60 protein-coding genes are annotated in these 94,408 nt (G+C 59.3%); 34 read left to right on the top strand and 26 right to left on the bottom strand.

Annotation, left to right across the window (positions count from 1 at the left end):
* Positions 1-338 precede the first annotated feature (338 nt).
* Both JNN07_03500 and JNN07_03495 read right to left on the bottom strand, forming a co-directional pair.
* A complete protein-coding gene (locus tag JNN07_03500) occupies positions 339-1,709 on the bottom strand; it encodes a glutamine synthetase (GenBank protein ID MBL9166781.1) in 1,371 nt (456 codons plus the stop codon).
* A gap of 15 nt (positions 1,710-1,724) precedes the next feature.
* Positions 1,725-3,158 carry an aldehyde dehydrogenase gene (locus JNN07_03495; GenBank protein ID MBL9166780.1) on the bottom strand — a complete coding sequence of 478 codons (1,434 nt, stop codon included), beginning with the start codon at positions 3,156-3,158 and terminating at the stop codon, positions 1,725-1,727.
* Positions 3,159-3,277: 119 nt separating this feature from the next.
* Here JNN07_03495 and JNN07_03490 point away from each other — a divergent pair, with 119 nt between their 5' ends.
* Entirely contained in the window at positions 3,278-3,826 is a 549-nt protein-coding gene (locus JNN07_03490) for a YaeQ family protein (GenBank protein ID MBL9166779.1), read from the top strand.
* On the opposite strand, the gene JNN07_03485 is transcribed toward JNN07_03490, so the two are convergent.
* Together JNN07_03485 and JNN07_03480 are read right to left on the bottom strand one after the other, a co-directional pair.
* Entirely contained in the window at positions 3,823-4,023 is a 201-nt protein-coding gene (locus JNN07_03485) for a zinc ribbon domain-containing protein (GenBank protein ID MBL9166778.1), read from the bottom strand. The two genes, JNN07_03490 and JNN07_03485, sit on opposite strands and share 4 nt — an antisense overlap.
* A 21-nt stretch (positions 4,024-4,044) precedes the next feature.
* On the bottom strand, positions 4,045-4,887 hold the full coding sequence (locus JNN07_03480; GenBank protein MBL9166777.1) for an aspartyl/asparaginyl beta-hydroxylase domain-containing protein: 843 nt from the start codon (positions 4,885-4,887) through the stop codon (positions 4,045-4,047).
* A gap of 512 nt (positions 4,888-5,399) precedes the next feature.
* Here JNN07_03480 and JNN07_03475 point away from each other — a divergent pair.
* The 3 genes from JNN07_03475 to JNN07_03465 all read left to right on the top strand — a co-directional run bounded on the left by JNN07_03475 (position 5,400) and on the right by JNN07_03465 (position 13,022).
* Complete coding sequence (locus tag JNN07_03475) at positions 5,400-9,023, top strand: lamin tail domain-containing protein (protein MBL9166776.1); 3,624 nt, start codon at positions 5,400-5,402, stop codon at positions 9,021-9,023.
* A gap of 183 nt (positions 9,024-9,206) precedes the next feature.
* Complete coding sequence (locus JNN07_03470; GenBank protein MBL9166775.1) at positions 9,207-10,112, top strand: PhnD/SsuA/transferrin family substrate-binding protein; 906 nt, start codon at positions 9,207-9,209, stop codon at positions 10,110-10,112.
* Positions 10,113-10,118: 6 nt separating this feature from the next.
* Positions 10,119-13,022 carry a response regulator gene (locus tag JNN07_03465; GenBank protein ID MBL9166774.1) on the top strand — a complete coding sequence of 968 codons (2,904 nt, stop codon included), beginning with the start codon at positions 10,119-10,121 and terminating at the stop codon, positions 13,020-13,022.
* 92 nt (positions 13,023-13,114) lie between these two features.
* Here the strand turns inward: JNN07_03465 and JNN07_03460 are convergent, their stop codons facing one another.
* Together JNN07_03460 and JNN07_03455 are read right to left on the bottom strand one after the other, a co-directional pair.
* The gene (locus tag JNN07_03460; protein MBL9166773.1) at positions 13,115-13,846 is read right to left on the bottom strand and encodes a glycosyltransferase family 2 protein; all 732 of its coding nucleotides are present in this window, start codon (positions 13,844-13,846) and stop codon (positions 13,115-13,117) included.
* The gene (locus JNN07_03455) at positions 13,843-14,778 is read right to left on the bottom strand and encodes an aldo/keto reductase (GenBank protein ID MBL9166772.1); all 936 of its coding nucleotides are present in this window, start codon (positions 14,776-14,778) and stop codon (positions 13,843-13,845) included. Before JNN07_03455 ends, JNN07_03460 begins: the two co-directional genes overlap by 4 nt.
* A gap of 258 nt (positions 14,779-15,036) precedes the next feature.
* Here JNN07_03455 and JNN07_03450 point away from each other — a divergent pair, with 258 nt between their 5' ends.
* Positions 15,037-17,868, top strand: a complete 2,832-nt coding sequence (locus JNN07_03450; GenBank protein MBL9166771.1) for a DNA topoisomerase III — start codon at positions 15,037-15,039, stop codon at positions 17,866-17,868.
* A gap of 111 nt (positions 17,869-17,979) precedes the next feature.
* Entirely contained in the window at positions 17,980-18,897 is a 918-nt protein-coding gene (locus JNN07_03445) for a tyrosine recombinase (protein MBL9166770.1), read from the top strand.
* A gap of 36 nt (positions 18,898-18,933) precedes the next feature.
* Here the strand turns inward: JNN07_03445 and JNN07_03440 are convergent, their stop codons facing one another.
* From JNN07_03440 to yajC, 3 genes are read right to left on the bottom strand one after another with little or no spacing between them, the layout of a single operon-like run.
* Entirely contained in the window at positions 18,934-19,872 is a 939-nt protein-coding gene (locus JNN07_03440; protein MBL9166769.1) for a TerC family protein, read from the bottom strand.
* A gap of 15 nt (positions 19,873-19,887) precedes the next feature.
* Entirely contained in the window at positions 19,888-22,389 is a 2,502-nt protein-coding gene (gene secD, locus JNN07_03435; GenBank protein MBL9166768.1) for a protein translocase subunit SecD, read from the bottom strand.
* Between the two features lie 14 nt (positions 22,390-22,403).
* Complete coding sequence (gene yajC / locus JNN07_03430; protein ID MBL9166767.1) at positions 22,404-22,763, bottom strand: preprotein translocase subunit YajC; 360 nt, start codon at positions 22,761-22,763, stop codon at positions 22,404-22,406.
* A gap of 426 nt (positions 22,764-23,189) precedes the next feature.
* On the opposite strand from yajC, the gene dnaK reads away from it, so the two are divergent.
* From dnaK to pyk, 8 genes are all read left to right on the top strand, one after another.
* Positions 23,190-25,130, top strand: coding sequence for a molecular chaperone DnaK (gene dnaK, locus JNN07_03425; protein MBL9166766.1), 1,941 nt, complete (start codon positions 23,190-23,192; stop codon positions 25,128-25,130).
* Between the two features lie 139 nt (positions 25,131-25,269).
* Positions 25,270-25,563, top strand: a complete 294-nt coding sequence (locus JNN07_03420; GenBank protein ID MBL9166765.1) for a co-chaperone GroES — start codon at positions 25,270-25,272, stop codon at positions 25,561-25,563.
* A gap of 43 nt (positions 25,564-25,606) precedes the next feature.
* Positions 25,607-27,247: a chaperonin GroEL gene (groL, locus tag JNN07_03415; protein ID MBL9166764.1), complete on the top strand. Its 1,641-nt coding sequence runs from the start codon at positions 25,607-25,609 to the stop codon at positions 27,245-27,247.
* A 225-nt stretch (positions 27,248-27,472) separates the two neighbouring features.
* The gene (locus JNN07_03410) at positions 27,473-28,801 is read left to right on the top strand and encodes a 2-oxo acid dehydrogenase subunit E2 (GenBank protein ID MBL9166763.1); all 1,329 of its coding nucleotides are present in this window, start codon (positions 27,473-27,475) and stop codon (positions 28,799-28,801) included.
* Between the two features lie 41 nt (positions 28,802-28,842).
* Positions 28,843-30,267, top strand: a complete 1,425-nt coding sequence (lpdA, locus tag JNN07_03405; protein ID MBL9166762.1) for a dihydrolipoyl dehydrogenase — start codon at positions 28,843-28,845, stop codon at positions 30,265-30,267.
* Between the two features lie 55 nt (positions 30,268-30,322).
* Positions 30,323-31,294: a peptidyl-prolyl cis-trans isomerase gene (locus tag JNN07_03400; protein MBL9166761.1), complete on the top strand. Its 972-nt coding sequence runs from the start codon at positions 30,323-30,325 to the stop codon at positions 31,292-31,294.
* A gap of 64 nt (positions 31,295-31,358) precedes the next feature.
* A complete protein-coding gene (pdxA, locus tag JNN07_03395; protein MBL9166760.1) occupies positions 31,359-32,390 on the top strand; it encodes a 4-hydroxythreonine-4-phosphate dehydrogenase PdxA in 1,032 nt (343 codons plus the stop codon).
* Between the two features lie 7 nt (positions 32,391-32,397).
* Entirely contained in the window at positions 32,398-33,801 is a 1,404-nt protein-coding gene (gene pyk / locus JNN07_03390; protein MBL9166759.1) for a pyruvate kinase, read from the top strand.
* 341 nt (positions 33,802-34,142) lie between these two features.
* On the opposite strand, the gene JNN07_03385 is transcribed toward pyk, so the two are convergent.
* The gene (locus tag JNN07_03385) at positions 34,143-37,667 is read right to left on the bottom strand and encodes a hypothetical protein (GenBank protein MBL9166758.1); all 3,525 of its coding nucleotides are present in this window, start codon (positions 37,665-37,667) and stop codon (positions 34,143-34,145) included.
* Positions 37,668-38,059: 392 nt separating this feature from the next.
* Here JNN07_03385 and JNN07_03380 point away from each other — a divergent pair, with 392 nt between their 5' ends.
* Positions 38,060-39,595: a PQQ-like beta-propeller repeat protein gene (locus tag JNN07_03380; GenBank protein MBL9166757.1), complete on the top strand. Its 1,536-nt coding sequence runs from the start codon at positions 38,060-38,062 to the stop codon at positions 39,593-39,595.
* A gap of 53 nt (positions 39,596-39,648) precedes the next feature.
* Entirely contained in the window at positions 39,649-40,467 is an 819-nt protein-coding gene (locus tag JNN07_03375) for a prepilin-type N-terminal cleavage/methylation domain-containing protein (protein ID MBL9166756.1), read from the top strand.
* Positions 40,468-40,491: 24 nt separating this feature from the next.
* Here the strand turns inward: JNN07_03375 and JNN07_03370 are convergent, their stop codons facing one another.
* From JNN07_03370 to JNN07_03360, 3 genes are all read right to left on the bottom strand, one after another.
* Complete coding sequence (locus tag JNN07_03370; GenBank protein ID MBL9166755.1) at positions 40,492-41,157, bottom strand: response regulator transcription factor; 666 nt, start codon at positions 41,155-41,157, stop codon at positions 40,492-40,494.
* 89 nt (positions 41,158-41,246) lie between these two features.
* Positions 41,247-42,665 carry a PAS domain S-box protein gene (locus JNN07_03365; GenBank protein ID MBL9166754.1) on the bottom strand — a complete coding sequence of 473 codons (1,419 nt, stop codon included), beginning with the start codon at positions 42,663-42,665 and terminating at the stop codon, positions 41,247-41,249.
* A 44-nt stretch (positions 42,666-42,709) separates the two neighbouring features.
* Entirely contained in the window at positions 42,710-43,585 is an 876-nt protein-coding gene (locus JNN07_03360) for a helix-turn-helix domain-containing protein (protein MBL9166753.1), read from the bottom strand.
* 243 nt (positions 43,586-43,828) lie between these two features.
* Between JNN07_03360 and JNN07_03355 the strand changes: the two genes are divergently transcribed.
* Positions 43,829-44,575 carry a hypothetical protein gene (locus JNN07_03355; GenBank protein ID MBL9166752.1) on the top strand — a complete coding sequence of 249 codons (747 nt, stop codon included), beginning with the start codon at positions 43,829-43,831 and terminating at the stop codon, positions 44,573-44,575.
* Here the strand turns inward: JNN07_03355 and JNN07_03350 are convergent.
* Positions 44,550-45,410 (bottom strand): sugar phosphate isomerase/epimerase, encoded by an 861-nt coding sequence (locus JNN07_03350; protein MBL9166751.1) that lies wholly within the window; start codon positions 45,408-45,410, stop codon positions 44,550-44,552. The two genes, JNN07_03355 and JNN07_03350, sit on opposite strands and share 26 nt — an antisense overlap.
* A gap of 244 nt (positions 45,411-45,654) precedes the next feature.
* Here JNN07_03350 and JNN07_03345 point away from each other — a divergent pair, with 244 nt between their 5' ends.
* Positions 45,655-48,018 (top strand): hypothetical protein, encoded by a 2,364-nt coding sequence (locus JNN07_03345; GenBank protein ID MBL9166750.1) that lies wholly within the window; start codon positions 45,655-45,657, stop codon positions 48,016-48,018.
* Positions 48,019-48,032: 14 nt separating this feature from the next.
* A complete protein-coding gene (locus JNN07_03340; GenBank protein MBL9166749.1) occupies positions 48,033-48,998 on the top strand; it encodes an amidohydrolase family protein in 966 nt (321 codons plus the stop codon).
* A 278-nt stretch (positions 48,999-49,276) separates the two neighbouring features.
* On the opposite strand, the gene JNN07_03335 is transcribed toward JNN07_03340, so the two are convergent.
* Together JNN07_03335 and JNN07_03330 are read right to left on the bottom strand one after the other, a co-directional pair.
* Entirely contained in the window at positions 49,277-50,362 is a 1,086-nt protein-coding gene (locus tag JNN07_03335; protein ID MBL9166748.1) for a terpene cyclase/mutase family protein, read from the bottom strand.
* Complete coding sequence (locus tag JNN07_03330; GenBank protein MBL9166747.1) at positions 50,359-53,250, bottom strand: hypothetical protein; 2,892 nt, start codon at positions 53,248-53,250, stop codon at positions 50,359-50,361. The genes JNN07_03335 and JNN07_03330 overlap by 4 nt, the downstream gene beginning before the upstream one ends.
* Before the next feature lie 271 nt (positions 53,251-53,521).
* On the opposite strand from JNN07_03330, the gene JNN07_03325 reads away from it, so the two are divergent.
* Positions 53,522-53,917: a c-type cytochrome gene (locus tag JNN07_03325; GenBank protein ID MBL9166746.1), complete on the top strand. Its 396-nt coding sequence runs from the start codon at positions 53,522-53,524 to the stop codon at positions 53,915-53,917.
* A gap of 32 nt (positions 53,918-53,949) precedes the next feature.
* Here JNN07_03325 and argB read toward each other — a convergent pair whose 3' ends face one another.
* Both argB and argJ read right to left on the bottom strand, forming a co-directional pair.
* A complete protein-coding gene (gene argB / locus JNN07_03320; protein MBL9166745.1) occupies positions 53,950-54,825 on the bottom strand; it encodes an acetylglutamate kinase in 876 nt (291 codons plus the stop codon).
* Between the two features lie 42 nt (positions 54,826-54,867).
* Positions 54,868-56,229, bottom strand: coding sequence for a bifunctional glutamate N-acetyltransferase/amino-acid acetyltransferase ArgJ (argJ, locus tag JNN07_03315; protein ID MBL9166744.1), 1,362 nt, complete (start codon positions 56,227-56,229; stop codon positions 54,868-54,870).
* 540 nt (positions 56,230-56,769) lie between these two features.
* Between argJ and JNN07_03310 the strand changes: the two genes are divergently transcribed.
* The gene (locus JNN07_03310) at positions 56,770-57,918 is read left to right on the top strand and encodes a hypothetical protein (GenBank protein ID MBL9166743.1); all 1,149 of its coding nucleotides are present in this window, start codon (positions 56,770-56,772) and stop codon (positions 57,916-57,918) included.
* Positions 57,919-58,210: 292 nt separating this feature from the next.
* Here JNN07_03310 and JNN07_03305 read toward each other — a convergent pair whose 3' ends face one another.
* The 3 genes from JNN07_03305 to JNN07_03295 all read right to left on the bottom strand — a co-directional run bounded on the left by JNN07_03305 (position 58,211) and on the right by JNN07_03295 (position 65,157).
* The gene (locus tag JNN07_03305; GenBank protein MBL9166742.1) at positions 58,211-61,465 is read right to left on the bottom strand and encodes an immunoglobulin domain-containing protein; all 3,255 of its coding nucleotides are present in this window, start codon (positions 61,463-61,465) and stop codon (positions 58,211-58,213) included.
* A 102-nt stretch (positions 61,466-61,567) separates the two neighbouring features.
* Entirely contained in the window at positions 61,568-63,364 is a 1,797-nt protein-coding gene (locus tag JNN07_03300; protein ID MBL9166741.1) for an ABC transporter ATP-binding protein, read from the bottom strand.
* A complete protein-coding gene (locus JNN07_03295) occupies positions 63,361-65,157 on the bottom strand; it encodes an ABC transporter ATP-binding protein (GenBank protein ID MBL9166740.1) in 1,797 nt (598 codons plus the stop codon). The genes JNN07_03300 and JNN07_03295 overlap by 4 nt, the downstream gene beginning before the upstream one ends.
* A 161-nt stretch (positions 65,158-65,318) precedes the next feature.
* Here JNN07_03295 and JNN07_03290 point away from each other — a divergent pair, with 161 nt between their 5' ends.
* The 5 genes from JNN07_03290 to JNN07_03270 all read left to right on the top strand — a co-directional run bounded on the left by JNN07_03290 (position 65,319) and on the right by JNN07_03270 (position 76,375).
* Positions 65,319-66,728 (top strand): mandelate racemase/muconate lactonizing enzyme family protein, encoded by a 1,410-nt coding sequence (locus JNN07_03290; protein ID MBL9166739.1) that lies wholly within the window; start codon positions 65,319-65,321, stop codon positions 66,726-66,728.
* A gap of 6 nt (positions 66,729-66,734) precedes the next feature.
* Positions 66,735-67,877 carry a glycerate kinase gene (locus JNN07_03285; protein ID MBL9166738.1) on the top strand — a complete coding sequence of 381 codons (1,143 nt, stop codon included), beginning with the start codon at positions 66,735-66,737 and terminating at the stop codon, positions 67,875-67,877.
* 229 nt (positions 67,878-68,106) lie between these two features.
* Complete coding sequence (locus JNN07_03280; GenBank protein ID MBL9166737.1) at positions 68,107-69,693, top strand: DUF11 domain-containing protein; 1,587 nt, start codon at positions 68,107-68,109, stop codon at positions 69,691-69,693.
* A gap of 238 nt (positions 69,694-69,931) precedes the next feature.
* Positions 69,932-70,357, top strand: coding sequence for a hypothetical protein (locus JNN07_03275; protein ID MBL9166736.1), 426 nt, complete (start codon positions 69,932-69,934; stop codon positions 70,355-70,357).
* Positions 70,358-70,498: 141 nt separating this feature from the next.
* Positions 70,499-76,375, top strand: a complete 5,877-nt coding sequence (locus JNN07_03270) for a glycosyltransferase (protein ID MBL9166735.1) — start codon at positions 70,499-70,501, stop codon at positions 76,373-76,375.
* Here the strand turns inward: JNN07_03270 and JNN07_03265 are convergent.
* Positions 76,372-77,283 (bottom strand): LysR family transcriptional regulator, encoded by a 912-nt coding sequence (locus JNN07_03265; GenBank protein MBL9166734.1) that lies wholly within the window; start codon positions 77,281-77,283, stop codon positions 76,372-76,374. The genes JNN07_03270 and JNN07_03265 overlap by 4 nt on opposite strands.
* Positions 77,284-77,396: 113 nt before the next feature.
* Between JNN07_03265 and JNN07_03260 the strand changes: the two genes are divergently transcribed.
* Together JNN07_03260 and JNN07_03255 are read left to right on the top strand one after the other, a co-directional pair.
* A complete protein-coding gene (locus tag JNN07_03260; protein ID MBL9166733.1) occupies positions 77,397-78,644 on the top strand; it encodes a cation:proton antiporter in 1,248 nt (415 codons plus the stop codon).
* A 260-nt stretch (positions 78,645-78,904) separates the two neighbouring features.
* Positions 78,905-80,929 (top strand): metallophosphoesterase, encoded by a 2,025-nt coding sequence (locus JNN07_03255; protein ID MBL9166732.1) that lies wholly within the window; start codon positions 78,905-78,907, stop codon positions 80,927-80,929.
* Here JNN07_03255 and JNN07_03250 read toward each other — a convergent pair.
* Complete coding sequence (locus JNN07_03250; protein ID MBL9166731.1) at positions 80,926-82,266, bottom strand: Gfo/Idh/MocA family oxidoreductase; 1,341 nt, start codon at positions 82,264-82,266, stop codon at positions 80,926-80,928. The genes JNN07_03255 and JNN07_03250 overlap by 4 nt on opposite strands.
* 98 nt (positions 82,267-82,364) lie before the next feature.
* Between JNN07_03250 and JNN07_03245 the strand changes: the two genes are divergently transcribed.
* Genes JNN07_03245 through JNN07_03235 form a run of 3 tightly spaced genes read left to right on the top strand, consistent with a single transcriptional unit; the run spans position 82,365 to position 85,891 of the window.
* Positions 82,365-83,354: a substrate-binding domain-containing protein gene (locus tag JNN07_03245; protein MBL9166730.1), complete on the top strand. Its 990-nt coding sequence runs from the start codon at positions 82,365-82,367 to the stop codon at positions 83,352-83,354.
* Between the two features lie 58 nt (positions 83,355-83,412).
* Entirely contained in the window at positions 83,413-84,900 is a 1,488-nt protein-coding gene (locus JNN07_03240) for a sugar ABC transporter ATP-binding protein (GenBank protein ID MBL9166729.1), read from the top strand.
* A 4-nt stretch (positions 84,901-84,904) separates the two neighbouring features.
* The gene (locus JNN07_03235; GenBank protein ID MBL9166728.1) at positions 84,905-85,891 is read left to right on the top strand and encodes an ABC transporter permease; all 987 of its coding nucleotides are present in this window, start codon (positions 84,905-84,907) and stop codon (positions 85,889-85,891) included.
* 111 nt (positions 85,892-86,002) lie between these two features.
* On the opposite strand, the gene JNN07_03230 is transcribed toward JNN07_03235, so the two are convergent.
* Positions 86,003-87,379: a hypothetical protein gene (locus JNN07_03230; protein MBL9166727.1), complete on the bottom strand. Its 1,377-nt coding sequence runs from the start codon at positions 87,377-87,379 to the stop codon at positions 86,003-86,005.
* A gap of 303 nt (positions 87,380-87,682) precedes the next feature.
* The gene (locus tag JNN07_03225) at positions 87,683-88,258 is read right to left on the bottom strand and encodes a hypothetical protein (GenBank protein MBL9166726.1); all 576 of its coding nucleotides are present in this window, start codon (positions 88,256-88,258) and stop codon (positions 87,683-87,685) included.
* A gap of 173 nt (positions 88,259-88,431) precedes the next feature.
* Here JNN07_03225 and JNN07_03220 point away from each other — a divergent pair, with 173 nt between their 5' ends.
* From JNN07_03220 to JNN07_03210, 3 genes are all read left to right on the top strand, one after another.
* Positions 88,432-89,196: a response regulator transcription factor gene (locus JNN07_03220; protein ID MBL9166725.1), complete on the top strand. Its 765-nt coding sequence runs from the start codon at positions 88,432-88,434 to the stop codon at positions 89,194-89,196.
* 11 nt (positions 89,197-89,207) lie between these two features.
* On the top strand, positions 89,208-90,662 hold the full coding sequence (locus JNN07_03215) for a HAMP domain-containing histidine kinase (protein MBL9166724.1): 1,455 nt from the start codon (positions 89,208-89,210) through the stop codon (positions 90,660-90,662).
* Positions 90,663-90,760: 98 nt separating this feature from the next.
* Positions 90,761-93,469, top strand: coding sequence for a PQQ-dependent sugar dehydrogenase (locus JNN07_03210; protein ID MBL9166723.1), 2,709 nt, complete (start codon positions 90,761-90,763; stop codon positions 93,467-93,469).
* A gap of 713 nt (positions 93,470-94,182) precedes the next feature.
* On the opposite strand, the gene JNN07_03205 is transcribed toward JNN07_03210, so the two are convergent.
* Positions 94,183-94,408, bottom strand: a 226-nt coding sequence (locus JNN07_03205; protein MBL9166722.1) for a hypothetical protein, incomplete at its 5' end; no start/stop codon positions are given.

The following is a 94,408-nucleotide window of genomic DNA, read 5'->3' as shown; positions in this document are numbered from 1 at the left end:
GGGGTTGTGGATTCTATGGCGTTTTCCCCAGGGTAGCTCGTTCCTCCCAACCCTGGGCTTTGAGGCGCAATCCCGTTGGGATAGGGAGGAAGCCCTCCGAACTTGTGGGTAATGCTCAGGGCACGACACCGCTTTTCCTTCGCCCGAGTTTAGTCCCTCCAACGGTGGCGTTTACAATAGGCACACCAGCAGCCACTCCGCCACGCGCAGGAAAAGCGGAGACTTGTCTCCGCACTCCATGGCGCTTTGTTCCTTCGCCGGAGACTACACAGCTCTGGACACCGAAGCGAGGCCCGGTTCATGGAGAGCCTGTCGGACCTAGGCTCATTGCCACGCCCTCAAATTCGTTCGAAGTAGCGCTGCTTCTCCCAATCGGTGACGGCGTCGTTGAACGCTTGATTCTCCAATCGGGCGTGGTGAACGTAGAAGTCGACCACTCCGTCGCCGAAGGCGGAGCGCGCCAGCTTGCTCTCGTTGAGTGATTCGGCGGCTTCGCGGAGGCTGCTCGGAAGCCTCTTCAGATCCTTATCGATGTAGGCGTTGCCTGAGTAGGCTGGCCCGCAGTCCAGATTTTCTCGGACCCCTGCCATTCCGGCGGCGAGCATCGCAGCGAACGCCAGATAAGGGTTGGCATCGGCCCCGGGCATGCGGTTTTCGAGTCGGAACGAATTCTTTTGTCCGACGATCCGAAAGCCGCAGGTTCGGTTGTCATTCGACCAGGCCATTCGAGTGGGAGCCCAGCTGCCTGCTTGGTACCGCTTGTAGCTGTTGATGGTCGGCGCGTAGAACAGACAGAGTTCGGGGCTATACTTCATCAAGCCGCCGAGAAATTGACGGAAGAGCTTGGATCCGGGGATGTTTTCCTGAGCCGGTCCCGACTTAGGCAGGGGCGCCCAGAACACATTCTTGCCTTTGCTCCACAGGCTCATGTGGATGTGACACGAGTTGCCAGCTTCAGAGGGCGCAACCTTCGCCATGAAGGTTACCGCTTGACCATGCTGATCGGCGATTTCCTTAACCCCTTGCTTGAAGAGCACATGTTGGTCGGCGATGGGGAGCGGTTCCCCGTAAGTGAAGTTAATTTCATGCTGACCGCGGCTCCATTCGCCTTTGCTGCTTTCGACGGGGATTTCCGCCTCAGTCATCCCGTTGCGGATCGCGCGCATCAGCGGCTCGTCTCGCGTGGGTTGCATGACATGGTAGTCAATGCGGTAGTCGCTCGAGGGCTGCAGATTTCGGTAGCCGGCCTCAAAGGCGGAGTGGTAGGTCTGCTTGAAGAGGTAAAACTCCAGTTCGCTGGCGCAGAAGCAGGTGAAGCCCTGCTGGGCGAGGCGATCCAGTTGGGCGTGCAGCACGGAGCGTGGAGCCTCTGCCACCGGGCTGCCATCCTCCCTCTGGAAGTCGCAGAGAATGATGGCGGTGCCGGGTTGCCAGGGAACCCGGCGCAGCGTGGAGAGATCGGGCTTCATGGCGAAGTCGCCAAAGCCGGACTCCCAATTGGCCAGGGCGAAGCCTTCCAGCGGATCCATCTCCATGTTTACCGTGAGCAGATAATTGCATCCGTGGGTTCCGTGTCCCACGACCTCTTTGAGGAAGAAATCAGCGCGGAATCGTTTTCCTACCAGCCGGCCGAAGGGGTCGGGAGCGGCAACGATGACGGTATCGATGGATTTATTTCGGACGCACTGGGCCAGTTCGCTGAGCTTCATATTCTCGGGGGATGCTTAGTCGGCAATGTAAATATTCTTCAACTCGGTGTAACCATCCATCGCTCCCATGCCGAGATCGCGGCCGATGCCACTGGTCTTGAAGCCGCCAAAGGGCGCTTCAACGTGGACACTGCTATGGGTGTTGACACTGAGAACTCCGCTTTGCACGAGCCGACTTACTCGAATGGCCCGGCGGAGATCGTTCGTCCAGATCGATCCGCTCAATCCATAGGGCGAGGCATTGACTTCCCTGATCATTTCGGCCTCTTGGGTGAAGGGGACGATAGCAACGACTGGGCCGAAGATTTCTTCTTTCCAGCAGCGGTCCTGTCGGCCGGGGTTGAGGAGGACAGCTGGGTTGAGGTAGTAGCCTGGCCCGCTGGGGCGATCGCCGCCGCAGGCGAAGCGCGTTCCCTGGGATCGGGCATCGTTGAGGAACTGCTCGACGGTGGTCCGCTGATCGGCCGAGACCAGGGGGCCGAGTTGGGTATCGGGGAGGGATGGGTCGCCGACTTTCAATTGGCGGGTGGCAGCGACGAAGATCTCCACGAACTCGTCATGGATCGACTGCTCCACAAACAGGCGGCTGCGGGCGCAGCAATCCTGCCCGGTGTTGGCGAACACGCTCAAGGGGGAGGCTTCGGCGGCCTTTCTCCAATCGCTGTCGGCGAACACGATATTGGGCGACTTGCCCCCCAGTTCCAGCGAGATGCGTTTCAGATCACGCGAGCAAAGCTCCATGATTCGGCGTCCCACTTCGGTGGAGCCGGTGAAGGAGACTTTGCGCACCAGCGGGTGGGTGACCAGGGCATCACCGATGGTCGATCCGCTTCCTGGAATCACCTGAAGCACTCCGGGCGGGAGCCCTGCGGAATGGGCGAGTTCACCGAGCAGCAGGGCGGTGAGCGGAGATATGGAAGCCGGCTTGAGAATCACGCAATTGCCGGCGGCGAGCGCCGGGGCTACCTTCCAGCAGGCGATGGGGAACGGAAAATTCCAGGGCACGATCGCGGCCACCACTCCCATGGATTGCTTCAAGGTGAAGTCGAGACCGCCACGAGAGACGGGGATGGTCTGGCCGAAGAACTTGGTGACGGCCCCGGCATAGTATTCGAACACACGCGCTCCCAGGCCGGCTTCATCGCGAGCATCGGAGATCGGTTTCCCGATTTGGAGCATCTCCAGTTGAGCGATGTGCTCGAGGTTCTCTCGCAGCACTCGGGCGACGTTGAAGAGGATCTCGGTACGCTTCCCGGGCGCCAGATCCCGCCATCCCGATTCCCAAGCGGTCTGCGCGCTCTGGATGGCTTTCTCCAGATCCGCTGGATCGGCCGAGGCAACCTCGGCGAACGGCTGCCCGGTGGCCGGATTGATCAGGCGAGCGGGACGGTTCGATTGAGCTGGGTGCCAAGCACCGTCGATAAAGGGTCGGTTTGGTGTCGTTTGCATCGTTACAAGGCGCCTACGCTATCCATCTCGGCGAAAGATTCCAGCTGGAAGAGGGGACTCGAGGGATTTCGAGTTCCCTCCGGCAGAGTCCTGAGCTATGCATAGGATCGGTTTGTGGCATGAGCACTAAGTTTATTTTCGATTTAAAGAGCGAAGACCGCCGACGTGATCTGCCTCGGAAGCTCATCATCGGTCTCAAAGAAAACGAGAGCATCCGTCACGTCGTGCTGAAGTTGCTCGGCTTCGTTTTGTTTTATCGGGACCGACTCGAGATCGAGGGGGATGTGATGAACGATAACATCCCGTTCGAACCGGACCTGGTGCAGCTAGACTACACCCTGCAGCCGGTCCTTTGGGTGGAATGTGGGGAATGTGGGGTGAGTAAGCTGAACAAGCTCGCGGTGAAGGTTCCGGAGGCCGAGATCTGGGTGCTCAAGGCTGGAACCGCGGAAGCACGTCACTTGCTGGCTGTCATAGAGAAGGAGGAATTGCGCCGGGACCGCTACCAGATCCTCGGTTTCGAGTCGGAAATGATCCAGGAGCTCTGCCATTTGGTGAAGCCCCGCAACGAATTAGTGTGGGTCGTGGGTGATTTCGACCCGCCGGCCCTGCAGTTTGACTTCAACGGTCTCTGGTTCGACTCGTCCTTCTTGCTGCTGAAACACTAACGCTTCTTGGTCTTCATCGACAGGATGCTCGCCCCGTGGGTCACGATGCCGCTTCCTCCGGTGATGACGCGTCGGACCGGTTCGCCGGTCTTGGGGTCCTTGGTCAGGGCCGCTTCGCTCATGCGTTGCTCCACTTCGAATCGGCGCGGTTTTTTTCGAGGATTCTCCGGGATGGTTTCGTAAATGTAAGTGGCCATGGGGGGTGAGTTGAGACGGGTTTAAGACGGTTTGGCCGGTGATTTGGCATCCCGGTAAAACTTCTTCTCCCAGGTCTTCTGTTTGGTTCCGGCTTCTCGGAGGAAGGGCGCCAGGGAAGCCATATTCAGGAAGGCCTCATTAATCCCTTGGAACGGTTGCTTCAACGGCCGCGCAAAATCGACAAATAGCACCACCCGGTAGCCATCCGTATCGTTCCACACCTCATGATTGAAGGTGTCGTCGAAGATGAGTGATTTGCCTTCACTCCAGTGGTGAATGTCGTTGCCGATCCGGATGCGCACCCTTTCGCGCGGTTCGGGCACCATGAGTCCGAGGTGGAAGCGGAGGATTCCATTGAAAGCTCCCCGGTGCGCGGGGATATGCTTGTGCGGGGCTAGAATGGAAAAAAAGGCCGTTTTCATCCCCGGAATCTTCCCGAGTAGTCGCATGGTCTCCGGGCACCTTTTCGCGTTTTCCCGACAATCCATCCCGATGCCAGCCAGGAAGTAGGTCTTCCACTGGTCGTCGGTGGTGATCATATGCACTTCCTTCAGGATTTCGTGAAAACTGGGCATCTGGTCCTTAAACTTCATGACCTGATCCAGTTCGGCGCGAATCAATTTCCATTCGCTCTCGACCTCTTTCGCCCATCCGAAGGTGCTGGAGTCATACACCGGGGGGTCTCCGTAAACCGAAACTCCGGCCACGCGACGTTCGAGCCAGTCCTGAACGGCCAATCCGGTCTTCTGCAGAAAGCTTCGTGGTTTTTGAATGCGAATCGTACGGTCACAGAGATTCATCCCGACCAGCGCGGGGTTCTTCGACTTCTCAAAGCTGCCTGAGGTGGATGGTATGGTTTGCATGGTCTCGCCAAATCCCCGTCACATTACCGAAAACTCTTTCGTTTGAGAACCCCCTTTTCACATCTCCTTTTGCCTCGGCGGCAAAGACTTCCAGCCAACCGGCCAAATTCTCCCTCCGGAGCTGGCTGCCCCGTCATTTATTCCCCGGCTCTTTCGTCCTCCTCCGTTTGAACGATCGGGGTGTGGGGGCGCCCTCGGAGTGTCCGACTAGTGTTACATCAATATTACAAGGAGGTTAACCTTTCTTGTCGTGGACCCGGTCCGTCCCGGTGACGGGTTGGCTCGGGGGTTGCTAACTTGCCTGTCGTTGTCATGACAAAATGAGCGAATGCCTGAGGTAGTGGGCATCGGAAACGCGGGTGGGCGGGAGGGGGTAGCCCCTTCTACTCCACGACGGAGTGAGCTCTTGTGCTTGGGTCCCTTCGGATCTCACGAGCGATTCAAAACTCCGCAAACCGGCGAGAAGGTCGGGTGACCGGCCTGCTCCCTCCTCCTCTACAAATGGACAAACTATGCGCGAGATACTGAAGAAGCTGATGGCTTGCGGTGTGGTGATGGTGCTGAGTTCGACTCATTATCCTACCGTCGTGGCTGCGCCGAGCGTGGTGTTGAACGAAGTGCTGGCCTATTCCGCCGCGCCGACCATTTCGGCGCTGACCAACATTCTTGACTGGGTGGAGTTGCGCAATATCAGCGACCAAGATGTCGAGCTTGCGGGTTTGAGCTTGAGCGACGACGAAACGAACCCGCAGCGGTGGGTGTTTCCCCCCGGAGCTCGGATCAAGGCCCAGGGTTTCCTGGTAGTCCTGTGTTCCGATGATTTTCCTCCTTCCGTTCGGCTCGACGGCCCCTTTCTGAACACCGGCTTTGGATTGGCCTCCAGTGGGGAAACTCTCGTGCTGTATGATCGTCCCCAGGATGGAGGGGAGGCGGTCGATACCTTGAAGTTCGGGCTGCAGGCGATGGATTGTTCGGTGGGACGTTTCCCGGACGGGACCGGTGCGTGGACTCTGACGCCTCCCACCGCCGGTGGCGCCAATCGGGGCATGCGGCTAGGCGACCCGCAGCGACTTCGGATTAACGAGTGGATGTCGAATCCGGTGTCCGGCGATGACTATTTCGAGCTGTTCAATCCGGATGCATTCCCCGTCTCGTTGGAGGGTCTGTTCCTGACGGATGACTTCAAGAAGCGGGATAAATCTCCGATTGCCGCGCTGTCGTTCCTGGGGAGTGGAGACGGTGCCTATCGAGTATTCCATGCCGACAAGCTCGTGGAAAAGGGCGCTGATCATGTGAGCTTTGCGCTGAGCGACGAAGGGGAGCAGCTTGGATTGTTCGATGGGTTTGGATTTCCCATCGACGGGTTCCGGTTTGAGTCCCAGGAGCCGGGGATTGCACACGGTCGCTTTCCTGATGGTGCTACCAACATAGTGAACTTCGGCATGAACTCGTCGCCTGATCAGCCGAACATGCTTCCGTTGCCCCAGTTGGTGATCAACGAAGTTTTGAGCCATGCGGATGAACCGCTGGAAGACTCGATCGAGGTGCTCAATCTGTCCTCTGAGTCGATGGATTTGAGCGGCTGGTTCATGAGCGACAATCTCAGTCGACCGCGGAAGTTCAAAGTTCCTTATGGAACCGTGATCGAGCCGGGGAAGTTCGTGACCTTCTACAAGAACCTATTGCAGCCGGTTCCGGGAGTCCTGCCCGGGTTTTCCTTCAACTCTGCTCATGGGGATGAGTTTCATCTGTTCGCCGCGGATGGTGAGGGTCGATTGACCGGTTTGCGCGCGACTGTCACCTTCGGGCCAGCACCCAATGGGATCCCTTTTGGCCGATTCCTTACCAGCCAAGGACCTGAATTCATCACTCTGACGCACGTGACGTTTGGCACCGGAATCGTGGCCACCAATGCTCCCGAGCTGTTGCCCGAGTTTCGCCGGGGTCAAGGGGCGCCCAACGCCAGCCCGGTCATGGGGCCGCTCGTTCTCACCGAGATCATGTATCACCCCAGCGATCTTTCGCCAGAGGACCGGCCTTTGCGCGAGTTCATCGAGATTCAGAGCATCAGCAATCGGGAAGAGCTGTTATATGATCCTCTCGCAACGACGAATTGCTGGCAGCTGCGCGGTGCGGTCTCCTTTACCTTTCCCTTCGGAGTGGTTGTTCGGCCTGGCGAGCGGCTGTTGGTCGTGGGGTTCGATCCGCTGGCCGAACCTGAGCTGGCTGCCGACTTCCGCAATTACTATGAAGTTGCGGCTGAGGTGCCCCTGTTCGGCCCTTTCGATGGCCAGTTGAGCAACGGAGGGGGAGAGGCACTGGAGCTGCATCGGCCCGATATTCCTCAGTTCTGGTTCGATCCTGACTTTGGGTACATCCCCTATATCTTGGTCGACCGTATCGGCTATGGAGACCGCGCTCCTTGGCCGGCTGCCGCCGACGGGACCGGATACTCCCTTCAGCGCACGGATCTCTCGGTGTATGGCAACGATCCAGTGCTCTGGCAGGCCGCCGCTCCTACAGCAGGCACGGGCAATTTGCCAGCCGGTGGGCCTGTTCCCGTTGTCCTGGGAAGTTTGGATCCCATCGAGGCGGAGCCCGGCATGAATGTGGAGCTGGCAGCTCCTATCGCTGAGGCGACGGCCTTTCAATGGTATTGGAATGGGGTCAAGATCGCGGGTGCAACCTCCTCCTTGTTAGCGCTGCCCGACTTCTCCGTGGCAATGACCGGGAGCTATTCGGTTTTGGCGTCGACGGACTTCGGATCTGTTTCGTTGAACGTGGAGGTTGGCGTTCGAATGGCGCCCTTGATCACGACTCAGCCCCGCCGGCAGACCCTGAGTCTGGACGACCAAGCGGTCTTTTTTGCCACAGCACGCGGCACCCCGCCGTTTTCCTACCAGTGGCTGCGGGATGCCTCGCCGATGGAGGGGGAGACCAATGCGGTGCTTCGGTTGCCTGGACGCGCGGAAAATCAGGGCGTCTATTCCGTGGTTATTTCCAATCGAGTCGGCGCGGTGACCAGCGAGGGGGCCGCATTGGAACTCTCGTTGCGCCCTGGAATTGTGACGGCTCCGGTGACGGCTGCGGCCTTTTTCGGACAGTCAGCCCAATTTGAGGTTAAGGCCTCGGGCGCTCCTCCGTTGGGCTATCAATGGTATCGGAACACTCTGCCGATCCAGGGGGCTGAGCAGTCCGTGTTAAGGCTTACCGACATCAAGCCCCAGGATGGGGCGCTCTATTCAGTGGTGATCACCAATGCGCACGGTGCGGTGCGAAGCGCGGCGGTTCCCTTGCTGGTTTCAGAGCTTCCGATGATCAGTATTACTGCGGATCGCAAGGACGTCTCGGAATCGGATACCGAGATGGTGTTCACCCTGACCCGCACAGGCAGCCTGTCCATTCCGTCCTCGGTAGGTTTTGGTCTCGCTGGTTCGGCGCTTTGGGGGGTGGACCACGCCCCTTTGGCAGCCGGGTTAAGGATTACCGCGGGGACTACGGTCACGAACATTTCCGTTCGTCTCCTGAACAACAGCCGACGAGATGGGGATCGGACGTTTACCATCGTGTTGACCAACCGCTACTACGACCACGCTTTCACGTCCGCCTCGAATGCGACGGTCGTCATCCATGATGATGAGGTAGGAACAGGGTTCGTGGTGGAGCAGCCGCTTCCGCTGAGGCTGGTTGTGGATCCCGGAGGCGACGCTGCGTTTACTGCGCAGGTCCCTCAGTCTGATGCGTCGGGAGCCCAGCTGAAGTATCAATGGCAGTTCAATGGAATAGATCTTCCCGGGCAGAAGGGTTCTCGTCTGGCGCTGACAGCGGTGACTTCTGCGGGCGCGGGAGACTATCGGGTTCGGGTGACGGATGGGGAGATTTCCTGCATCAGCCCGGCTTCTGCGCTCTTGGTGAGGCCTAAGCTGCTGGCCCTCAAAATTCGACCGGGTGAGCCGGCGGAGGTCGACGTGTCCTTTCAGGGCTCCCCCCGCGGGGTTTATCAAATCGAAACCAGCACCAACTTTGTGCACTGGATCCCCATCGCGGTGGTGACCAACCAACTTCTGGTCTCGACGGTCGTGCATCGCGGGGCGCCCCTTCCGCACTGCTTTTATCGGGTTGAGCAGCTCCCCTGACAACCCCTGTCCAGGCTCGGTCGTCTCGCTTCCCGGGCGGCGAGGGGACGGTAGATCGCGCTTAAGGGATTCCGCGGGACGACGATTCTGCATAGGGAAACCGCATGCCCGCAGCGGCCAACGCCGGGTGTGATGTCTGGGTTTCACCATGCGTAGTCTACCATCCATCAAATGCGAAATGACATGAGTGCAACAACCACGATTCTTGATCGGGGAGCGAAGCGGCCTGGGAGAATGGGTATCCGGTCCTGGAGCTTACCATTCCTGGCGATCGCCATCCTTTTGGTGCCTGCGGCCAGGGCTGATGTCAGTTTGACTTTCGGTCTGTACACCTCGAAAAAGCCAACGGAAATGGTCCGGCTGTACCGGCCCCTCCTGAATCTGCTCGAGCAGAATCTTTCCAGCGAGCTGAAGGAGCCCGTCGAGATCCACCTCCAGGTGGCCAAAACCTACGAGGAAGGGATCAAAGCCTTGGTTGAGGGAACTTTCGACTTTTCGCAGGTCGGTCCGGTGTCTTATGTGCAGGCCAAGGAGAAGAGTGCGAATTTGGAGATCCTCGCCATCGAGGGCACCAAGGGACTCAAGGTGGTGAATGGAGTGATCTGTGTCCTCAGCAACGGCCCAGTTTTGAAAGTGGAAGACCTGAAGGGGAAGCGGTTTGCGTTTGGTGATCAGTTCTCCACGACGGGCAGATACAATTCGCAACTCTATCTGGTTGAGCACGGAATTCGTGCCACCGATCTGGGGGGATTTGAGTATCTGGACCGGCACGATCGAGTGGGAGCCGCGGTGGCTGCCGGGGATTTCGACGCCGGTGCGCTGAATGAGCGTACCTTCCGTAAATTGGTCGATGGTGGGGCCTCCTTGCGAGCGCTCGCCTATTTCCCCATCGATGGCCGGCCGTGGGTGGCGAGGGATGGTTTGCCGACGCGGTTGCGCACGGCGTTGCAGGCTGCGCTGTTGGAGGTCAAGGATCCCAAGGTGCTGGCACCCATCGGCGAGGAGGGGCTGGTTTTTCTGTCGGGAACCGACGCCGACTTTGATTCAACCCGGAAGGCGGTTCGAGAGAATCACCGCTTTGGTCCTTAAACCCAGGTGTCCAAACCTTCGCCATCACCGGCCCCGCACGGCAGGAACTGGCCGCTCTGGCAGCAGATCGGCTTGGCCTTGGCTTTGGCCACTCTGCTGGTGAGCGTGTTGACGGGCGAGATGGTGCGACACTTCGAAAAGCGCTACCTGGACAACGATCTCGTTCTTCAGACCCAGCGAGTTTTCTCGACCCTCTCGGCGGCCTCGATGGATGCCGTGATCGCGCGTGATCGCGAGGTGCTCAAGGGGGTGATTGAGACGATTGTCACCCATGATGCTGACATCGTCTCGTTCGCCATTGCGGATTCTCGGGGTCGAGAGCTGGTGAGTTGGAGTCGCAGCATTACCAACGCCGAGATTCGGTCCTTCTCGGACCAACTCGTTCATGAGGGCGAGAAATTCGGCAACATGACGGTGCAATGGGACATCGCCCGCCGCCAGCAGCCGATCGACTCGCATGTGCTGCGCATGCGACTGCTGGTGTTTCTCAGTCTGTTGATTCTCTCCGTCGTGATCTTGGCGTCGCTGGACATCTTCATCTTGCGTCCGATCCGTCGCCTGAGTCGACGGCTGATCGATCGCCAGGAGGAAGGACTGCAGGAGCAATCTTCGAGGTTTGCGGCCCGGGAGATTGTCAGCCTTCACAAGGTTCTGAGCGAGCGGCTGCAGACCGAGGAGGCGCTGGAGTTCACCCGCTTTTATATCGACAATGCAGGGGATCCGACCTTCTGGATCACTCGGGATGGGAGTTTCTTCTATGCGAACGAGGGGGCGCTGAAGTTGTTGGGCTGCACCCGAGATCGCTTGCCGGCGCTGCGGGTGACGCGAGTTTTCCCAGCCTTCGACCAGGACTCCTGGAAAGACTTCTGGGCCGGGCTGCCTGGCGCGGACACATTCACCTTGGATTGTCGCTGCCGGCGCTCCGACGGTACCGAGTTTCCTGCCAACACGACCATCAACTACTTGGAATACCAGGGGCAGGCCTACTGTTGCGCGTTTGTTCGGGATGTGACCGAGCGTCGGCTGGCGGAGGAGGCCTTGAGACGGGCACATGATGAGCTGGATGTTCGTGTGCAGGAGCGTACCCGCGAATTGCAGTTGGAGATTACGGAGCGCAAGGCCGCCCAAAGAGTCTCGCAAATGGCGCGCGAGGCAGCGGAGGCCGCCAATGCCGCCAAGAGCGACTTCCTGGCGACCATGAGCCATGAGATTCGCACTCCGATGAACGCGGTGCTGGGCTTTGCGAATATCCTCCTGAGCACTCGGTTGGATGAGGAGCAGCTGGACTTCGTTCAGACGATTCGGAGTTCCGGCGAAAGCCTGCTTGCCCTGATCAACGACATCTTGGATTTCTCCAAGATCGAGGCCGGCCATCTCCAGCTGGAGCGTATCCCGATCGATTTTGGACAGATCGTCGAGGAGGTCTGCTCCCTTCTTTCGGCCAAGTCTGAGGAGAAGCGAATTGAGCTCGCGCTCTATTGCGATCCGGCGCTGCCTCGGGAGTGCCTGGGCGATCCGATGCGCGTGCGTCAGATTTTGCTTAACCTGATCGGCAACGCGCTCAAGTTCACGGAGCAGGGGCATGTGTTCGTCGAGGTGAGTTTCTTGAGGGTGCCAACAGCGGAGTCTCGGGAGGCCTATTCCGTGAAGTTCAGCATCTCGGACACGGGCATCGGGATTGATCCCGCCAAGCAGCGATTGCTCTTCCGCAAGTTCCAACAGATGGACTCCTCCACCACCCGCAAGTTTGGAGGAACTGGCCTGGGGCTGGCGATCTGCCGCTTACTCGTTGAATGCATGGGGGGGACGATCGAAGTGGAAAGTGAGGTTGGGAAAGGCTCCACCTTCTCCGTGACTCTCCCGGTTGACAGCCCGCGACTCGATCTGCTGAGGGTTTCCGAGCCTTCGGTCGGGCCTGGTCGCAAGCGAATTTTGATTTTGGACCGCGCCTTGATCAATCGCAAGGTGCTCCACCGGCAGTTCGTACGCTGGGGCATCGAGTGTGAGTGCGTGGATCGTTTCAGCGATGCGTTGTCCACTCTGCGCACGGCTCAGGCATTTGGGGATCCGTTTGATGTTGTCTTCGTGGAAATGACCCTTGGGGAGCGGGATGGCATGCAGTTTGCCCAGGAGGTGCGACGGGAGGGTAGCATCAGTGGCACGGGGTTGATTCTTTTGGTCACCGGCAACCAGCGCGGCGATACCTCGGTCTTCTCCAGCCGGGGGTTTGCCGGTTCCCTGTTAAAGCCGTTAGTCCGCCAACAGGCGTTGGTGGAGGCGTTGCGCAAGGGGCTGGAGCAGCGAAGTCGTTTGCTCGCCGAGGTGGCGGATAGGTCGCCGAGTCAGCCGCAGATCCCGGCTGCGCCTGCGCGGACGGAGCCTCTCCTGCCGGCTTCCGACCTGGTCCGGCCGGTCACCCCGACATCGGAAGCTCAGTCCTCGGCGGCTCCTCCCGCTGACGTCAGTGGCACGAGGTCTTCCAAGTTGGAGCGACTGGATGCTAAAATCCTACTCGTTGAGGACAACGACGTGAACCTCAAGCTCGCTCGGCGTTTGTTGGAGAAAATGGGCTGTCGTATCGTCGCCGCCGTCAACGGCAAGGAGGCGGTTGACCATGCTCAGATCGAGGTGTTTGATTTAGTTCTCATGGATTGCCAAATGCCTGAGATGGATGGATTCGAGGCGACTCGCGAGCTTCGCCGGCTCGAGTCCCAGGGTTTTCTTCCGGCGTCGGACCAGGGCCGGCTGCCGATCGTGGCGCTCACTGCGAATGCCGTTCAAGGGGATCGCGACCGATGTTTGGAAGCGGGCATGGATGACTACGTGACCAAACCGGTAAGCGCGGAGGAGTTACACGCAGCCGTTCGGAAATGGATTCGTCCCAGCCGTTCGCGATTTACCTCTTACTAGCAGGCCGTCGGACTTAGAATGTCGTTCTGCGGGGTGCCCACCCGAGCTCCACAGCCGGACTTACGTCCGGTCGGGACAAGTCCGACAGGCTGCTAGAGGCGGTCCAATCGCGGCTGTGGAGCCAGTCTTCTTCGTTGATACCAGCGGATAGCGAAGAGGTCCACGATTCCGCGGCCCAGCCGGTTCCAGACTCCGTATTTGGAAACGCCTGCTACTCGGGGGCGATGATTGACTGGAACCTCGAGGGTCTTGAATCCCCCTCCATGCACCAGGACAGGCAGAAAGCGGTGCAGCCCGTTGAACCCGAAGATGCCTTCCAGCACCTCCCTCTTGAAGACTCTCATCGCGCAGCCCGTGTCGGCAAAATCGACGCCCAACACCGTTCGCCTCGCAGCCCGTGCAATTCGGGAGGAGACCCGTCGCAGCCATCCATCCTCCCGTTTGGCCCGGCGTCCCGATACGAAGTCTACCTTGGACAACTCTTCCAACATCGTCAGGAAGTCGGCCGGATCGTTCTGGCGATCGCCATCCATGGTGGCTAGCAAAGGGCTCCTGGATTCGCGGATGCCCGTCCAAAGTGCCGCGCTCTGTCCTGCGTTGCGGGCATGACGGAGGCCTCGGATTCGGGAGTCCATCTTTTGCGCTTCGGCGATTTGGTTCCAGGTGGAGTCCGTGCTGGCATCATCTACGAACACCAATACGAACGGCGTGGGTTGCTTGGCGAGCACCATTAAGATCTCGGTGGCCAGGGGGACAACGTTATCGGCCTCATTGAAAACGGGGACGATCACCGAGAGGTCGGCTTGTAAGGCTTCAGGCTTCACGAGTTCTTTTCCGACCCACCTTCCCAGGGGCGGTTCAAGATGGGTTTCAGCAACGATTGCACCTCGGCCAGCAAATCTTCCTCGACGGGATCGTTCACCCACTTGGCCGCGTTCTTCAGATTTTTGGGGCTCGAGGTGCCCACCAGCGTGGTTGAGATGTCGCGGTTGGAGACCGAAAACTGGAGTGCGAGCTTGGCGAGATCTCGCTTTCGCCGGGTGCAGTGCGCTACCGCCAGCGCACAGATATCCCGGTAGTTGGCCGGAGCGGGGTGCCAAGCCGGCGGGCCTTTTTGTGTCAGCAGGCCCATCGCGAACGGGGAGGCGTTGATCACCCCCACGTTCCGGTTTTTGAGATGAGTGAGGATGCGCACCAAAGTTGTGTCGGTCAGGCAGTAGTGGCAGTAGGATAGGACGGTGTCCACGGTCTTGAGGTCGGCCAGTTTTCGAAGCAGGGGCAAGGGGAATCCCGTCACCCCGATATGGCGGACCTTGCCGGTGGTCTTGAGTTTCTCGAGTGCGGGGATCGTCTCCTCGACCAGCTGGGACCAGGGCGCGAATTCAACGTCATGGCACTGGATCAGATCAATGTGTGAAAGTTTCAGGCGCCGCAGACTCTCATCCACGCTCTGAACGACCCGAGTGGCCGAGAAGTCGAAATCTTCCACGGACGACCCATAACGACCCACCTTGGTGGCCAGGAGGAAGCGTTCCCGCGGCACTTCCTTCAGTGCCTTGCCGAGGATGGCCTCCGCGCGGGTGGAACCGTAGAATGGAGCCACATCAATGAAGTTGATGCCAAGATCGACCGCCGTGTGGACGGTTTTGATCCCTTCCTTCTCGTCCACTTTCCCGAAGGCTCCTCCGAGAGGGGAGGCCCCCAGCCCCAGCGCCGAAACCTTCCACCCTGTTTTTCCAAGTTGGCGATATTTCATGAAATGCCGCTCATTAATTGCCTTGGAAATGGCTGCGGGCACAATAGAAAAGAATGAGACTCTTGAATGGACGGGGTGATTGGATTTGGCCTGTTGATGATCAGGTGGTTGTGTCTTCAATGGGAAGGGGAACCGGTTCGTGGTGGGTGGGCCAATTTAGCTCGTCTCCGAGTGAGGATTTCGGCTCTGCTCGCGATTCATTCCTAAAACAACCAGTTGCCAGATTGACTTTAACCGCCTAAAAGTCCGGCGTTTGTCATGGGCAAAGCTCTTATCATTGCAGAAAAACCCTCCGTGGCTGCCGACATCGCGAAGGCCATCGGGGGCTTCAAGAAGGAGTCTGACTACTTTGAGAGTGACCAATACGTCCTCTCATCAGCAGTCGGCCACCTGTTGGAGCTTTGTCCTCCGGAAGGCTCCGAGGTCAAGAAAGGCAAATGGAGCTTCGCCAACTTGCCATTCATCCCGCCGCGCTTCTCGCTCCGTCCCATTGAGCGGAGCGAATCTCGGTTAAAAGTTCTGGCTAAGCTTATCAAGCGCAAGGACATCGATGCCTTGATCAACGCTTGCGACGCCGGCCGGGAGGGTGAGTTAATCTTCCGTTACATCATCCAGTACACGGGGGCCAAGCAACCGATTCAGCGATTGTGGCTTCAATCCATGACTCCCGCGGCGATTCGCGACGGGTTTGGCCGGCTACGATCTGACGGGGAGATGGTGCCGCTCGCCGACGCTGCGGTATGCCGATCCGAGGCGGACTGGTTGGTGGGAATTAACGGTACGCGGGCAATGACCGCGTTTAACTCCAAGAGCGGGGGCTTTTACCTCACCACCGTCGGGCGGGTTCAGACCCCGACTCTTACGATCGTGGTGGAGCGTGAGGAGAAGATTAAGAAGTTTATCTCCAAGGACTACTGGGAGCTTCACGCGACCTTTGGTGCGGCGGCGGGGGAGTATGTCGGCCGGTGGTTTGACGAGGCTTTTGTTCGGGAAAAGACCAAGGAAAACGAGACCAGCGAGCTGCGTTCGGAGCGACTGTGGGATAAGAACAAAGCGGAGGCGATTCGCCTTAAGTGTTTAGGGCAGCCGGGCATTGTTACCGAGGAGAGCAAGCCGACGACGCAGATTTCCCCGGCTCTGTTCGATCTGACCACCCTCCAGCGTGAAGCCAACAGCAAGTTTGGTTTCTCTGCGAAGAACACCCTGGGCATTGCTCAGGCACTCTACGAAAAGCACAAGGTGTTGACCTACCCGAGAACTGATTCTCGAGCGCTGCCTGAAGATTACCTGCCCACGGTTCGGGAAACCCTGGGGGTCTTGCAGGATACGCCCTATGGCCCCTTTGCGGCCAAGATCTTGCAGCAGGACTGGGTTAAGCCCAACAAGCGCATCTTCAACAACGCCAAGATCTCGGACCATTTCGCCATCATTCCCACGCTGCAGACGCCGAAGAACTTGAGCGAGCCAGAGCAAAAGATCTACGAGCTGGTTACCAAGCGCTTTTTGGCGGTTTTCTATCCCGCTGCTGAATTTCTCATCACGACCCGCATCACACGGGTGCAAGGGGAGCCCTTCAAGAGCGAGGGCAAGGTATTGGTCAATCCAGGCTGGCTGGCAATTTACGGTCGCGAAGCAACGGAAGACGATACTCCGACCCTGATGCCGGTGGTGGCGGGCGAGCGGGTCGACACGCGGCAGCTGGACGTGGTGGCCCATCAAACCAAGCCCCCGGCTCGGTTCAGCGAAGCGACCTTGCTTTCGGCGATGGAGAACGCCGGCAAGTTGGTTGAGGATGAGGAGTTGCGGGAAGCGATGGCGGAAAAAGGTTTGGGGACTCCGGCCACGCGCGCCTCGGTGATCGAAGGGTTGATCAGCGAGCAGTATCTGCATCGGCAGGGCAAGGAGCTGGTCCCCTCTCCCAAGGCCTTTTCCTTGATCACTCTTCTCCGGGGATTGAAGGTGGATGAGCTTTGCTCGCCTGAATTGACGGGGGATTGGGAGCATCAGCTTCGCGAGATCCAGCGAGGGCAGCTCAAGCGCGCCGATTTCATGGAGAAGATTGCCGAGATGACTCGGTATATTGTCTTCAAAGCCAAGAAGTATGAGAGCGACACGGTCCCAGGGGATTTTGCGACGCTGAAGACACCGTGTCCGAAGTGCGGCTCGGTGATCAAAGAAAACTATAAGAAGTTCCAGTGCACGAACACTTCCTGCGATTTCTCGCTGTGGAAGACCGTCTCCGGTCGTCAGTTCGAGGTCTCGGAGGTCGAGGAGCTTATCTCCAAGAAAGTAGTAGGCCCCTTGCAAGGCTTTCGGAGCAAGCTGGGGCGCCCGTTTGCGGGGATGATTCGACTCAGCGCCGAGCTCAAGCCGGAGTTTGATTTTGGCCAGGATCGGGCTGACGCGGAGGGTGGGGTTGCCGAGGTTGACTTTACCGGCAAGGAGTCGTTGGGGTCCTGTCCGAAGTGCGGCGGGCGGGTTTTCGAGCACGTCATGAACTATGTGTGCGAGAAATCCGTCGGGCCGGCCAAGACCTGTGACTTCCGGGCTGCGATGATTATTCTTCAGCAGCCGATCGATCGAGCTCAGATGACCAAACTCTTGGCCACGGGCAAGACCGACCTGCTCACAAATTTTATTTCCAAGAAGAACAATCGTCCCTTCAAGGCCTTCATGGCCATTGGCAAGGATAAGAAGGTCAGCTTTGAGTTCCCTCCTCGGGAGAGTAAGGCGGGCAAGAAAGGGCCGTCCAAATCGGGTGAGGCGCAAGCACCCGCTCCGAAGCTGGACTTCACCGGCAAGACCTCGCTGGGCAAGTGTCCCGCTTGCGGAGGCCAGGTCTTCGAAGGGCCTGAGACGTACCTCTGTGAAAAGAGTCAGGCGGAGGTTAAACCCTGCAAATTCAAAGTGGGTAAGGTGATTCTGGAACAGCCCGTGGAACCGGCCCAGCTCAGCAAGCTTTTGACCGAACAGAAGACGGATCTGCTTCCCAAGTTTATCTCAACTAAAACGGGTCGACCATTCGCGGCATTTCTGGTGCTTCAGGGGAAGACCAAGGTTGGCTTTGAGTTCCCCGAAAGGGAGGAATAGGCGGTGTTTGGGTGTTGTGGAGAGTTCACCGACCTTGGCAGCTGGGGGGAGGGAGATGCTCCTCCGTCTGAGCTTCCGCAGGATACCGAGTCCCTCACTGACGGCCGTGTTTTGGCTTTTCTCCAGCATCTTGCCGCCGACCGAGGCGCGTCGGAATACACCCAACGAAACTATCGGCAGGCGTTGGCTGACTTTGCGGGATGGAGTCGTCAGGAGCGGTCTGGATATCCGGCTTGGCTTGAGCTGAAGCGAGACGATTTTCGGGCCTATCTGCGGGCGTTGGGACGCCGCGGACTGGGGCAGGCTGCCATTCGGCTGCGGTTCTCCGCACTGCGTGGGTTCTACCGGTTCATGGTGCGTCGAGGGTTGCTTGACTCTTCTCCCGTGAGGCTGGTGCAGCTACCCAAGTCCCCCAAACGGCTGCCACGTTTCCTCACGGTTCAGCAGATGCTCGACCTGCTACATGCCCCAGCCAAGGCTTGGGAGGCGATTCGAGAGAAGGCCGACGGCCGAACTCGCGAGACCGACTTTCTCCGCGACACCGCCATTCTGGAAACGATTTACTCCTGCGGGCTGCGAGTGAGCGAACTTGCGGGTTTACGCATGGAGGACATTGACTGGGGGGAGCAGGTAATTCGAGTTCGTGGCAAAGGGCGCAAGGAAAGACTGCTGCCGATCGGCAAGGCGGCCTTGGCTGCCATCCGGGGCTATCGGGATCGGCTTCCCGCTGCGGCTGCGCAGCAGCCGGCCACTTTTCTGGCTCACCCCGATCGCAGTGCTCCCATCTCAGCGCGGATGATCCAGCTGCGTTTGAAGCGGCACCTGCAGGCCGTTGGACTCGATCCGAGGCTCACGCCGCATAAGCTTCGACACAGCTACGCGACCCACTTGTTGGATCACGGGGCCGATCTCCGCAGCGTGCAGGAGTTGTTGGGGCACGCGCATCTAGCGACCACGCAGGTCTACACTCATGTGACCACTGATCGTTTGAAAAAGGCCTACGAGCGCGCTCACCCGCGAGCCAGATAGCAGGATCGCGATGGATGGGTGTGGGGGGCGTCGGGATCAGTGGTCGCGCTTGGGGCGGGCTGCCACAATCAAGGAGACCAGGATGGAGGAGAGGATGATTCCCGCCACGATGATTAGAGACCACAGCGTGGGGATCTCGAACCAGTGTTTGCCGACCATCTTGATTCCGATAAACACCAGCACGGCCGACAGGCCGACCTTCAGGTGGGTGAAGTATTGAATCGCTTCCGCCAGCGCGAAATACAGCGAGCGGAGGCCCAGGATGGCGAACACATTCGATGTGAAAATGATGAAGGCGTCCTGGGTGATGCCGAAGATGGCCGGCAGGCTGTCCAGGGCGAAGATCAGGTCAGTGGTCTCCACCATGATCAGAACGATGGCCAGCGGGGTTAGCGCCCGGCTGCCTCGGACCTGAGTGAAGAATTTCTGTCCGTCAAATTGATCGGCGACTGGGAACCACCGCCGTGCGAGTCGAATCACCGGGTTCTTTTCCGGGTGAACTCCTTCGTCGCTGCTGAAGATCATTTTGAGCCCGGTGAAGATGAGGAAGGCTCCCAGAATATAGAGAGTCCACTCAAAGCGTTCCACCATGGCAGCCCCGAGCCAAATCATCACGCCTCGCATGGCCAGGGCGCCCAGGATGCCCCAGAAGAGCACGCGATGCTGGTATTGGATGGGAACCTGGAAGTATCGGAAAATGACGGCGATCACGAAGACATTGTCCATGGAGAGGGACAGTTCGACGATGTAGCCGGTGGCGAAGAGCAAGGCCTTCTCCTTGGTCATCAGGGTGGCGATCAGGGCCGCGAAGCCCATCGCCAGGCAGAACCAAGCTCCGGTCCAGCCCAGGGCCTCCTTGAACTGCACGACCCGGGCGGCTCGGTGAAACACGCCCAGGTCGAGCGCCAGCAAAAAGAGGATGCAGGCGAGGAAGGTGGCCCAGTGCCACGACGTAATGACAAACTCAGCAAGCATCCGCCAGCAGGGACATCAGGCCTTGGCAGCCTCAGACTCCTGCGGCACCACCTGAACAGTTGTGGTTGGGGGGCGCTGACCCTTATGCCACCAGAGCACGATGGCGCTGGCGATGTAGATGCTGGAGTAGGTTCCGGTGATGATACCGACCAGGAATGTGAAGGCGAAGTCGTTGATCGCACCGCCCCCGAACAGATAGAGCACGATCGTCGCGATGAACACGGTGCCGGAGGTGATGATGGTTCGGCTGAGGGTTTCGTTCAGCGCTTGATTGATGAGCTGGGTGAAGCTCCCACGAACGCCCAGTTTCAGGTCTTCGCGGATTCGATCGAAGATGACGATGGTGTCGTTGATCGAGAAACCGATAATCGTGAGGACTGCGGCGATGAATGTGCTGTTGAACTCGCGGCCCGCCAAGCAGTAGATGCCAGTCGTCATGAGCACATCGTGCATCACCGCGACCACCGCGGCCACGGCGAACGAGACTTCGTAGCGGAAGGCCACGTAGACCAGGATCAAGAACAGTGAGGCGAAGACGGCGAGTAGGCCGGTCTTGAGGATTTCATCGCCCACGGTAGGCCCGACCTGCTCCATGGCAACCTGGGTAAACTTGGCGTCAGGGAAGCTGGTCTTGAGCGCTGCCGTCACGGCCTCGCCCGTGTTGAGCGGGGAAGTGATTCGCAGTGTGGCGGCCGACTCCTTGGCGCCGAGTTCTCCCTGGTATTGAGCCCGGGGATCCTTGATGCCTTTGGCTTCGAGTGCCTTCTGCACGTCCTCTTGCGGCACGCGCTGGCTGAATTGGAGCACCACGCTGTCGCCGCCCGCGAAATCGATGCCCATGCGCTTCTCTCCGAAGATCAGGCCACCCAGGATGATGGCCCAGGAGATGGTGAATGCAATTTTGGCGAACTTCATGAACTCGATCTTCGACCCGCGGATGATCTGAAGCATGGGCAGGGACTTGATCACGTTCTTGGCGACGAGGAAGTCGAAAATCAATCGTGTGACAACCAACGCGGTGAACATGCTGACGCAGATACCGATCGTCAGGGTCACGCCGAAGCCCTTGATGGGACCGGAGCCCAAGTAGATCAGGAGCACGGAAGCGATCAGGGTAGTGAGGTTAGAATCGAAGATGGTGCTGAAGGCCCGGTCATAACCGGCAGCGATGGCTCCCTTGAGCGACTTGCCCTTGGCCGATTCCTCCCGAATACGCTCGTAGATCAGCACGTTAGCGTCGACCGCCATGCCGATGGTCAACACGATGCCGGCGATGCCGGGCAGGGTCAGAACGGTTCCGACCGAGCACATGACCCCTAACAGGATGATGATGTTAACAATCAGGGCCACGTTGGCTACGACACCGGCTTTCAGATAGTAGACCAACATGAACGCGGCCACAGCGATGGTGCCCCAGATGGCGGAGCGGACACCGCTGTCAATGGTGGCTTGTCCCAAACTGGGGTCGACGGCTTTCTCTTCCAGCAGGGTTACCTTCGCTTCCAAGGGATTCTCGAGGGTGTTCGCGAGTTCGATCGCTTCCTTCAGCTCGAAGTCACCGGTGATCTGGCCGCGTCCGCCTTCGATCGGCCCCATGATGCGAGGGGCTGAAGACAGCTCGCCGTCCAGCACGATGGCCAGCTGGTAGTAGCGTCCACCTTGCGGGCTGTATTTCCGGGTAATCCTTCCAAACTTCTCTGCGCCCTCGGAGTTGAACTCGAAATGAATTTGAGGCTGGGACGTGACGGGATCGCGGTAGACGCCGGCACTCTTGACATAAGCGCCGGTCAACCCCTCCTCGGCCTGCTTCTTGACCAAGTGGTAGCTGATCATTTTGGAACCGTCCTCGGCCCGGTGGGAGGTGCCGAGCTTTTCGTATCCGGGGGCGCCTAGTCCCTGAGCGAGCAATTGATCGCTGTTCTCATGAACGATTCGAAATTCCAGGAACGCCGACTTCTCGATCTGGCGGCGAGCGCTGAGCCGGTCGTCTTCGGAGAGCCCGGGCAGCTGGATCAGAATTCGGTCCTCGCCGGACGGCTGGATCTGGGGCTCAGCCACGCCGAACTTGTCTACCCGACGGCGGAGCACTTCGACTGCCTGGGACAGCACTTGTTCGCGAACCTGATTGGTGGAAAGGTCGTTGGTGTTCATCCCAATCAGGAATGAGGTGCCGCCTTGCAGATCCAACCCCAGCTTGATCTTGCCGGCTGCTTCTCGCTGGAGCCGGTTGAGCACATAGCTGTTGGGATTCTTCTGCCCAGCCACGTTGAAGCCAAAATATCGGCTGATATCATTGGTGGCTACCGCATCGAACAGATTGCCATAGGTGCGCGCTGGATTGATTTTCTCCAGTTCGCGAGCCCGGGTCAGTATGTTCGTCAGGGCGGCATCGCGATTGCGGGCTCGCTCGTCGAAGTGAGTGATGATGTTCTTACCGGTCGGCGGGTAGACCTCGTAAAAGGACCATCCCAACACAAAAAGAACGAACAGGAATTTCCAAAAATGATTGCGAGTCATGGACGGATGGAGGGTCAGGATTTAGTATCGGCGGTTTCGCTTTTGCGTTCGGTGACTTCGGATACGGCGGACTTGAGAACCTCGAACTTCGTATCCTCCGAACGGATGGAGATGGTTTTCTCTCGAATGGTGACAATCGTTCCCAGAATGCCTCCGTTGGTGAGGACCTTGTCCCCGGGCTTCAGGCTGCTGACCCGTTGCTCCAGTTCCTTAGCCCTCAGTCTCTGCGGTCGGATCAGGGCAAAGTAGAAGAGGACCGCCATGATGCCGAAAGGCACCAGGGTGTTAAGAAGTTCCGCCTTTGGATCTCTAACCCCCCCGTTTGCGGGAGGCATTCCAAATGCCATGAGCGCGCCTAGACAATGAGTCATCATAAAGTGACCGACAGTTGAGCCGGCTAATCTAGTCCTGGACAGAGGATTGGCAAGCAGAAGATACCTGTAGTTTGAGGCGATGGCTTACTTACGCCTCGGCCCGCCCTCGGCAATGGCTCCCCCTCAAGGCTGAAATCGTCGCTTTCTTCTGAGCCGCTGGAACGGGCTGACGCTCCTGCCATCCGGGAAGGATTGGAAACCTGGCCAACGAACCTACCCCCCTCTCCAGGATGCCGCTTGACCAGGATCACACTGTGCCATTGGAGCCCGCAAACTGCGACAAGGTGACACTTTGAGGTGTGGGTTGTCACACTTGAGCTTTAGTTAGAATATTTCAAAGTGTTGTGAATTAGATACTTGCGATCTAATGAGTGCCTGGCACTGGCATTGCTGTGTCTTGTTTTGTCACTTTTGACGCAAAATTTTATGGCTAAAGTTTTAGGCATCGATCTCGGGACCACGAATTCTTGCATGGCTGTCATGGAGGGTGGCGAGCCCTTGGTATTGGAGAATTCGGAAGGAAAACGAACCACCCCTTCGGTGGTCGCCTTCGCTAAAAATGGCGAGCGGCTGGTAGGGGATGCGGCGAAGCGTCAGGCGGTGACGAACCCCCGCAATACGGTTTATTCCATCAAGCGCTTCATGGGCCGAAAGTTCGATGAGGTTCAGGAAGAGATCAAGCGCGTGCCTTACAAGGTGGTGCGTGCCTCCAACGGGGATGCGCACGTTGAGGTGGAGGTGGACGGGCAGACCAAGACGTACAGCCCTCCCGAAATCTCGGCCATGGTTCTGGCGAAACTTCGCGCTGATGCCGAGATGCGTTTGGGTGAGACGATCACCCAGGCGGTGATCACGGTTCCGGCCTATTTCAATGATTCGCAGCGGCAGGCTACTAAAGATGCTGGCAAGATCGCCGGCTTGGAGGTGCTCCGTATTATCAACGAGCCTACGGCTGCCTCGCTGGCCTACGGGTTGGACAAGAAGAAGGACGAGAAGATCGCTGTTTACGACCTGGGTGGTGGCACCTTTGATATTTCCGTCCTGGAGATCGGCGATGGGGTTTTTGAGGTTAAGGCTACGAACGGCGACACTCACTTGGGGGGTGATGACTGGGACAACCAGCTGATGGATTGGATCCTGAGCGAGTTCAAGAAGGATCAAGGAATTGACCTTCGCAAGCAACCGGACGCATTGCAGCGAATTAAGGAAGAGGCCGAGAAGGCCAAGATCGCCCTCTCGAGTTCGCAGCAGTATGAGATCAATCTGCCGTTCGTGACCGCGGACGCCAGCGGCCCGAAGCACATCAGTTCGAAGCTGACGCGCGCCAAGATGGAGCAGCTTTGCGATTCGTTGTTCGAGCGAACCGTGACCCCGACCCGCAACTGCCTTCGTGACGCCGGCATCGCTGCCGACAAGATTGATGAATTGGTCTTGGTGGGTGGCATGACCCGCATGCCTCGGGTGGTGGAGACTGCCCGTGGTTTGGTGAACAAGACCCCGCATCAAGGCGTGAATCCGGATGAAGTGGTCGCTGTAGGCGCCGCGATTCAAGCGGGAGTGCTGAAGGGCGAGGTCAAGGACGTGCTGCTGCTCGACGTGACGCCTCTTTCCCTGGGCATTGAAACTCTGGGCGGCGTTTTCACGCGATTGATCGAGCGCAATACGACCATTCCCACCCGCAAGTCTGAGATCTTCTCCACGGCTTCGGACAACCAGCCGGGCGTCGAGATTCATGTGCTCCAGGGTGACCGGCAGATGGCCCGAGACAACAAGCCGATTGGTAAGTTCCAATTAACAGACATCCCTCCGGCCCCTCGAGGAGTCCCGCAGATCGAAGTCACCTTTGACATTGATGCCAATGGCATCCTGAACGTCAGCGCTAAGGACCTGGGCACCGGCAAGGAGCAGAAGATCACCATTACTGCCAACAGCGGCCTTTCGAAGGATGAGGTGGAGCGGATGCGCAAGGATGCGGAGGCGCATGCGGATGATGATCGCAACATTCGCGAAGCGGCTGAGGCTAGGAACGAAGCTGACAACGTCATTTATCGTACCGAGAAGACCCTTAAGGAAGCTGGTGACAAACTGCCGGGGAATGAGAAGGCGAAAATCGAGAAATCGGTGGCGGATGTCAAAGAGGCTTTGAAAGGCACCGACACGGCGGCGATCAAGGCTGCCGTCGAGAAGTTGAATGAAGTTTGGCAAGCCGCTTCCGCCGAACTCTACAAGGCGACGGGCGCTGCTCCCGGAGGTCAGCCGAATGCATCATCGGCCGGTCCCTCGGGCGAAACATCTTCTGGCGACAAAGCCAAGGGTCAAGGCGACGGCCCGATTATCGACGCGGAAGTCGTCGACGAGAAAAAGTAAAACGATTTTGTCCGGCATCGACGGTTCTCCATTCGAGGAACGGGGAACCAGCGCTGCCGGATGAGCGCTTTCCGGAGACGGGTGTCTCGGAGAGTCTACTATCCGACAAACCAACACGAAATACGAAACGAGAATAACTATGGCACTTAATGTTAAGCCTCTCGGCGACCGCATCCTGGTGGAAGCGGTAGAGGACAAAGAAGTCAAAAAGGGCGGCATCATCATCCCTGATACCGCAAAAGAGAAGCCGATGGAGAGCGTTGTGCGCGCCCTTGGTACCGGTAAGCTGGACGACAGCGGAAAGAAGATCCCGTTCGAAGTTAAAGTAGGCGATCGTATCTTGGTCAGCAAGTATGGCGGCACTGAGATCAAGTTGGATGGCCGTGAGTACAAGATTCTCAGCACCGACGACGTGCTGGCTGTGATCGCATAACGAACGACACCCTCAAAACCCCTTAAAAGAGAACTAGAATTTTATGGCAGCAAAACAACTTATTTTTGACGAAGCAGCACGCCAGGCGTTGGCCAAGGGCGTTTCCAAACTCGCTCGGGCCGTCAGTGCGACCCTTGGACCCAAAGGCCGCAATGTCGTTCTGGACAAGAAATTTGGATCCCCGACCGTGACCAAGGACGGTGTCACTGTTGCGAAGGAAATCGAACTGGAAGACGCTTATGAGAACATGGGCGCCCAGATGGTTCGCGAAGTGGCCAGCAAGACCAGCGACGCGGCTGGTGATGGCACCACTACCGCCACCGTGCTCGGCGAAGCGATTTTCCGCGAAGGTTTGAAGCATGTCACCTCTGGTGCGAACCCGATCGGCATTCAGCGCGGCATCCAAAAGGCCGTTGACGCCGCGGTAGAACACCTCGCCAAGATCGCCAAGAAGGTCAAGGACAAGGAAGAGATCAAGCAGGTCGCCACGGTCTCGGCCAACTGGGATACCACGATCGGCAACATCATTGCTGACGCGATGGACAAGGTCGGCAAGGACGGCACCATCACGGTCGAAGAAGCTAAGTCGATCGAGACCACTCTCGACGTCGTCGAAGGTATGCAATTCGACAAGGGCTATCTCTCTCCCTACTTCGTCACCAACGCGGAGACGATGGAAACCAAGTTGGATGACGCCTACATCCTGATTTACGAGAAGAAGGTCAGCAATCTTAAGGATCTGCTCCCCTTGCTCGAGAAGATCGCCAAGGTCGGCAAGCCGCTGCTCGTCATCGCTGAAGAAGTCGAAGGCGAAGCGTTGGCCACCCTCGTGGTGAACAAGCTCCGCGGCGTGTTGAACATCTGCGCTGTGAAGGCGCCCGGCTTCGGTGACCGCCGCAAGGCCATGCTCGAAGACATCGCGATCCTCACGGGTGGACGCTGCATCACCGAAGATCTCGGCATCAAGCTCGAGAGCCTCGGAATCGAAGACCTCGGCCGTGCGAAGAGCATTGTTGTCGACAAGGAAAACACCACCATTGTCGAAGGTCATGGCAAGGCCTCTGAGATCCAGGGCCGGGTTAATCAGATCCGCCGTCAGATCGAAGAGACCACCTCGGACTACGACCGCGAGAAGCTCCAGGAGCGACTGGCGAAGTTGGCTGGCGGCGTGGCCGTCATCAACGTCGGTGCTGCCACCGAGACCGAGATGAAGGAAAAGAAAGCTCGTGTCGAGGACGCCCTGCATGCCACTCGCGCTGCCGTCGAAGAAGGCATCGTTCCTGGCGGTGGCGTGGCTCTGCTCCGCTGCCTCCCGGCCATCAATGCCTTGAATCTGAAGGACGAAGATGAAGCCATCGGCGTGGAAATTGTGAAGCGGGCGATCGAGTATCCGCTCCGCGCTCTGGCGGCCAACGCTGGCGTCGAAGGCTCGCTCGTGGTCCAGGAAGTGAAGCGCCTCAAGGGCAACGATGGCTACAACGTGGCTACCGGCGACTATGAAGACTTGGTGAAAGCGGGTGTGGTTGATCCTAAGAAGGTGACCCGCAACGCTCTGCAGAACTCGGCGTCCATCGCCGGTCTGCTCCTCACCACCGAATGCCTCATCACCGAAGTCCCTGAGAAGGATAAGGCTCCCAAGGCCGATCCTCACCATGGCGGCGGCGGCGGCGGCATGGAATACTAAGACAGCTGGGTTCGGGAAGGAACCTCTCATCAAAGGGCCGGCGAAAGCCGGCCCTTTTTTGCTTCCTCCTAAAAATGCCCATTGCAAACCCCGCTCCATTCTCCTAATCATTTGCGCCTTCAAGGTCGGAACAACGGGTTCGACCACAAAGTTCTCTGGTGAGCTTCGGTTGTCGGATCGCCCATAACCAACCTCCAGAACCGTTTTTGCGTATATCATTCATTTATGGATGTCAGACTGCCCAATCTTGGTGAGGGCGCCGATTCCGGCGTCGTCGTGAGCGTTCAGGTTAAAGAAGGGGATTCGATCCAAAAGGGTCAGACCGTGATTGAACTGGAGAGCGGCAAAGCGGTTGCCCCGATCCCCGCCCCGGCGGCGGGCAAGGTCACCTCCGTTCGTGTTAAGGAAGGCGACAAGATCTCCGCGGGCGCGATATTGATTTCCCTGGAAGGTGCTGGCGGGGGCGCTGAACCCGCCGCTGCCCCCGCTGCAGCCAGCCCAAAAGCCTCGCCCAAAAAGAAACCTTCAGCGGCCAAGGTCGTTGAACCTGAGGTGTCTGAGGACGAGGGTGAAGACGAGGTTGCCGACGCTGATGTGCAATCGGGTGGATGGGATGAGACGGCGGATGGTCAGCCGGTTCCGGCGTCGCCGGAGCTTCGCCGCATGGCTCGGCTGCTGGGAATCCCGCTGCGTCGGGTCACCGGGAGCGAGCGCGGCGGCCGCATTGTTTTCGAAGATGTTCGGGCCTACATCGCCCGACTGCATCGTTTAGCCTCGAGACCCAAGGCGTCGGGACCCGTGGGACGCGCCGTGGCTGCCCCGGCGGCTCCTTCGATCGATTTCTCCCAGTTTGGACCGGTGGTCAGGAAGCCGTTGAGCTCCCTGCGGAAGGTCATTAGCCAGCGGATGTTGGAGAGCTGGAATAATATCCCGCATGTCACTCAATTTGAGGATGCTGATATCAGCGGCTTGCTCGAGCTTCGCAAGAAGCACCTGGCCGCCTATGAAGCCAAGGGTGCCCGGCTCACGGTGACAGGGCTGGTTTTGAAAGCCGTGGTCGCGACCCTGCAAAAGCATCCGATTTTCAACTCGAGTATCGATGATCAGGCCGAGGAGTGCGTGATCAAGGAATACATCCATCTTGGCATTGCCGTGGATACTGAGGCGGGGTTGATTGTCCCGGTGATCCGAGATGCTCACAAGAAGTCCATCCTGCAGCTTTCCCTCGATTTGCAGTCCCTGGCCGACAAGGCCCGCGACCGCAAGACCAGCATGGAGGAACTCAAGGGCGGCTCCTTTACCATTTCCAATCAGGGGGGTATCGGAGGGGCCCATTTTACTCCGATTGTGAATCGGCCGGAGGTAGCTATTTTGGGGCTAGGTAAGGGCCTGCTGAAACCGGTGGTGCGCGAGAAGCAAATCGTGGCCCGCACGATGTTGCCTCTGGCGTTGTCCTATGATCACCGATTGATCGATGGCGGCAGCGCGGCCCGTTTCATCGCTGATTTGGTCAGCTCAATCGAGAATTTCTCCGAAGCTGACGTGAAGCTGTAACCTGTTGGAACCGATTTTGGTGTTGAACTGGATTTTCTGCTATGGATCCCATTAATTCGGAAATCGTTGTTGTTGGAGCCGGTCCCGGAGGCTACGCCGCCGCCTTTTATGCCGCTGATCTCGGGAAGAAGGTCTTGCTGATCGAGCAGGACCAGCGTCTCGGGGGCGTCTGTCTCAATCGCGGCTGCATTCCTTCCAAAGCGCTGCTCCATGCGACGAAGATGATCGACGACGCGAAGGCGTCATCGGCGCGGGGCATTGAGTTCGGCCCAGCCAAGGTCCAGTTGGACAAGTTGCGCGCCTGGAAGGAGTCCGTGCTGGCCAAGTTGAGTCAAGGCATCAGCGGCCTTGCTCAGAAGCGTGGCGTTCAGGTGATTCAAGGTCGCGCGCATTTTGAGAGCAGCACCAGCCTTCGGGTGGAGACTGCGGACGGCCAGACCTTCGTCAATTTCGAGAAAGCCATCATCGCGGTGGGTTCCAAGCCGGCCCTCCCGAAGGCCTTCGACCTGGGAAATCCCAGAGTTATGACTTCGACCGAGGCCTTGGACCTCCCAGATGTACCGGAGAACCTGCTGGTGATCGGGGGAGGTTACATCGGGATGGAACTCGGCACCGTCTATTGCTCGCTCGGCAGTAAGGTCACGGTGGTGGAAGCCATGGATTCTATCCTGGCCGGAGCCGACGCCGATCTCGTTCGTCCGGTGCAGCGCTACGCGGAACAGCATTTTCGGGAGATCCGGCTCAAGACCAAGGTCGCCAGCATGGCGACCGGAGGCAAGCAGATCAAGGTCGTCACCGAGCGTGACGGGAAGACGGTGGAAGAGCTTTACGATCGTGTTTTGGTCTCGGTGGGACGTCAGCCCAATGCGGCGGACCTGGGGCTGGAGAACACCAAGGTGGAGCGCGACGAACGAGGGTTCATCAAGGTGGATGGCAACATGCAGACCGCCGATCCGCATTTGTATGCGATCGGAGATATCGCGGGCGGTGTGCTTCTGGCGCACAAGGCTTCGAAAGAGGCCCGCATTGCGGTCGAGTCGTTGGCGGGGGAACCCAGCCGGGCGGCGAAGATCACCATTCCGGCGGTGGTGTTTACGCATCCTGAAATTGCCTGGTGTGGGCTGACCGAGGCCGAGGCCAAGGCCCAGGGCCGGGCGATCGAGGTCGCGAAGTTCCCGTGGGCCGCTTCTGGCCGCGCATTGACCTGCGATGCCACCGAGGGTCTGACCAAGATCATCATCGACCCCTTGACCGAGCGCATATTGGGCGTCGGCATCACGGGCCAGCACGCGGGCGACATGATTGCCGAGGGAGTGGCCCTGGTGGAGATGGGAGCGACCGTTAAGGATCTGGCGGAGATGGTTCATCCTCATCCGACGTTGTCCGAATCGCTCATGGAGGCGGCCGAGGCCTTTTTTGGGCACTGCACCCACGTCCATACCCGGAAGCGAACAGAATCCGCCTGATTCTCGCTGCTTGACCGGGGTCTTCGGACCTCATTAGATTGCGGGCGTGTTAGGAATGAGAACGATCTGTTTCCTCTTGCTTGGGATTCACGTGTCCGGCGTGGCTGCCATGGCTCAGGGCCGCACCAATTTGGCGAACGGTGTTATGGCTTGGGTGAATCAATCGATCATCACCTATCAGCAGGTGCAGGAGCAGATGATGCCCTCTCTCCCACCGCTCATGCGCCAGTATCGCAATCAGCCGCAGGAGCTGGAGAAAAAGCTGGGCCAGCTTCGATCTGAGGTTCTGGAGGGGCTAATCGATCACCGTCTGATCATCGATGAGTTCAAAGCGAGCGGAGGTCTGATCCCGGATCGCTACATTGAGGACGAAATCAAGAATCGCATCCGCGATCGTTTTGGCGACCGCGTCAGCTTGACCCGTGAGCTTCAGGCCAAGGGTCAGACCTCGGAGGATTTCCGGGAGGATGTCAAAGAGACGATCATTGCGGACTTCATGCGGCGAAGGAATCTCTCCAACGAGAAGATCCTCATTTCACCTCGCAAGATTGAGAATTTTTATCAGACGAACCAAAATGAATTCATGGTGGGCGAAGGGGTTCGTTTGCGCATCATCACGTTGAACAAACCCGGTGGCGACGACAATGCCTCTAAGAAAAAGCTCGGAGAGGAACTGCTTGCCAAGTTGAGGTCAGGGACTCCCTTTGCGGAGTTGGCGATCACCTATTCGGAGGATTCCTTCGCCCGCGAGGGGGGCGATCGGAAGGAAATGTTGGAGACTTCCACTCTGCGCGAAGAATTCCGTGAGCCTGCGTCGAAGCTGCCTCTCAAGACCGCCTCCTCCCTGATCGAGACGCCGGATGGCTTCTACATCCTCCAAGTCGAAGATCGCAAAGTCGCCCATGTTCGACCTCTGGACGAGGTTCGGGATGAAATTGAGAAGACTTTGGTGCTCCAAGAACGTAGTCGTCTCCAGGAACGTTGGCTCAAACGCCTCCGCAAGAAGTCTTTCATTGTCTACCTCTGACCAGGTCTGGTGTGGCGTGGGCTCGGTTTGTTGGGGCGGGGGAGAGGCGTTCTAGCTCACTGACATGGTCATCACCCTTGCTTGCGGCGATCCTAGCGGTGTCGGTCCCGAGGTGACTCTAAAGGCGTTGAGCCTGGAGTTCCCAGCGGATGACTGTAGCTACCGGCTTCAGGGCGATCTATCCCAGTTGGTTCAACTCAACCAGACCCTCGGACTTGGCCTGCCTTTGTCGTCCGGATCCGACGCCACCGATGGGCGTCTGAGGGTGGTATCAGCCCGCGAGCTCGAGTCACTGCCGGTTCGAGCCCTTCCCCAGCGTGGAGTCCGCTCCGCCCGAGCAGCGATGCTCTGGCTAGAGAATGGGGCGCAGGACTGCCTGCGTGGCGGTTCTCAGGCTCTGGTGACCGCTCCCGTTTGCAAGGAAACGATCATGGAGGCTGGCTACCCCGATTTTGTTGGGCAAACCGAGTTCCTAGCTGGCCTCGCCGGCGTGCCTGATCCGATCATGATGCTGTTGGGCGCCGACGATCGCGGACGCTGGCTGAGGGTAGCGTTGGCAACCATTCATATTCCGTTGGCGGAGGTGGCGTCCCGACTGACCTCAGCGGCGGTGGAGAGAGCGATCGGCAGGTCCGTCGATGCTTGTCGGGATTTGGGGCTGCCCCAGTCGCGCATCGGAGTCTGTGGTCTAAACCCGCATGCCGGTGAAGGCGGCAAGATTGGGATCGAGGAGCAAACCACCATCGCCCCGGCGATCGCCCGAGCCCGGCTGTTGAGTGCTCAGAGCCGGATTGAGGGACCGATCCCGGCCGATACTTTGTTCTATCGGGCCTACCGCGGTGAGTTCGACGCTGTGGTGGCGATGTATCACGATCAGGGCCTGGCACCCTTGAAGATGGTGGCGTTCGAGAGCGGTGTGAATTGGACTTTGGGATTGCCGTTCATCCGCACCTCCCCCGATCACGGCACAGCCTTCGATATTGCCGGTCAAGGTGTGGCGGACCCCCATAGCATGTGGTCGGCCATCCGAATGGCCAAACGTCTTGCTGGGAACCGTGGCCCTGTGCAGGGCGAGCGATCCCCCGGGCATCACTGATTACTTTATGCGCAAAACCAAAATTGTAGCCACCCTGGGCCCCGCCACCGATTCTCCCGAGTTGTTGGGGCGGATGTTGGATGCTGGCATGGACGTGGCCCGATTGAACATGTCTCATGCCCCGCACGATTGGGTGAGGCGTGTTGTCAAGGACCTGAGAGCGGCCGCCGCGGCGCGGCAACGCCCCTTGGCCATCCTGCTCGACACCCAGGGACCTGCGATCCGGACCGGGGACTTGCCCGCCTCGCTGGATCTGCAGCCAGGCCAGAAATTCACGCTTACGGTTCGGGGAGAGAAGAGCGAGGAGATGCATTCGGTGGATGTGAACTACGAGGAGTTTGTCAACGATATCAATGTTGGCGATGTCGTGCTGCTCGACAACGGGGAGATTCACATGAAAGTCCTGGCCAAGTATGCCAATAAGGTGGAGTGCGAGGTGTTGACTCCGGGTAAACTGGGCAGTCGACGCCACATCAATCTTCCGGGCGTGCGGGTGAGCCTTCCTGCTCTGACCGCCAAGGACTTGGCGGATGTGCAGGTGGGCTTGGAAGTCGAGGTGGACTACATCGCGCTCTCTTTTGTCCGGGAAGCCCGGGATATTCAGCAGCTCAGAGCGGTCACGGAACGCTCGGCGCACCGACCTCTGATTATCGCCAAGATCGAGGACCAGCAAGCGGTTGCGAATCTGGATGCCATCGTCAGCACCGCTGATGGAGTGATGGTGGCTCGCGGGGATCTGGGAATCGAGTGCCCTTATGAGGATCTGCCCCTGATCCAGCGTCGCATCGTCAAGACCTGCTTGAAGGTGGGTAAGCCGGTTATCGTAGCCACGCACATGCTGGAGAGCATGATCGAGAATCCGATGCCCACCCGGGCGGAAATTTCCGACGTTGCCAACGCGGTCTTTGAGCAAGCTGATGCCATTATGCTTTCCGGAGAGACCACGGTTGGAAAGTATCCGGTTAAATGTGTCGAAGTGTTTGATCGCATTACCCGTCGGATTGAGCGAAGCGGCGCACCGAACCCCAGCGCGCGGGGCGAGCTTTCCACCCCTCGTCAAAAGCTGGTGAAGAGCGCCATTTCACTGGCGGAGGATCTCCAGGCAGCCGCCATCGTTGTCTTCACAGTTCGGGGCAATATGGCCCGTCACGCCGCATCGTTCCGACCTTTCTACGGAAAAGCCTACGCGTTTTGCGAGAATCCCAAGGTCGCCCAGTCCCTCGCCCTCATCTGGGGACTTAACCCGCTGGTCATGCCCTTTAACCATGACCGTCCGGAGGAGAATATTGAGGATGGCTTGGATTACATGGTTACCCATGGCTTGCTGCGCAAGGGGGATCAGGTCGTGATCATCAGCTCCATCACCGCCGGCGAACAGATCGTTGATGTGGTGGAGATGCGGGTTGCGTGAGCGTCTCCCATCCAAGCTGTTGCACATCTCGATACCGCTCCATTCTCCTTTTTAGGTAAAGCGGCAGAGGGCTCTCATCCTTACCTTCAAGAATGCCGACTCCAGGAACCTAATCAGTTCGTCAGTCCATTGGCCGACGGGTGGCACGCCTTTCAGGGTGCTGTTGGATAGGGGGCCGACCCACCGGGGGTGTCGCTGTGCTCCACACCCCGGCTAATCTCTTTGAACCCTAGGGGTTCTGGGCTTCGGCAGCTTTTCGGCACAGCTGGCTTATTTCTCTGAAAAAAGAGCCGGATCACTTAAGTGATCCGGCTCCAGTGAAACCAACGCGGTGGTCTGCGTTATTCGTAGGTCAACACGACCTTGCCGGCCTCGACCTTGATGTTCTTGATGCTCACGGCCGAGGAGCCCACGAGGCGGAAGAATCGTGAGGCAACGGGTGCCGTGATCGTTACGGTCTTCGCAGTGGCATCGACGACTGCCGTCGGTTCTTCAGCGAAGAGTCCTGTCACCGTGGCTGAAGACTGAAGTTGCAATGTCGAGGTGATGATTTCCTGATAGGCAACAATCGCTGATTCCGAGCTGAGATCGTTGATGAGCAGGCGTTCGCCGCTGTCGATATTGATCGAGGTGAGTTCGGCGTAACCGTCGCCCCCGCGCTCATACCATAGGAACCGGAAGGGATAGATCCCATCTTCTTTGACCAGGAAGTCTACGGTCTTGTTGGCGACCCCATCAGGCTCGAAAGCGAGCGGTGGAGTAAGGATGTCGCTTACAGTTTTACCCGAAGTGAGCTTGAAGCCGTCGTCGGTGCGGAAGCCGAATCGGTAAACGCCCTTGCTCAGCTTCAGGTAGCCAACGGCCTCCAAGGCAAAGTCATCCAACCCGTTGCTGGCTCCGGTTTCCGGGTCGGTGAAGGGGATGCCCGGGACGGGTAGATCGTCTTGAAAGTCGCCTGCAGAAGTCGGCGATTTCTTGTTGAAGTTGATCACCGTGGCGACGTCGGTCACATCCACCACGCGCGGAATGGTGGAGTTGGCTTTGATCTGATCCTCTGCCCGCAGGATGCTGTTAGCAAGAGCGGATCCGGTGGGGGCCTGCACCACATGAATGCGGAATCCCCGCTCGCCGGGCGTTCCCGTGACGCGGTTGGCTGGATCGAGCGAAGGGTAGCGGAAGGTGAACTGCCAGGTGGAATTCACCGTTACGTCCTGACTGTCCTTAAAGGAGATCGTGGCTGAGTTTACGGTCTCGGAGTTGGGGAGCGTCGGCATCGTGTAGGTGACTACCGCGCCCGCCGCGTCCGATGTGATCTGAGGCGTGACTGTCAGACCGTTGACCTCCAGTTTGAGCGTATCGACTTTGACAGTCGTATCGCGGTTCTGGATTTCCACTCGGATGTTTGGAATCAGGGTGTCGGTGGTTGAGTCCGGCGTTGGGCTGAGGGAGGTGACAATGGCCCTCTGAACCTCGAGGTCGCCGACCCGCACAAACACGTAATAGTTCTGATATCGGGCGCCATCCGCGGCGTCGGTGGTGACCTGACGCACGCGCAGAGTGGTGGGTCCGTTCAGGTTGAGGCGCAGCTTGTTTTGGCCACTGCCATCGGTGAGTGCGAAGTTTCGGAATTCGAACCCCGTGCGTAATCCTAGGAACGAGCCCAGACTCCTCACCGTTTGATCGGGTTGGGTCGGGTCGGTGAGCACCTGCTCCAGCACGCTCTCTCCGGTAGCCATGTTCACCAGAGCTTGGCGGACATAGACCTCGTAAGCGCCCGAAGGGAAGCTCCGGGTGTAATTCAGCCATTCCCCACTAACGATATCACCGACATCGTAGTCGTAGACTCCGGACTCGGCGCCGCCCGCCTCCGCGAATTTGGAGCGCACGATATCGAGGGAGCGTTGCATGCGAATCGGATCCGCTGAGCGGTACTTGGTATCTGTCCCATTGGGTGTCGTGCGCGTCTCGTGAAAGTCGGTCCCTTCAACGCCGGTTTGCCCGCCGTAGGCTTGATCTTGGGGACCCGAGCCTTCGGGAATGATCACGGGTGCATCGAAGTAGGCACCGCCAAAGTTATAATCCTCCGCTTCCACGATAATCGCATCCGATCCGAAGGTGTCGAAGTAGAGGGTCTTGGTGGTGGTCACGTTGGCGGAGTCGGTAACACTCAGGACTGCCGTGTAGTTCTTGTTCGGGAGCAGTTTCCCGGTGAGGGTGGCCGTGCGAGCCTGATCGGCACCAGTCACGGCGAGGCCGTTCGCCGTGGTGTAGGCGACCCCGTTCAAGTTAATGCTGATTGAGTTTGCCGCGATCGCCTGATCGTCGGTCGTTTTGAACGAGATGTCCGTGGCGGCCGGGAGAAAGTTGGAGAGATTGGCGGGGATCTCTTCGGAGATGGTAGGCGCCGTGTTTCCAACGATGGGCGGCGCGGAAGCCACGGCGTTGTCGTAGTAAATCTTGTAGGGATTCTCCGGCGCGTTGGCCGCGAAATCCTGATACAGGTAGAGCGTGAAGTAACCACTGGTCAAGAAGGGCGCCGCCGGATCATCGGAACCACCGATCAGAGTGTCCGCGCCGGGGGTATCGGTGACGATCTTCTCCCAAATCACGGCATTGTTATCCTCCTTATCGAGCACCTGGGCGGTGATGACCACACTTCCGTTGATCCCTTCCAAGTGCAGACGGAGGGTGATGTTGTTGTTCTTCAGGTTAGCGGCGGGGCCAGCGTCGGCGATGAAGTATTTGTTGATCCCTTTAGTGATGAGCACGTCGGTGGTGGACTTAGCGAGTCCGTAGCCTGCCAGGGTGCCGGGGGTATTGGGCTGTCCCCCCACTGTGTTGGGGATGAACGCGAGGATTGCAAACGAATCTTTGGCGCCTCCTTCGATGACATCCACCTTGAACTCCAACCGTTCGCCGTCCTTCAGCTCAAACAAGCGCGAAGTCTTTTGGCTGGCGCTGAAAATCGCGCGGCCAGCGGGAGGTTGCTCGAAGCGGAACTGCCCCTCGGTCTCGACGGGCAGACCAAACCCGGGCACGAAGGTGAAGTCCGTCCAGCTGGTTTTCGTATTGTCGTCGAAGCTATCCAGAACACTGGTTTCGGTGATAAACACCTGAGCGTTGTCATACGTCGCCTGGTAGGGATTCTCCACGGCATTGGCTGCGAAATCCTGATACAGGTAGAGCGTGAAATAGCCGGTGATGTTGATGAAGGGAGCCGCGGGATCGTCCGCTCCACCAATCAAGGTGTCGGCGCCGGGGGTGTCGATGACTTCCTTCTCCCAGATCACGTTGTCGTTGTCTTCCTTGTCCAGGGCGCGTGCTCGGATGTAGACGCTGCCTTCTTTGACGGTGAGCGTGAGTACCAGTGTGATGTTGTTGTTCTTGAGGTTGGCTGCCGGACCATCATCGGCGACGAAGTACTTGTTGATCCCCTTGGTGATCAGCACATCCGTGGTTGACTTGGCGAGCCCATAGCCGGCCAGTGTGCCGGGGCTATTGGGTTGTCCTCCGATGGAAGTCGGGAGAAACGCCAAGATCGCGAAGGAGTCCTTGGCTCCTCCTTCCACGAGATCGACTCGGAACTCAACTGTCCGGCCCTCCTTGAGTTCGAATGTTTCGGAGGTCTTCTGACTGGCGCTAAAGATGGCTCGGCCAGCCCCGGGCTGCTCGAAGCGGAACTTGCCGTCGGCCTCACTCGGAAGTCCGAATCCGGGTACAAACGTGAAATCTGTCCAGGCGGTTTTGGTGTTGTCGTTGAAATCGTCAAGCACGCGGGCCTGCGATTTCCAACCGGTGAGTAGGGTTAACAGAAGGGCTAAGTACTGCGTGCTGAGGCGCAGCCACAGGGGTTTGTACGTATTCATGGTAGGGGTGGTATGTGTCCTAAATAGATCGTCTTTTTTCATGCCATAGTCAAATCGTTTCAGGACACAAAACTGTCCACTTCTGGGATATCGGCAGGCGGGTCCAAGGAGTTGAGCCCAGTTCCGGTGACAGCCCCTGAGTTGACTCACACCTCATGGGTGTGGCCTGCGCGGCACCTGCGGACGCCAGACCGATCTGGGAGGTTCCGCTGGGCCGGACTTGGGGTTGTCCCATCTTTGAGCACTTTAGCCTCGCCTTCGCGCTCCAGCCGTGGCATTTGTTGACAGTCTTTGTAAATCTCGCCTGCTGTGTTATGAAGCATGATGTGCCAACCTCTTTCTTTCGATCGCCTACCTTAGCCTCCTTGAGGAGCTGCTGCGTTTTAGCGGCTTTGACTTGGGGTTTTTTGGGGCAGCTTCCAGCCGCCGATTGGTTTCAATATGCGGGCCCTCAAGGGGATGGAAGCTCGCCTGAGATGGTGCGCACGAACTGGTCGGAGGCTGCGCCCAAGGTGCTTTGGCGGAAGCCGATCGGACAGGGATTTAGCTCGATCACGACCGGCGGCGGCCGACTTTTTACACAATCGAAGCGCGCGCGCAATGTAGTGGATCGCGAGCTTTGCCTGGCGCTCAATGCTGCCACTGGCGAGGAGATCTGGAGGGTGGATGTAGGGGTGGCCCAGTACACAGATTTAGCCGGCTACAGTGAGCAAAATGAGGACGGGCCGCGTTCCACTCCTACCGTCGATGGCAATTTCGTCTACGTGCTCAACTCGTATCTGAAGCTCTACTGTCTTCGAGCTGATACGGGCGCCGAGGTCTGGAGCCGAGACTTTAAGGCTGAGTTGGGAAGCCAGGTCATTGCATGGCAAAATGCCGCTTCCCCACTCATCGTGGGCGATCTGATTCTGCTCAACGCCAATGCGGGCAGTCAGCGTTTGCTGGCGGTTCGCAAGTCTGACGGGGGTACTGCTTGGCGAGTGGCGGGCGGGATTATTACCCACTCAACTCCAACCTATGCCGTCATTCACGACGTCCCACAGGTCATTTTCCTCACTCTGTCGGGGCTGACATCAGTGGTTCCTGAGACCGGTGTCACGCTGTGGCAGCTCCCGTTTTCACCCTCTGCGACCTCAACAGCATCCTCTCCTATCGTCTCCGGAAACCTAGTTCATGCCTCTGCCGCTTATGCTTCCGGCACGTGGGTCGCGCGAGTCAGTAAGAATGGAAACGCTTTCACGGCCACCCCAGTCGCTGGTGCCAATCCCCGCAGAGGCAATGATTACTTCAGTCATTGGGCGACCCCCGTTGCCCACGAGGGCTTTATATATACGGTTCCCAGCCAAAGTTCCTCGCAAGCCAAGCTGGCATGCTTTGATCCAGTGACTGGCACTAACCGCTGGGCGCAGTCGGCGGTTGGTTCTGCACGGATCGGGTTTGGCAGCGTGATCAAGGCGAAGAACGCGTTGATCGTGCTCACCGAGGATGGAGAGTTGGTGCTGGTGGATCCTAACCCTTCGGCGTATTCCCAGCTTGGGAAACTTAAAGTGCTCACGCGATTATGCTGGAACCATGTCGCTTTGGCCAACGGTCGAATTTACGCGCGCAACAGCGCTGCCAATTCCGAGATCATCGCGGTCGATGTCGCCCCCCCCCTTCCTCCGCTTCCGGCCTTGGCTGTGACCGCCGGACGGTTGACCGATGGAACCGGCCTTCAACTGGAGGTGCGCGCGGCTGAAGGGGGTAACCTTGAAGCTGACCACGGTCAACAACTCGAGATTATCAGCTCTCCCGATGTGACGGCCCCTTCTGGCGAATGGACGTTGGAGGCATATCCCTGGATCCCCCGCGATGGGGGGCTGGTGGTAGAGATCCCTCTGCTCGATCAACCGGCCCAATTCCTCCAAGTTCGGGCGAAGACTCAGTAGTTTCTCCGCTCCACTGCCCCTCGATGCAACGACTTATGACCTCAGCTCACAAAATGGAGTTTGTTTTCGAGGGGGCCCCGCCCCTCAGCTCGCGCTGTGGAGCGCAGCCCGTGATCGTTCGTCGATCTCCTGAGGGCGTAACGGGGTTTACGCTCATTGAGTTGTTGGTGGTCATCGCGATTATCGCGATTCTGTCGGCAATTCTGCTTCCCGCTCTGGGGGGAGCGAAAGAGCGGGCCAAGCGGACGTCCTGCATCAACAACGCTCGGCAGTTCATCCTCGCGGTCAAACTGTATGCCACCGACCACGAGAACAAGCTGCCGCGTGGGGGCACCGACAACTCCAATAAGGAGGACACCCACACGCCCATCCTCTCCAGCGAAGCCAAGACCAACCTGCTTGAGTATGCCAGTCAGCTGAAGTCGCTGGATTGTCCCAACTTGGCGAATTGGATGGAAACGCGGCAGGGATGGCGGGATCAGGATGACTATGGTGTGGCGATTGGCTATCACTACATGGGGGGGCATTTGGGTACGCCTTGGGAACCCGTCGATGGCACCACGAACCGATGGATTTCTCCACAAACCGATTTTGATGATCCGCGCTTGGTCCTGGTCGCGGACCTGAATGTCCAGGCCTATAGCTTTCAGCGAATTCTCGCCCCGCACGCCGCTCGTGGCCCCGAGGTGAAAGACGATAACTACTTCGGTGACAATGACGACGCCTACAACCAGACCGCCATCAGTGTCGGAGCTCAGGGAGGAAACGTCGGACTCATGGATGGTTCGGTCACCTGGAAACCTGTCGGGGAATTGCGAGCTTACCGGGCCTCCCGTCTGTGGGGCGCTGATGGTGCTACAGGTTACTGGTGATGGGACCGATTTCGGAGGGGGAGATCATCGATTTTTCCCGGCGTTTTGGGATTCTACCCAACGCACTGCGTGGCTTACGAGCGCGGTGGCATCCTTTAGTTCCAGCTTGTCCTTAATGTGTCCTCGGTGCACATCCACTGTCTTGCTGCTCAGATTAAGAATCCGGGCCACCTCCTTGGTGCTCTTGCCCTCACCGAGTAGCTGAAAGACTTCGAACTCGCGATCGGTCAGGGATTCTACTCCTGACTTCGAGGTGGAGGTGCGACTCCCCGAGAAGATCTCCAGGATCTTGGCCGACATCCGTTCGCTGACGAAAATCTGTCCAGCGAGTACCTGGCGGATGGCCACGATCATTTTTTCACCGCCTGCCTCCTTCATGAGGTAGCCTCGGGCCCCGGCGCGGAGCGCCCGTTCGGCATGCAACATTTCGTCGTGCATCGAAATAACCAGGATAGGGAGTTCTGGATAAAACACGCGTAGGTCCTTGATCAGTTCCAACCCTCCTTTGCCTGGCAGAGTGAGGTCGGTGATGACCAGGTCCGCCTGGCACTTAGGCAATTGAGCCAAGGCTTCATTCGCCGAGCCGGCTTGGCCGCACACGCCCAGGCCGGTCTCACCGGCGATGAGTTGAGCCATGCCCATCCGCATCATGGGATGATCGTCGACCAGAAAAATTCGCTTGGCCGGCATGGTGACTTGCTTCTCGGCGGGACGCCTTTCGGAGAGGTCCCGCGGGAGGGCGGAGGGCTGGCCGTTTTTGTTGGCTGATTTGGCTTTGCTCATGGTTTTTTCCAGAGGGTGCAGGTCACTCGCAGGCCCTTGCGGGGTTCGGAGGCGACTTCCAGGGTCGCTCCGATGACCTGCGCCCGGTATTTCATCAACCGCAGCCCCAGCCCCGGCTCTTTTTTTCGGCGCGAGGGAAGGCCTCGCCCATTGTCGGAAATGCTCAAGATCCAACGGTCCTGATCCTCGTGCAGCGACAGGATGATTCGGGAAGCCCGGCTGTGCTTGAGCGCATTGTTGAGGGCCTCTTGCGCGATTCGGTAAAGGTGGGTGGCGTGGCCCTCGTTGTGGAGGAGGACCTTCTCATCGCAGACCAGTTCACAAGTCACCCCGGGCAGTGTTTGGGTCCCGGCGACCAACTCCCCCAGCGCGATCATCAATCCCTCGGACCCCAGTGGTACCGGCGAGAGTCCGTGCGAAAGCAGCCGTGTGCTGTGAACCGTTTGACGAATCTGGCGGGTGATGTCTCGAGCGAAGTCGACCAGCGCGGGAGCGGAGGTCTTGAGTTTTCCCACCAGCGCGTGGCTGAGCAGTTCCAGCGCCGTGAGCTGCTGTCCCAAGCCATCGTGAAGATCCCTGCCGATCCGACGTTGCTCCTTTTCGCTGAGGGCGAGCAGTTCTTGCTCCAGTTGCTTCCGATTCGTAATATCAGTCCGGATGGCGACGTACTGCACCGGCTTCCCTTCGGAGTTGAGAAAGGGAAAGATGGTGGTGTCCACCCAGTAGAGCGATCCGTCCTTGGCTCGATTCTGGATCTCTCCACGCCAGACGCGGCCCTCGGAGATGTTGGACCAAAGCTCCATGAAAAAGCTTCGGGGATGATGGCCGGAGTTGATGAGGCGATGGTTCTTGCCGATCAGCTCGCGATGCGTGTATTGAGAAATCTGGCAGAATTTCTGATTCGCGTAGGTGATGCGGCCGGCGGCGTCCGTCACTGCCACGATGGAATGCTCGTCCAGGGCTGCCTTGACGTCTCTCAGTTCCTTGAGCGTTCGGAGCATTTCCCGCTCGCCCAGCTTGCGATCCGAGATGTCCCGCATGATCACCTGAATCTCGGACTGAGGAGAGCTTCCCAAGGGGATTACTCTGACTTCGACATCAATGCCGGCCGGCGCGTTACCGTTTGGTTTAAGGCGCGCTTCAAAGGCGACCTTTCGCTGAGCGAACTGTAAGAGGCGACGGCTGGAATGGCGGGAGGAACTCTTCTCCGGGGCCTCTAGAAATTCCATCAGGCTGCGGCCGTTAGCCTCCGAGAGATGGCTCAACCCGAGCATGCGAGTGCCCGCCCGGTTCAGGAACACGATCTTCCCCTCCCGCTGGATGCAAATCAGATCCGGCGAGTTGCGAATGAGATGGTTCGCGACCCTAATGCTTTCCTGCTGAGTTGGGGTGCGCTGTGTTGGTTGACCCGGCACACCCATTCACATACCGCTCGCGGCCCGCCAAATCCACACCGAAGTCAGGGCAGCCGATTTCGGTATTCGGTCGGGGACTCGCCCATGACCTTCTTAAAGACCCGGTTAAAGTGCGTTAGGGACTGGAACCCGACCGCGTAGGCAATTTCGCTAATGCGCAGGTTGGGATTCAGGAGGAGGTTCTTGGCCTTCTCGATGCGCGACCGCGACACGAACTCCGTGAAGTGGAGTCCCGTCGCTCGCTTGAACAGCTTGCAAAAATAGAAAGTGCTCGTGTTGACCGCCTTGGCGACCTTGCCGAGGCTGAGTTCTTCGTCCTGGTGCTCCTCGATGTACTTCTTGGCCCGGGTGATGACGGGAGGTTCCATGTTGTTGTTCTGGACGGTGATCTGGTTGCTCTTGATGGCGAGGTGTTCGGAGAAGATGGTCAGCATCTGCATGGCTCCATCGAGCTTCTTCGCGGAGACCACGGGGGTAGCGAAGTAGAGATCATGGAGTTTCTCGGGGTTCACATCATGTCCATGGTCGGCAAACTCCTTGGCCACCTTCTCAAACTGGGCTTCGGTGGGGGGGGTCTTCATGACCTGGCCGGTTTGCAGGAAGCCGATGGTGTCCGTTCCCAGTCGGACCGGCACCGCCATCTCACAAAGGCCATAGTTGCAGGTGAGCGAGCGTGGTTCGTCGACGGCGCTCTTGCAGAGACGTTCCTGCATTTGGAGGCAGGCGGCGCAGCTTCGGCTTTTCTCTGCCATGAGCGCACAAAAGGGGTTCTCCTTGCGTTTACCATGGAGCGGAAGCTGCCAGGTTTCCACCGGACGCAAGGTCATAGGGAGGCCGGTAATTTCGCTGTAAGCTTGCTCAAATTCCCGATAGAGGGGAGATTTAGTCAGGGTCTCAACCAAAGTTTCATTCGCATTCATTGCATTTTCCTTTCCCTTTCGGGGTGCCCGCCCATTGGCGCTGACCAGGACAATCTAGAGCTAGCGCTTCCATCTGGGTATTGGGAGCGATGATTAATCGTGGCGGTGCCTGCCTCCTAGGTGCCTAGGGAAATTCCCTAGCAAGTCAAAGCGAGTTTCGCTGAGGTGCATGGCAACAAAAAAAGTTGGGGTTCCCGAAAGTTTTCCTGTTGGCGTGGGAGGGCAGTGCCGATATAGCCACTAATGGAAAGACAGAGCGCCACACCCTTCGGGGTGTATCGGTCGGAGAGCATGGAAAAGCAGTCACATTCTGGCGTCGACGCGGAGATCAATCTCCTTGGAGAGCTGCATCCCTTAGTTCAGCAGCTGGGGTCGACGGAGGGGCTGCACGAGCTGTCAGAAACTTCGAAACTGATCGCTCATCACACCGTGACGGATGTGGAATCCCTGTGGAGTTTTCTGCGCGCCTATCGCAGCCGCATTCTGTTGCCCCTGGAGCTGCCGATCATTCATCAGGCGTTTCTCCATGCGGACAAAGGGCGGACCCGAGAGTTGATCGAGTTGGACCGAAAGATCGCCGAGACTCCGCGACTCAAGCATCTCTCATCCGCCAGCCGCCGTGTGGGGCAGGCGCAGTTGAAGCGATTGCGCCCGTTAAGAGATGTGAGGGTTTTGCAGCGTTACTTGGCTGCCGTCGAAGCCAAGCAAGCGGAGGGCTGGCACACCTTGGTTTTTGGGCTGACCCTGGCTATCTACAGCGTCCCGTTGCGTCAGGGGCTTTTAGGCTACGCCCAGCAGGTCATGCGGGGCTTCATTCACAGTGCCGGTCGCCGCTTTGCGGTGCCGGCCGGTGAGATTGAGGAAATGATGCAGGAGCTGAACGCCGCTCTCCCGGCGGCCCTCGGGACATTGCTCTTCCTCGAGGGCTTGGATCGATCGTCCGGCGGCGTGGCGCCTTCGGGGACTACCTTCCCCCCCATCCCCGAATAAAGCCGACGCATTGGGCCACATCGGGCACGGAGTGGTCCCAGTTGTTTTCGTATTCAATGGAGATGTTCCCGTCGAAACCTTGGGCTTTCAGTTCGCTCAGGCATCCCGCCACGTCGGAGACTCCCAAACCGTAGACTTGGTCGGGCAGGTGCGACCCGATCGCTGCCCGATCCTTGAGATGGGTGCTGACGATCCGGCCTTTGAGAATGCGCAGGCATTCCACCGGCTTGAGTCCGGAGCTTGCCCAATGGCCGGTGTCCGCGCAGGCACCGATGCGCATATCACGATCCTTGAGCACGGATGCGAGGTAGTTCGGATCCCAGATCTTGTAGTCGGGGCGGCTGGGGTTTTTGGCGTGTTCGTGGAAAGCGACCTTGATGTCATACTCCTTGACCATTTTCTCAATGGTATCCAGCGCATCCAATGACTCGGTCGTCACCGCATAGAGCTCCATTTTCTTGGCAAATTCGAAAATCTTGCGTGCTTCGGCTTCCCCTTTGGGAACGCCTACGACCCCGTAGTTGACCACCTTGATCTTGTGCTGCAGCAGCTTCGCTCGGACTTTGGCCAGCACTTCGTCGGAGGCGTTGTGGTCAAACTTAACCCCGGGTTCTTCCCGGCTCAGCTTCTGTCCGGGATAAAACTCGATGATTCGTCCGCCAGCCTGGTCGGTTTTTTCAATAGCCTCGAAGAGGCTAAAGCGGTTGAACGTGTAGGCTTGGCACCCGACCGCGAAGCCGGAGATCTTGTAGGCGTCGGGGATCGGATGGGCGGCTGGGGATGACAGGGCGGCTGCCAGCATGGCAAAGGCGCACAGGAGAGGACGGTAGGTCATATGGGTATTACTGACGTCGGGTCTCTCCCGGGAATTCGGCTGATTTTGACCTGGGGTCAGCCGAGGGTGATTAGCCAACACGGGGTGTCTTGGATCTTACCTACGGATCACCCTCTCCTGCCTCTTGTGCTTTTGCGTCGGCCGTGATATGGATTCTTTGTTCATTCGTTAGAAAGTTCTATCAGTTTGGAGTCCTTTGCCCGGAGGTGCGCCAAACATCTTATCCAGTCGTTGCTTATACTCTATGAAACGATGCCGCCTCCCGCTCTGCTGGGCTGCTCTGTCCTGCGGGCTTTGTCTGTTCGGCTCCGTCTTGACCGCGTCCTCCCAGGTTATCGATCCACCGATCACTCCCCCTCTACGCCCAGTGGTAAGCATCGCTGTGGTGGATGCTGAAGGGGCTGAGCCTGAGAGAATTCCCCCTGGAATGCTGCGGCCCATCGTGTTGAATCCACTCGTCTTCGTCGTTTCACGCCTGGGGCCGGTCGATTTCGATTTACCCATCTTCTACCGCTTATCCGGCAGCGCGGAAAATGGCAGCGACTATGAGCGGCTTTCCGGGTTGATCACCATTCCGAAAGGCTCTACGAGCGTTCGCCTTTCCGTAATGCCCCTGGATGACGACCGGGCTGAATCGACCGAGACGGTGGTCGTTGCCCTGGAGTACCCGATTTGTCCCGCCATCTTCCCGCCCCCACGCGAGTGTTACCTCGTGGGGCAACCTGCGGTGGCTCAAGGGACCATCCTCGACAACGGGGCGGTAACTGACGGTTTCCCTCCGCAGGTTTCGGTCGTTGCTGCGGACGCGGTGGCGAGAGAACCGAGAACCCCGCTTCCGAACGAACGCCTGCTCTTGGATCGTGGTCAGTTCCGGATTGCTCGGACGGGATCCACCACCGCCCCCTTGAGGGTCTTCTATTCTCTGAGCGGAACTGCGTTGAATGGCAGCGACTATCAGGCGCTCCGCTCCGCCATCGTTATCCCCGAAGGTGCGTCAACGATTGATCTCGATGTGACTCCGATCAACGATGGAGTCGTGGAGTCCCCCGAATCAGTGGTTTTGACCCTCATCGACCCCTTGACGCTGCCCGAGCCGGCCGAGGTTGGGTTACCGGGGATCGACCTGGGCGGTGTTCTTTGGGCCAGCTATGAGGTTGGAGCTCCTGCGGTGGCGGAGGTGGAGTTGTTGGATAACGGAGAGGGTAAGCCGGTCAACTTGCCGGTGGTGAGCATCAGCACTTTGGATGACGTCGCTACGGAGCCCTCCTCTGCGGACCCCGACATCCTGCGCGTTGACAAGGCCTATGCTGTGGTCTCCCGCACCGCACCCTTCGATGCGCCTCTTTCCGTGATGTATCGGCTGGGTGGCAGTGCGGTCAATGGAGTGGACTATGGGCGGCTTGCTTACACGGCTACGATCCCCGCCGGCAGCAAGTCCACGCTCCTCGAAGTGGTGCCACTCTACGATCGTCTCCTCGAAGAAGATGAGTCTGTGGTTGTGACTTTAGTTCGATGGCCGATTTCCCTCCCTCCGGATCCTCTGGTGCTCGGGTCCAACCCCGACGACCTGATTCTTCCTCCGATCGACCCGCCGGTTCTCATCCCGCGTTACGAGCTGGGAACCGACTATGCGGCCAAGGTGCAGATTCGTGATAATGGCTTGGCTCCCGAGAATCGCCCCCCTAAAGCCGACATCGTGAGCCCCGCTCGCGGCAGCGAGTTTGAGGCGCCGGCATCGTTCGACATCGTCGTGCAGACGGCCGATGCGGACGGCTATGTCCCGTGGGTCGAATTCTTCTTGGGCAAGGAAAAGATTGGCGACTCCCGGATCGATTTTATCAAGGCACCTGAACCTGGCGCCTTGATCACGCACACGTTCCGTTGGGAGAATGTGGCGGAGGGATCGTATGGGATCACGTCTGTGGCGCATGACAACGGTGGAGCCACCACTCTGACCGCCGAAATTTCAATCCGAGTGGTTTCAGACCTGCGGCCCACGGTCAGCATCCTGGCGCGGGATGCCATCGCCACGGAAGGTTCGAGTGAGTGGGCTACTCCCACGGCTACCTTCTTGATCCGGCGTCAGGGTCCGATGGACGATGAATTATCGGTGGGACTTAAGATTGGGGGAAGTGCCGTTCCAGCCAAGGACTACGCGACGTTACCGGAGAAGGTGGTGATTCCTGCGGGTGTGGGGAGTGTGCGGCTGGTGGTTCGCCCGACCGATGATCAAGAGGTGGAGCGGATCGAAACCGTCTCCATCGAGTTGCTCCCCGCAGATAGCGGTCTGGTGAAGCCGGGTATTGGCTGGCCCGCCTATCGTCTGGGACGCCCTGCGCAGGGGGTGGTGGTCATATTGGACAACGATCAGTCTCGGCCGCCTTGCCAGTTGCTTCCCGACGGATTGTTTCATTTGTGTCTGCCGGGAAACCGCGGGCTCGGCTATCGACTGGAGGTTTCACCCGATCTGACGAACTGGAATGATCTGGGGCCGGTATCGGCCGAGGATGGTGCGGTTCACTATGTGGACCCCGAGGTGGAGGGGGTGTCCCGGCGCTTCTATCGGTTGCAGACGTTGTCGCTCGACGAAGCGCCGGTGAACGATTAGTATCTTGAGGCAGAATGCGTCTTCTTCAAAAATCCGGTGATCGTCGTGAATTCCTGGTAGCATCTGCCTTGGCAGTGGCGGCGATTCCCTTGGCGGAGCGTGCCGCCCAAGCCGAGGCCGAGACATCGGCCGAGGCTAAGGGGTTAGGTGGGAATGAGTATGGAATTGTGGATATCCATCAGCACACCCACTACCACGCCCGCACTGATGAAGCGATGTTGCGGCATCAGCGTGCAATGGGGATTCAACATTCCATTCTGCTCCCGGCCGGACGGCTCCATGGGCTGGCGGCCCAGTGTGGTGGAAATCAGACCGTGGTAGATTTTTGTCGAGCGCATCCCAAGGAGTTTTCCTTCTGCGCGAATGAGTTGCCGGATATCCCGGAGGCGCGCGGGGAGATTGAGAAGTACCTCAAGCTGGGTGCGGTGGGTATTGCCGAGCAAAAGTTCAAGGTGCCTTGCGATGGGCCGTCGATGATTCAAATCGCCGAGCTGGCCAGAGAGTACCGCGTTCCTGTGCTGCTCCACTTCGAGCATGGCGCTTACAACCTGGGCTTTGAAAATTTTCATCGCGTCCTGGAGAAATTTCCGGACGTGAATTTCATCGGACACGCACAGACTTGGTGGAACAATGTGGGACATGTGGCTGATCCTACCGATCTTTATCCCAAGGGTGTGATCCGTCCTGGAGGGCTTACCGATCGTTACCTGCGCGACTATCCCAATATGTACGGGGATTTATCCGCCGGCTCCGGGCTCAACTTTCTGGTTCGCGATGAAGAATTTGCCTGCGCCTTTCTCCATCGCCATCAGGACAAGCTGATTTATGGCTCTGACTGTGCGGATGAGCTGGGGAGAGGACCTGGTTGTCAAGGAGCGCAGACCCTGGCGCAGGTGCGCAAGCTCCTGACCGACCCGCATGCACTGCGCAAGGTTTTGCGGGGGAACGCTGTGAAAGTGTTTCAGCTGAAGTTGAAGTAGCAGCTCGGCCCGGGAAGCCACCTCGCCAGAACTCTCTTGACGTCCTGATCTGAACTCAAGGACTCGGCTGCGTTCTGCACCTGGCTGCGACGTGAGCTGCCTCAGCGGCTGTCGTCAACTGAGTGCAATCGCCTGCGGGCCGGGCAGGGTGTCAGGAGGTTCGCAAACTACTTCGCTTCCGATCTGCCCACGCGTAACGGCCGGCGGCACGGCTGGCAAATCTTCTGGCGGGTTTCGAACGAGAGAGGGCTGCGGGAATGGTGGGTGGCCCTGCCTGCTTAGCGCTGATAGAGGGGGATGTAGTGATAGGGCATGGCCAGCATCATGGTATAGACCGCCGTGCAGTAGACCTCGCCGACGCCCATTCGTCCTTGATCCAGGCTAGGATCCCACCAGGCCATATCTCCGCGGTTGTTCACGTTTTGGAGAAGCAGCTCGGTCATGGTGGCGTAATATTTCGCCCAAGTCTCCGATCCCACCATGTAGAGCGCCGGGGCGGCGTAGAAGTTTCCGTAGGTGAACCAGTCCTGATTGTTTCGCGGTGTGTTCATCAGGTAGCGGGCTCCGGCCTTCACCATCGGATCATCATAGATGCCGCAGACCTGCAGTGAGTAGATCGCCGCGGCGGTTCGGGCGTATCCCGGCTCCCGCTGCGGCTGATAGCAGAAACCGCCTGACTTCTCGTGGTAGCAGCTGCGCACATATTTGACCGCCCGGTCGATGGTTCGCTGGGGGACATCCAGACCAGCATTCTTGGCGGCACGTAGGGCTACCACCTGCAGGACGGTGACCGAGATGTCGGCATCGCGAGCCACGGGACGATATCTCCATCCGCCTTCCTCGTTCTGCGAGCTGAGGATCACTTTGATAATGCGATCGAGCTTGATACGCAGGCTCGGGTTACGGCCCTGGCCATAGATCTCTCCCAGGGCGATTGCGGCGATACCGTGATTGTACATGTATTGACCGTTGTTCCGGTTGCCGATCAATCCATCCGCCGCCGTGGAGTCCACGAGGAATTGGACACCTTGCTGCACATTCTTTCCGAACTCCCCTTCACCCGGCAGTTGGCCTGCCGCTTGGAAGCACATCAGGACATATCCGGTCATGGCCACTTGGTGGCGCAGCTCTTCATCTTGGGTTCCCCACGCCCCGTTGGGCTGCTGTTTCGAGGCCAGGAATTTGAGTGCTCCTTTGATGATCTTCTCGGACTTGGCATCTACCTTGACCGGGTCGGGTTGTCTCAGGATGGGTCCAGTTCCGGCGGCACCGAACAGCGGAGATCCCCTTAAGAATGCGAAGATCATCAGCGCCACGTACAGGAGTCGGGCGGGCTGGATCGGTTGCGAGAAGGCGGTCTTCATTTGGGTTCTGCCTGATCGGCCAGGTTTCGGAGGTATTGCTCCACTAGGGGTGCGTATTCCTGGGGATACGATTCACTCTGCGATTGCTGGATGGCGGCCCGATCACGGGCCGGGAGTCCGGTAAATTTACTGCTCCCGGTGGCCGCAGTGGTTGGGCCGTCCGCTCCACCGTTGCCACGCCAGTTGCCTTCGCGTCCATCACCCTGCGGCCCGGGCTGGCCTTGCTGGCTGCGCTTCGTCTTGCCCTGGCCGGGTTTTTTGCCTTGGCCTTGCGAGTTGCTCGCCTGCTGCTGACTGTCTGAACTCAGCCCCGATTGAGCCAGCGCGATAGCCGCCTGCGCCTGAGCGAGGTGTTGTCCGGCTTTTTGGGCGCTGGCTTGAGCCGGCGCTCCGTGATGTTCTCCGGCTTCGGCAGCGCCGGTATCGAGTTCCTCTTGAGCGGCTTCCAGCTCTTGCTGCGCTGCTCCTGGGAGTTCTCCCATTTTGCCACTGGAGAGCGGTTGGATCTTCTTGCCTGCCCGGCTGAGTGATTGGGCGGCTTTATCCATGGCGGCGGTGGAGGCATTTTTCATGGCTGCTTCGAGAGCCTGAGCCAAGCCAAGAACTTCTTTTTGATGATCGGAGATGGTGGGCAGGTTCGGAGCCCCTTCCGTCACGAGCGGTTGATTCGCCTTGACCCCGCGCTCCATCGCTCCGAGGGCTGCTTTCATGGATTCCAGGGCGCTGGGCAGATCCGCCTTGGTTAGTTTTTGAACCGCCATCTCCGCTTCCCGCTTGGCTTGGGTGGTGGCGGGGGCTGAGATCATCGGCTGGGCCAGGTCGGTGGCGATCTGCTGTTGCTTGTCCTTCAAAGTCTGCATGGCGTTCGCCGCGCCCTGCTGCAGCTGCGAGAGCGCTTCGTTCACATCCTTCTGTGCCTCCGCAATGATCTGTGAGATATCCTGGAGATTGTCCGATTCCTCCTCCGACTCCTCGCCCAGTTCCTCCTTCAGTTGATCAATTTTTCGCTCTAACTCCTTGCGGGCGGCGTACAGCTGCTTGAGGGCAATGGATTCCTTTGCCTGGGCGTCGATCGGTTGGACTTTGGAGAGCTGCTCACGGGCCTGCACCATGTAGAGTGCTGCCTCCGCGAGGTATTCGGATGCCTTGGGGGCCGGCTTTTCCGCCTCGCTTCCCAGCTCCCGTGTGGCTTCGCTGAGTGTGTGCTGCCGGGTAACGGTTTCCGGCATGGCCGCGGGAATGGGTTTCACCGCCTCGCGCGTGGTCAGGGTAAAGACGTCTTGTTGCTCTTGAATGATCGCAATGAGCTTTTTCAACAAGGCCTCAAGATCGGCCAGCTCCTTGGTGGCTTCCTCCAGATGTTCCTTTTGCTTCGCCAGGGCCTGAGCGGCGCGTTCCAGTGCCTCCAGCGCCGCTTGCTGCGCCGAGTCGAGATTCTTTTCTTCAGCCAGAGACTTCTGCGATTTCTGCATCTGGGCCGCCGCCTCCCCCAGAGCTTCGGCCGCTTCCGGAGCAGGTTCGGCGGCTAGTTGCTGCGTTTCGTGGGCGTCATCCTGGATGTCCCCTTGCTTGGGAGCGAAGGCGGCGACCTTGTCGGCGGGGCTGACCGAGGTCTCCTTCCGAAGCTGCTCTTGTTTGCGGATCAGGTCGCGCACCCGTTGCTGGAGAATCTCGATGGCTGACAAGGCTTTTTCGGGAAGCTGCTTGGGCGATTCTGCCTTGGTCAGCTGATCGAGCAGCTCTCGGCGGGCCTGCTCCATCTTCGTGAGCGACTCCCCTTGCTTGGCGATGGCTTGTTCACGGCTGAGCTGGGGGGCTTGGCCGGATAGAAGTGAACTGCGTGCTTCTTGCATTCGATCGGTGGCGGCTTGCAGATGTTCCGCCGCGGCGGGGGCGAGGTCTTGAATGTCCTTGCGAACGAGGTCGGTGGAGTCAACCACCTCGCCTTGCTCTCCTTCGCGTTTCCCGGCCTCCTCCTTGTTCTGCAGTTTGCGGGTGGCGTCGGTCAGCGCTTGCTGTTTGTCGATCGCGGCATCGAGTTCGCGGAGGGCCTCCCGCAGGGCATCCTGTTTGTCCAACGATTGGGTGAGCAGCCGGGCGACCTCGCGCATCTGGTCGCGCGCCCGCTTTTCGCTGCCGGCGGCGCCGAGCATGCGGGCACTCTTCAACTCGCGCAGGGCGGTGTCCAGGGCGAGCATCATCCCGCCCTGCTTGGCTCGCTCCAACGCCAGACGCGGACGCTCGGCGGTGGTGGCGTCGCCTGAAGCCGTCACGAGCTTCTCCAACTGATCCAGCACCAAGGAGGTTTCGGCACGAATTGAGGCTTCGTCGGTCTCCTGAAGTTGAAGGTTGAGCCGCTGAGTCTCCTGAAATTGCTCGAGCGCTTTCCGGTCCACCTGACGAGCGAGCCAGACCGCCAGCCTCATGTTGTCCGTCTGCCGTGCGGCCAGCTCCTTGAGTCGGATGGCGATGTCATAGACCGCCTGCTGTCGCTGATACTCCGTGAGGAGTTGGCGGAGTTGGGTAATGATGTTGCGTTGCCCGGAGAAGGCCTCGGAGACCTGCTGGTTGTTGCTGTTTTGATTCTGGCGCGCGTCCGTGAGTAGCTGGAGCACCTTTTGCATGTCCTGATCGGTCAACCGGTTCAGCACGCTTCGAATGGCCCGGAGGATTTTAACGTCTTCGCCTGAGATGCCGTTGAGGTCGAATTCGGTGAGGATTTGGTCCAGTTGGATGCCCACGCGCGTGGCCGAGGTCTTAATCTGCTCTTGCTTGGCGCTCTGCTGCTGGAGGGGGTCTTCGGCGGGGGCTGCGACCATCCCCCAGGCGCTCATGCAAAGGATGGCGATCATCCGCAGAACCGCGTCGATGTCAGAACGATGCATCATGGCGCCGATATTATAGGGCGTCGATCGAGGTTTGTCAGTTAGTAGTTGGGGCGGGGGCGATTAAATCGGGGTGACGTTCGCGTCCAGTACCGGTCGACTAGATGAGGACAAACTCCTGTGGGCCCACCAGGGCTCCACGGAGTTTCTCCCTACCCTGTTGGCGATGGTAAGCTCAGCCGAGACCCAGTTCCAGGAGCCCCCCGGCTCGCGCGGCTAGTTTGAATCTCTTTGACGTTGGGGGCGTCCGAATGACAGTCTTTTATTGCAATTTATGACACCAAAAATCATCTATTCGACCCTCCTGGCTGCTTTCGCTACGCTCGGGGCACACGCCGCACCGGATCTCAGCAAGCTCCCCCCTCCTTCGACCAAGACCGGTATCACGTTCGCGGCCGATATTAAGCCTATTTTTGAGAAGTCCTGCGTGAAGTGCCATGGCGCGGAAAAGCAGAAGGGCAAGCTGCGAGTGGACACACTCGAAGCCACGCTGAAAGGTTCTGAGAATGGAGAAATCCTCACCAAGGGCGACAGCAAGAAGGGGTCGCTCGTGGTGTCCATTGCCCGCCTGGATGAAGATTCGGCCATGCCTCCCGACGGCAAGGGTGATCCCTTGACCAAGGAGCAGGTCGGATTGATCCGCGCCTGGATTGATCAGGGAGCCAAGTAAGCTCCGCTGGAAGGTGTCACTGCCGCAGGTTGTTATAACACGACCTCGGTGCCGACGCCCGCATCGGTAAAGATCTCCAGCAGCACGCTGTGCGGAACGCGGCCGTCGACAAAGGACACTTTGTCGACGCCCGCTTGAATGGCGGCGACAGCGCTGTCGACCTTGGGGATCATTCCTTTGTCCACGACTCCTGCTTTCTTGAGCCCGGGAACTTCGCTGGTTTGGAGGTGGGCAATGAGGGTAGAGGGGTCCTTTGGATCACGCATCAGTCCGGGGACGTCACTCATGAACACGAGGCGACGCGCCTTAAGGGCGATGGCTGCCTGCGCGGCGGCTACATCGGCGTTGCAGTTGTAGATCTTGCCGTCCTCCCCTCGGGCCGTGGGGCTGATCACCGGCACCAGGCCTTGCTGGATACACTCCAGGAGGGGGGCGGTGTTAACTGACGTCACTTCCCCGACGTAACCGAAGTCGAGACTTTCGCCATTGGATCCTTGGGCGGCCAGCTTTCGGCAGCGGAAGATATCGGTCCCAGCAAAACCTTTCGCCCGCCCGCCGAGCGCGTTGATGGTCGCAACCACCTCAGGATTGATCTCTCGGGAGAGCACCCGGTCGACCACCTCTACCGTGGCTTCGTCGGTGACCCTCTGCCCTTGGATGAACTGGGCTTTGAGTCCTGAGGATTCCATTGCCCGAGTGATGGCCTTGCCGCCGCCATGCACCACCACCGGATTGATTTCCACTGCTTCCAAAAAGACGATGTCCCGAGCGACGCCTTGGCGAACCGTCGGGTCGGGTGAATCCATGAAGCTTCCGCCGTATTTCACCACGAACGTTTCGCCGCTGAAGCGTTGAATGTAGGGGAGGGCCTCGAGCAGGGTGGCGGCCTTGGAGATCAGGTCTTGCATGCGGGTTTTCTCTAGGAACTGAGGGGTGCGGTGATCGAGAGTTTAGCCTCCGAGCGAGGTTGGATCCGTGACGTCGCCTTTGTTGAAGTCGACATATTCCTCGGTGAGGTCGGCGGCATACATCAGGGCGCTGCCTTTACCGAGATTGAGTCGGATGTGCAGATCGAATTCGCGGGGTGCGGCTGCGGCGCAGAGATCCTTGAAGGAGGCCTTGGTAGGTTGCCCCTTTTTCAGGGACCACAAGACGTTGCGACTGCCGGGGGCGCTGTAGCCGATATCCACTTTGTTTTCCACGATTTTGGCCGCGCTGTATCCGAGTGCATCAATGATTCGTCCCCAGTTCGGGTCGCCGCCGTGCCAGCTGGTCTTGACGAGCGAGCTGTTGGCGACCGCTCGGGACGCCGCATCGGCGTCGGCGCTGCTCGCCGCACCTCCAACCCGCACAGTCACGAATCGCGTCACGCCCTCTCCATCGCGCACGATCATCTGTGCCAAGGTCAAACAGACCCGATTTAGTGCCGCTTGGAAGGCGGCGCCATCGGCCGTGGCTTTTTTCTTCGGGCCAACCGCCAGGTCCGCGGGTTGAAGCTTTCGGTTGCCCGCAAGGCCATTGGCGAGCACGAGCACAGTATCATTGGTGCTCATGTCACCATCGACCGTGATCCGATTGAAGCTGTGGGCCACCGCTTCCTGAAGGGCGGCTTGAAGGGCTTTGGGGGCGATATTGGCGTCGGAGGTAACGAAGCACAGCATGGTTGCGTGCAATCCCTGAGGAAATGCCGCCGGCCGAGCGCCGGTGGCCGACATTCCAGGCTGGATCATGCCCGCGCCTTTGCAAATCCCGCCGATCCTCACGACTTTGCCGCCCAGCTTGAATTCCACCGCCACGGTTTTGGGCTTGGTGTCGCTGGTCATGATTGCCTCGGCGGCTTGTCCCGCGTGCTCTGGGGTGGAACCCAGGAGGGGCGCTGCGGCTAGGATGCCCTGGCGGACATTCTTCATCGGCATGGTGACGCCGATTCGTCCGGTCGATCCGACTAGCACATGGTCGGGAGAGAGCTTCAGCTTGCGCGCCGCGAGGGCCGTCATCTCCAGGGCGTCGAGCAGACCTTGCTTGCCCGTACAGGCGTTGGCGTTGCCTGAATTCACCACGATCGCCTGAGCTTGCCCCTGGCGGACGCGCGCGGCGCACACTTTGACGGGGGCGGCGCAAATTTGGTTGGTGGTGAACATGCCGGCCACGCTGGCGGGGGCATCGGAGACGATCAGCGTCAGATCACGCTTCTTGCCTTTGTTGGAGCCTTTGCCTGTGCCGAGACGCTTGATATCACAGAACACGCCGGCGGTTCGAAAACCGATCGGAGCGACAATCGAGCCCGGTACCTCAGAGGATTTTGATTTCATCAAATAGTCGTAAAGGTACCATTCCATTCGGTGCACAGAAATTTGCAATGGGAAATTTTGGCCGAGAGCGAGACTTTGGCTTGGTTTTTATCGCCCTCCACGGACCGAACCGCCGATTGACTGTCGCGACGCCATCGAAACCGTGTCCGAGTTGTTGCCCGCGGATCACACAGGCCACACGGATAGGAAGGGGACGGCCGAACCCGATGCCCTCACACGCAACAAAGACACGAAGAGATCTGTTACCTAAAACGGAGGGGCCTTTTTGGCAGGGACTTCAGGATTAGCCCCAAAGAACGAAAGGAGACGAAAGAAGCGGACGGAGTGGTAACTACGGATTTCGCGGATTGCTCGGATGGGATGGATTCAACTCCTCAAGGATCCGGTTCTTGATCCGTGTGCTCTGCGTGTTCCGTGGGCAACCGGTCCCCGTCCTGCTGCTGCTCTTTGAACCTTTGCGGCTTGGTGGGTTCGTGTGAGACATCGGAGAGTGGGAGGTTTCCATTGTCTCCTCGGGCGAGATGCTCTCTACTTTTTGCAATGAAACGCTCCCTTATTTGGCTCGCGGCTTGCCTGTGGCTGGTGCTTCCCGCCCGTGCCGCTGGACCTGATGATCCCGTCCGGCCTTCTCGGCTCGAACTGTCATCCCCGCTTGACTATCAGGTAATTCAACGCGCTTCGAAGAGCAAAGGGATCATTCCCATCGTAGGACGCCTCAGTGGCGGTTGGGCCAAAGGCCAGATCGAGGCACGCTTGGTGGTGGGGGGACGGCCTGGCAAATGGCGTCGGGTGGCTAGCCTATCGCCGAGCGCAGGCTTTGCTGGATCTCTCGCCGTCCCCAGCGGCGGATGGTATGGACTGGAGATTCGGGCGGTGAACGGCAGAGAGGCCCTGGACCAAGTCTCGGTGGCGCATGTGGGGGTAGGGGAGGTGCTCGTCGTGGCCGGACAGTCCAATTCCGCCAATCACGGTGAGGAGAAGCAACAGGCAACGACGGGGCGAGTGGTGACCTTCGACGGGAAACGCTGGCAACTCTGCAATGATCCACAGCCGGGAGCCAGCGGCGGCGGCGGCAGTTTCTTGCCACCTTTGGGCGACGCGTTGACGAAGCGACTGGGGGTGCCGGTGGGTTTTATCTCCTGCGGAATTGGCGCGACGAGTGTGCGAGAGTGGTTGCCCAAGGGGTCCACTTTCCCCAATCCACCGACGCTGGTGAGCCGCGTCCGCCAACTGCCCGGGGGTTACTGGGAGTGCGATGGACGGGCGTTCGAGAGTTTGGTGGCGCGCCTCAAGCAGGCCGGGCTCCAGGGGTTCCGCGCGGTGCTCTGGCATCAGGGCGAGAGCGATGCGAATCAAGCGGATACGACCCGCACTCTGGCCGGTCATTTGTATCGGGAGTATTTGGAGAAGATCATCCGAGAATCCAATCGGCAGATCGGCTGGGAGGCTCCCTGGTTTGTGGCGCAGGTGAGCTACCATGTTCCTGGCGACGAAGCGTCGCCCGATATTCGAGCAGCTCAGGCTTCGTTGTGGAAGGACGGGGTGGCGATGGAAGGGCCGGACTCAGATGCGCTCAAAGGCGCACTGCGGGATTCTGGCGGCAAGGGAGTTCATTTCAGTGGCCCCGGATTGCGGGAGCATGCCGCTCGTTGGGCGGATAAGGTGGTCCCTTGGATCGAGCGGAAGTGATGAGGATCCCGCCAACCTCTGACGGGAGAGGGGACTTGGTTGCCCGCGGATCACACGGACCACCCGAATTAAGAAGCAGATCAGCGAGAAAATGTGTTGAAGCGATCCTTACCTGGAAACTGTCGTCAGTGAGCACCGTAAATTCTTTTCCATCCGTGGCATCCGCGAAATCCGGTTACAACTGCAGTTTTCAGGAATACGGTGGATTCTCCCTATTCGGGTTTCATCCGTGTGGTCTGTGTGTTCCGTGGGCAAGAATTCGGATCTGGATGGTGAGCGTTGGGGCATGGCTTCATGGCCCCGTTCGAACGGCTCGGTGGAAGAAGCCAGCGCCTCCGGACGCCTCTGGATCGGGGACTAACAGATATCCCAAAGTGTTCGTGAGCGTCAGCCAGGAAGTCCAGGATGTCAGATTCTGACTTCGTTCGAGGGATAACGAAGCTCCCAAATCGCTCTGAATTTCCAACCGGAGATCCTCGGCGCGTTTAGGGTTGAGGCAGTAGATCATCTTCAGGCTGGGCTTGCTGGTGAATCGCGCCTGGATGATGGAACGTTGGGTCATCCGCAAGGTCAGTCGATTGGTGGAGGCCTCGACATCTCCGGTCCACCCCAGGAATTCCTGCCCTGCTTCCGGGCTGGCGATGAGCAAGACGGATTGCCCATTAGTGTAGAGATTCTGACGCGGGAACACCACGACGGAGCCAGCTCCGGTGGGCTCGACCACGAGCGGGAAATCGTTGCCGCTCGAGAGGAAGAGCGCTCGAACGGTGGGATTGGTGCGCGTGATCTGAAGCACCAGCGGATTGACTGCCCCACTGCCCGCACCGCCCCAGGAAACAAACTGGTTGCCCGCCTCGGGAAAGGCGGTGATTCGGACAGTGCTGCCGTAAGGAAACGTGCTTAAATTTGGCTCGGCCACCAGGCGACCTGCGCCGGCGTTGGTGAGGGCGAGGGTGGTTCCAAAAATTGCCTGTCCGCAGCGGTCGCGATCGATGTGAACAAGGTTGGTGGCCTCGTGGCCGCCAAGGTCGCCGGCCCAGCCCAGAAATGTCCATCCGTTGGTGGGCGTCGCGGTGATGGTGACCAGGGTGTTGCTCAGGTAGCGCTCTTGCAGAGGAGAAATCGTGACGGTCCCCCCGCCGGTGGTGGTCGCTTGGATCTGAAAGCTGGGAACGATGAGCAGCTGAATGGCATCCATGGACACTTCCTCCAGAAAATCTTCCGAGTAAGCCCGGGCTTGGATCTGCACCGAGCGGGCGACTCGAAACGGGCCTTCAAATCGCCGATTGGGTGTCGAACCGTCGAGAGAGTAGACCACGGTGCCATTGGTGAAGGAGGAGTAAAGCCGGATCTCGACCTCATCTCCCCGCAATACGGGTCCATCGACAATAAACTCATTGTCCACGAAGAGAGCGGGCATGCCGGTCTGGGCGGTGCGGGTCACGCTTCCGAAGACCAGAGTTTCCACCGGCACCAAATTGGTAAAGAGGGCCGTGTAGCGGTTGGTTTCACCAATGACAATGGGTCGCGGGTTTCGCGCGTCTCCGTCGTCCCATCCCGTGAAGCTGTACGACTTTCCGGCCTCTGCGGTCAGGATGACGGCTTCGCCGGGGGCATAGAGTTCTTGAGCGGGGGTTGCCTTGATGGTTCCCGAACCCATGGCCACCAACTGCAATCTTCGCGATCCAAAGATTCCCCTCACGGAGCGGTTGCCGTTCAGCTGAAGTTGGGCGGGGTTGTCATGCGATTCGAGATCGCCACTCCAGCGGACGAAGAAGGCATCGTCCTCGGCGAGCCCATATAGTTGCACCGTGCTTCCGAGCGGGTAGCGATCCAGAATCGGATCGGCGAGGATTTGTCCATTACCCTGGGTTTGCAGCGATAGTTTCACCTCCAGGCTCACCTCCGCCGGCGGGCTTCGGTATTCGGACTCGTTGCTTCCCACCGTGACTTCGTAGGATCCGGCATCGGCCAGGGTGGTGTTGGTACGCGTGAGAACGGCATTGGTCTCTCCGGCCAGGGCGACCTGGTTCAAATACCATTGGTAAGTGAAGGGGCCCGATCCGCTCGCCGTTACGCTGAGGGTGAATGGTTCGCCGAGAGTCGCCACCGTGTTGGTGGGTGAGAGGGGCACATCGGGAGGGCGGACTCGACGCTCGGTCAGAAAGAAATCCCGGTTGATTGCTCCGGAGGTCGAAACGGAATTGGTGCCAAAGGTGGCGTTGCCGCTGAACTCCCCAGTGGCGAACAGACTGTTCCCGGGCCCGGCGGCGATGGCGGTGATGGAATCGGCTGCGGTGGCTGATCCGCCGCAGCGTGCCATCCAATCCAGAGTGCCATGGCGATCGAAACGCGTCAGAAAGCCATCCAGATTGCCGACCGAGGCCAGCGTGACGCCCGCAATCCGCAGCGAGGTGCTGAAGCTCCCGCCCGCGTAGATGGCCCCGCGTGTGCTCACGGTGACCGAGTTGAACGAGTCATCCTCGGTGCCGCCGCCCGTCTGGATCCAGGTTGGGACACCCAGGGAAGTCAGGCAGGCCAGAAAGACGTCCTTGCGGCCCGCCGACGAAACGGTTGCGCCGCCCCAGCGGAACGTGTCGGAGAAATAGCCACCCACATAAACATTGCCTCCCGCATCGATACCCAGTCCGCGCCCGCCGTCCGCGCTTCCGCCTCCCAGTTGAAATGCCCACTCTGCTTCCCCCTGGGCGTTCAGCGACACCACGAAGGCGTCTCTATCTCCGGCGGAAATGAAGCTGTTGGTGCCGAACTCAGCCGTGCCGGCAAACTCTCCGCCGAGCACAGCGCGCCCGTTCGGTCCTGCTTGAATGGCATATCCAATCAGCCCGCGGTTCGACCCGAAGCGCTTCACCCAGCTCAAGCTTCCGTTGGTTTGGTAGCGTGCCACGAATGTTTCGGGAACCTGGGAGTTGGTCGCCACCAGCTGTACGTTCGGACCGAAGATGGCGGTGCCGCTGAACGATCCGGCCACCCAGCATCCGCCGCCGGGATCGGCAGCCACCGCATGGCCTCGATCATCGCCGGGTCCGCCGGCTTGTTGGACCCACTGAAGCGCCCCGGTGGGGGAGTATTTAACCAGGAATGCGTCCAGCGCCGAGGAAGTACCGCGCGCGCTGAGTAGCGTTTGGCCAAATCGCGCCTGGCCGCGGAAGAATCCCGTTGCGTAGATGAACCCATTCGTATCCGCTGACGCCCCTCCGGCCCCATCATCGAGCGCGCCTCCCGCTCGTTGGATCCAGTTCAACTCGCCATCCCGCCGATAGCTGGCGATGAAGAAGTCCTTGTTACCTGCATTGGTGAGGGTAATCCCGGAGAACGCGACGACATTGCTGTACGTACCCACCGCGATCACATTGGTGGCGGCGTCGACCGTCAGCCCGGTTCCAGCATCATTCTGCGGACCGCCTCCGGTTTTGACCCAGGCAAATCCGTTGTCCTCGATTTGGCCAGGCACGTTCAGGGCCTGCAGGCTGAGGAGGATTCCGAGGAGAGATCGGGAGAACCGAGTGCAATAACGGGTTTTCATGTTCGTTCCGTGACTTGTTGTTCCTGAGGTGGAGCCTGCGCTCCCCCTGTTCCGTCCGTCGTGCTGTCGCTCCGCGCGCCGTCGGGTGTGGGATCCTCCCCCCTAACTGCCAACGAACTCAGCGTGAAGTCGAGAGTAGGGGCCGTCGCGCGTCAACAGCTCCTGATGCGTTCCTGATTCCACAATTTCTCCGTGATCCAGCACCAGAATACGGTGGGCGGTGCGGACGGTCGAGAGCCGATGTGCAATGACAAAGCAGGTTCTCTGCTCGAATAGCTTCTCCAACGCGTGCTGGATGACATCCTCCGTCTGGGGATCCACGGCACTGGTGGCTTCATCCAGGATCAGGATCTTCGGCTCTGCGACCATGGCCCGGGTGAAGGTGATGAGCTGGCGCTCCCCCGCGCTGAAGTTGCCGCCGCGCTCGGCCACCTTGGTCTGATAGCCGTCGGGCAGGCGGCTAATGATCGGATCGGTTCCCAATTTCTTGGCCGCCTCAATGACCTGCTCATCGCTGGCCTCTGCCCGTCCGAACTTGAGGTTTTCCATGACGGTGCCGGTGAATAGGAAATTCTCCTGGGTCACGATTCCGATCTGGCTGTGCAGGGAGTCGATGGTGGCGGTCTGTAGATCCACGTCACCCACCCGAATGGCCCCGCGCTGGGGGTCGTAGAACCGGGCCAGCAGGCTGATGATGCTGGTTTTTCCGGATCCAGTGTGGCCGACGAGCGCCACCGTCTCCCCGGGCTTCGCGGTGAAGGAGATGTCCTTCAGGATCCAGGCGTCCGCCGGCGTGCTGTCGTAGCGGAACCAGACCTTATCGAACCGCACTTCGCCCCGCAATCGCGGCAGTGGCTGGGCATCGGTTCGGTTTTTTACCTGCGGCTCGGTGTCGAGCAGCTGGAAGATGCGTTCGGCGCTGGCGGCGGTGGAAAGCAGGGCGTTGTAGAGATCGCCCATCGTCTGGATGGGCCCGAAAAACATTCCCAGGTAGAGGATGAACGCCGCGAGCTCGCCGACAGTAATCTCGCGGGCCATGGCTAGATGGCCTCCGTAGCCGAGGATGATGCAGGTGCCCAGGCCTGAGATCAGGGCGATGAACGGCATGTAGGTGTGGAACACGCGGGCTGCTTCGATGGCGAAGCCGGCGTATTCCCCATGCAACTCTTGGAAGCGTTCCAAGTTCTCCTCCTCGCGTGCGAAGGCCTGGACCACTCGGACACCTTGGATGCTTTCCGCCATGGAGGCCGCCAGCCTGGAGGAATGGGCTCGCACTCGCCGGTAAGCTCGGATGCCGTGCGCGTGGAAAAGTCGGGTAGCGACGACCAGCGCTGGCAGAACCGTGCTCACGGCCAGGCAGAGGCGCCAGTCATACTGGAGCATGAGAATCATGACGCCGACGAGTGTGAGCACGCTGGAGAGCAGCTGCGAACCGCCCCAGGTAATCACCCGATCCAAGGAATCGATATCGGTATCGGCGCGGCTGATGATCCGGCCCTGCTGGGTCTTGTCGAAATAGTTCAGCGACAGCCGCTGGATGTGCTCGAAGACAGACAGGCGGAGATCGTTCATCGCACTCTGGCCGACCCGGATCGTGGTGCGGACTTGGATGACGGAGAGCAGCCAACCGACTAGCAGATTGCCCAGGTAGATCCCGCTCACGACCAGAATGCCTCGGCGCGCCGCTTCGATGCCAGTGAACTGCGTCAGGTAGCGATCAATCCCCACCTGGATGAATTTAGGTCCCAGAAGCTGGGAGGCCGTAGCGAGCACCGTGAACACCAGATTGAGAATGACCAGGGACCGGTAGGGCCGCAGGTAGGAATACAACCGCACGAACAGCTCGCGCGACATTTTCCGCTGGGCGAACTCCTCCTCCAGCTCGGCGTCGTGGCTCATCGGCTGGCCTCCTGAGTGGCGGGCTGACTTTCCCGTCCCCGCAGCTGGCGGGACACGATTTCAGCATAGAAGCCACCACGCGCGGTGAGTTCTTGATGCGTGCCGATCTCCACAAGGCGTCCTTGATTGAGCACCACGATTTGATCGGCGTGCTGAACAGTGGAGAACCGCTGAGCAATGATGAAGGTGGTTCGTCCGCGGCTCAGTTCGCGCATCGCCTCCTGAATGAGACGCTCGGTCTGAGAATCGACGCTGGCGGTGGCGTCGTCCAGGATGAGCACACGGGGGTTCATGAGGAACGCACGGGCGATGGCGATGCGCTGGCGCTGGCCACCGCTCAGGGAGACCCCGCGTTCCCCGATGATGGTGTCGTATCCCTTTTCCAGGCCAGTGATGAACTCGTGGGCTTGGGCGAGGCGGGCGCTGCGTTCGATCTCTTCCGCGGTGGCGTTCGGGCGACCGTAGGCGATGTTCTCCGCCACGGTGGCGCTGAAGAGGAAGGTCTCCTGGAAAATCATGCTGACGGACCGTCGCAGTTCCGCCAGATCCAGGTCGCGGACATCGACGCCATCCAGGAGGATGCGCCCGGCTTCGGGATCATAAAAGCGGGGAATCAGCTGGACCAGCGTGGACTTTCCGGAGCCGGTTGGACCCACGATGGCGATGGTTTTTCCGGCGGGAGCGGCCAGGGAGAGTTCATGCAAGGAAGGGCGGTCTTTTTCATAGGCGAAAGAGACACCCTCGAAGCGGACCTCCCCGCCTCCCGAAGGCAGCGGCTGCTGGCCGCTCACGATCCGCGGGGGCTCCTTGAGGATCTCGCAGATGCGCTCGGCGCTGGCGCTGGCGTTCTGCACGATATTGGTAAATTGGCCCACGAGGCCCATGCGGTGTCCGATGGCCATGAGGTAGAAGACCACCTTGGCCAGGTCGCCAATGAGCAGTTCCCCTTGGATCACCTGGCGGCCTCCGATCCAGAGCACGAGCGGCATGCTGAGTCCGTAGATGAACTGGGCGAACGGGACCCGCGAAGCCCAGTAATTCACCGTGTGCAGGAGGTGCTTGAGGTAGGTTTCCTTGCGGTCTCGGAATTTGGAGATTTCGCTTTGTTCCCGCGCAAAGGCTTTGACCACGCGCACGCCGGCAATGTTCTCCTGCACCACGGTCGTCATGGCGCTGTGGAGATCGTGGACCTCCCGCCAGCGGGGTTGGAGGCGGCTAGCGTAGTAGGCAATCAGTGCCACGGTGGGTCCCATGGTGGCCAAGGCGGCGGCGCCCAGGGCGGGGCTGATCGAGAAGATCAGCCAGGTGGTGGCGATCAAGGTCACCACGATATCGGCTGTCATCAGCATGCATGCAAAGAAGAATTCTTGAAGCCTCCAGACATCCGTCGTGGCCCGGGAGATCAGCTCGCCGGAGTTAGTGCGGTCGTGGTAGGAGAAGGCCATCCTTTGGAGTGCGCTGTAGATCGCTGCGCGAATGTCCCCCAGGGTGGTATGGACCAGGCGATTGCGAATGGGGCCGAGAATGATGCCGATGCCCGAGCGGATGCCCACCAAGGCGAGGTAGATGATGACGAACAGGGTGGGGGAGAACTCCTCCTGGTGGTCCACGTAGCGCTGAAGCCCGTTCATGGATTCGCCCAGGACCTGCGGGAGGGCGAGCTCGATGCCGATGTTGGTGAGCAGCAGCCCGATGGCCAGGCAGAACCAGCCTGGGTAGCTCCGCAGGAAACTCAGAACCACCAGCAGGCTGCGCAGAGAGCCTCGAGTTTTTTTGGAGCGGGTCTCTTCCATGTCACGTCAGAACCAATTCAGTCACAGTCAGGGGAGATTGGCTCGAGGCGGAGCTAGCTGCCAGCTGAAACTAGGCATTTGGATTGCATGTCAGGTCGGAACCCCGGCATCGTTTCCAGACCTCGGCCGGACCGCCGACGGAATCCTAGCTGCTTTTGAGTATGCCCATATCCACTGACATCCGGGTGTTGGAGGTTTCCCTCTACTACCTTCCGATCGAGACGCGGGTGCCTTTGAAGTTTGGCACCGAGACGGTGACCTCGGTTACCTGTGCTCGGGCGCGGGTGGTGGTATCCAGTGGACAGGGTTTGTCCGCGGTGGGATGGGGCGAGACCCCCTTGAGTGTGCAGTGGGTTTGGCCCAGCGCGATTCCCTATGCCGAGCGCCATGCGGCTTTGAAAAGCTTCACGGAGAAAATTGCCCAGGCTTGGGTGGGTTTTGCGGCCCAGGGACACGCCTTGGAGATCGGGCATCAATTCTTGGAAGAACGACTGCCCAATCTGCTCGTGCGTTTCAACGCCGAGGAGCGGGCGGGACGGGAGCCGATGCCTCAGTTGGCGGCGCTGGTGTGCGCATCGGTGTTGGATCAGGCCATTCATGACGCCTATGGGAATTCGGTGGGACTTCCGGTCTATCAGACCTACCGGCCTCCGTTCTTGAATCGGGATCTGACCCGGTTCATCACGCCGGCGCACGGCACTGCGGTGGCATTCAAGGACCGCTTCCCGGCCGATTATTTTTTGGCCGTCCCTGCTGCGAAGCTGAGAGCCTGGCATTTGGTGGGCGGATTGGATGCGCTGGGCCCTGACGATTTGACAGGCAACGAACCACAAGATGGTCATCCGCTGGTGCTGGCCGATTGGATCCGTCGGGATGGCTTGCGCTGTTTGAAGGTGAAGCTGCGGGGGAATGACGGGGCTTGGGACTTTGAGCGGCTGGTGAGAGTGGGAGAGATCGCGTTGCAGAACCGCGTGGACTGGCTGACCGCCGACTTCAATTGCACGGTCCGAGATCCCGAGTATGTGAACGAGATTCTCGATCGATTGCGTGAAGATTACCCTCGTCTCTATGGCATGATGCTCTATGTCGAGCAGCCTTTTCCTTACGACTTGGAGGCCTATCCGATCGACACCCATAGCATCGCCAGCCGGAAGCCGCTTTTCCTCGACGAGAGTGCTCACGATTGGCGGCTCGTGCGTCGGGGTCGGGAGCTGGGCTGGAATGGGGTTGCGCTCAAGACCTGCAAGACTCAAACCGGGGCTCTGTTGAGTGGTTGTTGGGCGAAGGCACACGGGATGGCCCTGATGGTTCAGGATCTCACCAACCCGATGCTCGCCCAGATACCTCATTTGCTGCTCGCCGCGCACATCGGCACGCTGATGGGGGTGGAGACCAACGCCATGCAGTATTATCCGGAGGCCTCCGCTCCCGAGGCTCAGGTTCATCCGGGGCTGTATCGTCGTCGGGACGGGGTGGTGGATTTGGGCACCCTGCGGGGTGCAGGCTTTGGTGGGCGGGTTGACGAGATTGCGCGGACCCTGCCGGAGGCGGTAGGCACTTGGTCGCGCTAGAATTGTATGCCACGTCGCATTCTCATCGTTCCGGATAAGTTTAAAGGCACGCTGACGGCGCACGAGGCGGCAGCCGCTATCGCGGCAGGATGGCGTCGTGTCCACCCTCAGGATGAGATTCGGTTGCTGCCTATGAGTGACGGGGGTGATGGTTTTGGCCCCATTCTGGCCGATCATCTGCAGGGGGAGACCCGACGCGTTCCGGCTATGGACGCCGCGCATCGACCGGGCGAAGTGGACTGGTGGTGGGTGCCTGCCCAACGATTGGCTATCGTGGAAGCAGCTCGGGCGAATGGTCTCGCCAGGCTACCGAAGGGACAGTTTTCGGTCACCGACTTGGACACCTATGGGGTGGGCATGCTTCTGAGGGAGATTGCTCAGTTTGAGCCGGTCCGTTGTATCGTCGGCATTGGAGGGAGCGCGACCAACGATGGGGGATTTGGCGTTGCCTCGGCTCTGGGATGGAGATTTCTTGATAAATCAGGAAACCCCATCCAACGGTGGTTTGATTTAGAAGGGCTGCATCGGATCGTGCGTCCTTCCGCTTCCTCGGGGCTCGGACTCCTGCAGGTGGCGGTGGACGTGCAGAACCCGCTTCTCGGGGAACAAGGTTGTTCACGCATCTATGGACCTCAAAAGGGCTTGAAGCCGGAGCAGTTTGTTCGAGCGGAAGCTTGCTTGGCGAAGTTAGCTTCGGTTTTCAAGGAAACCTCCAACGAATGTGCTGACTCCGAAAGCCTCGCTGAGCTACCGGGGTCGGGTGCGGCGGGCGGACTCGGGTTCGGCTTGGCCGCGTTTCTAGGAGCAGAGTTGACCCCGGGTTTTGATCTCTTTGCTTCTTTGGCGGGACTTCCAGACCAGATTAAATCGGCCGATCTCGTGATCACCGCTGAAGGCTCCATCGATGCGTCATCCTTGATGGGCAAGGGGGTCGGGGGAGTGACGCGGCTCTGTCGGGAGATGGGTCGTCCCTGTGTCGGACTTGCCGGAGTCACCGACTCCAACCCTGGATTACAGTCACATTTCGTGACCGTCGCGGCACTGGTTCCCAAGCATTTCAGTGCCGAAGCGGCGTTCGCTGACCCGTCGCGGTGTCTCGAAACTCTCGCTCAGATCGTCGCGACGGAGCTGAGTCAGGGAACTCCTTGAACCAGAATTCAGAGCGCTCTGGCTTGGCGGTTTCCGCTCTTTACTTGCAGTTCTAAAGATGTAAATTGTTGTTAGATAAATTGTTCCGACGCGTGCTGAAAGGTTAAAAGAATTGTAACTTTTCAAAAGCAAATCTTGCGTTCGGTTTTTGAACGTACATCATTTCCCCGGTTTTGTTGAGAACACTAGGCAATCGAACCGACTTTATTCCAAATTGAAATACTCAAATATGAAACGAACCAAACATCATGGTCTCCAGTCCATCGCAGCCAGCTTGATGGCAGCGCTGCTGCTCGCGGGATGTGCCCAGCAGCAACAACAAGCCAATCATTCTCACGGTGCCGCCCCGACTCCGGCGAAGGCAGCTCCTGCCCGCACCGACGGGTATGGACCGTCCTACAGCACCTATGAGGCTGACGGGAGCAAGTTCATCAAGGGTTCCATGGCGTTTCCTTCAGGCAAGCTCGACGGCAGCGGCCTGCTTTTGGAGAAGGTGGTTCCGGCTGAGGCCATGGTGGGTGTTCCTTTCACCTACCGTTATGAAGTCAAGAATCTGACCCCCTACGCGCTGCACCAGGTCATGGTGACGGATCGCGTCACCTCCAATTTCAGCGCCAGCTCGGCGGATCCGAAGCCGTCGAACGTGAATGGTGGTTTGGCCACTTGGAGCCTTGATACCTTGGAACCCAACCAGACGAAGGTGATCACCGTCACTGGTTCGGCCAGCGAAGAAGGCACGATTACGACCTGCGGTTGGGCCACCTACAGCCCGATCCTGTGCGAACCCATCAAGATTCTGAAGCCCGGTCTGGAGCTCGTGAAGAAGCTGACTCCGGAAGCGACGGTTTGTGACCCGATCAACATGACCTTGACGGTGCGCAACTCGGGCAGCAGCACGCTGAATGATGTGACGGTTACCGACGAACTTCCGTCCGGTCTGACCACAGCTGACGGACGCACTTCGGTTAGCGTCCCTGTGGGTCGTTTGGCTCCGGGCGAATCCAAGGATATCCCGGTGGCTTTGAAGGCTGGCCGCACGGGCAAGTTTGACAACACGGCAAAGGCGACCTCGAAGGAAGGCGTCAGCGCTCAGGCCAGCGCCAGCACGATGGTGCGCCAAGCTGTCATCCAGCTTACCTGCACCGCTCCGGCTGAACGTTATCTCGGCCGTCCGGGTGACTTCTGCTTCAAGATCTCCAACACGGGTGACGCTGCTTGTGGCGACGCTGTGATCGAAGCTTCTGTTCCTGCGGGTCTGACGGTCCAGAGCACCACCGGTGGCGGCACCTTCGCCAACGGCAAAGTCACCTGGCGCGTTGGTACCCTCGGTGCTGGCGAGTCCAAGGAAGTCTGCGCCACGGTCGTTTCTGCGACTGCCGGCCAGTTCTCGCTGAGCGCCAGCGCTACCTGTGGTTGCGCCGCTCCGGCCACCACCAGCTGCCAGACGGTTTACCGTGGTATCGGCGCTGTGCTGTTGGAAGTTGTTGATGCGAACGATCCGATCGAAGTGGGTGCCAACGAAGTTTACGAGGTTATCGTGACCAACCAGGGTACCGCTCCCCTGACCAACGTCAAGGTCGTCAGCAAGCTGGAAGACTCGCAAGAGTTCGTCTCTGGCACGGGCACCTCGGCGGTGAGTGCCAGCGGCAAGACGATCGTTTATGAAATCGTCGGTTCGATCGCCCCGAAAGCGAAGGCTTCCTGGAAGGTCACCGTTAAAGCCCTCAAGGCTGGCGATGTGCGTTTCGACACCGTCCTCACCAGCGATCAGACCGATCGCTCGGTCGAAGAGACCGAATCCACCCATCAGTACTAAACTGATCGGGTAGCGATTCAGCTCCCTTGCAAGGGCTGGCCGAAAGGCCAGCCCTTTTTTTGTAGCACCTTCCCCGCATGGGCGACGTCGGCACGCGGCTTGCTTAGTAGTTTCAGATGGCCGCGATAGGATATTATTACCTAGTAGTTCGTGCAACGGATGCCGAGCCCATGAAGGGAGTGGGTGGTTCGTTGATCGAAGCTCGCCTGGCCGATTCAACCTCAATCCAACCCTGACCATGGAATACTTCAATCGCAAAGCCTACGAAGCAGCTCGGAACCCCAAGGGACGCAAGCAGTGGACTCAAATCGAGAAGGAATACGCAGCTCATCTGCGTTCGATCAATCCATCGCTGCGAGATGGGTGGCGCCAGCTGAGTACTGAAGATTTTAGCGACGAGGCGGTTCGAGTAGTCGAGCGGCCGGCATTCGATCAAGTTATCGTGGAGCTCGAGCGTCATGTCTTCATTTTCAGAGGGGTCCGCCAAGCACGACTTCCGGAGGAAGGTGCCACCGCGTTGTCCTGGCTCTGTCACGAGGTGCACGTGGTTTCCGAGGGAGTTCTCGAACTGAAAGCGCTGCTCTCCACCGGTGAAATTCGCATCACTGCCGAGGAAGTCCGAGTCTATCGCTCCGAGGCGTCCTCCAGTCGCGCCGTGGCTTAGCGTCGCTGGGTTCATCGATCTTATGGTCCGTCGCCCTGGGTTTCTCGCGAGGGACTCAGGGTGCTTAGTTTCAACCCAGGCGCATTCCGTGTGCGAGCAGCGGGCAGGGGACCTGTAACCAAGGACTAGGACTTCAGTTTTATGACGGACGCACTGCCGATTGAGCACGCCCCAGGGGGCGCTGTAGAACATGCCTTTGACCGCGGCGACTACGCCTCTGCCGCGCTCTTCGGTCACGAGGGTGACTGGCGTACCCATGCTGCCAAAGGGCTGATTGGGCTAGCCAAGCCAGCCTTGGAGGGCTTGGCTCGGTTCTCTGTGCCAGAGGCCAGGTTCTACGAGGGGGTCACTCACTGGATCGATGGAAACGATGCAGTCGCGGTGAAAGCCCTAGCCGGGCTCACTACGGAGCACGCTCGAAAACTCTTGGCGTTGTTGCGCAAACCCAAGATCCAAGTGCTCTCCCAATGTGACCGGGGAAGCCAGTGGGATTTCATCACCTCCATTCGCGAGGACCAGCGATTCGAGATCGTGAACTATGGGTTCGATGTCAACGACCAGCCCATTCGGCCCTATGCTGATATTCGGCGGTGTTTCGATGAGAAGCGGCCGCCCGATTTCTACGTCGCAAAAATGCTCGAATGGCATTTGCTGCCGCCAAACCTGCAGACTCTACCCTGCCCCGTCTTCGGCCACACCGCCGACTACGATCTTCATATCCAGGCGGTTCACCCTTGGTTAGGGGTGTTTGATGAGGTGCTCACTACCGACCAGACGGAGTGGCGTGATGTGTCCCAGCTTCGTCAAGGTCCGGTCTCGGTCTTTCCCAAGGCCTTTGGTCTGGCTCTCAAACTGCCGGCGGTGCCGGATGGCCTTCGAGCCCTGGATGTGTTCATCTCAGGAACAACCCAGCATCCCTACCATCCCGACAAGGCTCGATTGATTCATCAGGTCCTCCGCAACCGGGATCTGAAGGTGAAGTTCCTCGAAGGTTTTCTTCCCATGGCCGATTACCTGAACATCCTGGGTTGCACCCGGGCTGCGTTCACGTACATCCGGCATCCCGGGGGCATGCCGACTCGTGGGATGGAATCCTTGGCGATGGGAGCGGCGATCGCGGTGCAGGAGGAAAGCATTCTTAGGGCCTATCTCGGCGAGAATGAGGGGGTGGTCTCCTATTCGCTCGAGAAAGGGGATCTGCCCGACGCCCTCCAGAGGATCACTCGGGAATGGGAGCTGTTTCGCGAACGGGCTCTGATCGGGGCTGGTGTAGTTCGCCAGGAGTTCACTTCGACCCGGGCGGCTTCCCAGTATTTTCGATTCCTGACCTTTCTGGCAGCCAAGCCCCGCGCGGCGCGGGTGGAGGTGGATCCTCGGTTGCTTCGTCAGAAGCGCAGCATTCTTTGCAAAGGCTGGTCGTGGAGACCCGCTGTGAATCTAGCGGTCCGGCAGCGCAGCTTGAAGGAATGGGCTTCCGATCTGACTCAACAGGCTTCGGCCGCGTGCGTCATCAACATGGCCCGCGAGTTGGTATTGGAGTTTGCCACCGCCGCCTATTTTCCAGCGGCACAAGTCTACCATAAGAACTACAACGCTCGATCCAAGATCGATCGTGAGGTCCTCTCCAGCGCTTTGGACCTCTATCGCTTGGGCATGCGCCGTTTTCCGAGATCTTTGGTGCTGCGGTTTAATTTTATCCGAGCCGCATTGCACTTCGGCGAGCCCGAGGAGGTCTCCCAGGCCCTCATGACGGCAATCCAGACCCTGACGGGTTCCCAGGGAAACTGGGAGGTGTCGTGCGATGAGGATGTTTTTCCTTGGGACTTCTTTGGTCAGTTCTTCAACTATCGTTCCTATTTCGATCGATGCACTTTGGCCCTTCAGCGCAGGGAGGACGCGAGCGCGGATCTCAGTCAGTTGATCCTGGGCTCGATCGCCTATTACCTCGCCTGTTATTCGGAGGCGGATCTACGCCAAGCAGTCGGTCCTGGATTCGCAGGCCCGGATGCTCCGAAGAGTCTTCGGCTGGAGTACGTGCAGCAGGCGATCGCCCAGGATGCGGAGTTCCCTCTTTATCGACTGCTCAAAGCACGCCTGCTTCTGGAAGTGAATGAGCCTGCAGCTGACCAGCAGGCGGTGGTCTTGCTCGCCGACCTCGCGGAGCACTCCATGCTGCACGCGCAGGCGACGCTGCTGTTGCGCCAGATGGAAGCGCGCGGATTTCAGCATCGCCGGTTGGCTGACCTGTTGGAGTATGCGCAGTTGACCGAAGGAAGGATGCACCAAACCACGGTGGGAAGGGAGGATTGGGAAACGTTGCCGTTGCGTGCGGCTTCGCCAACTTCTTTGTCTGATGGCGAGCTGGTTATTCCCCCTGCCGCGGAGGCGGAGTCCCAGCCCGTGGTCAATCCAGGCTCTCCCCAGATCCGCAAGCCTCGAATCCTCTACCTTTGTCTGGAGTTCGCTCAATGGCAGTATGCCAAGCGTTTGGCGTATCCTGCCGGGTTGGGGATGGAGGAGGGGTTTCGCGCCAACGATGTGGAGTGGGTCACCATTCCCAGCGTGTGCGGGTTTTCGGAGACCGCGCGACTTGCTTGGCAAAAGCAGGTTCGACGTCTCTGCGCCGGGCAGCATTTCGATCAGGTTTGGGTGGAGCTTGTGCACAGCGAGTGGGATGAGGAATTCTGGCAGTGGATTTCCGGCCTGGCTCCCATACGGGTAGGCTTGGTGATGGAATCCTTGCGCTACGATCCTGAGGTGTATGTGCAGGCCCCCCAACTGCGTGACCGACATGCACGGGTTCTAGAGCGTCTGAGCCATGTCACCCATGCGTTGTGCATCGATGAAATCGACGCCGAGGAGTTGAACCAGAAGCGGACGGTCGCCGCGATTTGGTGGCCTCAGACAGTTCCCGGACGATCCATCTTGCCGCCTCCCGGTCCGAGCCCCGATCGCCGAGCCCTTTTCTCCGGTGCTATTTACGGCAATCGAAGCGAGCTCTTGCATTTACCCGCTCTCCGGCGATTGCTCACCTTCCAGCTGCAGCCGGGTGAGGACTCGACTCGATACCCTGGATGGTTCGATGAGTTGTTCCGCACCTTCGATTCGCTGCTCTGCTCGGGGCAAGCCATTGATCCGGAGAGCTTGCTCGTTCAGCTCGAAGCATGGCGTCGTATTCGAACGGCGTGCTTCGATCTCTGGTTGCGAGGGCTCCAGGCTGGCGGTCCGGTCGTCAATCTTCCGTCCTATGTGAACAGCTTTGCGGGGCGTGTCTTTGAGGCCATGGCCGCCGGCCGACCGGTCGTTTCTTGGGAGATGGCACAGCGTCCACGAGCCCTGGGACTTTTTAGACGCGGTGAGGAGATCGCCTTTTTCGAGAAAAACGACGCGCAGGCCCTGGCCGCCGAAGTGGAGCAGCTTCTTGCCGAGCCCGCACTGGGAGAACGCCGCGTGCGCCAGGCTCAGGAAACTGTCCGATGCAATCATACTACCGAGCGTCGAGTGGCCCAGGTGCTCGAGTGGATTCGCTCCGGGCTTGAGCCCGACTATGTGGGGCAGCGTAGCCCCGTCCCCATCGCCTCGGCTCCAGTTCACCCCCGAGCCGTGCCGGTAGGGTCACCCGCGCTTCGGCCTTGGTTGGGTCTCCTGGCAGAGATCCGCTCCGCACAGGGCGAGATCTCCTCGGCACTCGAATGCTTGGAAGTGGCGATCGCCAGCGCGGGCAAGGACTTGTCCCTCCAACTAAGCTGCGTTCGAATTGCGCTCGAGTCGGGAGACTGGGTCCGCGCGCGTCGCGGTCTGGAGACCCTTGTTCGGCTGGATCCGCGTGACCGTGGTACGCTTCGCATGCTGGCTGAGATTTGTCGTCGTCAGAACCAACCAGACCTGGCCCGCCGGGTGGCTGAGCAACTTTCCGCTCAAGCGTCCGATGATCTCGAGGTCCAGGTGGAGGCCTCCGCGGTGGCTTTGGCCGAAACGGGTCCACGCTCGACTTCGGATGATGAGGGCCGGGCTTGGCTGATGCCTTTGGTCGAGGTGGTTGAGTTGGCATTCCAGCGTTTCGCCGAGCGGTCGAGTAGTTCCGGTCCGGCAGCGGTCTCCCGCCTGGGAGACATTGCTTCGGCTCGCTCCGCGTTCGAGAGCCGACGCTTCGCCGAAGCCTGGGATGCCACCTGGGATGCGCTGCGGTTGCGTCCCTTTCATCCGGAAGCCTGGCTGCTCCAGTGTCAGATCGCGAAGGCCGTGGGCGATGAGCGACTCTACAAGGAGTGCGTGTCACGTTTACGAAAACGCGTTCCGAAATGGAAATCCGCCAAAAGTTTGCCCAATGGAGTGGGGGCCACCTCTGCGACCCAGGTTCACCTGGGGATTCCCGAATGGGCGAAGGGTTTGGGCAACGCCGCGCCTCGTCTCTCGGTCTGCCTGATCGTGAAGAACGAAGAGCGGTTCATCGAGTCCTGTTTAAAATCGGTTCGTCGAGTCGCGGATCAGATTGTGGTGGTTGACACGGGCTCCACCGACCGGACGGTTGAACTGGCGGAGGCTGCCGGAGCTGAGGTCCATGCTTTTGAATGGTCCAACGATTTCAGCGTGGCCCGCAACGCTGCCCTGGAGTTTGTTCGAGGCGACTGGGTTTTGGTCCTGGATGCCGATGAGGAACTGCTGCCCGACTCCGAGGAACGCCTTCGGCAACTCATGCGCACGGACGCAGTCCTGGCCTGGCGGCTTCCTTTGGCCGATGTCGGCAAGGAGAAGGAGGGGTACCATTACGTGCCCCGGTTGTTCAGAAACATTCCTGGTGCCTGCTTCACGGGCCGGATTCATGAGCACGCTTTCGGAAGCTTGGAGCGTCCCATCGAAGAGTGGGGGATGGAGAATCGCATCGGGAACGCCCAGCTCCGCCATCACGGCTACTCGGACCAGGTGGTCAAGGAGCGATCCAAGGTGGCTCGCAATCTCAAGCTGCTGTCCGTCGCGATCGAAGAGCAGCCTCATGATATCAGCCTGCGAATGAGCTACGGGCTGGAGTTGGTTCGCTCGGGCCAGCTCGACGCAGGGCTTGAAGAGTATGGCCGTGCATTCGCCGCCATGAATCAGCAGCCTGCCGCCAAGGTTCCACCGGAGTTGCGCGAGCGTTTGCTCACCTTGATGGCCTCCCATCTGGTCAGCGCCCAGCGATTTCAGTCCTTGATCGAGCTTTCCGCCTCGGCTGCCGTCAAAGCCTCCGGTCCCACGGCCTCGCTTCACATGCTCTTTGGGGTGGGATTCTACCTGCAGCGAAAGTTTGACGAGGCAGCGAAACACCTCAAGAGCTGTGTGGCGAAACGAAATCAACCAGCTCTTTCTCCCATCCTGCCGGACATTCATTCCGTGGCGCCGCGTCATATGCTGGCGTTGTCCTCTATTCAATTGGGATTGCCCTTGGAGGCGGACAAGGAGTATCGACTGGCGTTGGAGGAGGATCCCGCTTCGGCGAAAGTGCGGCTGGATTACGCGAGGTTTTTAGAACAAGCCGATCGATGGGTTCCGGCGCTGGAACAATTACATCACGTCATCACGGTTAAACCAGGGGAGCTGGCCGCTTGGCGGCTGGGTGCGGACATCGCGTTGCGAAAGCCTGAATTCGGCGAGTTTGCGGCCGATTGGACCGCGGAGGCTGTGAAGCATTTTCCTCGCGATCCAGTGCTCGGCATCGCCCGTGCGGAAGTGTTGCTGCGAATGGGCGAGCTTGAACAGTCCTTGGAGCTTTGGGCCCGGTTCGAGGATCGAACCAGGATCTCCCATCGAGCCGCGTTGATCCTGTGTCAGGTGCTCGCCGGTCAACCGGTTGAGTCGTTGTCACCCGAACAGGAGCCGATGGTGAGCCAGGAGTTTTGCGGCTGGTTCCGTCGACTGGTAGGAAGCGGTTCGGAATCGGTCGTTCGGCGAATAGGAGATTCCTTGCCTCGTTTGGAAACGGTGCTGCCCAGCGCCGCCGCCGCTTTGAGGGCCGTGCTTGCGGATGCGCAGGTTGCCTAAGGCAACGGAAACAGTCGGTCGGCTGCCAGCCAGTTCCGCATGAGCTCGATGAACGCGAGCACAGGAGGGTCTTCTGCTGTTTTGTTCCAGACCATGATCAGCGGTGCGATCTGGATGGGTTTGAGGGGGATCAACTTGACCTCGGAATCGGGCGGATCCGCGATCACTCCCTCCGGAACGATGCCAGTTCCTATGCCTGCCTCCACATAGCGGAGCACTGTTCCGATCAGACTGGGGGTGTGAGCCACCCGGGGGACGAACCCAGCGGTTCGGCAAGCGGCCATGATGGTGTCGTGAGACCCGACGCCTTCCCGTCGCGCCAGCAACACCACAGGCTCCGCGGCCAGCCGGCTCCACGGCAGACTTTCCTTCCGAGCCCAGGCGTGGGTCGGTGGAACTGCGGCACAAAATCGTTCCTTACGAAGCAGGATCGAAGGCAGCCCGAGGGACTCGTGGGCCAGCACGGGGCGGGTAAGGCCGACCGAGAGCCGCCCTTTTGCGACCATTTCCCAGACCCGTTCCGGAGTGCGCTCCTCCAAATGCACCGAGACGTTCGGATGTCCCTGACGATAGTCCGCCAAGATCCTGCCGAGGAACGTCTGAGTGGGCGGCCCGATATAGCCCAAACGAAGCTCCCCTTCTTCCCCGGACATCGTACGTTTTACCCTTCGGATCGATTCCGCAAACCGGTCGAACAGAAGCGCTGCCTCCTCCAACAGCACCGCACCGGCGGGTGTCAGGCGCACGGTTCGGCGGGTACGATTCATCAAGGCGGCACCCAGTTCTCGCTCCAGTTCCTGAACCGCGCGGCTGAGGGCGGGTTGGGCGATTCGGAGTCGCACGGCGGCTTTGGAGAAGCTCAACTCCTCCGCGACGGCTTGGAAATAGCGCAATTGGCGTAGGTCCATCGTGGATCAATGCTGCTTTGGCATAAGTGCGATAGCAATTCTGTATTTCCGTTACATCAGGCTTAGCGCTATTCTTTGCCCATGCGGTTGCCAAATCACGACTACCTGACGCTATGACTAACCTGCAGCTTGCGGTTCAGTTCTTCTTTCAGCTCGGGTTGATCCTGCTTTTTTGCCGGTTGGTCGGGATGCTGGCGGCGCGATTGGGGCAGCCTCAGGTGGTGGCGGAGATGATCGCAGGCGTCCTGTTGGGACCCTCGCTGCTAGGGCTGCTCTGGCCGGAGGGCTTTACGCGTCTCTTCCCAGCAGATTCACTCCGGATCCTGTTTCCCATTTCCCAGTTGGGATTGGCGCTCTACATGTTTGTGGTGGGTTTGGAGTTCCGCATGGATATTGTTCGTCAGAACTACAAGAGTTCCATTGCGGTGTCGTTGGCCGGCATGGTGGCTCCGTTTGTTCTGGGCGCCGGCCTAGGTTACTACTTCTTCCATCACACCGAATTGTTTCCCAAGCAGACCTCGGAGTTGGAAGCGATGCTGTTCCTGGGCGCATCCATGTGCATCACGGCATTTCCCATGCTGGCGAGGATCATTCATTTCAAGGGTTTGGCGGGCACTACCATGGGCACGGTGGCCTTGGGGGCTGGTGCGATCGACGACGCCATGGCCTGGTGCCTGCTGGCGGTGGTTTTGGCGAGCTTCTCGGGTGATTTTTCTCATGCGGCGTGGAATATCGGTGGGGGAATCGCCTATGTAAGCCTTTCATTGCTGGTGATTCGTCCCTTGCTGGCGCGATGGTTAGGTGGGGAGCAACGTCGCGAGCCGCTCACGGAAAATGAACTCGTGGTGTGTTTGGCCCTGCTGTCCTTGGGTGCTTGGTTTACGGACGCCGTCGGACTGCACGCGGTCTTCGGAGCCTTCGTGATGGGAGTGGCTATGCCTCGCGGTCTCGTGAGTGAGACCCTGATTCAACGGATCCAGCCTTTGACTGTCGCGCTGCTTTTGCCGCTGTTTTTCACCTACTCTGGGCTTAACACCAAGATTGGCCTGCTCAACTCCGTCTACCTTTGGGAGATGGCGGTGGCCGTCTTGGTGGCAGCGGTGGCGGGAAAGGGTGTCGCCTGTTGGCTGGCGGCGCGAGCTACGGGAATTTCGAATCGGGAGGCCCTGGGCATTGGGACTCTCATGAACGCGCGCGGGTTGATGGAGTTGATCATCATCAACATTGGATTGCAGAAGGGAATCATTTCGCCGGCGCTGTTCGCCATCCTGGTGATTATGGCCGTCGTGACCACCCTGATGGCATCGCCTCTTTTCGAACGGCTGGTGGGGAGTCGAACTCCTGGGCAAAGTCCCACGTGAGCGGGGTGCTGGTACACGGGTGTCGTGCCCTCCTCCCTACCTCCAAGAATGCAGACTAAATAAGTTGGGCATTACAGCAGTTTCTCACCTGGGTGTTAGGGGCCCGAACCCGTAGGGTTCATAGAAATAAGCCGGGGATGCCGGCACCCCCGGAACCGTTATAAGTCTCGACCCCTTCCTGCGGTCCTGCTCTCGGATGGCGAACTTAGGTGGTTTGACTTTGGCTGCGGACACGTCCCTACTGTGCCCCACACGACACCATGAACACCGCATTGATCCGGAGCGTCGCCGTCTCTCTCCTTGTCTTAGGCTGCACCACTCTTCTCCTGGGAGCTGACTCGCCGCGTATTCATACCGATCGTCCTTCGCCCCAGACCCTGCCGTTGCCTAAAGGCGACGATGTGTTTCATTTTGTGGTCTTCGGTGATCGCACCGGAGGACCCGATGAAGGCATCAAGGTCCTGGCTCAGGCGGTGGAGGATGCCAACCTGCTCGACCCGGACCTTGTTCTGACGGTTGGGGATCTGGTGAACGGCTACAACCAGACCCCGCAATGGATGAAGCAGATGGAGGAGTACCGAGGAACTATGAACAAGCTCAAGATGCCTTGGTTTCCGGTGGCCGGAAATCATGATATCTATTGGCGGGGTGCGGCCACTAACCCGGAAGCCAGGCCGCTGCGTGAGCATGAGGACCATTATGAGAAACACTTTGGACCCCTGTGGTACTGGTTCGAGCACAAGAAGTCCGGATTCCTGATCCTCTTCTCCGACGAGGGCCACCCGGACGGTCGGCCTCGCGATTTTGGAGACCGTGATCAGCAGCAGATCAGTCAGAGGCAGCGCGACTGGATCGCCAAGGCTCTCGCGGAGATGAAACACCTCAAACACGTCTTTGTGTTTCTTCATCATCCTTTCTGGTGGAGTGATCGTTACCCCGGCAGCAATTGGGATTCGGTCCATCAGCTCCTGGCCGGGAACGGAAATGTGCGGGCTGTCATCGCTGGCCACATTCACCAATTGCGCTACGATGGCGTGCGCGACGGGATTGGATATTACGCGCTGGCCACCACCGGAGGATCGCTTTCGGCCGGAATGGAGTATCAGTACTTCGGCATGATCCACCACTTTAACGTCGTCACCGTGCGTGACTCAGGTTTTTCCATGGCGGCGATCCCGGTCGGAACGGTGTTTGATCCCCGCCAGTTCACGCCTGACCGGATGGCTGAGGTGGACGCCGCGCGCTACCTGCTCCACGATTTTGTATCTCCGCCCATCCCGATTCGAGCAGACGGCTATGCCAATTCCCTCACTCAGGTGAGGCTCACGAACACCTGTCGGCTACCCATCGATGTCACCGTTCTGGCCAAGGGCGACAAGTCCTGGCTCTTGGCGCCGGATCATCGGCATCGGCAGCTCCAACCGGGGGCGCATCTCATCTTCGACTTTTTTTGCAACCGAGAATCCGGCGTCGCCCTCGACGGTATGGAGTTGCCTGAATTTGAGCTGCGATTCGACGTGCTGGCCAACGGGGCCAGGCTGACGATGCCTCCGCGAGCCCTGAAGGCCAGAGCGGTGCTTCAGGCCCCCGCCAGCGGCTGGGTGAGACCCGAGACCAATGGCCTTTTCGTTCTGGACGGAAAGAGCGCGTGTTTGGAGTTAGATCAAGCGATTCTGGCGGGGTTGGAAGGTCCCTTTACGGTCGAGCTGTGGGCGAAGCCTGCCGCTGAGACGGATGGAGCCCTGCTCTCGAATTTGAAGGTCGGCGGGTTTAGCCTGGATGTGGCGGGTAGCCCTCGGTTTAGCGTTCAAACCGATGCAAGCGGTGTCGACGCTCGAAAAACCAGCAACCTAAAGCCCCCACTATCGATCAAGTCGCCGCGAAAACTATCCACGGGCGAGTGGCATCACTTGGCCGGAGTGTTTGACGGGCGTCAGATCCTGCTCTATGTCGACGGAAAGCGGGTCGGCTCCACTAACGCATCGCTGGCCAGGCTGGGATCTGACAAAGCCCTCTACATCGGAGCCCGCCCCAGCCCCGCCTGGAACGTCCACAATTTTTCACAACCCGCCGGCTTTTGGAAGGGATCCATCGACGACGTGAGGATCAGCCGCGGGGTTAGATACACCGGAGACTTCGAGCCCTCCCCGAAGCTCCCGAGCGATGCCGCGGCTGTTGTAGCGGCGTCAAACGATCAGGCATTCGGCCCGTTCGTGCCACTCACCACCCCTGCCGCCCAAGCCCTGGTGAAGGGGGCGGCCAAGCTGATCCGGGAAGACCGTTAGGCCTCGGGATGCACCCACGGGCTTCGATAAGGGCGACGCAGCAAGCGGTTGGCTTCCTTATCCCCAATGACCTTGCCTTTGGCGGCGTCCCACTGAAGGGTTCGCCCGAGCTGCATCGATAGGTTGGCGAGAATGCTGGAGGCACTGGAGATGTAGCCCTGTTCGATATCTGCGACCGGCTTGCCGCGCGATGCGATATTCTGCAGTAGATCCTTCATGTGACCCCGGATCGCGGGCGCTACATGCCGCTCCAGATCCTTCTCGGTTTTGTCCTCGGGATATTGTTCCAGCTCCATCACGACATCCTTGTGGATGGGAGTGCCTCTGCCTCCGAGCGGGATGTAGTCGTAACTGTTGACGCTGGCCTTGAGCGTCCCTTTGTCCCCATAGAAGGTGGCGGCCCAGGGATACTTTGGATCCGGCGACTCGCCCCAGGTGCGATGTGTCCAGACGACCTTGAGATCACCGAAGTCGAACGTGGCGGACTGGGTGTCGGAAATGTTGGCCTTGCTGGCTTTGTCGACCAGGATTCCGCCGGAGCTGCTGACGCTGATTGGCCAGCCCAAATCCATCATCCAGCGAACCATATCGAGCATGTGAATGCACATGTCCCCGACAATACCGTTGCCGTATTCGTTGAAGGCCCGCCATCCCCGGGGATGGACCAGCTTGTTGTAAGGTCGCATGGGGGCGGGACCCGTCCACATTTCGTAATCCAGGTAGTCGGGAGGGGCGGTGTCGGGCGGGTTTTCCCGAGCGCGCATATGGTAATAGCAGCAGATCTCGACCAAGGCGATCTTTCCGAGCTTCCCGGTTTTGAGGATTTGATCGCGCGCTTCAATCAGGTGTGGGGTGCTGCGGCGTTGGGTGCCCACTTGCACCACCCGCTTGTGTTTGCGTGCGGCAGCGACCATGGCCTGGCACTCAACCACATCCACGCCGATCGGCTTTTGCACATAGATGTCCGCACCCGCCTCGCAGGCGGCAATCATGGGCAGGGCATGCCAGTGGTCCGGAGTGGCGATGATCACCAGATCCAGGTCCTTCTCCTTCAACATCTGTCGATAGTCGGAGTAGGTTCGCGGCTTGCGTTTGGACGCCTGCCGGGAAGCCACGATGTCAACCGCCTCGGACAGCATTCGGCGATCCACATCGCACAAGGACACCACTTCGACTGGGGCGACCTGGATGAGGCGGAGCAGGTCGCACTTGCCGTACCATCCGCATCCGATCAGACCGACCCGTTTCTTTTGATCAGCGAATTCGGCGGCGTAAGCACCCATGGAAGATAAAGCGACACCTGCGGCGGTGGCTTGAAGGAATTCTCGGCGGTTCATGGGCTTTATTTAGGCGAAGCCGGGCGCGAACACAATCGGAATTGGCTTCCCAAGATTTCCCTATTGAAAGGGCCAGCTTCGTTGCCTAGTTTGGTTCCATGAAATGGCTCCCCTGTTTGCGACTCTGGTGCATCGTGTGCCTTGCTTCGACGCTGAATGTCTTTGGCGCCGCCCCTTACCAAATCGCCGTGATTCCCAAGGGCACGACCCATGAGTTTTGGAAATCCATCCATGCGGGAACAATCAAGGCTCAGCGGGAGCTGGAGGCTGAGGGCGTGTCGGTGAAGATTCTTTGGAAGGGGCCCTTGCGGGAGGACGACCGGGATCAGCAGATTCAGGTGGTGGAGAATTTTACCGCCCGGCGCGTCAGTGGCATCTTGCTCGCCCCGCTCGACTCCCAGGCCTTGGTTCGGCCGGTCGCCAATGCCGTGGCGGCCAAGATTCCGGTGGTGGTGTTCGATTCTGGCCTGAAATCTGACAAACACGTCAGCTACGTTGCGACCGACAACTTTAAAGGGGGCCAACTGGCCGCCGCCCATATGGGCAAGCTCCTGAATGGGAAAGGAAAGGTTATTCTGCTCCGTTACGCGGTTGGCTCCGCCAGCACGGAGGAGCGCGAGGCTGGCTTCCTCGCTGGTCTGAAGTCCTTTCCTGGGATCGGCCTGCTGTCGGCGGATCAGTTCGCCGGACCCACGCGCGAGACAGCCTATGCCAATTCCCAGAACCTGTTGAATCGCTTTGGCAAGGAAGTCGATGGCGTCTTCGCCGTCAATGAGAACTCCACGATCGGCATGACGAAGGCTTTGCGAGACATCGGTCGGACAGGCGGAAAAGTGAAGATGATCGGCTTCGATGCGGGCAGCCAATCGATCAAGGACATGAAGGCGGGGGATGTGCAGGGCCTGGTGGTGCAGAACCCCGTGAAGATGGGGTACATCGGAGTTAAGACGCTCGTTCAGCATCTGCAGGGCAAGCCGGTCGAGAAACAGATCGATACCGGCGTTGGATTGGTCACTCCCGAAAACATGGATCAGACGGAGTTCAAGGAACTGCTGTATCCTCCGATCAGTCAGTATCTCGATAAATAGCTCCAGAGCCAGGCGTTTTCAAACTGTCGTCGGAGATCGCTCCCACTTCTACTCTCCTGTGTCGACCCGACTCCAGATCACCGGAATTCGCAAGCAGTTCGGAGCGACCTTGGCGCTTCGATCGGTCAGCCTGGAGCTGAAGGCGGGTCAGGTTCAGGCCATCATCGGCGAGAACGGAGCGGGCAAGAGTACGCTGATGAAGATTCTCAGCGGTGCCTGCGAGCCGGATGGGGGGACCATTCTGCTGGACGGGGTGCCCTTTCAGCCCAGGGATCCGCAGCACGCGCGCCGCGCCGGCGTGGCGATGATCTATCAGGAGCTGAACCTCGCTCCCCACCTTTCGGTGGAGGAAAACATTGTTCTGGGGCAGGAACCTGCTCGCTGGGGGTGGGTGGATGCTCGGAGACGTCGGGAGCTGGCCGTTCAGGCCTTGCGGGAGCTCCAGCACGAGCATCTGCCCCTGGACCTGCCGGTGAACCGGTGCACGATTGCCGAACAACAATTGGTCGAGATCGCGCGGGCGCTGCTGCACGAGCCCAAGGTGCTCATCCTGGATGAGCCGACCAGCAGTCTGACCCAGGTGGACAGCGAGCGGCTCTTTCGCGTGATCCAGCGCTTGCGAGACCGGGGGGTGAGCATCCTCTATATCAGCCACTTTCTCGAAGAGTGCCAGCGTATCAGCGATACCTACACGGTGCTTCGCGATGGCGAGTCGGTGGGCAGTGGATCCATGGCCACCAGCTCGCTGACGGAGATCATCCGGCTGATGGTGGGACGCGATGTGACGGAGATCTACCCGCGCAGCGAGCGGACCTTGGGAGAGCCGGTATTCGAACTGCACAACCTCGCAGGATTGAGCAAGCCCAAAGCAGCCAGCCTCTCCCTGCGTCGTGGTGAAATCCTGGGCATCGCCGGACTGGTGGGGGCTGGTCGAACGGAGATGCTGCGCGCGGCTTTTGGCCTGGATGCGATCGAGTCCGGAAAGGTAAAGGTCTTTGGTCGCGACAGCACCCGAGGCACTCCCTCGGATCGGTGGAATCGCGGGGTGGGTCTGGTGAGTGAGAATCGGAAGGAAGAAGGACTTCTTCTCCAGCGAAGCTTGGCGGACAACTTGACCCTGAGCCGGTTCTCGGCGGTGGCGCAGCATGGTCTGGTGCGACGAGGTAAGCAGGGGCAACAGGCGCAGGAGTTGATGACGCGGCTGCGGGTGCGCGCTCGAGATCCCTGGCAGGCGGTGGGGGAGTTGTCGGGCGGCAATCAGCAAAAGATTTCGATTGGCCGCTTGTTGCATCACGAAGCGGAGATCTTTCTTCTCGATGAGCCTACCCGGGGCATTGATGTGGGCAGCAAGGCCGAGATCTATCGACTGATCAACGAACTGGCGGGGCAAGGCAAGGCCGTGCTGTTCGTGAGTTCCTATCTGCCCGAGCTGATGGGAGTTTGTGATACCATCGCGGTGATGTGTCGGGGTATCCTGGGGGAGAAGCGTCCGGTCTCGCAATGGACTGAGCATGCAATCATTGAGGCGGCGGTGGGAAAGGGATGATCGGATGGCAAGCGAACACGATAAACGCTCCAAGTGGGCCAGGTTTTTGAGTTTGGCTGGGCCCTTTTTGGGCTTGGCCTTCGTCACCGGCATTTTCGCGTTCAGCGAAGATCTGCGGCCCGTCTTCTACACGGGAGCGAATTGGAAAAACATCCTGACTCAGACCGTTATCGTTTCCCTAGGAGCGCTGGGCATGACGCTGATCATTGTGAGCGGTGGCATCGATTTGAGCGTCGGCTCGGTGGTGGCGTTGACAGGGGTGGTGGGCGCTCGTCTTTTGGAGCAGCACGTTTCTCCTCCGCTGGTGGTCCTGGCCACGGTTTTGACGGGCGGGCTGATCGGTCTGATCAACGGGTCCATCATCGCGGGGTTTCGGATGCTGCCCTTTGTCGTCACGCTGGGCATGATGGGAATTGCCCGGGGTGCCGCGAAATGGCTGGCGGGCAATCAGACCGTCAATATCGAAGGAGAATCGCCGGTCGTCAAAGTGATGGAGAAGCTAAGTCCGGACACGTTTCTCCCGCTTCCGTCCGGGGTCTGGATCGCGCTGGTGCTGACCGCCTTGGTTTCGTTGATGCTTCGTTGCACCGTGTTCGGAAGATACATTTTTGCCATCGGCTCCAACGAGGCGACGGCGCGGCTTTGCGGCATTTCCGTCCGGCTTCACAAAGTGCTGATCTATTCCATTGCCGGGCTCTTTTTCGGCCTGGCTGGGCTGATGCAGCTTTCGCGACTCACTCAGGGCGATCCCAGCGTGGCAGTCGGACTCGAGTTGGACATCATCGCGGCGGTGGTGATTGGAGGCGCGAGCCTTAGTGGAGGCACGGGAAGCGTGATGGGATCGGTTATTGGTGCCCTCATCATGGCGGTGCTCCGTGCCGGCTCGAGTCAGATGAACTGGGATAACTACGTCCAGGAGATCATCATTGGAATTGTGATTATCTTCGCGGTGGGACTGGACAAGCTCCGGCAGCGGCAGTCGGCCGCCTAGAGGGCACTGGTCCCTCAGGGTCGTCTTTCCAAGTCTTTGCGGATCCGCGTCATCCGAGCTATCCGTGGTTTACATCCACCTTTCTAGGTTCATGGGGGCCCTCGGACGACGTTACTCTCCAGCGAAGTCGATGCCCTTGGGCTCGGGACGATCCTCGGTGATGAGTTTCCAGCTGGCTCCCATTTCGCGTAGGTGCCGGTAGTCCCGCGGACGATACCGGAACCGCAACTGGGGCGTCTCCAACTGGACTCCGCCCTGAATTCGAGAATCCATGGCGGCATCCAGGATGCCGGTGGTCATGAGGGTGCGTTCCACCGGATAGGGAGAACGCTTCTCTCGGAAATGAGTCTGGATGGCGTGCGAGAGCGCTTTGAAGAGGTTTCGATTCTGCCAGGGTCCAACATAAAAACTGGTGCCCCGAGGCGCTGACTCCCCTGCCAGTTGACATCCGAAATACCATCGGATCCCGGTGATTCCCGCGGCCAGCATGGTCCCGCGAGTTCCATCTCGATAGTCGATGAGAATGCCATGAGAAACGAAGGGTCGGCCCCCGCCTGCCTGGGCATTCGGCTCGAACAGCTTGGATGCCGTGGGTAGTCCTGGGATGGGCTTGCTGGCGAGCGCAGCGATGGCGATCTGAGGCGACCAGCGCCCCTCCCGCGCGGCCTGCCAGAGTTTGTCCCCCTCAAGGAACTGCACGCGTGCGACCCCGGTTTCTCCGCCGCGGCGCGCCTCCACCATGGACTGCAGGACTTCCAAGGCATGGATGTCGTAGGATTCGACTCCACCTCCGTGAATCGAGACGGCCTCCTGGATTCGCGCACCGGGGGGTAACTCGAAGGTGGGGGTTCGCTCGGCAAGCGGGACGGAGCTGCCCGCCATGAGCGGAAACCCCATTCGGCGTGAAGTGTCATACATTTCTTTGGCCCAATCCCAGCGGTAGGAGAGATGTTTGTCGCTGAACACGGGGACAGTCCGTCGGCTGGCGCGAAACACGGCGACGATCTCATCGAAGAAGCGTTTGCGTGGATACTCCATTTGAGCCTTGGCGTTGACCCGATACTTGCCGTGTTCGCCGATGGACAGAACGGCATCGACCGCCAGTTGGCGTCCGCCCTGGCACAGGGCGCCATGGATGGTGGGATAAACGGGAATCTTGTATTGGGCGGAGATCGCGCGGGAAAGTTCGTTGGCGGGGGTTTGGTCGACGTAAAGACTCACTATATCCATCCCCGATTCCGTGCGTTTTCCATTGAAAAGGTAGGGTTCTAGAAAGTTTTCGAGGATGACATGGGCATGGCTGCGATAGGAGTATTCGGTCACGATGGCTGCGACCTGGAGGCGTTTGGACCCGGGGGCAGCGGCGAGGAGTGAGCTGGCTGGGGCGCTGAGCACTCCGGCGGCCATGGCTTGCTTGCCCAACCGCATGAGAAAGGAACGTCGGCTTCGGGTGAAACCGGAGGCGGTCGGGATGTTGGTGATGCTCATGCGGGCATAGCTCTATCCGGCGTACGCCAGCAGCGTCAATTGGGAATGGGGTCTCGTCCTCCCTCAAGTTGATCGAACGAGGGGCGCTCTAGGGAGCGCGGAGACACGTCTCCGCTTTTCCTGCGCGTGGCGGGGTGGCTAGAGGGGCGTCTAGGGTGAGGGGGTGCGTTGGCGGGGCATGGGGTGGCGTGAAGGAACAGCGGTGTCGTGCCACCGCGGTCCATAGGGCCCTCGCGGTCCATAAGAACGCCTCGGGAGAGCAAGTCTCCCGAGGCGGCTCCGACCCTGTGGTAGGTTTTGCGCTTACTCTCCGGGAGCTTCACTGCCCCTGCCCGGACGGCGACCGGGTCCGCCCGGACCTCTTCCGGGGCGCAGCTCCTCGGCGGACAGCTGGCCATCCTGATTCTTATCGAGTGTTTTCAGCGCTACTGCAGCGTTGGCCAGTTCCGTGGCGTCAATCGTGCCATCTTGATTCGCATCCAGTGCCGCCAGCATCGGAGGCAGCGGGCGGTTCGGGCGTTTTTCTCCGTCCGGCCCAGTGCCACCGTCGGGTCCGCCGGGTCCACCAGGACCGCGTCGCGGGTGCAGCTCGTCGGCCGTCAGCGATCCATCGCTGTTGGTGTCGAGTTTCTTCAGCGAGGTGGGGGCGGCGGCCAATTCGGCAGCGTCGATGATTTGGTCCTGGTTGGTGTCCAGGGCGGCGATGAACGGGGGCATGCGTCGGGGGCCGCCCTGCTCACCTCCCGGACCTCCATTTTGTCCCTGCGAGCCATCCGGACGGCCACGACGGCCTTGGCCGGCACCGGGGCCTTGTTGGGCGATAGCGAAATCGGCGCTGATTCCGACCACGAGAGCGATCACTGCGAGTTTGGTTTTCATAGTGTTTTTGTTTTGTGTAGGTGTCATAACTATCTGCTGTTAATAGACTCCCCATTTGTTAAGCCCGTATGTGCGCCAACGGGGAGATTTGTTAAGGGATTGTAAAAGTCAGGGCTTTTGATCGGTTGACACCTTATTTTACCCTGACTGACGAACCGAATGAACCGAGCACGATGACCTCAACGAATCTCAATCAGCCGCAGGCTGCGGATGCTTCCGAGGGCGGCACTCGAATTCTGGTGATTGACGATGACAAGAAGCTCTGTCGACTGATTCGGGACTATCTTCAACCGATGGGCTATCAGGTCAGCACGGTTCATACGGGCCCGGAAGGCGTGGCTGCCACGCAGTCCGCTGCGTGGGATGCCGTCATTCTGGATGTCATGTTGCCGGGGCTGGATGGTTTTGAGGTGCTGCGACGGATTCGAAAGAGCTCGGAGGTCCCCGTGCTGATGCTGACCGCCCGTGGAGAGGAAGCTGATCGCATTGTAGGCTTGGAGATGGGGGCCGACGATTACCTGCCCAAAACCTTCTCGACCCGGGAACTGCTGGCGCGCTTGCGGGCGGTGATTCGCCGGGGGCAGCGTCCGGCGACAACTCCCATTCCCAGTGCCGAGGGTGCGGATCCGGTTTGCGGCGTGGGGTCGTTGCGCGTAGACCCTAACACGAGGACGGCGATGTTGGGTGCAGAGTCTCTCAGCCTCACTCCGGTGGAATTTGATTTGCTGTTAAGCTTGGCCAGGGCTCGGGGCCGAGTGCGTAGCCGCGAACAGTTGCTGGAGGAGATCCGCGATCGCAACTACGACGTCTTCGACCGGTCGATCGATGTTCACATTTCGAGTCTGCGCAAGAAGTTGGGAGACGATCCGAAGGAACCTCGCTTCATTCGGACTCTTCGTTCCGCAGGATACATGCTGATCAACCCTGAGGCTCCTTGAGAGGTCCGACCATGCTCTCCCGACTTCCACTCTTTGCCAAGATTCAGCTCTGGTTCTTCCTGAACCTGATCCTGCTCGCTGCGGTCGCGCTCTTGGTGGTGACGTTTCAATTTCATTTCGGGATGGATTGGTTGCTGGCTTCGCAGGCGGGCGATCGGGTGCAGGCGGTGGCGGATGCGTTGGCCGAGGAACTCCGGGAGGAGCCGCGCTCGAATTGGGAGGCGCTGCTGAAGGAGTTGAGCGAGGCGCAGGGGGTGGATTTCGGCCTCTTTGCCAACGAGGGAAGGCTTTTGGCGGGAGCTCCTTCGGAGCTACCTGAGGCGGTCCGGATGAGGATAGGTGGGGGTCCGCCCGGGGGGCGTCCGATCCCTGACGGGCCAGGGGCAGCCGAGCTTCCTTCGCGTCGAGGTGGCCGTCTAGGACCGCGAGGCAGCCCGCCGAAGATGATGGTTCGAACGACCGAACCGACTCGCTATTGGGTGCTGGTTCGCCTCCGTCTGACGGATAAGGCGGGGCAGCGTCCGTTCCCGGCGACTCTGGTGGCGAGCTCCCCCTCGTTCCGCGGGAATGGTCTCTTTTTCGATGTCAAACCGTGGCTGATCGCCGGAGGAGGGGTGGTGATTCTTTCCGGACTGTTCTGGTTGCCATTGATCCGCAGTATGACGCGGGCGATTGGACAATTGACCCGAGTCACGGAGCAGATTGCCGAAGGACGGTTCGAGGCTCGAGTTCCCACGGACCGTGGCGATGAGATCGGGTCTTTGGCGCAGTCGGTGAACCGCATGGCGGAGAGGTTGTCGGGCTACGTCAACGGTCAAAAGCGCTTTCTGGGGGACATTTCTCATGAGTTGTGCGCGCCGCTGGCTCGGCTGCAAATGGTGATCGGCATTCTGGAACAGCGTGGCGACCCGGCATTTCGTGAATCCGTTCAAGATGCGGCCGAAGAGGTGAAGGAGATGTCCTCATTGGTCAATGAGTTGCTCAGTTTTTCCAAAGCAGGGCTGCGGCCTCAGGATGTGAAGCTGCAGTCCGTTGAGCTGTTGGAATTGGCAAGGCGTGTGGTGGACCGCGAAGCACCCGAGGCGCGAGTGGATGTTCGCGTTCCGGTGGGAATGTCGGCGTTGGGAGATCCAGAGTTGGTGGCTCGCGCCCTTGCTAACTTGGTCCGCAATGCGCTTCGCTATGCGGGCGAGTCAGGGCCGATCGCGGTCCTTGGAGAACTCGTGGGAGGGGAAGTGCAACTCAAGGTTCAAGATCAGGGACCGGGAGTTCCGGAAGAGTTCTTGCCTCGAATTTTTGATCCGTTTTTCCGCGTGGAAGCTTCCCGGAGTCGCGAGACCGGAGGAGTTGGTTTGGGCCTCTCCATCGTGAAAACCTGCATGGACGCCTGTCAGGGACGAGTCTCAGCTCGCAATCGCGTGCCATCGGGCCTAGAGGTCGTCCTCCATTTGCAGAGCGGACGGTGATGAAACGGCCGGACTGTCTCACACTAAGCCACGAAGCCACAAAGGGGGGTGAAATCTTGGGAGTTGCCAGAGGAAAGACCTTGGTTCACATCTGTGCGGTGATCTTGCCTGCTCTACACTCTCCCGCCTGGTCGGTCTCGGCTGGATTACTCCGTTGGTTCGTTCGGCTCGGGTTGATGGTCTTTGGCATGGGGCTGCTTGGGACCGTGCCAGCGGCTCCACGAATCTTGTGGACCAACGAAACGCTAGTGGGCTCGCCCGAGCCGCCGACGCCCTATGTCGTGGAGCCTGCCTTTCCGAGGTTGAAGCTTAAATCGCCCCTCTATCTAGCCGACGAACCGGGCAGTGATCGTCTCTGGGTGGTACTCCAGGGAGGAGAGAAGGACCGACCGTCGCGGATCCTGAGCTGGCGTAACAGTCCCGAAGCCGAACAGACCCAAGAAGTCCTGGAGATTTCCCGGCGACAACTCATTTACGGACTCACCTTTCATCCGGGATTTTCTTCGAACCGCTGGGTCTATCTTTTCTGCAACGGCCCGACCGGTGACGCTTCGAGAACGAATCGAATCTTGCGTTACCGCGTCTCTGCCGGAGAGGCCCCGCGCTGTGAGCCCGAGTCCGAGAAGCTGATTCTGGAATGGTTTTCGGCCGGACATGATGGCGGTGATCTGGCTTTTGGTCTCGATGGGATGCTTTATATCACCGCCGGTGATGGTTCGAGCGATTCGGACACCTACAATAGCGGCCAGGATCTGAGCAATCTGTTGGCGACCTTGATTCGGATCAATGTCGACCAGCCTGAGGCTGGCCGGAACTATTCGGTTCCGAGCGATAACCCGTTTGTGAAGCACCCGGGCGCTCGACCGGAAATCTGGGCGTATGGGTTCCGCAACCCTTGGAGAATGGATATCGACCGTCGTACGGGCGATATTTGGGTGGGTAACAATGGTCAGGATCTTTGGGAAACCGCCTATCTCGTTCGCCGCGGAGACAACTACGGGTGGAGCGTGTTGGAAGGTAGCCACCCCTTCTATCCCAACCGACGGCGAGGTCCGACACCGATTTCTGCACCGATCATTGAGCATGCTCATTCGGAGTTTAGATCCCTCACGGGGGGCGTGGTGTATCAAGGCGGTCTTTTTCCCAGCCTGACGGGTGCCTATGTGTATGGAGACTATTCCACCGGCAAGATCTGGGGTGCTCGGCATCGCGAGGGACGCCTGGTGTGGCATCAGGAGCTGGCGGATACGACGCTCCAGATTGTGGCGTTTCGCAACGACCAACATGGCAACCTGTTGGTGGTGGATTTGGGCGGGGGCATTTATCGGCTTTCCCCGCGCATCCCCGCGCCACTGGCTCGCCCGTTCCCGAAACGTCTGAGTGAGACCGGACTTTTCAGCTCGGTTGCAAAGCACCTGCCACACCCCGGATTGATTCCCTATGTGGTCAATGTGGCGGGGTGGGTCGATGGGGCGCAGGCGGACCGGTTTATCGCGCTCTCCGGGGATGCCAAGATGCACTACGCCGCAACCCGAGGTTGGAATTTCACCAATCGGACGGTCCTGGTGCAAACGCTGAGTTTGCCGGGGGTGGATGGGAGGGCGGAGCGTGGTGTGCGGGTCGAGACGCGGTTGTTGGTACGAGACGACAATGAGTGGCAGGGCTATTCGTATGCCTGGAATGTGGATCAAACGGAAGCGTACCTTGTGTCCAAGGAAGGAACCAATCTGGTGATGCGGGGCCGTCCGGATGGCGGTCCCGAGGTAAGTTGGCGTGTTCCCAGTCGAGCTGACTGCCTATCGTGCCATGCCCGGGCGGTGAACTACGTGCTCGGCCTGAGTCAGGTTCAGCTGAATTGCAGTGTTGACCTTGGATCCGGAAGGGAAAACCAACTCGAGGTGTTTCGTCGCTTGGACCTATTTCATGAACCTCCTCCCGCCTCACTGGACCAGTCGCCACGGCTGGTGAATCCCTATGACGAGACCCAAGAATTGGAGGCTCGAGCGCGATCCTACTTACACGCCAATTGTTCGGTGTGTCATGTGGAAGCGGGGGGAGGGAATGCCCGCATGGAGCTGGAGTTCTCCCGATCTCTCGAGGCGATGAACCTGGTCTCAGCGCGCCCTCAGCACGACACGTTTGGCCTGACGAATGCCATGATTATCGCCCCCGGCCTTCCGGACAGCTCGGTGATGGTTCATCGGATTTCGCAACGGGGCCGTGGTCAAATGCCGCCCTTGGGAACCTCGAAGGTGGATGAGCGGGCGATTGCGTTGATGCGACGCTGGATTGCGGGGATGAAGTCGGAGACGCGTTTGGTGCGGGACTGGAAGGTCCAGGATCTGGAGGCGGAGCTGGTGCTGATTCAACAGGGCAAGCTGGGGGCGTCGGATGCGGGGAAGCAGGTCTTCCGGCAGGTGGGCTGTGTTCAGTGTCATCGCCTGGGCGGTGAGGGCGGTTCGGTAGGGCCGGATTTGACGGACGTCGGACGACGGCTCGGACTGGCTGCGCTGTTGGAGTCGTTGGTGGACCCTTCGAAGACCATTGCCGACGGATATGTTTCTCAAGAATGGGAAACGAAGGATGGAGAGGTGATTACGGGAACGGTGGAGCGTGAGGAAAACGAATTCTGGATCATTCGCACCGCCTCCTCTTTGGTGGGAACCGTCCGGCTTGCCAAGTCCACGGTGGTGAGCCAGCGAGCCTCATCCCTTTCGAACATGCCGTCCGGCATGCTGAACTCGCTCGAAAAACAGCAGGTCGTGGACCTGCTGGCTTATGTCTTTTCCGGAGGCGACGGGAAGTAGTGGCCCTATGGAGCGCGGAGACAGGTCTCCGCTTTTCCTGCGCGTGGCGGAGTGGCTGTTAGGGCGCCGTCGGAGAAAGGCGTAATCGAGCGAAGTCGCGTTGAATGCGAAAACGGCAGTGATGACCACGGATTTCTCGGATGACTCGGTTGAAGAATAATCTGTGTGGGTCGGCAGGGCACGAACCCACAGGGTTCGCAGAGAATAGCCGGGGGTGCTCGCACCCCCGGAACTGTTAAAAGTACGGAGCATCGCGCAGTGATGCCACCGGCTGCTCACACTTGAGGCGCCCGACTCCAGAAACCAAAAAGTTCCTCAGTCCATTGGCCGACTGGTGGCACGCCTTTCAGGGTGCTGTTGAATAGGGGGCCGACCGACCGGGGGTGTCGCTGCGCTCCACGCCCCGGCTAATCTCTGTGAACCCTGCGGGTTCTCGGCCGTGGAAAGGCGAGCGAAGGAGGGGCGCTCTATGGAGCGCGGAGACAGGTCTCCGCTTTTCCTGCGCGTGGCGGAGTGGCTGGCGATGGGTCTAGGATTGGTGTGTGCGTTGGAGGGACATGGGGTGGCGTGAAGGAACAGCGGTGTCGTGCCACCGCGGTCCATAGGGCCCCGGCCATGACGCCGGTGGAGAAGGGACAAAAAGAAGAGGCCGGAGGTTGCCCTCCGGCCTCACTGAGTTATGGCAGAATAATGGCCTCTGCGTAGCGGTCAGCTTACGGCTTCACCGCGCGAGCGAACTGGGCTGCTTGGTTCGGAGCCAAGGTGAGCGGGCTCACGGCACCTTCCAGCTTGGTGTAGGGTCCATTGACCGAGGTGGCCACATGGAGTTCGCCTTCCCAGGTCACGGTCAGACTGCCATTGGCATTGCGGACCACGGAGATGGACGGACGATCCGTTCCGATGGTCGCGGTCAGCTGCAGAGCCTGGCCGGTGGTGAAG

The organism is Verrucomicrobiales bacterium, assembly GCA_016793885.1.
Lineage (GTDB): Bacteria > Verrucomicrobiota > Verrucomicrobiia > Limisphaerales > UBA11320 > UBA11320.
This window is presented reverse-complemented; position numbering and strand designations above follow the sequence as displayed.

What these genes read in the sequence shown, in the direction of transcription:
- JNN07_03335 (MBL9166748.1), bottom strand. Translation starts at nt 50,362, where the DNA reads ATGAAGACCGCCTTCTCGCAACCGATCCAGCCCGCCCGACTCCTGTAC.
- argB (MBL9166745.1), bottom strand. Translation starts at nt 54,825, where the DNA reads ATGCAAGACCTGATCTCCAAGGCCGCCACCCTGCTCGAGGCCCTCCCC.
- groL (MBL9166764.1), top strand. Translation starts at nt 25,607, where the DNA reads ATGGCAGCAAAACAACTTATTTTTGACGAAGCAGCACGCCAGGCGTTG.
- pyk (MBL9166759.1), top strand. Translation starts at nt 32,398, where the DNA reads ATGCGCAAAACCAAAATTGTAGCCACCCTGGGCCCCGCCACCGATTCT.
- JNN07_03260 (MBL9166733.1), top strand. Translation starts at nt 77,397, where the DNA reads ATGACTAACCTGCAGCTTGCGGTTCAGTTCTTCTTTCAGCTCGGGTTG.
- JNN07_03245 (MBL9166730.1), top strand. Translation starts at nt 82,365, where the DNA reads ATGAAATGGCTCCCCTGTTTGCGACTCTGGTGCATCGTGTGCCTTGCT.
- JNN07_03235 (MBL9166728.1), top strand. Translation starts at nt 84,905, where the DNA reads ATGGCAAGCGAACACGATAAACGCTCCAAGTGGGCCAGGTTTTTGAGT.
- JNN07_03265 (MBL9166734.1), bottom strand. Translation starts at nt 77,283, where the DNA reads ATGGACCTACGCCAATTGCGCTATTTCCAAGCCGTCGCGGAGGAGTTG.
- JNN07_03485 (MBL9166778.1), bottom strand. Translation starts at nt 4,023, where the DNA reads ATGGCCACTTACATTTACGAAACCATCCCGGAGAATCCTCGAAAAAAA.
- JNN07_03225 (MBL9166726.1), bottom strand. Translation starts at nt 88,258, where the DNA reads ATGAAAACCAAACTCGCAGTGATCGCTCTCGTGGTCGGAATCAGCGCC.
- JNN07_03275 (MBL9166736.1), top strand. Translation starts at nt 69,932, where the DNA reads ATGGAATACTTCAATCGCAAAGCCTACGAAGCAGCTCGGAACCCCAAG.
- JNN07_03375 (MBL9166756.1), top strand. Translation starts at nt 39,649, where the DNA reads ATGGAGTTTGTTTTCGAGGGGGCCCCGCCCCTCAGCTCGCGCTGTGGA.
- lpdA (MBL9166762.1), top strand. Translation starts at nt 28,843, where the DNA reads ATGGATCCCATTAATTCGGAAATCGTTGTTGTTGGAGCCGGTCCCGGA.
- JNN07_03410 (MBL9166763.1), top strand. Translation starts at nt 27,473, where the DNA reads ATGGATGTCAGACTGCCCAATCTTGGTGAGGGCGCCGATTCCGGCGTC.
- JNN07_03360 (MBL9166753.1), bottom strand. Translation starts at nt 43,585, where the DNA reads ATGAATGCGAATGAAACTTTGGTTGAGACCCTGACTAAATCTCCCCTC.
- JNN07_03285 (MBL9166738.1), top strand. Translation starts at nt 66,735, where the DNA reads ATGCCACGTCGCATTCTCATCGTTCCGGATAAGTTTAAAGGCACGCTG.
- argJ (MBL9166744.1), bottom strand. Translation starts at nt 56,229, where the DNA reads ATGAAATCAAAATCCTCTGAGGTACCGGGCTCGATTGTCGCTCCGATC.
- JNN07_03345 (MBL9166750.1), top strand. Translation starts at nt 45,655, where the DNA reads ATGAAACGATGCCGCCTCCCGCTCTGCTGGGCTGCTCTGTCCTGCGGG.
- JNN07_03305 (MBL9166742.1), bottom strand. Translation starts at nt 61,465, where the DNA reads ATGAAAACCCGTTATTGCACTCGGTTCTCCCGATCTCTCCTCGGAATC.
- yajC (MBL9166767.1), bottom strand. Translation starts at nt 22,763, where the DNA reads ATGATGACTCATTGTCTAGGCGCGCTCATGGCATTTGGAATGCCTCCC.
- JNN07_03370 (MBL9166755.1), bottom strand. Translation starts at nt 41,157, where the DNA reads ATGCCGGCCAAGCGAATTTTTCTGGTCGACGATCATCCCATGATGCGG.
- JNN07_03455 (MBL9166772.1), bottom strand. Translation starts at nt 14,778, where the DNA reads ATGAAATATCGCCAACTTGGAAAAACAGGGTGGAAGGTTTCGGCGCTG.
- pdxA (MBL9166760.1), top strand. Translation starts at nt 31,359, where the DNA reads ATGGTCATCACCCTTGCTTGCGGCGATCCTAGCGGTGTCGGTCCCGAG.
- JNN07_03230 (MBL9166727.1), bottom strand. Translation starts at nt 87,379, where the DNA reads ATGAGCATCACCAACATCCCGACCGCCTCCGGTTTCACCCGAAGCCGA.
- JNN07_03310 (MBL9166743.1), top strand. Translation starts at nt 56,770, where the DNA reads ATGAAACGCTCCCTTATTTGGCTCGCGGCTTGCCTGTGGCTGGTGCTT.
- JNN07_03495 (MBL9166780.1), bottom strand. Translation starts at nt 3,158, where the DNA reads ATGCAAACGACACCAAACCGACCCTTTATCGACGGTGCTTGGCACCCA.
- JNN07_03280 (MBL9166737.1), top strand. Translation starts at nt 68,107, where the DNA reads ATGAAACGAACCAAACATCATGGTCTCCAGTCCATCGCAGCCAGCTTG.
- JNN07_03340 (MBL9166749.1), top strand. Translation starts at nt 48,033, where the DNA reads ATGCGTCTTCTTCAAAAATCCGGTGATCGTCGTGAATTCCTGGTAGCA.
- JNN07_03475 (MBL9166776.1), top strand. Translation starts at nt 5,400, where the DNA reads ATGCGCGAGATACTGAAGAAGCTGATGGCTTGCGGTGTGGTGATGGTG.
- JNN07_03250 (MBL9166731.1), bottom strand. Translation starts at nt 82,266, where the DNA reads ATGAACCGCCGAGAATTCCTTCAAGCCACCGCCGCAGGTGTCGCTTTA.
- JNN07_03480 (MBL9166777.1), bottom strand. Translation starts at nt 4,887, where the DNA reads ATGCAAACCATACCATCCACCTCAGGCAGCTTTGAGAAGTCGAAGAAC.
- JNN07_03490 (MBL9166779.1), top strand. Translation starts at nt 3,278, where the DNA reads ATGAGCACTAAGTTTATTTTCGATTTAAAGAGCGAAGACCGCCGACGT.
- JNN07_03440 (MBL9166769.1), bottom strand. Translation starts at nt 19,872, where the DNA reads ATGCTTGCTGAGTTTGTCATTACGTCGTGGCACTGGGCCACCTTCCTC.
- JNN07_03300 (MBL9166741.1), bottom strand. Translation starts at nt 63,364, where the DNA reads ATGAGCCACGACGCCGAGCTGGAGGAGGAGTTCGCCCAGCGGAAAATG.
- JNN07_03500 (MBL9166781.1), bottom strand. Translation starts at nt 1,709, where the DNA reads ATGAAGCTCAGCGAACTGGCCCAGTGCGTCCGAAATAAATCCATCGAT.
- dnaK (MBL9166766.1), top strand. Translation starts at nt 23,190, where the DNA reads ATGGCTAAAGTTTTAGGCATCGATCTCGGGACCACGAATTCTTGCATG.
- JNN07_03220 (MBL9166725.1), top strand. Translation starts at nt 88,432, where the DNA reads ATGACCTCAACGAATCTCAATCAGCCGCAGGCTGCGGATGCTTCCGAG.
- JNN07_03255 (MBL9166732.1), top strand. Translation starts at nt 78,905, where the DNA reads ATGAACACCGCATTGATCCGGAGCGTCGCCGTCTCTCTCCTTGTCTTA.
- JNN07_03355 (MBL9166752.1), top strand. Translation starts at nt 43,829, where the DNA reads ATGGAAAGACAGAGCGCCACACCCTTCGGGGTGTATCGGTCGGAGAGC.
- JNN07_03400 (MBL9166761.1), top strand. Translation starts at nt 30,323, where the DNA reads ATGAGAACGATCTGTTTCCTCTTGCTTGGGATTCACGTGTCCGGCGTG.
- JNN07_03470 (MBL9166775.1), top strand. Translation starts at nt 9,207, where the DNA reads ATGAGTGCAACAACCACGATTCTTGATCGGGGAGCGAAGCGGCCTGGG.
- JNN07_03290 (MBL9166739.1), top strand. Translation starts at nt 65,319, where the DNA reads ATGCCCATATCCACTGACATCCGGGTGTTGGAGGTTTCCCTCTACTAC.
- JNN07_03385 (MBL9166758.1), bottom strand. Translation starts at nt 37,667, where the DNA reads ATGAATACGTACAAACCCCTGTGGCTGCGCCTCAGCACGCAGTACTTA.
- JNN07_03270 (MBL9166735.1), top strand. Translation starts at nt 70,499, where the DNA reads ATGACGGACGCACTGCCGATTGAGCACGCCCCAGGGGGCGCTGTAGAA.
- JNN07_03295 (MBL9166740.1), bottom strand. Translation starts at nt 65,157, where the DNA reads ATGGAAGAGACCCGCTCCAAAAAAACTCGAGGCTCTCTGCGCAGCCTG.
- JNN07_03215 (MBL9166724.1), top strand. Translation starts at nt 89,208, where the DNA reads ATGCTCTCCCGACTTCCACTCTTTGCCAAGATTCAGCTCTGGTTCTTC.
- JNN07_03330 (MBL9166747.1), bottom strand. Translation starts at nt 53,250, where the DNA reads ATGATGCATCGTTCTGACATCGACGCGGTTCTGCGGATGATCGCCATC.
- JNN07_03325 (MBL9166746.1), top strand. Translation starts at nt 53,522, where the DNA reads ATGACACCAAAAATCATCTATTCGACCCTCCTGGCTGCTTTCGCTACG.
- JNN07_03350 (MBL9166751.1), bottom strand. Translation starts at nt 45,410, where the DNA reads ATGACCTACCGTCCTCTCCTGTGCGCCTTTGCCATGCTGGCAGCCGCC.
- secD (MBL9166768.1), bottom strand. Translation starts at nt 22,389, where the DNA reads ATGACTCGCAATCATTTTTGGAAATTCCTGTTCGTTCTTTTTGTGTTG.
- JNN07_03450 (MBL9166771.1), top strand. Translation starts at nt 15,037, where the DNA reads ATGGGCAAAGCTCTTATCATTGCAGAAAAACCCTCCGTGGCTGCCGAC.
- JNN07_03420 (MBL9166765.1), top strand. Translation starts at nt 25,270, where the DNA reads ATGGCACTTAATGTTAAGCCTCTCGGCGACCGCATCCTGGTGGAAGCG.